Here is a 112,949-nt window from a genome sequence, read left to right as displayed (position 1 = left end):
CGAAATTGCTTTCCTGCCAGATCAACCGGACGAAGAAATCCGGCGGCAAGCCGTTCTCTAATGCAGCCTCCTCCAACGCCTTGCAGTATTGCTGCGGGCCATCGGGCTTTGGAGGCGACGGTGTGGCCGCCGGAGACAGAGCGGATGAGGATTGATGGTCGGACTCCGACGGATCGGCCTCAGCGTTGCGCACTCCGGCGTCGGTAACCGGACGAGACGTTTCGGATTGCGATGTTTCTGTCTGCGCCGGCTCTGCGCGCTGCGCGGCGGGCGTCGCTGGATTGCCGAGAGGTTGGGCGCTTGCGACGGGGACAAACAGCAGCAGGCAAGCCGAGCCGATAACCGCTGGCAAAATCGATCGATGAACCCGCCGCGGCCTGAAAATCGACTGCATAAAGCGATCATCAAATTGGATGCATTCGCCGAATCATATCATCGGCGCCGACCGGCGGGCAGAAAATTTGCTGCCTAGCGGTTGGACAGGCTCCCAACGATCGATGCGCGACGCGACAGTTCGATCCAGTTGCCATCGGGATCGAGGATCATGGAGATCCGTGCGACCTCGCCGAGCGTCACCGGCGCAAGGCCTTCCCGCACGCCCTTAGCGCGCAGCTCGTCATGCACGGTGTCGATATCGGCGACCTGCAGCGTGATGTAGCGCCAGCCGCGCGCCTGTCGGATCGGATCGAGCGTTGCGGCAGCATCTTCCTTGAGCAGGATCAGGCTGTCGCCGAGGCGAAACGCCGGACCGCCTGACCATGATTGCTCGGTGAAGCCGAGGATGTCGCCGTAGAACCTGCAATGCGCGGCGAGGTCGCGCACCGCGAAGTCCGGCATCCTGTTGCCAGAACCGCAGCATCGGCTCGAGATCGTTGGAGGAAAGGCCGACGTCGATCACGTTCTTTGCCAGTTGCATCTGCTGCCGCCCTGGGATGAAGTGCACCACGATGGATTAGCTATGCGAGGATCAAGTCACCAACGCAAGCACCACGATCACTGTGGCGGATCGGCCGGCTGGCCGCCGCGCCCGCCTGAAACAGTCAATCCAGTGAGGACCGATATGCAAGCAGGCCTCGTCCAGACTTTTCGCGCCTTTGCGTACAATAATGCCTGGGCCAATCATCGCCTGCTCACGGCCTGCGCCGGTCTCAGCCAGGCGGAGTTCGCCGCGGCGCGGACCGGATTCTTCCCGAGCCTGCAGGCGACGCTGAACCACATTCATGTCATCGACCTGTTTTATGTCGACGCGCTCGAAGGTGGCTGGCTCGGGCCGAAGGCGTGGGCGAACGAGGTGCCCTACCCGTCGGTGGCGCAGCTGAAAGACGCCCAGCGCGCGATCGACCAGCGGTTGATCGCGCACTGCGATGCGCTGACGCCTGAGCGGCTCGATGACGTGGTGAAGATCAATCGTGACACGAGCGTGCAGACCGAGCGGCGCGACCGCCTGCTGATGCATCTGTTTCAGCACCAGATCCATCATCGCGGCCAGGCCCATGCGATGCTTTCGGAGACCACAGTGAAGCCGCCGCAGCTCGACGAATTCTTCGCCGCCTGCGAAGCGCCGCTCCGGGCGGCCGAGTTCAGGGATCTCGGCTGGAGCGAAGCCACCGTGTGGGGCGGCTGAAGGCGAGGTTCCGCCCGCGATCGGACGGTGTGGAAAGGTTCCCGTTCCGGAACGAGGTCTTGAATCCGGGCGCTGCCACGCTCACCTGTCGTGAAACATGGGGAACTCTATCAATGCCATTCGCCAATCACCGGGGCCAGCGCATCCATTACACCGTCGAGGGGTCCGGGCCGCTGATCGTGCTGCAGCACGGTCTCCTGCTGGACGCCGCGAGCTGGAAACAATGTGGCGTGGTCGACGCGCTTGCCGATCGCTTTCGCGTCGTTTGCGTCGATTCGCTCGGACATGGCCTGAGCGACAAACCCGCCGATCCGGCGCTCTATAATCAGGCGCAGCGCGCCGGCGACATCGTCGCCGTGATCGACGATCTCGGCGGCGAGCGCGCCCATGTGGTGGGACACTCGATGGGCGGCTGGGTCGCGGTCGGTGTCGCCCGGTTTTTCCCGGCGCGGCTGGCGTCGCTGGCGATCGGCGGCTGGGACTTCCTCACCGGACTGCCGCGCGGCAATGCCGGCCCCCTGACCTATGGCGCCTTCATCACCTTTGCGCGCCGCACCGTCCCGGAGCTCGCCGAATGGGTGACGCCGGATCTCGAAGGCGGCGTGCGCGCCTGCTTCAATGCGCTCGGCCAGGTCGACGGCGCCAAGGACGCGGTGCTGTCCTCGCGCGTGCCGGTGCTGCTGTGGAACGGACAGGACGACGGCCCGCATGCGCCGATGCAGCGCTTCGCCGCGGAGAACGGCCTCGATGCGATGTCGGTGCCCGGCGATCACCTCGGCGCGCTGTTTCAGCACGGCGCCGCGATCGGCCGGGGCATCGGCTCGTTCGTCGGGCGCGGCTAAAGCGTTTAGGTCGAACAGCGCCCCCGACTCCGCTGTGCTCCCTCTCCCCGTCCTTCACGGGGAGAGGGGCTGTCTCCACATAAACGGTGATAGCTGTGTTTGCGGTGACTCCCCCTCACCCGGAACGCATTTGACGATGTGTCATAGCTGAAGCTCTGCTTCAGCGTTCTTGGGAACGGCCGCCAACGGCGGCCTATGCCTCTCCCCGCAAGCGGGGCGAGGTGAAGCGTTCCGAGCTAGACCGGCTCCGGCATCTCCGCGAGCAGTTTGTCGAGCGTGATCGGATAGTCGCGCACGCGAACGCCGGTCGCGTTGTGGACCGCATTGGCGACCGCGGCGGCGACGCCGCAGATGCCGAGTTCGGCGACGCCCTTGGCCTTCATCGGCGATGACATCGGATCGGTCTCGTCGAGAAAGATCATATCCTGATGCGGGATGTCGGCATGGACCGGCACCTCATAGGCGGCGAGGTCGTGATTGATGAACAGGCCGTGACGCTTGTCGACCACGAGGTCCTCCATCAGCGCCGCGCCGACACCCATGGTCATCGCGCCGATCACCTGGCTGCGCGCCGCCTTCGGATTGAGAATGCGGCCCGCCGCGCAAACCGCAAGCATCCGCCGCACCCGGATTTCCGCCGTGTCGGCATCGACGCCGACCTCGACGAAATGCGCGCCGAAGGTCGACTGCTGATACGTCTTGGCGAGATCGCCATACTCGATGGCATCTTCCGCCACGAGGTCGCCGCCGCCGGCGGCCTGGGCCAGCGGCACGCTGCGATTGCCGGAGCGGACCACGCCGTCGGCAAACACCGCCTCCTCGGAATTGAAGCCGAGCTTCTGCGCAATGGTCTCGCGCAGCTTGGTGCAGGCTGCATAGACGCCGGCGGTGGAATTGTTGCCGCCCCACTGCCCGCCCGAGCCGCAGGACACCGGAAAGTCGGAATCGCCGAGCCGCACCGCGACCTTCTCGAGCGGCACGCCCATCATCTCGGCGGCGGTCTGCGCGATGATGGTGTAGGAGCCGGTGCCGATGTCGGTCATGTCGGTCTCGACGGTCACGATGCCGTTCTGGTCGAGACGAACGCGGGCCGCCGATTTGGTCACGAGATTGTTGCGGAACGCCGCGGCGACGCCCATCCCGACCAGCCAGCGTCCGTCGCGGACCTCGCCGGGTTTCGGGTTGCGCTTGTCCCAGCCGAACCGCGCCGCGCCATCGCTCAGGCACTGCACCAGTTGCCGCTGCGAGAAGTGCCGCTCCGGATGCTCGGGATCGACCTGGGTGTCGTTGCTGATGCGCAGCGCGACCGGGTCGATGCCGAGCTTGTCGGCGAGCTCGTCGATCGCGATCTCGAGCGCCATCATGCCGGAGGCTTCTCCGGGCGCGCGCATCGCATTGCCCTCCGGCAGATCGAGCGCCGCAAGCCGCGTCGCTGTCATCCGGCTGGCGCCGGCATAGAGCAGCCGCGTCTGGCTCACCGCCATCTCGGGCTCGCCGTCCTTGACGTTGCCGGACCAGCTCTCGTGGCCGATCGCGGTGATCTTGCCGTCGCGCTCGGCGCCGATGCGGATGCGCTGGATCGTCGCCGGTCGGTGCGTCGTGTTGTTGAACATCAGCGGACGTTGCAGCGCGACCTTGACCGGCCGGCCGGCCGCGCGGGCGCCGAGCGCGGCGAGCAGCACCTCAGCGCGCAGGAACAGCTTGCCGCCGAAGCCGCCGCCGATATAGGGCGACACCAGACGGACGTTCTCCTTGGGAATGCCAAGCGTCTTCGCCATGTCCTCGGCGCCCCAGGCGATCATCTGGTTGGAGGTCCAGACCGTGAGCTTATCGCCGTCCCAGGCCGCGATCGAAGCGTGCGGCTCCATCATCGCGTGGCCCTGATCGGGCGTGGTGTAGGTGGCATCGAGCTGCACGGGCGCAGCAGCGAAGGCGGAAGCGAAATCGCCGACGGCGGTGTCGGCCGGGCCGCCGAATGACGGGTGCGGCGTGATGCCCTTGTCCCGCTCCGCGGCGAGATCGAACTTGCCGTCGCCCTTGACGTAGTCGATCCGGACCAGCTGCGCCGCGGCCCGCGCCTGCTCGAAGGTCCCGGCGACGACGATGGCGACGGCCTGGTGATAATGCGCGATCTCGGGCCCGCCGAGCAGCGGCGCCGCGTTGCGCTCGCCCTTGCCGAGCTTGCCGGCATTGTCCGACGTGACGATGGCGAGCACGCCGGGCGCAGCCTTCGCCGCCTCGAGATCGATCGAACCGATCCGCCCCTTGCCGATCGCCGATCCGACCACGTAGCCATAGGCCTGGTTGGCCACGACGTCGTGCCGTTCATAGGCGTAAGGCGCGGTGCCGGTCGTCTTCAGCGGTCCCTCGATCCGGCTGGTCGGGTGGCCGATCACCTTGAGCTGGTCGATCGGATTGAAGGTCGCGGGATATTCAAAACGCATGATGTCAGGCCCTCATCTTAAGCCTTCGTTTCAAGCTCTGGCCTCGCGCAGCACCGCCGCCAGGGTTCGCTCGGCGAGCGGCAGCTTGTACGCATTGTCCTTGGTCGGCTTCGCATCGGCGAAGAGGCGCGCGGTGACGGCCTTGGCGCCAGCAGGCAATTCCGCCTCCGCCGCCTCGACGCGCCACGGCTTGTGCGCCACGCCGCCAAGCGCGACGCGGCCGGTGCCGTCGCGCTGCACGATCGCGGCAACCGAGACCAGCGCAAAGGCGTAAGAGGCGCGGTCGCGCACCTTGCGATAGGCCTGCGCGCCGCCGACCGGTTTCGGCAGCACCACCGCGGTGATCAGTTCGCCCGGCTCCAGGCTGGTTTCGATCTCCGGGCTGTCGCCGGGCAGACGATGCAGCTCGGCGATCGGGATGCTGCGCGTGGTGCCGTCGGGCCGCACCGTCTCCACGGTCGCGTCGAGCGCGCGCATCGCCACCGCCATGTCGCTCGGATGGGTCGCGATGCAGGCATCGCTCACACCGACCACCGCATGCTGGCGGCTGAAGCCACCGATCGCGGCGCAGCCGCTGCCGGGCTTGCGCTTGTTGCAGGGCAGATTGGTGTCGTAGAAATAAGGACAGCGCGTCCGCTGCAGCAGATTGCCCGCGGTCGTCGCCTTGTTGCGCAACTGGCCGGAAGCGCCGGCGAGCAGCGCGCGCGACAGCACGCCATAGTCGCGCCGCACGCGGATATCGGCGGCAAGATCGGTGTTGCGCACCAGCGCGCCGATCCGCAGGCCGCCGTCTGCGGTCTCCTCGATGCGGTCGAGCGCCAGGTCGTTGACGTCGATCAGATGCGCCGGCGTCTCGATCTCGAGCTTCATCAGGTCGAGCAGATTGGTGCCGCCGGCGATGAACTTGGCGTTCGCGGTGCCGGCGGCGGCTGCGGCCGCCGCGCCCGGCGAGGCGGCGCGCTCATAGCTGAATGATCTCATGCGCTCCTCCCGGCGACCTCGCTGATCGCCTCGGCGATGTTGGAATAGGCGCCGCAGCGGCAGATGTTGCCGCTCATGCGCTCGCGGAGCTCGGCATTGGTCAGTCGCAGCGGCGCATTCAGATCCGCCGTGACATGGCTCGGGATGCCGGCCTTGACCTCGGCAAGCACGGCGACCGCCGAGCAGATCTGGCCGGGCGTGCAATAGCCGCATTGATAGCCGTCATGCTCGACGAACGCCGCCTGCAGCGGATGCAGCCCGTCCGGCGTGCCGAGGCCCTCGATCGTCGTGATCTCGTCGCCCTGATGCATCACGGCGAGCGTCAGGCAGGAATTGATCCGCCGCCCGTCGACGAGCACCGTGCAGGCGCCACATTGGCCGTGGTCGCAGCCCTTCTTGGTACCGGTCAAATGCAGGTGCTCGCGCAGGGCATCGAGCAGCGTGGTCCTGGTGTCGAGCTCGAGCTGGTGGGTTTCGCCGTTCACGTCAAAGGATACTCTCGTCATCACGGGCGCTCCGGTCGGGGCAGATTGGGCGGCCGCAGGCGGAGGCGTCGCGATCGACGACGCCGCAAGCGAGGCGGCTCCAACAATCAACAGATGGCGCCGCGATAGTTCCAAACGTCCGGAGATCTGCATGCCGCTGCTCTCCTCAAGTCAGCCGGACGCGGAACCACGACAACGACGTGTCGAGGTCTGCTCGGCCTGTCAGCAAAGGGGGGAATGCCGCGAACGGCGGAATGTTTCTCGCGGGGAAGTTAAACTCGTCGCGAGCGCCGCGGCGGCTCCTGGGAGGCAGCAGCGCCATCAGGCGCGGGCGGCCTGCGCGGCAGCATCGTCGTACAGGTCCGGCCTACGACCAACGTCCCCTGCCCGGAGTCGCGAAATTCCGGTTAGCTGCATTGCGCCGTCCTCATGCTCGCCCACGGGGAAAAGCGGCCCGGAACACGCTGGAGCTCTTGGGGCTTGCACCGGATCATGTAGGATGGCGCTACGACCTCCACCGGCGACGATGCCGGCCGACCCTGGGACCGCTCGATGACCGCGCATGTCATAGTGACCGACGAAGCCGCCACGCGCGTGATCCGGCTGCGCAGGCCCGAGAAGAAGAACGCGATCACCCAGGAGATGTTTCGCGCGATCAGCGACGCGATCGACAAGGCGCAGAACAATCCGAAGATCCGCTGCCTGATCATCACCGGCGGCTCCGGCGTGTTCACCGCGGGCAACGATATCGAGGACCTGCTCGCGCAGGGCACCTCGACCGGCGAGACGCCGCCGGCCTCCGACCTCGTCAAGTTCCTGTATTCGCTGGCCCACAACGTGAAGCCGATCATCGCCGCCGTCGACGGCGTCGCGATGGGCATCGGCACCACCATGCTGTTTCACTGCGACTATGTGCTCGCCAGCAAGACCGCGCTGTTCTCGACGCCGTTCTCCAATTTCGGCCTGGTGCCGGAAGGCGCCTCAAGCCTGTTGATGCCGCGCATGATGGGCCACCAGCGCGCCTTCGCGATGCTGGTGATCGGCCGCACCATGTCGGCCGACGACGCCCGCGTCGCCGGCTTCGTCAACACCGTGGTGGCGCCGGGGCATGCCGAGGTGGAGGCGCACAAGGTGGCGCGCGAGATCTGCGCGCTGCCGGCCGAGGCTGTCGGGATCTCGCGGCGCCTGATCCGGCTGCCGCCGGAGGACGTCACCCGCCGCATCGAGCAGGAGAACCATCTGTTCAGCGAACGGATGCGCTCCAAGGAAGCTGTCGAGGCGTTCAAGGCATTCATGGCTCGCCCGAAGGATTGAAACGAAGCGTCGCAAAATTGTAGTGGCGCGGCGCCATGATCCCGTGCTCCATGGACAGGTCATGAGACAGCCCCGCCTTTCCCCTCTCGCCGCGCTCTGCGCGTTCGGACTGGCCGCAGCAAGCCCCTGCCTGGCGCAGGCCGCGGAGCCGGTGAGCCTGCGCATTCTCGCGATCAACGATTTCCACGGCTATCTGCGGCCGCCGCCGGGCGGCATCCGCATCACCGACCCCACTGATGCGACCAGGAAGATCATGGAGCCCGCCGGCGGCGCCGAGCGGATGGCCACCGTCGTCAAGCAGCTGCGCGAGGGCCACAAGAACAACATCTTCGTTGCGGCCGGCGACCTGATCGGCGCGAGCCCGTTCCTGTCGGCGATGTTTCACGACGAGCCGACCATCGAGTCGCTCTCGCTGATGGGACTTGCGATCTCCTCGGTCGGCAATCACGAATTCGACGAGGGCAAGGACGAGCTGCTGCGGATGCAGAATGGCGGCTGCCATCCGGTCGACAAATGCCAGGGGCCGCACCCGTTCACAGGGGCCAAATTCCGCTATCTCGCCGCCTCCACGATCGACAAGGCGACCGGCAAACCGGTGTTTCCGCCTTACGAGATCAAGCAGTTCGACGGCATTTCAGTGGCCTTCATCGGGCTGACGCTGAAGAACACCCCGAACCTGGTGTCGCCGGCCGGCGTCGCGAGCCTCGACTTCCGCGATGAGGCCGAGACCGTCAATGCGCTGGTCCCCGAGCTGAAGGCGAAGGGCGTCGAGGCGATCGTGGTGCTGATCCACGAAGGCGGTTTTCCGACCGGCGACTATAATGAATGTCCGGGGATCTCCGGGCCGATCGTCGACATCGTCAAGAAGTTCGATCGCGCGGTCGACGTCGTGATCTCCGGCCACACCCACCAGGCCTATGTCTGCGAGATCGACGGACGGCTCGTCACCTCCGGCGACAAATACGGCACCCTGGTCACCGCGATCGATCTTCAGCTCGATCCGAACAGCCATGATGTGATCAGCGCCAAGGCCGCCAACACCATCGTGCGGATCGCCGGCACCGCCAAGGATCCCGAGCAGAGCGCGCTGCTGGAATCCTACGACCGGCTGGCCGCGCCGATCGCGAGCCGCGCGGCAGGCTCGGTCACCGAAACGCTGTCGCGTACGCCCGCCGAGACCGGCGAAAGCGTGCTCGGCGATATCGTCGCCGATGCACAGCTGCTTGCAACCAGCGCCGAGCCCAATGGCGGCGCGGTGATCGCCTTCACCAATCCCGGCGGCGTGCGCACCGACATCGTCAAGCGCGAGGACGGCGCGGTGACCTATGCCGATATCTTCGCCAGCCAGCCGTTCCGCAACCAGCTCGTGACGATGACGCTGACCGGCAAGCAGCTCAAGGACGCGCTGGAGCAGCAATGGGCCGACCCGAAGCGGCCGCGCGCCCTCCAGGTCTCGAAGGGATTCTCCTATGCGTGGGATGCGAGCAAGCCCGACGGCGCGCGCATCATCGCCGCACGGATGTCGCTGGACGGCAAGCCGATCGACCCGGCCGCGAGCTACCGCGTCACCGTGAACAATTATCTCGCCGAGGGCGGCGACGGCTTCACGGTGTTCAAGCAAGGAACCGCGCAGCAATTCGGCATCTACGACGTCGATGCGCTCTATGCCTACTTCAAGGCCAACAGCCCGGTGGGCCCGACGGCAAGCAAGCGGATCGAGCGGATCAATTGAGTGAGATGTGGGGATGGCGTACGCAGCCCCTCGCGTCATTGCACGCGGAGCGGAGCAATCCATTGTCTCCGAGCATGCGGCAGCATGGATTGCTTCGCTCTGCTCGCAATGACGCGGAAAACGCCCCTGCTTTGAAAGGACGGGAACAGAGATGATGTCGGCCCTTTCCGGAACGCCGCTAACGGCCTAGATTAGGGCCTGCTCTTGCATGATCTTGGTCGGAAAACCGCTGCGCACTTTTCCGGATCATGCGTCCTCGCATGCGCATCCATTGCGCCGGGAATTTGCATGACACTGCTTCTGACGCATTCCGCCTGTCTCGACCACCTGACCCCTCCCGGACATCCCGAACGCCCCGACCGGCTGCGGGCGGTCGCCGAGGTGCTCGGCGAGGATCGCTTCAAGGCACTGGTGCGCGATTCCGCCCCGGAAGGCGACCTCGACACCGTGCTGCTCTGTCACGGCGAGCACTATGTCAGCGAACTCCGCCACATCGCGCCGACCTCCGGCATGATCTATATCGACGGCGACACCTCGATGTCGCCGGGCACCTGGGAAGCAGTGATGCGCGGCGTCGGCGGCGCGGTGGCCGCCACCGATGCGGTGATGGAGGGCAAGCATCAAAACGCCTTCGTCGCGGTGCGCCCGCCCGGGCACCACGCCGAGAAATCGACACCGATGGGCTTCTGCTTCTTCGACAATGCCGCGATCGCCGCACGCCACGCGCAGCGCAAATACGGCATCAAGCGCGCCGCGATCATCGATTTCGACGTCCATCACGGCAACGGCACGCAGGATATCTTCTGGGCCGACCCGACCGTGATGTATTGCTCGACGCACCAGATGCCGCTGTTCACCCGGCACCGGGGCCGCCGGCGAGCGCGGCGAGCACGACACCGTCGTCAACGCGCCGCTGGCGCCCGGCGACGGCGGCGCCAAGTTCCGCTCCGCTTTCGAGAACCTGATCCTGCCGCAACTAGAGAGGTTCTCCCCCGAACTCGTCGTCATCTCGGCGGGCTTCGACGCGCATCACCGCGATCCCCTGGCCTCGATCAACCTGACGGGCGAGGATTTCGGCTGGGTCACGCGCAAGCTGATGGATCTCGCCGACAAGAGCGCCGGCGGCCGCGTCGTCTCCGTCCTGGAAGGCGGCTACGACCTGCAGGGCCTGAAAGAGTCGGTGGCATCTCACGTCACCGCATTGATGGACGGGTAAATCCCCGCCACAATACGCCCGCAAAAATTCGATTGATTCTGCGCCGGGGCGAGCATGGCCTGCGACAGGTCATGTTTGGACGACAAGATCAGGTTGCGATCTGATCCACGCAATCGGGAACGCAAATGGCCGACAACACCCAAGCCGACGTGAAGAAGCTGTCCTTTGAACGCGCGATCGAGGAACTCGAATCGATCGTGAAGCGGCTCGAGGACGGCAAGGTTCCGCTTGAGGAATCGGTCGCGATCTACGAGCGCGGCGAGGCACTGAAGCGGCGCTGCGAGGAATTGCTGCGCCAGGCCGAAGCCCGCGTCGACAAGATCACCACCGACGCCTCGGGCCAGCCGACCGGGACCGAGCCGCTCGACGTGCAGTAGCGCCACCGACCACCTCGATCGCGCAGCACGATGTCCGCCACGGCGGGCAATTGTTGCTGCCCATTTCCAGCAAACCGTAACCCCACGGGCTCCCCGTGGCGGTCGTGTACGGCTGCGAATCAGGTTGAGCCGGCCCCGCTGGCTGCCGCCAAATTAGGCGAATTGGAACCCGCCCCCAGCCCAACCATTGAAAAGGCTAGGTTTTTCAGTGCGGCGCATAGGAACCCTGCGCGCCCTAGCGGGTTGGCTTTGGCTGCGGCTTTGGTGTAATGCTTCCAGTTCTATGGGCATTTGAGAGTGGCGGGCAGCCCGACTTTTCGGGCGGCATGCATCTCAAATGGTTCGACAAAACTGAACCGGGACGGGTGAAGAGCGACCAAGGTGATGCATATCACGTGGTCCAATCCGGAGTGAATCTAGGCTTACAACCAGGCACCGGCCTGCCGGGGCGGCACCCAGTGTCTGGCATTCGCTGCGCGGTGTGCGCGCCATCCCATCTCGCGTCGGGCGGTTCGTTCCGACAGGCAAAAATTGGAAATTCGCTGTGACCACATTTAGTAAGACGCCGCTTCTTGACACTATTCACACGCCGGATGACCTGCGCAAGCTGAAGGTCGAGCAGGTGCGGCAGGTTGCCGACGAGCTCCGCCAGGAAACCATCGACGCGGTGTCGGTGACCGGCGGCCATTTCGGCGCCGGCCTCGGCGTGGTCGAACTGACCACCGCCATCCACTACATCTTCGACACCCCGCGCGACCGCCTGATCTGGGACGTCGGCCACCAGGCCTATCCGCACAAGATCCTGACCGGACGCCGCGACCGCATCCGCACGCTGCGCACCGGCGGCGGCCTCTCCGGCTTCACCAAACGCACCGAGAGCGACTACGATCCGTTCGGCGCAGCGCACTCCTCGACCTCGATTTCGGCCGGCCTCGGCATGGCCGTGGCGCGCGATCTCTCCGGCGGCAAGAACAACGTTATCGCCGTGATCGGTGACGGCGCGATGTCGGCGGGCATGGCCTATGAGGCGATGAACAACGCCGGCGCGATGAACTCGCGCCTGATCGTGATCCTGAACGACAACGACATGTCGATCGCCCCGCCGGTCGGCGCGATGAGCGCCTATCTGTCGCGCCTCTACTCCGGCAAGACCTACCGCTCGCTGCGCGAGGCCGCCAAGCAGATCAACAAGCGTCTGCCGAAGATCCTCGCCAATCGCGCCAACCGCGTCGAGGAATATTCCCGCGGCTTCATGATGGACGGCGGCACGCTGTTCGAGGAACTCGGCTTCTACTATGTCGGCCCGATCGACGGTCACAATCTCGACCATCTGCTGCCGGTGCTGAAGAATGTCCGCGACATGGAGACCGGCCCGATCCTGGTTCACGTCGTGACCCAGAAGGGCAAGGGCTACGGCCCGGCCGAAGCCTCCGCCGACAAGTACCACGCCGTGGTCAAGTTCGACGTCGCGACCGGCACCCAGGCCAAGGCCAAGCCGAATGCGCCGGCCTACCAGAACGTATTCGGGCAGAGCCTCGTCAAGGAAGCCGAGAAGGACGACAAGATCGTCGCCATCACCGCGGCGATGCCGTCGGGCACCGGCGTCGACATCTTCAACAAGGCGTTCCCGGACCGCACCTTCGACGTCGGCATTGCCGAACAGCACGCGGTGACCTTCGCCGCCGGCCTCGCCACCGAAGGCTACAAGCCGTTCTGCGCGATCTATTCGACCTTCCTGCAGCGCGGCTATGACCAGGTGGTCCATGACGTCGCGATCCAGAGCCTTCCGGTCCGCTTCGCGATCGACCGCGCCGGCTTGGTGGGCGCCGACGGCGCGACGCATGCGGGTTCGTTCGACAGCGCTTATCTCGGCTGTCTGCCGAACATGGTGATCATGGCTGCCGCCGACGAGGCGGAACTGGTCCACATGGTGGCGACGCAGGTTGCGATCAACGATCGTCCGAGCGCGCTGCGCTATCCTCGCGGCGAAGGCCGCGGCATCGAGATGCCGGAAGTCGGCGTTGCCCTGGAAGTCGGCAAGGGCCGTATCATCCGCGAGGGCAAGAAGGTCGCGCTGCTGTCGTTCGGCACCCGTCTTGCCGAGTGCGAGAAGGCGGCCGACGAGCTCGCCGCCCACGGCCTTTCCGCGACGATCGCCGACGCGCGCTTCATGAAGCCGCTCGACGAAGAGATGATCATGAAGCTCGCGCGCGACCACGAGATCCTGATCACGATCGAGGAAGGCTCGATCGGCGGCTTCGGCTCGCATGTCATGCAGTTCCTGTCGGACAACGCCATGCTCGACAGCGGCATGCTCAAGTTCCGCTCGATGATCCTGCCCGACGTGTTCCTCGACCACGACACGCCGGCGGCGATGTATGCCCGCGCCGGTCTCGACGCCAAGAGCATCGTTGCCAAGGTGTTCGAGACCCTCGGCAAGGACTACAAGACCGAGACCGTCAAGCTCGCCTAATCGTTACGGGCGGCGCTCACTGGAGCATTTTCGGTTCTGATTGAATCAGAACCGAAGCTCCAGGTTCTCGCTCGAAACGCACCAGCCCCGGCACGTCCATGAAGATCTATCTGGCAGGTCCTGACGTGTTCCTGCCGGATGCCGTGGAGATCGGCCGCCGCAAGGCGGAGGTTTGCGCCTATCACGGGCTGACCGGGCTGTATCCGCTCGACAGCAGCATCGATCCCACCGCCGCCGGGGCCTCGCTCGCCATCTTCAAGAGCAACGAGGCGATGATGGAGTCTGCCGACGCCATCATCGCCAATTTGACGCCGTTTCGCGGCCCCAGTGCCGACGCAGGCACGGTTTACGAACTCGGCTACATGGCGGGACGCGGCAAACTGTGCCTCGCCTATTCCAACGATCCCACGTCCTACGCCAATCGCGTGGCGCGGCTGACTCAGGTCGTGCCGGCATCCGACGGACGCCTGATCGATGCGGAAGGGCTGACGGTGGAAGGGTTTGGATTACCGGACAATTTGATGATGATGCACGCGCTCGACCTGCACGGCAGCCCGCTGGTGACCCCGCGCGAGCCGTCGGCCGACCTCTGGCACGACCTCACCTCCTTCGAGGCCTGCGTGCGGCTCGCTGCCGCGCAGCGCCGGCAGGCGGCGAAGTGACCAGGGCGGGCGACAACGACAACGACGCATCCGCCGGCAAGCGCATCGACGTGCTGCTGGTGGAGCGCGGCCTGTTCGAAAGCCGGGCGCGGGCGCGCGCCGCGATCGACGCCGGGCTCGTCACCGCCGACGGCAAGCAGATCGCGAAGGCGTCCGAGATCGTCGCACTGGGCGCGGCCCTCTCGGCCGAGCCGGCGCATCCCTATGTCTCGCGCGGCGGCGTCAAGCTCGCCGGCGCGCTCGAGCACTATCCGATCGACGTCGAAGGCCATGTCTGCCTCGATGTCGGCGCCTCGACCGGCGGCTTCACCGAGGTGCTGCTCGCCAACGGCGCAAGCCTCGTGTTCGCCATCGATGTCGGCTACGGCCAGCTGCATCCCTCGCTGCAGGGGCATCCGAAGATCGTCTCCATGGAGGCGACCGACATCAGGAGTTTCGACGGCAAGCGCCTGCCGGCGCGGCCCGACATCGTGGTGATCGACGTCAGCTTCATCTCGCTGAAGCTGGTGCTGCCGGTTGCGCTGTCGCTGGCGGCCGCCCCGATGCATCTTTTGGCGTTGATCAAGCCGCAATTCGAGGCGGCGCGCAAACACTCCAAGCGCGGCGTGATCCGCAACGCGATGGTGCACCAGGAGATCTGCGACGATATCGCCGCCTTTGCCGCCTCGCAGGGCTGCACCGACATTCAGGTGTTCCCGTCCTCGATCTCGGGCGGCGACGGCAATATCGAATTCTTCCTCGGCGCGCGCCGTGGCTGAGCTTCTCACCATCGACCATGTCGGCCACCGCGGCGACGGCGTCGCGATCGAGGGATCGCAATCGATCTTCGTGCCTTATGCGCTGGCCGGCGAAACGGTCGAGGTCGACGATGTCCCGGGCAACCATCCCGACCGGCGGCGGCTGCTGCGGGTCGCGCAGGAAAGTCCCGAGCGCATCGCGCCGTTCTGTCCGCATTTCGGCGTCTGCGGCGGCTGCGCGATCCAGCACTGGAACGACGCGCCCTACCACGCCTGGAAGCGCAACATCGTGGTCGAGACGCTGGCGCAGGCGAAGATTGCGGCGGACGTCACAGCACTGGTCGATGCCCATGGGGCGGGCCGTCGCCGCATCACGCTGCACGGGCGCATGGGCCCCCATGACGTCCTCAAGGTCGGCTACGCCGCGGCAGGTTCGCACGACATCATCCCGGTCGATCGCTGCCCGATCCTCGATCCTGCGCTCGACGGTGCGCTTGAGGCGGCCTGGGCCACAGCCGAGCCACTGATCGCGATCGGCAAGCCGCTCGACATCCAGGTGACCGCGACCGTCAACGGCCTCGACATCGACGTGCGCGGCTCCGGCGCGCTGCCGACCAGCCTGATCACCACTTTGTCGCGCGTCGCGCAGAAGCACCGGCTGGCGCGGTTGACACGCCACGGCGAGCTGGTGCTGCAGCGCGGCTCCCCCGAGATTGCGATCGGAAAGGCGAAGGTCGTGCTGCCGCCCGGCTCGTTCCTGCAAGCGACCGTCAAGGGCGAGGAGACGTTGGCCGCGCTGGTTCGCGAGCATTGCGGACGCGCCAAGCATATCGCCGACCTGTTTTGCGGCGTCGGTCCGTTCGCGCTGCGCCTCGCGGAGAAGGCGCGGATCGCGGCCTTCGACAGCGATGCCGGCGCCATCACGGCGCTGCAGAAGGCCGCGCAATCGACGCCGGGGCTGAAGCCGCTCAAGGCCGAGGCGCGCGACCTGTTCCGCCGCCCCCTGATGCCGCAGGAATTGCGCGACTATGACGCCGTCGTGTTCGATCCGCCGCGACAGGGCGCACAGGCGCAAGTCACCCAGCTGGCGGCGAGCAAGGTGCCGGTGATCGTCGCGGTGTCCTGCAACGCCGCGACGTTTGCGCGCGACGCGAAAATCCTGATCGACGGCGGCTACAAGATCGCAGCTGTCACGCCGGTCGATCAGTTCCGCCACACCCCCCATGTCGAGCTGGTGGCGCGGTTCGCGCGCTGACAGGACGCAGCGCCTATCGCTGAGCGCGGGCGCTCCCGCTATAGTCTGCGCTCCATGTCCGACGATCCGCTGCTCGCACGCATCATTCCCGTTCTCGCCGCCGTACCGGGCGTCGCCGCCATCGTGCTCGGCGGCTCGCGGGCGCGCGGCACGGCGCATGACGCCTCCGACACCGATATCGGCCTCTACTATCGGGATGGCGCCGCGCCGGATATCGATCGGCTGCGCGAAGCTGTAACGGGTCTGGTCGACGACCCCGCTGCTGCGCATGTCACGCCGGTCGGCGAATGGGGACCGTGGATCGTCGGCGGTGCCTGGCTCACGATCGGCGGCCGCAAGGTCGACCTGCTCTACCGCAGCATCGATCAGGTCTCCGCTGTCATCGATGCTTGCCGGAACGGCGAGATCAGCATGCACTATCAGCCGGGCCATCCGTACGGCTTCTGCTCGGCGATCTGGATGGGCGAGGTCGCGCTGTGCCATCAGCTGCACGATCCCGACGGCCTCGTCGCGGCGCTAAAGGCGAGGACCGCGCCCTACCCGCCGGCCCTCCGCGATGCGTTGGTGCGGCGCTTTCAATGGGAAATCCTGTTCAGCATCGAGAATGCCGAGCTCGCCGTGCCGCGCGGCGACAGCACGCATATCGCCGGCTGCGCCTATCGCGCGCTGGCCTGCATCGCGCAGGTGCTGTTTGCGCTGAACGGGGCGTATCTGATCAACGAAAAGGGCGCGCTGGCGCAGGCCGCGAATTTTCCGGTGACCGTGCGCGGCCTCGCTGGTTGCGCCGCGGAGGTCTGGCGGCAGATCGGCGCGGCCGAGCACGCCGCCGCGTTGCAGACGTTGCGCATGCTGGAGAGTGAGCTCCAGAAGATTTGTAGGACGAGTTAGAACTCGTAGGATGGGTAGAGCGCAGCGAAACCCATCATTCGCGCCGCGGACATGAATTGATGGGTTTCGCTTCGCTCTACCCATCCTACGAGATCCACATGATCGGCTACCGCCCCCAGCGGTCCTGCCAGATCTTCTCGCCGATCAGGCAATTGACCCGCGGCTCCTTCTCGGCGGTCCGCATGATCGGGCGCTCGGGGGTGCGGCCGGCGACTTCGAGCAGCAGCTTGGTGCGGATCGCCTCCTTGAACTTCTCACGATCCTTGATCGTCACCACGAAGGAGCCCGGTCCGCCGATCACGCAGTCCTCGTAGTAATAGTCGAGATTTTCGATATCCATCGTCGAGTAGGACGGCTCCTTCACCATGATCGGCAGGCCGTTGATGACGATGCCCTTGTCGAGCGCCGCATCGCGCGCGGGCGTGATCGGCGTGCCGTTGTTATTAGGCCCGTCGCCGGAAATATCGATCACGCGGCGCAGGCCGCGATGCGGATTCTCGTCGAACATCGGGATCGCGAAATAGATCGCGCCGGAGATCGAGGTCCGCGAGGCGCGGCGCACCGGCGTCTTCATGATCTCGGCGGCGACCGCATCGGCGGATTCAGGGCCGTCGATCACCCGCCAGGGGATGATGATCTTCTGATCGTTGGAGGCGGCCCATTCGAAATAGGTGATCGAAATCTTGCCGTTCGGACCGGCCTTCAGCGCCTGCAGGAAATCCTTGGAAACGATGGCCTGCGCATAGCCCTCGCGCTGGATCGCGAGTTCGTCCATGTCCATCGAATAGGAAACGTCGACCGCGATTATCAACTCGATGTCGACGCTCGGTGTGGATTCCTTTTCAGCCAGGCGATGGCCGGGCTGGGTTCCCGGGCCGGGCGCGGCAACACCGGCCACATCGCCGCTGGCCAGCATGCCCGCGACAAGCACCGCTCCGATCGAGACATACCAGCGCATTGCGGCCCTCCCGTCGTATGAGTGTCATCGTGACACGCAATTCAGGCGGCGAAAAGCGCAGATATCAGCTGTCCTTCACATTCAGGTTAGACGTCCACACTCAAGTCAGACTTCGCTTGTCTCGAATGCGGCGACACGCGCCGTGCCGTTGCCGCAATGACGCCGTGCAAATCGAACGGTTCCAAGCCGCGCCCGAAGACGGTATTCTTACGGGGCAATCGCGAGGGAGTGCGATGCCAGATACCGTCGTCAAGCCGAATACCAGGACGAAGACCAAGGTCGAGCGGCCGCGCCTGCACAAGGTGATCCTGGTCAACGACGACTACACGCCGCGCGAATTCGTCGTCACCGTGCTGAAGGGTGAATTCCGCATGACCGACGACCAGGCCTACAAGGTGATGCTGACCGCGCATCAGCGCGGCGTCTGCGTCGTCGCTGTGTTCACCAGGGACATCGCCGAGACCAAGGCGACGCGCGCCACCGACGCCGGCCGCGCCAAGGGCTATCCGCTGCTGTTCACCACCGAACCCGAGGAATAGCGCGCCGGCGCCAGATTGCCGCGGGCCTTGCCACGTATTTTAGCGATCGCGGCGACCGGTGCTTTAGGGATCGCATGGTACCTACGCGGCATGTCCGTCGCGCTGCGCCAACAACTGTCCCTGCGGAAAACTCGCCCGGAGACCTCGTTCGGGCCGTTTCGCCCGTTGCCCGCCCTGCCCTGGCTGATCATGGCGGCGGCGCTGCGGATCGTCGGCTACGGCAATCTCGGCCTGATTGTGCCCGCGCTGGCGCTGGCCAACGCTTGCGTGCTGCTCGCCTTCTTCGCGACGGCACGGGACTCGATCCAGGCTTCCGGCGGCCGATCATCGCTCGGCGAATTGACGCTGGCCGAGCAGATCCGACTGTCGCTGTCGATCCTGTGGCGGATCGTGTTCGTGATGATCGTGGCGGCACTCGGCACCGCCGCGATCGGCTTCTCGTGGTTTGCGCCGTATCTCTTGTCGGGCCTCGACGGCATGGCCTTCGATCAGGTCACCCATCTCGGCCGGTTCTGGAGTGCGGCGATCGCGGCGCTGGTGCTGCTGATCATCGTCAATGCAGAAGGCAATGGCGGTCGCGTCGCGCTGTTTGCCGCCGTCAAGGACCTTGGCCGGCACGCGCTCTGGCTTGGCGCGGCGGTGCTCGTGCTGGGCGCGATCAACGTTGCGCTGGGCTACGGGCAGGCGCTTGTGCGCACCGCGATCTGGGACTTCTGGCAAATCTCGATGGTGGGCCAGCCGATCAAGAACCTGGTCTACGTCGTCTTCATCTTCGGCTTCGCGATGCTGCGGCTGTGGATCACATTGTCGATCCTGACCTTCGGCCTGAAGCAGTCTTACGCCCGCAGCGGCTAGCTAGCAGCAGCGACCGGCGCCTCGTCGAACAGGCCGTAGACCCGTTCGGCCTTGGCAAATCCCGCGATCGGAAACTCGCCGAGATCGCTCCAGCCGCCGTCGCTGATGCCGGCGAAGCGCTCCGAGGCCACCACGGTGCGGCCGAGACGGCCGGCGATCTTCTCCAGCCGCGCGGCGAGATTGACCGCCGGACCGATGCAGGTGAAGTCGAGCCGGTTGCCGCCGCCGATATTGCCGTAGAGCACGCGCCCGAGATGCAGCGCGAGGCCGAAACGGAAGCGTTCGACGGCATCGCCGTTGGCGAATTGCAGCGCCTCGACGCCGGCGCGGGACGCGCGCGCGGCCTCCAGCACGCGTGAGCAGACCTGCACCTCGTCGCCGAGATATTCGTCGACCGGGAACACCGCGAGCAGGCCGTCGCCCATGAATTTGAGCACTTCGCCGCCATGGTCGCGGATCGCGGTGACCTGGCAATCGAAATAGAGGTTGAGGATCTCCACCACCGTCTCGGCCGGCAGGCGGTCCGACAGCGCGGTGAAGCCGCGCAGGTCCGACAGCCAGATCGCGGCATCCATCGTATCGGCATGGCCGCGCCGGATCTGGCCGCCCATGATGCGCTCGCCGGCACGGTTGCCGACATAGGTGTCGAGCAAGAGCGAGGCGGTGCGGCGCAGGGTGATGATCTCGATATAGCGCGCCAATGGCACGGCGATCGACCGGATCGCATCGAGCTGCTCGTCGGTGAAGCCGCCCGGCTGCCTGGTGGTCCAGCTCGAGGCATTGACGAAGCCGTCGGTATAGACCAGCGGCACGGCGATGTAGTCGGTGACGCCTTCGGCCTGCAGGTCCACGACGATCGGAAACCGGGCGCTTGCGGGATCGTCGAGCCGCGCGCGGACTTCAACACCCTGCCTGAAGACGGTCGACAGCGGGCTGACGGCAAATTCCGGGGAGTCCAGGATGTTGTGATCGACGGTGCCGGTCTCGACCTCGGCGCCGGGCTTCCAGAAGAAATGGCGGCCATAGATCTCCGGATGCAGCGTGCGCACGAAGACGCCGATGCGCCACAGCGGCAATCCGGCCCGCACCAGCCGTTCGCAGCATTCCGCCATCATCTGCGGCGGGGTCGGCGCCGACCGCGCGCCGCCAATCATCCACTCGATGATGTCCCGAAGCTCCGACGCGTTCATGGCATTCCCCCAGGGCGGTCTGGCGACCGCCACTATATAGGGGATCAGCGCCCGGTCTGCCCGCGGTCGCGCAGAAAATGATCGGCCAGCACGCAGGCCATCATGGCCTCGCCGACCGGCACCGCCCGGATGCCGACGCAGGGGTCGTGGCGACCCTTGGTCAGGATGTCGGTATCGGCACCCTTGCGGTCCACGGTCCGGCGCGTGGTCAGGATCGAGGAGGTCGGCTTGACCGCAAAGCGCACCACCACCGGCTGGCCGGTCGAGATGCCGCCGAGGACGCCGCCGGCATGGTTGGACAGGAAACGCGTTCCGTTGTTGCCGGTCCGCATCTCGTCGGCGTTCTCCTCGCCCGACAATTGGGCGGCGCCGAAGCCGGCGCCGATCTCGACGCCCTTGACCGCGTTGATGCTCATCATCGCCGCCGCCAGGTCGCTGTCGAGTTTGGCGTAAATCGGCGCGCCAAGCCCGGCCGGCACGCCCTCGGCGACGACCTCGATGACGGCGCCGATCGAGGAGCCGCTCTTCCTTATGCCGTCGAGATAGCTTTCGAAGAACGCCGCCTTGTCCTTGTCGGGACAGAAGAACGGATTGTTCGCAATCTCGTCCCAGTCCCACTTCTCGCGGTCGATCTTGTGCGGCCCCATCTGCACCAGCGCACCGCGCACCTTCACCTCGGGCAGGACCTTGCGCGCGATCGCGCCGGCCGCGACGCGGGTCGCGGTCTCGCGCGCGGAGGAGCGTCCGCCGCCGCGATAGTCGCGCAGGCCGTATTTCGCTTCATAGGTGAAGTCGGCGTGGCCGGGGCGGAACTTGTCCTTGATCTCGGAATAATCCTTCGAACGCTGATCGGTGTTCTCGATCAGCAGCGCGATCGGCGTGCCGGTCGTCACCTGCACCCCGCTCTCCGGATGCGCCATCACGCCGGACAGGATCTTCACCGCATCCGGCTCCTGGCGCTGCGTGGTGAAGCGCGACTGGCCGGGGCGGCGGCGGTCGAGGTCGTGCTGGATCTCCTCCACGGTCAGGGGGATCAGCGGCGGGCAGCCGTCGACGACGCAGCCGATCGCGACCCCATGGCTCTCGCCGAAGGTCGTGACGCGGAACATATGGCCGAAGGTATTGAAGGACATGGCGTGTCGTAACGCGCAGGGTCGGCAGCGTCAAACGAGTTTCATGGCCCCAAAGACGCGGGTGGCCGGGCGCCCTTAACTATACTTCCGCAACCCCGCCGCGCCGAACACATAGACCGCCCCCTGCTCGATAGTGAGCTCGGCGGCCGAGGCCGTGGTCTCGAAGCCGAGCGCCACCATCAGCGCCCGCGCCGTGCCGCCATGGGCAACCGCGACCGTGTCTGCCGTCACCGAGCGATACCAGTCGGTCATCCGCACCTGGACGTCGACGTAGCTCTCGCCGCCGGCCGGCGACACCGTCCACTTCTCGGCTAAACGGCGGGCATACAGCGCGGGATCCGCAGCCTGCGCCTGCGCCAAGGTCGAGCCCTCCCACGTCCCGTAGCCGATCTCGCGCAGTCGCCTGTCGAGGGCGTAGTCGCCGGGCGGCAGGCCGAGCTCGGCGCGCACCAGCTCCATGGTGGCGCGCGCCCGGATCAGCGGGCTCGCGACGAACGGCACCGTCGTCTTGTCACGGCCGTCGCGCGCCAGGAGATCGGCGAGGATGCGCCCGGCATGCGCAGCCTGGGCGCGGCCGCGCTCATTGAGGGCGATGTCCTGCACGCCCTGGAGCCGGCCTTCGGCGTTCCACGCGGTCTCGCCGTGGCGGATGTAATAGATCGTCGGTACCGGCATTCCCGTAACGGCTGGTCCCTGCTGAGTGAGAGATGTCGGCCGCCTCAAGGCTTCCACGCTTCGAATTTTTTCGGCCCGGAGGTACACCAGCACTTCGGCCGGCGACAAGCCCAAATCGGCCGCAGCTTGGGCGGTATGCGCGCAGATCGGCGCAGACGGAATAGCCACGCCGCCAGGGTGTTATGTTGGACAAGGCGGCTATCGCCGCAACCATCGAAGACTGGGATGCATGACCGCGTTTCGTCAAAGTGTCGAAGCCATGATTCCCGCGCTGCGCCGCTATGCGCGCGCGCTGGCGCGTGACACGGATATCGCCGACGATCTGGTGCAGGACACGCTGGTACGGGCGCTGCGCTCGGAGCGGCTGTTTCTCGGCGGCGACGTCAGGAGCTGGCTCTACACGATCCTGACCAATCTGAACAAGAATCGCCGGCGTTCGCTGGCGCGGCGGCCGGCGTTCGTGCCGCTGCTCGACAACAATGCCGACGCCAGCGGGACCGAGGCCGAGGGACGCGACATCGAGCGCGCGCTGTCGACGCTGGTCGAGGAGCAACGCTCGGTGCTGCTGCTCGTCATGCTGGAGGGCATGAGCTACCGGGAGGTCGCCGATATCCAGGGCGTGCCGATCGGCACGGTGATGTCCCGCCTCGCCCGCGCCCGCGCCCATGTCCGGGCTTCGATCGAGGGCCAGCGCCCGGCGCTGCGACGGGTGAAATGATAATGTGCGCGATGGCCGGCATGACGCATGAACGATTTTCGAACAAGATTTGGCAGAGACGACTGATATGACCGACCCGAACATTCCCGTCACCGAAGACGAGCTGCACGCTTACGTCGACAACGAGCTGCCGGCCGAACGCCGCGGCGATGTCGAGGCGTGGCTTGGCACGCATCCTGACGACGCGGCGCGGGTGCAGTCATGGCGCGCGATGGCCGAGACATTGCATGCACGCTACGACACCGTGCTGGACGAGGCGGTGCCGAAACGGCTCGAGCTCGAGCGGCTGGTGCGCCAGCCGCGCCGCTGGGTCTATGGCGCGGTGGCGGCGACGCTCATGGCCTTCGTCGCCGGCGGCGGCGCCGGCTGGATCGCGCGCGGAGCGGCGGCGACGCCGTCGGCCTTCCAGAGCTTCACGGTCGATGCACTCGATGCGCATCGGCTCTACGTGGTCGAGGTCCGGCATCCCGTCGAGGTGCCCGGCAGCGAGCGCGACCACCTGCAGCAATGGCTGACCAAGCGCTGCGGCTGGGACGTCCGCGCGCCGGAGCTGACCGGGCTGAAGCTGGTCGGCGGCCGCCTCCTGCCCGGACCGAGCGGCCCGGCGTCGTTCCTGATGTATGAGAGCACGTCCGGCGAGCGCTTCACGGTCTACACCGCCAAGGCGAAGACCGAGGCGACCCAGATGCGCTACGCCGCGCAGGGCAGCGACGGCGCGCTGTTCTGGGCCGATCGGGGCGTTGCCTATGTCGTCAGCGGCGGCACCGATCGCACGCGCCTGACCCAGGTCGCGCAGGCCGTCTATGATCAGATGGAGAAGAGCGGCGGGTGATCTTCCGTAATTTTACGGAAGATCAGGTCGTCGAAATTGCTTCATTTCGAGTAAGTGAATCCAGCCTCACTCAGCGTCCCAATTCCGACATCGAAAACTTCGATTCGCGTCATCGACGCGTCTCATTATCGCACCGGATGCTCACGCGAAGATGATCCGCGCCCGATCCGCCGATCGGCGCACGCGGCCTCGATTGGGGTTTTGTGTACCGCGCTGGTCCCCCTCTCGAGGCCGCACTCCTTTTCCGTCATCCGATCTGCACGCCGCAGACCTCGGACGGCCAGTTATCCTTTGTGACGCGCTCGCAATGCCCGCGTCTACCCCGATAGACTCCGGGGTAGTTGCAGTTTCGCGTCTTCGCGTCTTTGGGGCACGCTCTCGGCGGTCAGCCGAGATCGCTGCGCGGATTATAGGGGTTACGATCCCGCCACGTCTGCATCAATGCCTCAAGCTCGGCATCGTTCCCGTCGGGAAGGATGATGCGGGTCGTGACGTAGAGATCGCCGACAACGCCTGCCTTCGATAGCCCCTTGCCCTTGAGGCGGAAAGTACGGCCGCTCGAGGTGTTTTTGGGGATCGACAGTTCGACCGCGCTGCCGAGGGTCGGCACGCGGACCTTGCCGCCCAGCACCGCCTCGTAGAGGGTGATGGGCAGGTCGATCCGGAGATCGTTGCCGTCGACCTTGAAGAACGGGTGTGGCGCGATCGAGATCGTGATCAGGAGATCGCCGGGCGGATGGCCTTGCGCGGTCTCGCCCTGCCCCTTCAGCCGGATCTGCTGGCCCGCAGCAACCCCGGGCGGAATCTTGACGTTGAGCTCGCGGCCGGTCGGCAGGCGGACGCGCTTGTCGCCGCCCCTGACCGATTCCTCCAGCGACACCGTCATGGCGACCGAAAGATCAAGGTCGACGCCGACCCCGCCGCCGTCAAACTCGAACGGACTGGCCCGGCCCGCGCGGCCGCCGCCGCCACGAGCGGCATTGCCGAACATGCTGTTGAGGATGTCCTCGAAGCTGCCGCCGCCCGTGCCGCCGCCGGGCCCAGAGCGGAAACTGTACTCGAAGCCGCCCGGACCGGCACGGCCGCCGGCGCCGCCACCAGGGAAACCTTGGAAGCGTGGCTTGCCTTCGGCATCGATCTCGCCGCGATCGAACTGCTTGCGCTTGTCCTCGTCGCCGACGATCTCGTTGGCCGTGTTGATCTCCGCAAAGCGGGCCGCCGCCTTCGGATCATTCTTGTTGTTGTCAGGGTGATGCTTCTTGGCGAGCTTGCGATAGGCGCTCTTGATCGTCGCAGCGCTAGCGCTCCGCTGCACCCCCAAGACCTCATAGGGGTCGCGCATCCGTCACGTCTCCTTCACGGGAAAAATCAGTCCTGGCCGGGAACCCGTCCGGGCCCACTTTGCCTTCATGTGGGGGCTCAGTGGCATTTTTGCAACTAGTCCGGCTTCGCCGGAATTCTCAGGATTTTCTCCAGGGCTTCAGGCTATGGATTTCCCACCGCCCTTGTCCAGCCTTGCACGCGGCGCCCTGCAGCCAGCTCTCGGTGGCTCCATTGACGTAGCTGGCAAGGAAATCCCGGCACGTCTTGCCATCCTCGCCCGAATAGGCCTGGGCCAGCGGCGTCACCGAACCGCGCGCGCCGGTTTCCGGATTTTCCCAGGGCTGGCTGGAATCCTTGTCGCCCTTGGTCAACACGTCGGAGGCGGCATTGCGGGCGAAGGCGAGATCGCTGTCGGTCGGCATCACCGCATTGACCTGGGTCGGGCTGATCGAGCCCGTCACATCCTTGTCGTCGATCTTGGCGAAGGCGTCGCTGCGCGACAGGCTGCAGCCGCTTGCGCCGACGCCGATCAGGATCAATGTCACCATCGCGCTTGCGGGGTGGATCGCCGATAGGCCAACGCGCCCCCATGCCCTATATAGGGCTAGTAACGCGCTTTCAGACGCGGGCGGATGCAAATCGGGACTCCTGACATGACCGACACGACCTCCATCAAACACCCGACACCGTTAACATCGGGTGATTTCACCGCGGCGGAGGAGCCGTTCGCCCTGTTCGCCGAATGGTTTGCGGAGGCGGTCAAGTCCGAGCCGAACGATCCGAACGCGATGGCGCTTGCGACCGTCGATCCCGACGGCCTGCCCGACGTGCGGATGGTGCTGATGAAGGGCTTCGATGCCGACGGCTTCGTGTTCTACAGCCACATTGCGAGCGCCAAGGGCCGCGAATTGGCCGCAAATCCTAAGGCCGCTTTACTCTTCCACTGGAAATCGCTGCGCCGCCAGGTGCGCATCCGCGGACCGGTCACACCGGTGACCGATGCCGAGGCCGACGCCTATTTCGCCACCAGGCCGAAGCAGGCGCAGATCGGCGCCTGGGCCAGCAAGCAGTCGCAGCCGCTGGAGAGCCGCTTCGCCTTCGAGCAGGCGATCGCCAAGACCGGTGCGAAATACGTCATCGGCGAGGTGCCGCGGCCGCCGGGCTGGAGCGGCTGGCGGATCACGCCGCAGCGCTTCGAGTTCTGGCACGACCGCCCGTACCGCCTGCACGACCGCATCGAATTCCGCCGCGACGGCGCCGGCAGCGCCTGGTCGAAGGTGCGGCTCTATCCCTGAAAGCTGCGACCGTCGTGGCCGGGCGAAAGCGCGAAGCGTGTCTTCGTGTAAGATGACCCCGGCCATCGACGTCTTGATCCCAAGTCATCTCAAGTCGTTCGAAGGCGTGGATGCCCGGCACGCCGCCGCGTATGACGAAAACGAAAGAAACCGTCGATGCCCCACCCATCCAATGCACCGCGGCGCACGCTGCTCCTGACCGGCGCAAGCCGCGGCATCGGCCATGCCACCGCGATCCGGTTCTCGTCCGCCGGCTGGCGCGTCATCACGCTGTCGCGGCATGCGTTTCCCGAGGTCTGCCCGTGGGGCGCCGGGCCGGAAGATCACATCGAGGTCGACCTCGGCAGCCATGACGACACCGTGCGCGCGATCTCCGAGATCCGCAGGCGGCTCGAGAACGATGAACTGCACGCGCTGGTCAACAACGCCGCGATCTCGCCGAAGGCTGCGGGCGGCGGCCGGCTCGGCACCATGGACACCGACATCGAGACCTGGACCCACGTTTTCCACGTCAACTTCTTCGCGCCGATCATGATCGCGCGCGGGCTGCTCGAGGAGTTGAAACACGCCAAGGGCGCGGTGGTGAACGTCACCTCGATCGCCGGCTCGCGCGTGCATCCGTTTGCCGGCGCGGCCTATGCGACGTCGAAGGCCGCGCTCGCGGCGCTGACGCGCGAGATGGCATCGGACTTCGGCCGCGTCGGCGTCCGCGTCAACGCGATCGCGCCGGGCGAGATCGATACCTCGATCCTGTCGCCGGGCACCGAGAAGATCGTCGACCAGCAGATCCCGATGCATCGCCTGGGCACGCCGGACGAGGTCGCCAAGATCATCTACGTTCTCTGCACGGAAACCAGCTCTTACGTGAACGGTGCGGAGATCCACATCAACGGTGGTCAGCACGTCTGAAGCTGGGAAGAGCCGTATTTCGGGGAAGGAAGTTTTGAGGCGATCCCGGCCGCCGCCGCGGCCGTCATTGGGATTGCTTCACTTGCAGGCGTAACAAACGCAAACGAGGCTTCTGCCTCCGAGGCTTCGGCCTCTAGTCTGCGTAGAACCGACGCGACTTCTTCTCGGGCTGCCGCAGCGCGACGTCATTCAGCGCGCTGGAGCATTCGTCTTCGTCCTCGCCATCCAGCAACGCAGCGCCACAGTAACGGCAAAGTGTCGGCGAGATCGCCTGCACCTTGCCTGCTGCGCGGTCCTGTTGATAGCGCGCAAAGTCGATGACGTTACGCCGTGGCGTTATGATCTTCTCAACCATTGCTGTCCTCCGGCTTCGAGGCGGGCGTTATCGCAGACAAGTTTCGCCCAAACGTTCAGCGCAACGCTCAAATTTTAGCAGAGGAAATAAGGCAGAAAGCGCGTCCCAAAACGCGACGTGTGGAACCGGTTTACAGCCACTTCTTCCACTTGAAGATCCAGTACGGCACAACGGCCGCAATCAGCATCAGCACCAGTGCATACGGATAGCCGTGCGCCCACTCGAGTTCCGGCATGATCTTGAAATTCATGCCGTAGATCGAGGCAATCAGCGTCGGCGGCATCAGCACCACCGCCATCACCGAGAACAGCTTGATGATGTTGTTCTGTTCCAGATTGACCACGCCGAGCATGGCGTCGAGCACGAAGGTGATCTTGTTGGAGAGATAGGAGGCGTGGTCGGTCAGTGAGGCCACGTCACGCTGCATGGTCTTGAGCTGCTCGCGCATGTCCTTGGACCATTTCACGCCCTCGACCACCGCGGAGAGGAAGGTGACGAGGCGGCCGATCGAGACCAGGCTTTCGCGAACCTTCGAGGTCAGGTCGCCCTTGCGGCCGATCGCGATCAGGATCTGCGAATATTGCTTGGCGTGACCGTGGCGCTCGCTCTCCGGCTCGAAGATGTCGTGGGACACCTGGTCGATATCGGCTCCGCAGCGCTCCAGGAGATCGGCGCAACGGTCGATCACAGCGTCCAGCAGTTCCATCAGCACCTGCTCGCCGGTGATGCCGGGAGCACAGGCGCGCGCCAGCTTGTTCTCGACCAGCGCGAAAGGTTTCGGCAAGTCGTAGCGTACCGTGACCAGGCGATGGCTGGTCAGGATGAAGGTGACCGCCGTGGTACGCGGCATGTCGGTGTCGGACTGGCACATCAGCGTCGCGGTCATGTAGCGGGCGCTGTTCTCGATATAGAGACGGCTGGAGATCTCGATCTCCTGCATGTCTTCCCGGGTCGGCACCGCGATCCCCGCGAGCTTCTCGACCGCCCGGTCCTCCTCCACCGTCGGATTCACCAGATCGACCCAGACCGCTCCCTCGGGCAGCGCGCCGAGATCGGTCGCGGTGGCCTTCTTGAGCGAAAACTCGGACGGAACGAACACCGACAGCATCACGAACTCCACGAAACAGGGCTGGCAGGACCCGCCGACTTAGCGCGATTCTGGGGGGCGCTTCATGACCGGGGCATTAACCGGGCATCCATACTTGTGGCGGCCAGGCGGCAGTGACGTGGCGCCGACTCGTCGACCGTTGCCTGTTTGCACAAAAACCAACCCGGCGCCAGAACAGTTGCGGCAAAAAAGCCACAGACGACGTCCCGCGATGCGGGAAAGGCATCTAAAGTCTGGGAATAATGGCGCGTTTCAGCAATACTGCCCTCATGGAATCGTGGCGTTTGGGGCGTAATAGTGGCGCTTTCGGGCGCAGATTTTCGATTGGAATGTAATCATGTCGTCGCTCAAAGTTACCTTCGGGATTCTGGCCGCGGGCCTGATGTTGTCAGGCTGCATGCAGGCCACAACCTATGAGGCAACCAATACCTCGAACTTCAAGCCGCGTGACAAGGAACTCCTGGCCAAGACCACCTACGTCAAGACGCCGGTGGCTGAACCGTTCCGCCGCGCCATCGTCGAGTATCACCGCAAGGAAGCCCCCGGCTCGATCGTGGTCGATTCCGACAACCATTACCTCTATTACGTGCTGAACGACGGCAAGGCGATCCGGTACGGCATCACCGTCGGCGAGGAAGCCATGGCCTGGTCCGGCATCGCCAAGGTCGGCAGCATGACCGAATGGCCGGCCTGGCACCCGACCCCCGGCGAAATCTCGCGCCTCGGCGTCCCGACCTTCGTGGCCCCGGGCCCGGACAATCCGATGGGCTCGCGCGCGATGTATCTCTATTCGGGCGGCAAGGACACGCTGTTCCGCATCCACGGCACCAACCAGCCGGAATATATCGGCGCGTCGATCTCCTCGGGCTGCATCCGCATGACCAACGAGGACGTCATCGACCTCTACAACCGGGTCAAGCTCGGCACCATCGTCGTGGTGCTGGAGCCAAAGCACGGCGACTCGCCCTACAAGCCGCAGATGGCGCTGCAGGGCGGCGGCGGCACGACCTACTGATCCCATCGCAATCGCGATCAAAAGCGCCGGCTTTGCCGGCGCTTTTTTGTTGGCTGCGGCTTGGTCTCGGCGCTGCGGTCAGGCGCAGCCGCATCATCTGATTTTGTGCCGTCCGGCTTCTTGCCGGCGTCAGCTCTGGATGCGTCCGTCTTCGCTCCGTCGGATTTGGCGGCGACCTCGCGCGGCGGCGCCTCTTCGGGGCGCTCGGCCGGCAACAGCGGCGCGACTTGCGGCAGCGGGTCGTCCACGTTCCACTGGCAGATCCGGTAATTGTTGCGACGCTCGATCAGGTCGAGATGGATGTGGTCCTCGTGGTACCAGTCCGAACCCGGCCCGAGCACCGTGGAGAAGCGGGCGCAGACCGAGTGCAGCACCGTCTCGCGCAAGGCCCGCGGTACGCTGCGGTCAGTCAGCGAGATCGACTTGCCGTTGGCGAGACCGAGGGCGCGCACGTCAAGCGCATTGGCGCGGCCGTGCTCGGAGAGCTGCGCTCCGGCCACCCGATTGCGGCCGCGGCATTCGAACGAGTCGAAATTGTCGAGATTGCTGATCCCGCCGCCGAGGCTCTGCGCGAGCGGCGCGATATCGGTGCGGACCCAGTCGACGACCGCAGCGGCCATCTTGCAGCGGAGGATCGCCGCGGGCTTGACCGCGACCTTGCGCTTGTCCGGCAGCACGATCGCCTCGAGCCGCACCAGATCCTCGCCGCCGCAGCCCCCGGCGCCGTGAATATCCGGAATGCTCGGGGCGACCGCGATCTCCTCGGTCAACGCCTGCCGGCAGGCCGACAGCTGCGGTGCGGCCGGCTCGGCGGGCCTCGCAGCCTCAGTAGGCGCGGCCGGAGACTGCGTCTCGGCCGCGGGCGGCTCGGGCTCGGTTGCCGCCGGCGCCTGCGCCGGGCGCGGCTTCGGCAGCGGCACCACTGAGCGGCGGACTGCCTTGTGCGGCCTTTGCGGCCGGGTACCGAACAGATCGTCCCACGGAAAGCTGGGCGCGCGGCGGGCGGCCTCGGCGGGGCCTGCTTGCATGCCAAGGCAAAGCAGCAGGGCGGCGGCGGTAACCATTGCCGCGCCCCCGCGACGAAACGCGCCAACAGGCCATTTTCGGCTTGCTTTCTCCGCGCTAAAGTTCATGTCAGTTCCATGATTTTACTGCCGGCCGTCCAAGATGCCGGCGGATCATGCGTGAGGATCGAGGAGGGATTTGCGTATGCTTGGTTTGATGCAAGATTGGCCCTTGCTGTGTCACAAGATTATTGAGCACGCCGCCAAATATCACGGCACGCAGGAAGTCGTGACGCGGTCGGTCGAAGGCCCCATTCATCGCACCACCTACGCCCAAATCCACGCCCGCGCACTGAAGGTCTCGCAGAGCCTGGAACGCGACGGCATCAAGCTCGGCGACCGCGTCGCCACCATCGCCTGGAACACCTGGCGCCACCTCGAGGTCTGGTACGGCATCATGGGGATCGGCGCGATCTGCCATACGGTCAATCCGCGCCTGTTTCCGGAGCAGATCGCCTGGATCGTCAACCACGCCCAGGACCGCATCGTCATCACCGACCTCACCTTCGTTCCGGTGCTGGAGAAGATCGCAGGCCAGCTGCCGAGCGTCGAGCGCTACGTGGTGCTGACCGACAAGGCGCACATGCCGCAGACCACGCTGAAGAACGCGGTCGCCTATGAGGACTGGATCGCGGCATCCGACGGCAAGTTCGAGTGGAAGACCTTCGACGAGAACACCGCGGCGGCGATGTGCTACACCTCCGGCACGACGGGCGATCCCAAGGGTGTACTTTATTCGCACCGCTCCAACGTGTTGCACGCGCTGATGGCCAACTCGAAGGACGCGCTCGGCACCTCCGCATCGGACACAATGCTTCCGGTGGTCCCCTTGTTCCATGCCAACAGCTGGGGCATCGCCTTCTCCGCGCCGTCGATGGGCACCAAGCTCGTGATGCCGGGCCCGAAGCTCGACGGCGCCTCGGTGTACGAGTTGCTGTCGACCGAGAAGGTCACGCACACCGCCGGCGTGCCGACGGTGTGGCTGATGCTGCTGCAATACATGGCCGCCAACAACGTCAAGCTGCCGGATCTGCAGATGGTGATCTGCGGCGGGTCGGCGATGCCGCGCTCGATGATCAAGGCGTTCCTCGACATGGGCAGCCAGGTGCGCCACGCCTGGGGCATGACCGAGATGAGCCCGCTCGGCACGCTGGCGACGCTGAAGCCGCCGTTCACCGAGCGCACCGGCGAGGAGCGGCTCGACATCCTGCAGACCCAGGGCTATCCGCCGTTCGGCGTCGAGATGAAGATCACCGACGATGCCGGCAAGGAGCTGCCGTGGGACGGCAAGACCTTCGGCCGTCTCAAGGTCTCGGGCCCGGCGATCGCCAAGGCCTATTTCCGGGTCGACAGCAACATCCTCGACGGTGCCGGCTATTTCGACACCGGCGACGTCTCGACGATGGACGAGCACGGCTACATGCGGATCACCGACCGCTCCAAGGACGTGATCAAGTCCGGCGGCGAATGGATCTCCTCGATCGATCTCGAGAACCTCGCGATCGGCCATCCGGCGGTCGCGGAAGCCGCCGTGATCGGCGTCCATCACCCCAAATGGGATGAGCGGCCGCTGCTGATCGTGCAGCTCAAGCAGGGCCAGAGCGCCACGCGCGAGGACATCCTGAAGTTCATGGACGGCAAGATCGCCAAATGGTGGATGCCCGACGACGTCGCCTTCGTCGACGGCATTCCGCACACCGCGACCGGCAAGATCCTGAAAACGGCGCTGCGCGACCAGTTCAAGGACTACACGTTCCCGACCGCCGCGGCGTGACGCAACACGAGAAATCGTAGCCCGGATGGAGCGAAGCGCAATCCGGGGTTCGGCGATCGACGGAAGGACCTGCCCCGGATTTCGCGGAGCCTGTCATCGGGCGCGCGTTCGCGCGACCCGTTGGCACCTCCGGGCTACACAATTGCTGCGGCGTGAACGATCCGGGTTGACGCCGCAGCCCGGCATGAGCGTGAAGCGCATCTTCGGCCAGATGGCGCGGGCATGACGGCCCATCCAAGGCGCTTCAACGCCCAAATCCCTTGAATTCGCCGCAGGTCCGTGGTCTCACACGACTGATCGCGGCGGCCGAGGTCGCCTGAGGACATCTCAACCGGCAGATTTTTCGACGATGGCGCGCAGGTTTTCCGCTCCCTACCAGCAGGAGCCCGTGTCCGGTCTCGCCACCTGGTCGCGCAACCTTGCCATCTTCTCCGTCGTCGCGGTGGTGGTCTCGATCCTGATCGTCCGCTTCGGGTTCCTGGAGGTCAAACCGGCGCTGGCGACCTTCTTCGGCGCGCTGGGCCTGGCCGGCCTGTCGATCCTGCTTGGGCTGGCCGCCTTTGCCGCGATCTGGCAGAACGGCACCCGCGGCATGGGCCGGATCCTGCTCGCGCTGCTGATCGACGCGGCGATCCTCGCCTACCCGGCCTACCTCATCTATCAGTACCGCAAGCTGCCGCGGATCTACGACGTCACCACCGACGCGATCGACCCGCCGAGGTTCGAGGCGCTGGCGCGGCTGCGCACCGGGGAAGGCACCAACCCTGCCGCCTATGCCGGCCTCTATTCGGCCGAGAAGCAGCGCGCGGCCTATCCCGATATCGAAACCGTCGAGCTCGAAACCCCGGTCGACCGCGCCTATGAGCTGACGCTGCGGCTGGTGAACCGCCGCAAATGGCTCGTCATCGACGCGCGCGCGCCGCAGCCGCCGCGCCGCATCGGCCGCATCGAGGCGGTGGCGCGGACGCCGATCATGGGTTTCCGCGAGGACGTCTCGATCCGGGTCACGCCTGACGACGAGGACTCCCGCGTCGATATCCGTTCGGCATCGCGCTATTTCGACACCGATCTCGGCAGCAACGCCGCCCGCGTCAAGAAGCTGATCGAGGATCTCAACAGCGCCGCCGAGAACGACAATTCCAAGCCGGCGAAGAAGGCCGCTCCTGTCGCGCCAAAGGCGCCGCCGGCGAAAACGGTAAAGAAATAGCGCCTACGCCATCCGGTACGTCCCGCCGATCACCGGATCGCCGTCGGTCGCCACGATGCCGCGCGCGACGAGGTCCTCCAGATGCGCCAGCACCGAATAGCCGGCGGCATTGGCGAGGCGCGGATCGAGCCCGATATAGATCGCCCGCACCATGGTCGGGATATCGGCCTCGCCCTTGCCGAGGCGATGCAGGATCGATGCCTCGCGCGCCCGGCGATGCCGCGCGAGGAAACGGACGTAGCGCGGGCCTTCCGGAATCTCCGGGCCGTGGCCGGAGAAATAAAGCTGCTCGGGCCGCTGCTCCAGCCGCTCCAGCGAGGCCATGTAATCGATCATCGAGCCGTCGGGCGGCGCCACGATCGAGGTCGACCAGCCCATCACATGGTCGCCGACGAAATTGATGCTGCGCTCGGTCCAGGCGAACGCCAGGTGATTGGCGGTGTGGCCGGGGGTGGCGACCGCCTCCAGCGCAAAGCCCGCCCCCTCGATGACGTCGCCGTGCTTGACCTGCACATCGGGCCGGAAATCGCGGTCGGCGCCGGATTCCGGATTGTGCTTCTCGCTCTCGAAGCGCGGGCGCGAGGCGCGGTGCGGTCCCTCGGCATAAACCGGCGCGCCGGTCGCGGCCTTGATCCGCGGCGTGTTCGGCGAATGGTCGCGATGGGTATGGGTGACCAGGATATGCGTCACGGTCTCGCCCTTGACCGCATCGAGCATCGCCTTGGCATGCGCCTCGTCGTCGGGACCGGGATCGATGATCGCGACCTTGCCCTCGCCGACGATGTAGCTGACCGTGCCGGTGAAGGTGAACGGGCTCGGATTGTTGCAGAGGACACGGCGAACGCCGGGGCGGACCTGTTCGACCACGCCGGGCTTCAGCGGGAAATCGCGGTTGAACGGGATGTCGTCGTTGTCGGCCATGGGGATTTTCTCTGCATCGTCATTCCGGGGCAGCCCGACAGGGCTGAACCCGGAATCTCGAGATTCCGAGTTCGATGCTGACGTATCGCCCCGGAATGACTGTGAAAGGATTTACGAGAACGCCTGGATGCCGGTGATCGCGCGGCCGAGGATCAGCGCATGGACGTCGTGCGTGCCCTCATAAGTGTTCACCGTCTCGAGGTTCGCGGCGTGACGCATCACGTGATACTCGATCTGGATGCCGTTGCCGCCGTGCATGTCGCGCGCCATACGGGCGATGTCGAGCGACTTGCCGCAATTGTTGCGCTTGACGATCGAGATCATCTCGGGGGCCATCTTGCCCTCGTCCATCAGGCGGCCGACGCGCAACGAGGCCTGCAGGCCGAGCGCGATCTCGGTTTCCATGTCGGCGAGCTTCTTCTGCACCAGCTGGGTGGCGGCGAGCGGCCGGCCAAACTGCTTGCGGTCGAGCGTGTATTGCCGCGCGCGGTGCATGCAGTCCTCGGCAGCGCCCAGTGCGCCCCAGGAGATGCCGTAGCGGGCGCGATTGAGGCAGCCGAACGGACCCTTGAGGCCGGAGACGTTGGGCAGCAGCGCGCTTTCCGGCACCACCACATTGTCGAGCACGATCTCGCCAGTGATCGAGGCGCGCAGCGAGAGCTTGCCGCCGACCTTCGGCGCCGACAGGCCCTTCATGCCCTTCTCGAGGATGAAGCCGCGGATCTGGTTGTCGTGCGCAGCCGACTTGGCCCACACCACGAACACGTCGGCGATCGGCGCGTTCGAGATCCACATCTTGGCGCCGTTGAGCTTGTAGCCGTCAGCGACCTTCTCGGCGCGGGTCTTCATGCCGCCGGGATCGGAACCGGCATCCGGCTCGGTCAGGCCGAAGCAGCCGACCCATTCCCCGGTCGCGAGCTTGGGCAGATATTTCTTGCGCTGGTTTTCGTCGCCATAGGCGTAGATCGGATACATCACCAGCGACGACTGCACCGAGTTCATCGAGCGATAGCCGCTATCGACGCGCTCGATCTCGCGCGCCACGAGGCCATAGGCCACGTAGCTCGCATTGGCGCAGCCATACTCCTCGGGCAGCGTCACGCCGATCAGGCCGAGCTCGCCCATTTCGTTGAAAATCTCGCGGTCGGTTTTCTCTTCCAGATAGGCCTTGGTGACCCGCGGCAGCAGCTTGTCCTGCGCATAGGCTCGCGCCGTGTCGCGGATCAGGCGCTCGTCTTCGGTGAGCTGGTCGTCGAGCAGGAACGGATCATCCCACTGGAAGCTGGCGGCAGCCGGCTTGTCCTTGGCCTGGGGGCGCACGCTCATGAAACATCCTTTCGCATCGTCTATCGGAAATTGGCGGATAAATTAAAGCGCTATGCTGCGAAGCGCAATTGGTGATCCTCTCACCGTCATTCCGGGGCGATGCGTCAGCATCGAACCCGGAATCTCGAGATTCCCCGGAATAACAGCGCTAGCTCTCCAGCTTCTCGTTCGACACGATCTCGATGCCGAAACCGGACAATCCCTTGTAGTCGTGCACCGACGAAGTCAGGTGCCGGATCGAGGTGACGCCGAGATCGCGCAGGATCTGTGCCCCGACGCCGACCTCGCGCCACTGCCTGTGGCGATCGGCCTCCGCCGTCTTCTGCTCGCCGACCGGCTCGACCGGAACACCGGCGGCACCATCGCGCAGATAAACCAGCACGCCGCGGCCGGCGTCCTTGAAGTGCCGCAACACGGCTTCCATGCGCGCCGGCCCGGTGAACAGGTCTTTCACGATGTTGGGCTTGTGCAGCCGCGTCAGCACGTCCCGGCCGTCGCCGATGCCGTTATAGACGAAGGCGGCATGCATAATCTCGTCGAACGGCGAGCGATAGGCATAGCCCTGCAGCGGACCGATCGGGCTTTCGGTGGTGAAGGTCGCGACCCGCTCGATCAGCTTCTCGCGCGCCTGGCGATAGGCGATCATGTCCGCGATCGTGACATGCTTGAGCTTATGGGCGGCGGCGAATTTCGCGACCTGCTCGCCCTTCATCACGGTTCCATCGTCGTTCATCAGCTCGCTGATGACGCCGACCGGCGGCAGGCCCGAGAGCCGGCACAGATCGACCGCCGCCTCGGTGTGGCCGGAGCGCAGGAGCACGCCGCCGTCGCGCGCGATCAGCGGGAAGATGTGGCCGGGGCGCGCAAAATCATTGGCGCCGGCATTGGGATTGGCGAGCGCGCGGCAGCAGGAGGCGCGTTCCTCGGCCGAGATGCCGGTGCCGCCATCGGGCTTGTAGTCGATCGAGACCGTGAAGGCGGTGGTGTGGTTGGACTCGTTATGCGCCACCATCGGGTCGAGCCGCAGCCGGCGGGCGTCCTCGGTGGTGATCGGTGCGCAGACGATGCCGGAGGTGTGGCGGATGATGAAGGCCATCTTCTCCGCCGTGCAGAACGACGCCGCGACGATCAGATCGCCCTCGCCTTCCCGATCGTCATCGTCGGTGACGACGACGAGTTCACCCTTCGCAAAGGCTTGCAGCACTTCCTGGATCGTATCGGCCATTGTCCTGACATCTCGCTATATGCAGGCAGTGGATTAGCCGGGTTCCGATGTCAGCGCCAGTATCATTATGCAACCCGCCATGCATCCGGCAGGCATACCAGGAGCCCGTAGCCCGGATGGAGCGAAGCGCAATCCGGGATATCCCCGCGTGCAAAGTCCCCGGATTTCGCTTCGCTCCATCCGGGCTACGTAGATTTTCCGCATCATGCTCGCCCTATGGCAGCACCTCGCGCCGGTCGCTGAGCTGGACATCCAGCTCGGCGCGCTTGTCGTCGAGCAGGCCGGCGTCGGCCGCCTCGATCACCGAATAGAGCTCGCCGGCGTCGCTGAGCCGGGTCACCGTCACGTAGTCGGCGCCGGCGCTGTAGAGGTCGTCAACGCCGGTCAGGAGGTCCGCGGTGGCAACGATCCGCGCGGTCGGATTGAGGGCGCGGACGTGGCGCACCAGCTTCTCATTGTCGGCGCCGACCAAGAGGAAGTCCGGCACGCTCAGGATGATGATCTCGGCCTTGCCGATGCCGGCATGAACCAGGGTGTCGACATTGCTGATGTCGCCATAGATCACGTGCATGCCGCGGTCGGACAGCGTGCGGAACACCAGCGGGTTGAAATCGATGACGCTGATCTGCTCGAGCAACGACTGGTTCTGCCGCTCGATCTGGCTGATCAGCGCGCTCGCCGCGCGGAAAAAGCCGAGGATGACGATGCGCCGGATCTCGCCATGTCCGCCCTCCTGCCCGGCCTCGCCGCGGCCCTGGCCTTCCTGGTCGAGGTCGCGCAGCCCGATCCGCTTCAACGGACCGATCAGGCCGCGCACGATTTGGTCGCTGCGCCCCATCGCGAAGGTCGAGAGCACCGCCAGCACCACGAAGGCGAACGAGACCGCACTCGCGGTTTCGGTTCCGATGTGGTTGGCGGCGACACCGGTCTGGATCACCACTAGCGAGAACTCGGAGATCTGCGCCAGGTTGATCGCCGGCAGCAGGCTGGCGCGCAGGCCCTGCTTCATCAGGTAGAGCGGCGTGAACGTCGTGATCAGGCGGCTCGCCACCGTGAAGGCCGCGATGACGAGCGCAAGCCAGATCACCGAGAGGCCCGGAATCGGGATCGTCATGCCGAGCGCGACAAAGAACAGGGTGATGAAGAAATCCCGCAGCGTCGTGACCTTGGCGGTGACGTCGAGCGCGTAGGGAAAGGTCGAGATCGAGACGCCGGCGACCAGCGAACCCATCTCGCGCGACAGATGCAGCCGCTCGGCGATCTCGCCGATCAGGAAGCACCAGGCGAGCGCGCCGAGCAGCACGAGCTCGGGCCGCCGCGCGATCTGGTGGAACAGCCGCGGCAGCACGTAGCGGCTCAGCACCAGCGCGGTTGCGACCAGCACCGCGACGCGGGCAATCGACAGCAGCACGACACTGATCTGCAGATTGTCCAGGCTCGGCTGCACCGCCAGGAACAGGATCGCGAAGATGTCCTGCAGCACCAGCACGCCGAGCGTGATGCGGCCCGGCAGCGTATCCAGCTCGCGCTTCTCGTAGAGCACCTTGACGATGATCACGGTCGAGGACAGCGCGCAGGCGACGCAGAGATAAATCGCGTCGAACTTGCCGCCGCCGACCGCAAGCCCGATAGCGGCAAAGAACGCCACGCCGATCAGACAGCCGCCGATCAGCTCGCCGGCACCGGCGAACAGGATGACCTTGCCGGCACGGATGATCTTCTTGAGGTCGATTTCCAGCCCGATCATGAACAGCATGAAGATCAGGCCGAGCTCGGAGATGACGCTGATCGATTCCTGGGACTTGACCCAGCCCATGCCGAATGGACCAATGAAAAAGCCGGCGATAAGGTACGCCAGTATCAGCGGTTGCCGGGAGAAGTGGGCCAACAGCCCGATCCCCCAAGCAAAGAGAATACAGAGCGTGATATCGGGAATCAGTTCATGCATGCGTCAAAGACTTCCTGTTGCCGCAACCTAGAGGGCCGGGCGTGAGGATCAACCGAGCAATGTGTCACATCCGCGCAGGCGGCATTTTTCTCGCAGTTTTGCTCTGCCTGCTCACCGTGCGCATGTCAGAGGCGCTAGCACAATCCCCCGGAAGTATTGAACAAAATTTCGCGAACTCGTTGACGGCGGTGCCATCGGAGGGCCTCACCGCCTCCGGTGCATTCTACGTGCCGGTGTATTCCAGCGTGTCGATGAGCCAGGGCAAGCTCAGGGCCGATTTTTCGGTGACGCTCAGCGTGCACAACGCCTCCGAGACGAAGCCGCTGGTGCTGAAGCGGATCGCCTATTTCGACACATCAGGCAAGATGGTGGAGAGCTACCTCAAATCGCCGGTCGCGCTAAAACCGTTTGCGACCGTCGAGGTCGCGATCGCCACGACCGATACCCGCGGCGGCACCGGTGCGAATTTCGTGGTCGATTGGGCGGCCGCCGGCGACATCGCGGAACCGGCGGTCGAGGCCCTGATGGTCGGCAGTGTCGGCGCGGGGCACTACGCCTTCGTCAGCCAGGGCCGGCCGATCCGCCTGGTCGGCAAGAACTAACCTCATGGAAGGCCGCTTGCCGCGGCCTTCTCAACGATAACAACACGGAGCGAAACATCCATGTCCACCTCAGCCCAGTTCGACTTTGCACCGCTGCTCCCGGCCGGCCTGCCTGCGCCGGCCGCACGCTGGACCGGGCTCGCCAAATACAGCTTCGTCGGCGGCAACAACGATCCCGACCAGGTCCCGGTCGACGGGCTGCTGGAGGCGGTCAACGCCGTGTTGAAGCGCGAGGGCAGGAATCTCGCGACCTACAATCTCGCGCACGGGCCGCAGGGCTATCTGCCGCTGCGCCATTTCCTGACCGAGAAGCTGAAGCGCGACGCCGGGATCGCCTGCACGGCGGACGAGATCATGATCGTCTCCGGCTCGCTGCAGGCGCTCGACCTGGTCAATCACACATTGCTCGCCAAGGGCGATACCGTGCTGATCGAGCAGGAAACCTATCAGGGTTCGCTGAACCGGCTGACACGGCTCGGCGTCAATGCGGTCGGCATTCCCCTCGATGGCGATGGCATAAGGATCGATGCGCTCGCCGCGGCGCTCGCCGATCACAAGCGGCGCGGCATCACACCGAAATACATCTACACCATCCCGACGGTGCAGAACCCGACCGGCTCGATCCTTCCCGAGAGCCGCCGCGCCGAGATGCTGAAGCTGTCAAGGGAATACGGCGTGCCGATCTTCGAGGACGATTGCTATGCCGATTTGATCTGGAGCGGCGAACGGCCGCCGGCGATCTATGCCATGAGCAAGCATGGCGGCGTGATTCATATCGGCTCGTTCTCCAAATCGATCGCGCCTGCGCTGCGGGTCGGCTTCATCGTCGCGCCCTGGGAGATCATGTCGCGAATGCTGCCGCTGAAGACCGACGCCGGCTCCGGCGCGCTGGAGCAGATGGTGCTCGCGGAATATTGCGCGCCGCATTTTTCGACCCACGTGCCGCGCCTGACCAAGGGCCTGCGCGCCAAGCTCGACACGCTGATGGAGGCGCTGAACGAGCAGTTCGGCACCGCGGCCGAGTTCGAGGCGCCCAAGGGCGGCATCTTCCTCTGGGTCAAGCTGCCCGACAATGTCGACACGCTGAAGCTTTATCAGGCGGCGCTTGCCGCCGGCGTCTCGATCAATCCGGGACCGGAATGGTCGACCAGCAAGGCCCATTCCGGCAGCCGGCTCCGCCTCTGCTTCGCCAGCCCCTCGCACGAGCAGATCCGCGAGGGCGTTGCCGTGCTGGCGGAGGTATGCCGCAAGGAGTTCGGCGTGCCGGCGCGCAGCAGCAATGTGGAGAAGCGCGGCTAGCTGTTTCGCTCGCCGGAAGATGGATTGCTTCGCTTTGCTCGCAATGACGGGGTAACCCGTCTCGACGTCATTGCGAGGAGCTCGCGACAAAATTGCAAAGCAATTTTGCGCTGAAGCGACGAAGCAATCCATGTTTCCACCTGCCCTCACCTCACCGAAAATGGCGCCTGATAGGGCCGGCCGAACGGCACGCCGTTGACCACGGTCTGCACCGGCTTCAGCAGCAGATTGCCGTCGCGCTTGTTGTTGCGGGTGTCGACGAAGGAGACCGGGCCTTCGACGAGATCCATGATCGCGACGTCGCCGGGCGCGCCACGTTGCAGCGTGCCGATCTTCGGGGTGCGGTTGATGATCCGCGCCGGCACCGAGGTCGCCATCGCCACCACCTGATCCAGCGACGAGCCCATCGCCAGGAACTTGCTCATCACGTTCGGCAGGAACGGGATGCCGGGCGAGTTGCCCGAGAAGACGTGGATGTCGGAGGAGATCGTATCGGGGGTGCAACCGGCGGGGATCGCGACTTCGGCCACCGTGAAATCGAAGCTGCCGCCGCCATGGCCGACATCGAACAGCACGCCGCGCTGCTTGGCCGCGAGCGCCGCCGGCAACAGCTTGCCCTCCTGCACGATATTGGTGAAAGCGCCCGACATGTTCGGCGCGCCGGAATAGGCATGGGTCAGGATATCGCCGGGCCGCAGCAGATTGAGAATGTCGGACATCAGCTCCCTGGTCTCGACGCCACCGATATGCACCATCATCCGCGCCGGCCAGCCGCACATCTCGCAGGCCTGGATGCCGCGCTTCAGCGGCTCGAGGCCATGCTTGAAGATGACGTTTTCCGACATCCGCACCTTGACCCCGATCAGGAAGTCGGCGTTCTCGGCCAGCGCCATCGCGCAGGCATCGACCTGGGCGTTGTCGATGTTGTAGAGCTCGGCCACCGGGAATGCCGACAGGCCGTTGTTGGCGATATGGACGAAGGCGTAGATCCGCGCCCGCGATTGCGCGACGATGAAGCGCCGCAGCGCCGCGAGATTGTTGACGCCGGCGTCGCCCGCCGAGACCACCGTCGTGGTGCCCTGGAATTGCACCAGCTCGTCGGCGGGAATGCCGATCGCCGATCCATAGGGGTAGACGTGGCAGTGCAGATCGACCAGGCCCGGCATCACGAGCTTCCCCGACGCGTCGATGGTCTTGCCGGCGCGAGCAGCCGGGATCTCGTCTTCGATCGCTTCGATGATGCCCCAGCGGATGCCGATGTCGTGCTTGCCGCGCAGCGATTGGCTGGGATCGATGACATCGCCGTTCTTGATCACGAGGTCGAACTTGTCGTCCGGCCCCATCGCCGCAGCGGCCGGCCCGGCGATGGCTGCGGCAGCGGCCGACCCCGTCACTTTCAAAAAATCCCGGCGTGAAAATTCGCTCACAGCAACGTCCCCCCGAACATTGATTTTATGGCGCGATGATGCGTCGGACGCAGCGGTTAGGCAAGGCCGGGAAAGCCGCCCGTGCGCTCGCTCATCGGTTGTGCGTACTGACACGCGACGGCAGCAGCGTTCGAGGCAGTTGCTGAACAAGCGTTCAGAAAACTCCTCTGGTTCCTGAGGAACGTTTCAATATCCGCACGGTTTTCTCTTCACTTATTTGAGGAGGATGAGATGAAAAAGATTGGCTTTGTTCTCGCGGCGGTTGGTGCGCTTGCGGTGGCCGTTCCGTCGATCGCGAGCGCCGAGACGGTCGTGATCAGGAATGGCGGTCATCATCACTGGGACCGCGGCTGGGGCGCACGCGCCGAAATGCGCCATGATCGTGGTTGGCATCGCGGCTGGCACCACGGCTGGCATCACGACCACGACCGGACGGTGATCATCAAACGTCATCGCTACTAAAGACCGACACAACGGAAAATGGCTCCTCACGGAGCCATTTTCTTTTGTGATTCCGCAGGGCCTGCGGCCTCAATCCCACGCCGGCGCAAACCCCGGATCGACGCAGCGCATGTCCTTGCGCAGCGCCGCAATCGCTTTGCGGTCCTCGTCGTCGAGCTTGACCTTCAGTGCGTCAAGATTGGTCTTTTGGCTTTCGGCGCGCGAGGCTTTCGGAATAGCCGCCACGCCATCCTGATCGAGCAGCCATTTCAGCGCCACCTGTGCTGCGGTCGCATCATGCTTGCTGCCGATTTTCGCCAGCGTCTCGTCGGTGGCGAAGCGGCCCTGGGCGAGCGGACAATAGGCCACCAGCGGGATCGATTTCGCGGCGAGATATTTGCGCACCGGCGTCTGGTCCAGCATCGCGTGATATTCGATCTGGTTGCAGGCGATCGGCGCCTTGATGTCCTCGACCACGGTCTTGAGCAGCGCGGTGGTGAAATTGGCGACGCCGATCGCGCGGGTGCGGCCTTCCTCCTTCAGCTTCATCAACGTCTCGAAGACGGCAGGCAGCTTCATGCTCCGCGACGGCCAGTGCACCAGATAGAGATCGACGTGATCGAGCCGCAGCTTCTTCAGGCTGGCGTCGAACGCTGTCCGGATCGCATCCGGCGCCAGGTTCTCGTGCCAGACCTTGGTGGTCACGTGCAGGTCCTCGCGTGCGACATTCGATGTCGCGATCGCCGCCCCGATCGCCTCTTCATTGCCGTACATCTCGGCGGTGTCGATATGCCGATAACCGAGCCCGAGCGCGCTCTCGACCGCCGCGCGGCAGGCGTCGCCCTGCATGCGGAAGGTGCCGAGCCCGAGCTGCGGCAGGCTGATGCCCTGTGTCTGCAGATTTTCCATGGATAGCTCCTGACGCGTGGGACGCCGATGCCATCGACGACGTCACGCCAGCAAATCGTTTCGTGGGAATGAAATTGGCAGGACTGCCGACATGCAGTCTGCCCGCAAACCGGCCCTTCGGGCAAGACGCCGGCAATCAAGATGTCGCGACGGGATCAGAGATGGCGCTAGATGTGCTGCGCCATGATCTGGCCGGGCCGCGCGTCCGGCCGCGGCTCGATATCGACCGACCAGAGATCGTGGTTGTCGACGTCCTTCAGCGTCACCGTCATCACCCCGGTCTTGCCGTCGATGTCGACGCGGCCGAAGAATTGCAGGCCGAAGCACGGCGCGAGATTGTCGCCCTGCTCGGCCGAGCAGCCCTTCTGGTACATCGCCTTCGGGCCGAAGGTGTTGTCGAGCTCGCCGGGCGACCAGGTGCCGGCGTGCAGCGGACCGGAGACGAACTCCCAGAACGGCTCGAACTCCTGGAACACCGCGCGGTTTGGATCATAGTGATGCGCGGCGGTGTAGTGCATGTCGGCGGTGAGCCACACCGTGTTGCGAACCCCGGCGCGCTTCATGAAGGACAACAGATCGGCGATCTCGTGCTCGCGCCGCGCGGGCGGGCCGTCGCCGAGCGCGACCGCATCCAGGCTGACGAGGCCGATCGGCAGGTCCGCCGCGATCACCTTCCACACAGCATCCGACGCCACCAACTCCCGCTTCAGCCAGGCGAGCTGACTCTGGCCGAGGATGCAGGCCTGCTCCGGATCGCCCTGCTTGTTCCAGCTGGAATCGCGGTACGAGCGCATGTCGATGATGAAGACGTCGAGCAGCGGCCCGTAGGGAATCTTGCGGTAGACGCGGCCATCGCGCTCCGGCATCAGCCGCATCGGCATGAATTCGTGGAAGGCGCGGCGTGCCCGCGCCACCAGGCGCGTGCTGCCGTCCGCGTCGTAACCGGTCGCATCGGCGGTGCCGAGCGGCGACCAGTCGTCGGCCACCTCGTGGTCGTCCCACTGCGCGTACATCGGCACCTCGGCGTGGAAGGCGCGGAAATTCTCGTCGAGCCAGTTGTATCTGTAGTTGCCGCGAAACTGATCGAGGCTCTGCGCGACGGCGGATTTCTCCTCGGTGACGATGTTGCGCCAGACCTCACCGTTGGGGAGTTTCTGCTCCGACGGCACCGTGCAATCGGCATAGATGTGATCGCCGGAATGGATGAAGAAGTCCGCCCGCTCGTCCAGCATGGTGCGGTAGCTGCGCAAGCCGCCGCGCGCGGGGTCGATGCCCCAGCCCTGCCCGACGACGTCGCCCGACCAGACGAAGGAGACCGAGCGGCGGTCGACCGGCGCGGTGCGGAAATGCCCGATGCGGCTTTCGCCTGATGTGCCGTCGCGGTCTTCGAAGCTGACGCGATAGAACAGGTCCTGGCCCGGCGGCAGGCCGTCGAGCAACAGCTTTGCGGTGAAGTCGCGCTCGGGCAGCGCGTCAGCGGACGCGGCGCGCAGGATGGTGGCGAAGCTTTCGACCGCCGCGCATTCGATGCGCATCCGCGCCGCGCGATCGGCGCGGGCCCAGATGACAGCGGAATCGCTTGCGACGTCGCCGGACTGGATGCCCGCGATCGCGGGCCGATCCGCGGCGCGGCTCAGATACGGTCTTGCCAGCGCGCCGAATCCCGCCAGCGCCGCGGTCGACGCCGAGCGCACCAGAAGCTGACGCCGGGTGAGGCCTCGCCGCCTCGCGGAGTTCGCTGTCGGCATCGAATAACCTTCGTCGAATCGCAACGAAGGTTTTGCCTGCGCTCCTTGACTCCGGCCTTACGGTTTCTTGACTCTCCGTCGACGGTTTTGCGACGGCGGGATGACTCGGCGGGGAGATGGAGATCGGAACGGTGGGGTCAGGGCGTCGAGCACACAAACGCCAAACCCGTCATCCTGAGGAGGCCGCAAAGCGGCCGTCTCGAAGGATGCATGGCCCCGCCTGTGGCCGATTCATCCTTCGAGGCTCGCTTCGCTCGCACCTCAGGATGACGGGTTAAGAATTGACACGCGAGTGGGAAAGCAGACGCGCAGCGAGCCGCCTCACCGATGCCAGTTGCAGATGCCGCCGGTGCGGCACGGCCAGGTCTGGATCCGTGTGTCGCGGGCCTCCGCATCGAGCGGGTTCGAGTGGCGGCGCGCGAGCTTGGCGCGGGCGGGAACGTGCGCGGCCGCGCGCTTCCGCTCACGCGGCGCGGTTACCCTGGTGGTCCGCACGGCTTTCTTCGGCGCGACTTTCGTCTCCTCGACCTGCGGCTCGACATTCGCATGCTGATCGGGACCGTGGTCGGCCTTCGCCTCGACCGGAACCGGCTCGAACTGCGCCGGCGGGCCAAGCCGCTTCGGCGACAGCACCGCCTTGGAGAGATCGAGGCTGAAGAACTCGCTGGGGCCGTACTCGTCGGCAAACGCCACGCCACCCCAAGTCAGGCACGCGGTGCAGACGATTGCAACAAAAGCGTTTTTCAGGACCATCAAACGGCCTCCTGAAATCACTCGAACAGAACAGCCATCATGTAGGGGCCCCGGCCGCGCGAATCCAGCCACGGCTTGCGGCAGGGTTACCGGTCAACCAGGGCGGCGGTGGAAAGTTCCCCAGCCGCCACCTGGAGCCCTTTCCGTTCCGATGGAATAACGCTCTGCCCTATTCGGCCGCCTGCGCCAACGGCTGGCCGATCGCGCGCTCCAGCCGCGCGCATTCGGTGCGGTAGCGGGCGACGTTGCCTTCCTTGATGTGGCCATAGCCGCGCACGAGATCCGCAGCCTTTGCCAGCGCCACGAGCCGCGGCAAGTCGAGCGGCTTCCTGCCGTCGAGGTGACGCAGGATCATCGCCGAATACTCGACTGGCAATGCGCGCTCCATCTTGCGCTCCGCGGTGTAGCCGAAAATGTCGAAGGCGGTGCCGCGCAGACCCTTCAGCTTCGCCAGCATGCCGAACGCGGTGAAAATCCACGCACCGAATTCACGCTTCTGCAGCCGCCCGGTGACGGAATCGCGCTGGGCCAGCAGCGGCGGCGCCAGCAAGACCTTCAGACCGGAATTGCCTTGGAACTGTTCCCTTAGGGCCTTGCTGAACTCGCCGTCGGAATAGAGCCGCGCGACCTCGTATTCGTCCTTGTAGGCCATCAGCTTGAACAGGCCCTTTGCGAAGGCCTCGGTCAGGTCCTGCGAGCCCGGCGCGGCCGCCGCCTCGGCGGTGCGGACGCGCGCGACGTCGTCGAGATAGCGCTTGGCGTAGGCCGCGTCCTGATAGTCGGTGAGGAATTTGGCGCGGAAGGCGATCGCCTCATCGAGCGTCTTCTCGGCCGGCGCGGCGCCGGCGCTCTTGAAACGCGCGGCGCTGACCACGCGCTGCAGGTCATGCGCGGCGAGCCGGCCCCACGAGAACGCGGTCTTGTTCATCTCGATGGCGGCGCCGTTGAGCTCGATCGCCTTCAGGATCGCTTCCAGCGACAGCGGGATCGCGCCGCGCTGAAAGGCAAAGCCGAGCATGAAGGCGTTGGTGGCGATGCTGTCGCCCATCAGCGCGGTGGCAAGCCCGGTGGCATCGAGGATGTCGAGATCGCCAGGTGTCACCGCGCCGTTCAGCGCATCGCGCATCGAGCTGGCTCCGAAGTCGATATCGGGATCGATCACGAAGCTTGCGGTCGGCAAGAGATCCGCGTTGACGACAGCGCGGGTGACGCCGCGCTCGGCGCGGCTCAGCGCCGGCACGCTGGTGGCGACGACGAGGTCGCAGCCGAGGATCAGGTTGGCGTTGCCGGGCGCGATGCGCACCGTGGTCAGCATGTCGGAGGCGGGCGCAAGCCGGACGTGGCTCATGACAGCGCCGTTCTTCTGCGACAGGCCGGTGAAGTCGAGCGTCGAGCAGGCGAGACCTTCGACATGCGCGGCCATGCCGAGCAGCGCGCCGATGGTGATGACGCCGGTGCCGCCGATGCCGGTGATCAGGATGTTGTAGGGATTGCTCAACGTGGCCACAGGCGGCGTCGGCAAATCGGCGAACAACGCCTTGGGATCGGCGGCGGTGCGGTCGGCCTTGCGCAGCTTGGGATCCTGCACCATCACGAAGCTCGGGCAGAAGCCGTCGATGCAGGAGAAATCCTTGTTGCAGTTCGACTGGTCGATGCGGCGTTTGCGGCCGAGCTCAGTCTCCAGCGGCTGCACCGAGACGCAGTTCGACGCCACCGAGCAATCGCCGCAACCTTCGCAGACGCGCTCGTTGATGAAGACGCGCTTGGCCGGATCGGGGAACAGCCCGCGCTTACGGCGGCGGCGCTTCTCGGCGGCGCAGGTCTGGTCGTAGATCAGGACGGTGAGGCCCTCGATCTCGCGCAGGGTGCGCTGCACGGCATCGAGCTCGCGGCGATGATGGATGGTAGCACCCGACGGGAAATAATTGGCGGGATATTTGTCGGGATCGTCGGAGACGATCGCAAGCTTCCTGGTGCCCTCGGCGGCGACCTGGTGCGCGATCTGCGACACCGTGAAGCCGCCCTCGGCCGGCTGGCCGCCGGTCATCGCCACCGCATCGTTGTAGAGGATCTTGTAGGTGATGTTGACGCCGGCCGCGGCCGCCGCGCGCAGCGCCAGCAAGCCGGAATGGGTGTAGGTGCCGTCGCCGAGATTCTGGAACACATGCTGTTCGCTGGTGAACGGCGCCTGCCCGATCCAGCTCACGCCCTCCGCGCCCATATGCGAGATGGTCTGGGTGTTGCGGTTCGGCACCGACAGCGCCATGCCGTGACAGCCGATGCCGGCCATGGCGCGGCTGCCCTCGGGAATCTTGGTCGACGAGTTGTGCGGGCAGCCCGAGCAGAAATACGGCGTGCGCTGCAGCTTCGCGGTGCCCGTGCCCTCGGCCGGGCGATCGAACGCCTCGAGTTTTGCCAAACGCTGCTCCAGCAGCGGGCTGCGGTGACCAAGCCGGCGCAGCCGCGCCACCACGGCGGCGGCGACCATGGTCGGCGTCAGCTCGCCTTCGCTTGGCAGCAAGGGAGCGCCGCTCTCGTCGCGCTTGCCGACCACCGAGGGACGCTTTGCGGCGTCCATGTTGTAGAGGATGCGGACCAGCTGGTCCTCGATGAAGCCGCGCTTCTCCTCGACGACAAGCACATCCTGCAGGCCCTCGGCGAAGGCGCGCGCGCCGCGCGCTTCGAGCGGCCAGGTCAGCGCCACCTTGTAGATGCGCAGGCCGAGCGCCTGCGCATCGGCATCGGTGATGCCGAGATCGGCGAGCGCCTGGCGCAGATCGAGATAGGCCTTGCCGGTCGCCATGATGCCGAGCCGTGCCGGCTTGGAATCCAGCACGATGCGGTCGAAGCGGTTGATGCGGGCGAAGGCCGCGACCGCCTCCATCTTGGGCCCGTGCAGCCGGCGCTCCGCCTCCAGCGGTGGGTCCGGCCAGCGGATCGAGAGCCCGTCCGGCGGCATCTCGAAATCGTCCGGCGTGATGATCTTGATACGATCGGGGTCGCTGACGATCGAGGCCGAGCTCTCCACCGTCTCGGAGATCGCCTTGAAGCCGACCCAGCAGCCGGAATAGCGCGACAGCGCGAAGCCGAGGATGCCGAGGTCGAGATAATCCTGCAACGTCGCCGGATTGACCACCGGCATCAGCGCCGAGGCGAACACCTGCTCGCTCTGATGCGCCAGGGTGGAGGATTGGCAGCCATGGTCGTCGCCGGCGAGCGCGATCACGCCGCCGTTCGGCGAGGTGCCGGCGGAATTGGCGTGCTTGAGCGCATCGAGCGAACGATCGACGCCGGGACCCTTGCCGTACCAGATGCCGAACACGCCATCGACCTTGGCGCCGGGGAACATGCCGACCTGCTGGCTGCCCCACACCGCGGTCGCCGCCAGATCCTCGTTGAGGCCCGGAACGAAGGCGATGTCGTGCTCCTTCAGGAAGGATTTCGCACGCCACAGCGCGTGGTCGTACATGCCGAGCGGCGAGCCGCGGTAACCGGAGATGAAACCGGCGGTGTTCAGCCCGTGCGCACGGTCGCGTTCGCGCTGCAACATGGGCAATCGGACCAGCGCCTGGGTACCGGAGAGGAAGATTCGTTTCGTATCCAACCGGTACTTGTCGTCCAGTCCAACTTCCATCAACGCCATCAGTTTCCCCGTCAGTCAGCCACGCCGGTCCGAACCGGTCTGATTATCTTCGGAAATGATCATGCATCAGCATGCACTGATTTTGTTATGCAGGAACAGCCCCGTTCCATGGCCGCAGCACATATCTCATGTTGCGCATGCGAGGCCTTGTTGCTCCGCGAGGCTTGCCGAACCCCGGCATCTTTGAAACGGTGGCGCGCAAAGGGAGACCAAGGATGATTACAGTCGAATCCGCGTTCACGACGGAAATCGTGGAGAACGGCGATCTGCTGGTGGGTCCCTGGCGCAGCCCGAAGCAGATGCTGCAGGCCCAGACCTATGATTCCCACGCCTCGATTCACGACGATGCAACCGCGCAGAAGCTCGGCTTCCGCGGCGGCACGATCGAGGGACCGACCCATTTCAGCCAGTTCGCGCCGCTGTGCGAGCGGATCTGGGGCCGCGCCTGGTTCATGACCGGATGCCTCTCGGCGCATTACCGCAACCCGGTGTTCGAAGGCGAAGAGGTGCAGGCCCAGATCGAGAAACCGAAGCCGGGCCAGACCGTTTGCACGATCGGGATGATCAAGCGCGACGGCACCGAGATCCTGCGCGGCACCGCCTCGATCGACGGCGACGGTAGCGAGACGGCGCTGAGCCGCCGGCTCGGCGAATTGAAGCCGCTGACCGATCCCGTCATCCTCGCCGACATCAAGGTCGGCATGAAGACGCCGCGGCAGGCGATCAAGATGGATTTCGACCAGAACATGGGCGATCTCTATCCGTTCTCGCTGGCCGACAAGCTCAAGGTGATCACCGAACCTTCGGACTATTATTCGCTGGAGCACAATCCCTGGGGCCGCGCCATCATCCCGATGGAGATGCTGAGCGTGCTGTTCCAGTACCGCGCGCGCGAGGACCGGCTGCCGGTCCGCGGCCCCGCGGTCGGGCTGTTCGCCGACCAGGAGATCCGTCTTTTGCGCGGGCCGCTATTCCCCGGCGAGACCTATTGGGTCGAGCGCGAGGTCGTGGCGCTCTCGGGCAGCAAGCGCACCGAGAGCATGTGGGTGCGCTCGACCGTGTTCGATGCCGACAACGCCGTGGTTGCGACCATGCTGCTCAACGGCGCCAGCATGAAGGACTCCTACGCCAACTACGAAAGCGAGCACAAAGCCCTCTACGGCTGAAACAACAGCCGCCTCCTCCGCAAGCCGCCGAAAAAAGGACAACAACAATGGCCCGCCTGCCCTATCTCGAAGCCGATCAGGTCGCCCCCGAATATCGCGACATGCTCAAGCGCAACACCAATCTGCACAAGCTCCTGGTGAACTCGCCGGACATGGCGCGCGCCTTCAACGGCGTCGGCGGCTATATCCGCTTCAAGAGCAAGCTCGATCCGCGCTTACGCGAACTCGCGATCCTGCAGGTCGGCTGGCTCGAGCAGTCGGAATACGAGTTCACCCACCACGTGAAGATCGGCAAGGAGTTCGGCGTCACCGACGAGGACATCCAGGGCTTGATCGCGGAGACCAGTGGCAAGCCGTCGAAGCTCGAGCCGCTGGCAAAGGCGATCCTCAAGGGCGCCCGCGAGATGGTGCGCGAGCTCGCGATGTCGAACGCGACCTTCGCCGAGATCAAGCAACATCTCTCCGACGAGCGCATGACTGACCTTGTGCTGACGATCGCGTTCTACTGCGCCGTGGTGCGGGTGCTCGCCACCATGCAGATCGACAACGAACCGCACTACAAGGAGGTACTGCAGCAGTACCCGCTACAGGGAGTGAAGTGAGATGCGCCTGCAAGATCGCGTCGCCATCGTCGTTGGCGCCGGCCAGAGCCCCGGCGAGGGCATCGGCAACGGCCGCGCCACCGCGCTGACCTTCGCCCGCGAAGGCGCCAAGGTGCTGTGCGTCGATTACAATCTGGCTTCGGCGCAGGAGACGGTCGACCTGATCGCGGCCAAGGGCGGGACCTCAGTCGCCTTCAAGGCCGACGTCACCAAAAATGCCGACATCAAGGCGATGGTGGCTGACGCACATGGCCGCTGGGGCAGTGTCGACATCCTGCACAACAATGTCGGCGTCAGCCTCTCCGGCGGCGATGCCGAACTGCTCGATATATCAGAGGAGGCGTTCGACCGCTGCGTGGCGATCAATCTGAAGAGCTGCATCCTCGCCGCCAAGCATGTGATCCCGATCATGCGCGCGCAGCAGCGCGGCTCGATCATCAACATTTCGTCGATGGCCGCGATCACGACCTATCCCTACGTCGCCTACAAGGCGACCAAGTCGGCGATGATCGCCTTCACCGAACAGCTCGCCTACCAGAATGCGCAATATGGCATTCGCGCAAACGTGATCCTGCCGGGATTGATGAACACACCGATGGCGGTCGACACGCGGGCTCGCGAATTCAAGAAGAGCCGCGCCGAGATCGAGGCTGAGCGCGACAGCAAGGTGCCGCTGCGTCACAAGATGGGCACCGGCTGGGACGTCGCCAATGCCGCGCTGTTTCTTGCCTCCGATGAGGCCAATTTCATCACAGGTGTGACGTTGCCGGTCGATGGCGGCGCAAGTGTGCGTCGCGGTTAACCGCGACGACTAACCCGGATTAATCCAGGTGATTAACCCGGTTAATCGAAGCGATTAACCCCGGCTAATCGAGACGATTAACCTATGTGACGATGCCGGTTAATCACTGTGACGACATCACGCGTCAATGCGCCGCAATGATTCGAAAAAATTGAAGTATTCCAATGACACGGCGATGTGACGACGCGTCCACATAAATCGAAATCCTGACTCGTTGTGGTCGCACGAAATTCATCTGCGCTCTGTATCTCGCACGCCAAGAACTCCTGGAGTGCCTGGACCGATGAGCGAAGAATTCGAACTCAGACCCGATCAGTGGGATGCGCTGAAAGCGCTGCGGGCCCCCGCAGCAAACCCTTCACGGCTGAACCGGTTTGCCGTCGAAAGCCTGGTCACGCTCGGCTATGTTGCGGTGCGAGGAGACTCGTTTGAGCTGACGCCCGCGGGCCGCAAGGTGCTGGTCCGCGGTTCGTCACTGCTGCTGCTCGATATCGCAGCCTGATCCTTCGAAGCTGACATCGAGCTTACACACGCGGCATCATGCCGCGTGTGCTTTTCCGGGGATGGTCGTCTCGCCGTGCTGCGTCAGCGGCTTCATCCCGGTGAGGCTGCGCAGCAGCACATAGAACACCGGCGTCAAAAACAGGCCGAACACCGTGACGCCGATCATGCCGGAGAACACCGCGACGCCCATTGCGCGCCGCATCTCCGAGCCCGCGCCGGTCGACAGCACCAGCGGCAGCACGCCCATGATGAACGCCATCGAGGTCATCAGGATCGGCCGCAACCGCAGCCGGCTCGCCTCGATCGCGGCACGGATCGGTGACCGCCCGGCGAATTCGAGCTCGCGCGCGAATTCGACGATCAGGATGGCGTTCTTGGCCGACAATCCGACCAGCACGATCAGGCCGATCTGGGTGAAGACGTTGTTGTCGCCCTTCGACAGCCAGACCCCGAACATCGCGGCCAACAGCCCCATCGGCACGATCATGATGATCGAGAGCGGCAGCGCCAGGCTTTCATAGAGCGCGGCGAGCACCAGGAACACCAAGAGGATCGCCAGCGGAAACACCCAGATTCCGGAATTGCCGGCGATGAACTCCTGATAGGTCAGATCGGTCCATTCGAAAGCGAATCCGGGCGGCAGCACTTCGGCCGCGATCCGCGTCGCCGCCTCCTGCGCCTGGCCGGAGGAATAACCCGGCGCGGCGGCGGCGTTGATGTCCGACGACAGGAAGCCGTTGTAGCGGATCGCACGCTCCGGACCTGCGCTCTGGCGGACCTTCAGCAGCGCCGACAGCGGCACCATGTCACCCGACGACGAGCGCACCTTGAGCTGCCTGATGTCGTCGGCACGCGCGCGGAACGGCGCGTCGGCCTGCACATAGACCGAATAGGTGCGGCCGAATTTATTGAAGTCGTTGACATAGTAGGAGCCGAGATAGATCTGCAGCGTGTTGAAGACTTCCGTGACCGGCACGCCGAGCTGCAACGCCTTGGTACGGTCGATGTCGGCGAACAGCTGCGGCACGTTGACCTGGAAGCTCGAGAACACGCCGGCGATCTCCGGCGCCTTCTGCATCGCCGCCATGAATGCCTTGGTCGCGTCGTTCAGCGCCTCATAGCCGAGGCCGGCGCGGTCCTCGATCTGCAGCTTGAAGCCGCCGATGGTGCCGAGACCGTTGACCGGCGGCGGCGGGAACATGGCGATGAAGGCGTCCTGGATGCCGGCATATTTCTTGTTCAGCGCCGCCGCGATCGCCGGACCGCTGAGCGAGGGATCCTTGCGCTCGTCGAACGGCTTCAAGGTCGAGAACACGATGCCGGCGTTGGAGGAGTTGGTGAAGCCGGAGATCGACAGGCCGGGGAACGCCACTGAGCTTTCGACGCCGGGCTGGGTCAGCGCGATGTCGCTCATCTTGCGGATCACTTCCTCGGTGCGGTCAAGCGTCGCGCCGTCGGGCAGCCGGGCAAAGCCGACCAGATACTGCTTGTCCTGGCCCGGCACGAATCCACCAGGCACCTGCTTGAACAGCACGCCGGTGAGGCCGATCAGCAGCACATAGAGGCCGATCACCACGGCCTTGCCGTAGATCACCTTGGTGACGGTGCGGCCGTAGTTCTCGGAGGATTTCGTAAAGACCTTGTTGAAGCCACGGAAGAACCAGCCGAGCGACCTTTCCATGACCCGGGTCAACCAGTCCTTCGGCTCGTGATGCCCCTTCAAGAGCAGCGCCGACAGCGCCGGCGACAGCGTCAGCGAATTGATCGCTGATATCACGGTCGAGATCGCGATGGTCAGCGCGAACTGCTTGTAGAACTGTCCGGTGAGGCCGGAGATGAAGGCGAGCGGCACGAACACCGCGATCAAGACCAGCGCGATCGCGATGATCGGGCCGGACACTTCGCGCATCGCCTGGTTGGTAGCGTCGCGCGGCGACAGGCCGGACTCGATGTTGCGCTCGACGTTCTCGACCACGACGATGGCGTCGTCGACCACGATGCCGATCGCCAGCACCAGGCCGAACAGGCTGAGTGCGTTGATCGAGAAGCCGAACACATGCATCACCGCGAAGGTGCCGACGATCGACACCGGGACCGCGATCAATGGAATGATCGAGGCGCGCCAGGTCTGCAGGAACAGGATCACGACCAGCACGACGAGCGCGACCGCCTCGAGCAGCGTGTGGATGACGGCCTCGATCGACGAGCGCACGAATTGCGTCGGATCGTAGACGATCTGGTACGACACGCCTTCCGGCATGTTCTTCTTGATCTCGGCCATCGTCGCGCGAACATGGTCGGAGATCTCCAGCGCGTTCGAACCGGGCGCCTGGAAGATCGGGATCGCGACCGCCTGCTTGTTGTCGAGCAGCGAGCGCAGGCCGTATTCGGAGGCGCCGAGCTCGACCCGCGCGACGTCGCGCAGCCGCACCACCTCGCCGGCCGAACCGGTCTTCACCACGATGTCGCCGAACTGCTCCTCGGTCGACAGCCGTCCCTCGGCGTTGACGGAGAGCTGGAGGTCGATGCCCTTGACGCTGGGCGAGGAGCCGACCACGCCGGCGGCGGCCTCGACGTTCTGGGCCTGGATCGCGCGCACCACATCGCTCGCGGTCAGGCTATGCTCGGCGGCTTTCTGCGGGTCGACCCAGACCCGCATCGAATAGTCGCCGGCGCCATAGAGCTGGACGTCGCCGACGCCGTCGATCCGCGCCAGCCGGTCCTTGACGTTGAGCACCGCGTAGTTGCGCAGATACGTCATGTCATAGCGGTTGTTCGGCGACAGCAAATGCACGACCATGGTGAGGTCGGGCGAGCTCTTCTTGGTGATGATGCCGAGCTGGCGCACCACGGCCGGCAGGCGCGGCTCGGCCTGCTGCACGCGGTTCTGCACCAGCTGCGTCGCCTTGTCGGGGTCGGTGCCGAGCCGGAACGTCACCGTCAGCGTCATCGCGCCGTCGGTGGTCGCCTGGCTCGACATATAGAGCATGCCTTCGACGCCGTTGATCTGCTCCTCGATCGGGGTCGCGACGGTCTCGGCGATCACCTTCGGATTGGCGCCGGGATAGGTCGCTCGCACCACGACCGACGGCGGCACCACGTCAGGATATTCCGAGATCGGCATCGCCAGCAGCGAAATCAGGCCGGCCAGGAAGATCAGGATCGAAAGCACGCCGGCGAAGATCGGCCGGTCGATGAAGAATTTTGAGAGATTCATGGCTCCGCCCCCGCGCGCAGCGCCTAGCGCTGCACGACGTGCTGGTTGGTTTCAGTGGATGCCTGCTGCATGTCGCGTGCGCCCATTTCGGCGACTTCCATCTTCAGAAGCGCACCCGGACGCACGCGCTGCAGGCCGTTGACGACGATGCGGTCGCCGGATTTAAGGCCGGCGGTCACAATCCGCAGGCCATCGACCGCGCCGCCAAGCGTGACGGAGCGATAGACCGCGCGGCTGTCGTCGCCGACCAGCATGACGAACTTCTTGTCCTGGTCGGTGCCGACGGCGCGCTCGTCGATCAGCACCAGCGTCTGCTGCTTGGGCTGGCCCATGCGCACGCGGGCGAATTGCCCCGGGATCAGCCGGCCGTCATCGTTCTTGAACACGGCGCGGACGCGGATGGTGCCGCTCTGCCCGTTGACCTGGTTGTCGATCAGCTGGATGTGCCCCTTGGCGCCGAGGCCGCCCGACGTCACCATGTCGACCGGAATCTGGTCGAGATTGCCGCGCTTGCCGGAGGCGTCCGCGATCGAGTTCAGCGCGCGCAGCACGACTTCCTCGTCGGCATCGAAGCTCGCATAGATCGGATTGACCGAGACCAGCGAGGTCAGGACCGGCGAAGACGTACCTGCCGCGACGAGATTGCCGACGGTGACCTCGATCCTGCCGACCCGGCCGTCGACCGGTGCCCGCACCTCGGTGTAGTCGAGATTGAGTTTGGCCGTCTGGAGCGCGGCCTCGGCGGCCTTGACGTTGGCGACTGCCTCGCGATTGGCGTTGTCGCGCTGGTCGAAATCGCGCTTGGTCACGATGTTGTTGCCAACCAGCTGCGCGCCGCGCTCGACTTCGCTCGTGGTGAACACGACGCGGGCCTTGGCGGCCTCGAGCTGCGCCTGGGCGCGATCGACCTCGGCGGCGTAGGGCGCAGGGTCGATCTTGAACAGAATATCGCCGGACTTCACCAGCGCGCCCTCGGTGAAGTTGGTCGAAAGGATCGCACCGGCCACCCGCGGCCGGAGCTGGACACGATCGACGGCTTCGAGCCGGCCCGAAAAGTCATCGAACAAGGTGGTCGGCCGCGGCTGGATCACGGCAACGGTGACCGGGACCGCCGGCTCGGGAGCCGCGGCAGTCGCGGTCGCCTGTGCGGCATGAAAATAGTGGCCGGTCGCGATCGAACCGGCCACCGCGACGGCGCCAAGGATCACGATACCGCCGACGACACGTCGGAAGCGGCCGGAACGGGGATTTTGGGTTGACGAGGGCATTCACGCGCTCCAGATATCTGTAGTGTTCGCTACAGATGTGGAGCTGGACGCCGGTTCGCAAGATACTTATGTATCGAGCACTATGAATTTCTTATCTCATTCATGGGGAAATGGGAAGTCGCGGAAAAACATCACGTGCAACAAGAGGATAAGCCAGGGACAATCCGTCATAGAAACGGCACCCGGCTTACGGAGCAACGAAATATGGGAATGGGACGCCCCCGCGCTTTCGACGCGGACGCCGCTTTGGACCAGGCCATGGATGTGTTCTGGCGCCACGGTTACGAGGGCGCGACGATCGCCCAGCTCACCGAGGCGATGAACATCAATCCCCCGAGTCTCTATGCCGCCTTCGGCAGCAAGGAGGGCCTGCTGAAGGCCGCGCTCGACCGTTACACCGAGAAGCGCGACGCCTGGATGGAAAAGGTTTTGGGCGCCGCCACCGCCCGAGAGGTAGCCGAACGATTTCTGATGGAGCACGCGGACGCCCAGACCGATCCCGCCAACCCGCCGGGCTGCCTGCTGGTGCAGGGCGGCCTTGCCTGCGGCACCGGCTCGGAGAATGTTCCATTTGAACTGGCAGCTCGCCGCACCCGAACCGAGGACCAGTTGCACGAACGTTTCGTCCGCGCAAAAGCCGAACGCGACCTGGGTGAAAGCGCCGATCCGGCCACCCTTGCCCGCTATCTCTCCGCGGTGACATCAGGCATGTGCGTGATGGCCTCCTCGGGCGCCGACCGCAACGCGCTGCGCGAGATTGCAGCGGTGTCGCTGAAGGCGTTTGATGAGCAGGCGAAGGGGTAGAGCGGTTCACGTCAAGCGCCTGCGAGCCCCAACGAAGTTGGGAGTGACCGGGGATGAATCATTGGACCGGCTGGCTGCCGGGTCTCGACACGCTGCGTCGATATCAAGCGGCGTGGCTCCCACACGACATCGTCGCCGGGCTGGTGCTCGCGACCATGCTGGTCCCGGTCGGCATCGCCTATGCGGAAGCATCCGGCCTGCCCGGCATCTACGGGCTCTATGCGACGATCGTTCCGCTGCTCGTGTACGCGCTGTTCGGGCCGAGCCGCATCCTTGTCCTTGGACCGGACTCGGCGCTTGCCGCCATCATCCTCGGCGTCGTGGTTCCGCTGTCGGGCGGCGATCCCCTGCGCGCGGCAACCTTGGCCGCCATGATGGCCGTCGTCTCCGGAACGATATGCATCGTGGCGGGCATCGCGCGGTTGGGATTCCTGACCGAGCTTCTCTCCAAGCCGATCCGCTACGGCTACATGAACGGAATAGCCCTGACCGTGCTGATCAGTCAGCTGCCAAAGCTGTTCGGCTTTTCCATTGAAGGCGATGGACCTCTGCGCAGCCTCTGGGCGGTCATCGGAGCAATCGTCGACGGAAAGACGCATTGGGCGACCCTCGGGATCGGCCTTGCGACGCTGGCGGTGATCCTGCTACTCGCCCGGAACAAGCGGCTGCCGGGCATTCTGATTGCCGTCGTCGCGGCGACGGTCATCACCGGCGTTTTCGATCTCGGGGCACGCTTCGGCGTGACAGTCCTGGGTTCGCTTCCCCAGGGCCTGCCGGGATTTGCCATTCCCCGGATCGGCTATGGCGACATCGTGCAGGTGCTGATCGGCGGCAGCGCCGTCGCGCTGGTGTCGTTCGCCGACACCAGCGTGCTTTCGCGCGCCTATGCGGGACGATTGGGCGATCGTGTTGATCCCAACCAGGAGATGGTGGGGCTCGGCGCGGCCAATCTGGCGGCCGGCTTTTTTCAGGGTTTTCCGATCAGCAGCAGCGGATCGCGCACGCCTGTTGCGGAAGCTGCCGGAGCGCGCACTCAATTGACCAGCGTCATCGGCGCGCTTGCCATCGCCTTTCTGCTGCTGATAGCGCCGAGCCTGCTCCAGCACTTACCCAACGCGGCGTTGGCCGCCGTCGTCATCGCCGCCGCGCTCGGCCTGTTTGAGGTCGGCGACCTCAGGCGAATCTACCGCATTCAGCAGTGGGAGTTCTGGCTATCGATGGTCTGCTTTGTCGGCGTGGCCGTGCTGGGCGTGATTCCCGGAATCGGCCTCGCCATCGTGCTCGCCATCGTCGAGTTCTTGTGGGACGGCTGGCGGCCGCATTCCGCGGTGCTGGGCCGCGCCTCCGGCGTGAAGGGCTATCACGACATCACGCGATACCCGGATGCGCGCCAGATCCCCGGGCTGGTGCTGTTCCGGTGGGATGCACCGCTGTTCTTTGCCAATGCCGAGTTCTTCAAGGAACGTGCGCTGGATGCGGTGGCGAAATCTCCGACGCCGGTGCGCTGGCTGGTGGTCACGGCCGAGCCGGTCACCAGCGTGGACGTGACCGCCGGCGACATTCTCGCCGAGCTCGACGAGGCGTTGCACGCACAGAAGATCGAGCTGTGCTTTGCCGAGCTCAAGGATCCCGTCAAGGACAAGCTGAAGAAATTCGGCCTGCTGGCGCAACTCGGCGAGAACAACTTCTTCCCGACCATCGGCGTCGCCGTTGCGCGCTACCTCGAGATCAATGCTGACGTGACCTGGGAGGACTGGGAAGACCGGGCCGAGGCCTAAAGCGCGATGGGTTCAATCGTCAGCGCGCTATAGCGCTTTTGTTGAGCATGATCTCCGCGCAAACGCTTTGCGTTTGTCGTAGGGAAAACCGCTTCGCACTTTTCCGGATCATGCTTCCCGGCCGTCCGCGCGGATCACCACATCGTCTGCCGCGCGCGCTCCGGCCATTCGCGATCGTATTTTTCGCCGCCGACCGTGTGCTCGCTCATCTCGGCGAGGATCTGGCCCGGCGTCGGCAACGCCTTCGGATCGACCCGCTTGTCCGGATTCCAGAGATCGGAGCGCACGATCGCGCGGGCGCACTGGAAGTAGATTTCATCCACGGTCATCACGATCACCGTGCGCGGCGCCCTGCCTTCCATCATGAAGGAGGCGAGCAGCTCCGGCTCCGCCGTGACATGGGCGCGGCCGTTGACGCGCAGCGTGCTGCCCGAACCCGGAATCAGGAACAGCAAGCCGATGCGGGGATCGCGAACGATGTTGCGCAGCGAATCGCAGCGATTGTTGCCGCGGCGATCCGGCATCATCAGCGTCTTCGCATCATGGATGCGCACGAAGCCCGGCAGGTCGCCGCGCGGCGAGCAATCGAGCCCTTCGGGGCCTGCGGTCGCAAGCGACACGAACGGCGACTTCTCGATGAGCACACGATAGAGCGGCGTCACGTGATCGGCGACCTTCACGGTCGACGCGTCGTTCGGGAAGCCGTAGATCGCCTCAAGTTGCTCGACCGTTTCGATCACCGACATTCGTGCCGTTCTCCTCTGCTTCCTTTTCGACGCGTTTTCTTCACGCGAACCGGTATCCACTTCGCTCGAAAACGCTCTATTCGTCCCAGCGTTCGCCCTTGATAATGCGGACAAGCTGTCGCGCATGATAGTCGGCGGTGCCGGAATTGACGATGGTGAAATCGGGCGTCGACGTGCTCTCGTCGACGGTGCGGGCCAGCCGCTGCTCGAGAAGGCCGTCGCTGCTGCGCGCCCGCATCGCGAGCCGCGCGGCCAGCACATCCGGCGGCGCCGTGACGAGCACCACGACAGCATTGGCATAGTTGCGGCGCGCCGCCGCGATCACGGTGCGCGAGACGTTCGCGATCACGGTGCGTCCTGCAGCGATATCGTCGTTGATCGACCGCGACAGCGCATAGCTATGGCCGTGCGCTTCCCAGTGCATGGCGTAGTCACCGGCGGCAACCGCGCGCTGGAAGGTTTCCGCGCTGACCTCCTCATTGTCCTCCGACGCCGAGGCCTGGCGGGTGATCAGCCGGCGGGCAAACACGACATCGCGATCATCGCCACAGGCCGCCTTGGCGAATCCCAGCAGCGTATCCTTGCCGGCACCGCTCGGGCCGACCACCAGGATCAGCCGGCCGGGACCGATTCCGGCGCGCCGATCGGCGACGACGGATGCATCGGTCATGCGACCCTCCCCCCTTCGCGCCAGACGCTGCGCACGACAGGCAGGTCGCGCGCGACGTGCACGCGGATCAGGTCGGCACGCCGGCCGACCGCAATCTCGCCGCGGTCGTTGAGCCCGACCGCTTCGGCCGGTGTCTTGGTCACGGTGCGCACGGCGGAGGCGAGATCGATCGCCGGCACATGCCTCGGCAATTGCAGCGCCGCCATCAGCAGGCTTGACGGAATGTAGTCCGACGACAGGATATCGAGCATGCCCTCATTGGCGAGATCGACGGCCGCGATATTGCCGGAGTGCGAGCCGCCGCGCACCACATTCGGCGCGCCCATCAGGATGTCGATGCCGGCGGCGTGCAAGCCCCGCGCAGCTTCCATCGTGGTCGGGAACTCCGCCACCGCGACCTTGTCGTTGACGGCGTCGACCACGTTTTCATCCGTGGTGTCGTCATGGCTCGCCAGCGGGATCCTGTACTCATGCGCCAGCGCGACGATCGCGCGGGTGTTCGCAACAGCATATTCCTTCTGATAGGCGAAGCGGCGCGCGAACAGCACGTCGAGTTGGGCGTCGGTCATGCCGCCGCCCTTGCCGCGATAGTAGTCGCGCAGCTTGACCTCATCGCGGAACTGGCGCTGGCCGGGCGTGTGGTCCATCAGCGACATCAGCCGCACGTCCGGCCGGTCGATCAGCTCTTTGGCCTCGGCGACGACATCAGGCATCGGCACCTCGCAGCGCAGATGCAGGAAATGATCGGCGCGCAGCAGATTCTCCTCGCGCGCCGCCGCGATCGCCGCCGCCAGCACGCCGGCGCGGCCGTCGACATCCTCGGCGCCGTCCTCGCGCCAGACCCGCAGCGAATCCAGCACCGTGGTGATGCCTGAGGTCGCGAGCTGCCCGTCATAGGAGATCACGGCCGCGACCGGATTCCAGAACACCTTCGGCCGCGGCACATAGTGCATCTCGAGATGGTCGGTGTGCAGTTCGATCAGCCCGGGCATCAGGAGGTCGCCGCCGGCATCCTCGGCGGCCTCGGGCGCCCTGCCCTCGCCGAACTCCGCGATCCAGCCGTCGGATATGGCGACCCAGCCCTGCTCGATCACGCGATCGGCGAGGACCAGCCGGGCGTTGCCGATGATGGTGTCTTGCTTGGCGGTCATTTCAAACGGTCCTTCAGGCGGCAGCCGCGAACGAGGTCACATCGACGATGCGGTCGGCAATCAGATGACGGATTTCGTCGTCATGGACAATCGCGACCATCGCGACGCCCTTGGTTTTCTTCTCCGCGATCAGCTCGACCACCACGGCGCGATTCGCCGCGTCGAGCGAAGCGGTCGGCTCGTCCAGCAGCAGGATCGGCAGGTCCGAGATGAAGCCGCGCGCAATGTTGACCCGCTGCTGCTCGCCGCCGGAGAAGGTCGAGGGCGGCAAGGTCCACAGCCGCTCCGGAATGTTGAGCCGACGCAGCAGCTGGCCGGCGCGCGTGCGGGCCTCCTCGCGCGCCACGCCGTTGACGATCAAGGGCTCGGCAACGACGTCGATCGTCGCCACCCGCGGCACGGCACGCAGGAACTGGCTGACATAGCCGATGGTCGAGCGGCGGATGCTCAGCACCTGGCGCGGCTCGGCGGTGGCAAGGTCGACAACCTTGCCGTGATGGCGGATGCCGATCCGGCCGTTGTCGCAGCGGTAGTTGCCGAAGATCATTTTAAGGATGGAGGATTTGCCGGCGCCCGACGGGCCCGACAGCACCACGCACTCACCCGGATCGGCGTGGAACGAGACGCCGCGCACCACGGGCAGTTCGACGCCGCCCTGCAGGTGCATGGTGAAGGTCTTCTCGGCGTCGGCAAGTTCGATCATCGCGGTCATTGGCACGCTCATGGCGGAAGAATCGAGGAAACGAGCAGCTGCGTGTAAGGCTCACGCGGATCGTCGAGCACCTGGTCGGTGAGGCCGGTCTCGATGACGCGGCCGCCCTTCATCACCATCACGCGATGCGAGAGCAACCGCGCCACCGCAAGATCGTGGGTCACGACGATCGCGGCAAGCCCGAGCTCGCTGACGAGGTTGCGCATCAGGTCGAGCAAGCGCGCCTGCACCGAGACATCGAGGCCGCCGGTCGGCTCGTCCATGAACACCAGCCGCGGCTCGGTGACGAGGTTGCGTGCGATCTGCAGCCGCTGCCGCATGCCGCCGGAATAGGTCTTCGGCGCGTCGTCGATGCGGCCGGTATCGATCTCGACCCGTTCCAGCCAGGTCGACGCGGTGTCGCGGATACGGCCGTAATGATTCCAGCCGACCGCCATCAGCCGCTCGCCGACATTGGCGCCGGCCGACACGCCCATGCGCAGGCCCTGCGCCGGATCCTGGTGCACGAAGCCCCAGTCGGTGCGGAACAGGAAGCGCCGCTCGGCCTCGCCGAGCTCGGCGAGATCGCGCAGCACGCCGTCGCGCATCCGGTAGCACACCCGGCCCGCGCTCGGCGCGAGTTGCGCCGAGAGCAACTGCAGCAGCGTCGACTTGCCGGAGCCGGATTCGCCGACGATCGCCAGCACCTCGCCGGGATAGAGCGCGAACGAGACGTCGCGGCAGGCCGCAAGCCGGCCGTAATTCTTGGCAAGCCCCTCGGCCACCAGCAGCGGCTCATCGTTGTCGAGGCTCGAGAGCTCAGACATGCGCCTTCTCCTTGTGCGGCGCTGCGCTCTCGGTGCCGTGATGGCCGGCGGCCTGGCGCTGCTCGCAGAAGTCCGTGTCGGAGCAGACAAACATCCGCCCGCCCTTGTCGTCGGTGACGATCTCGTCGAGATAGGAATTGTCGGCGCCGCACAGCGCGCAGGGCGCGTTGAAGCGGTAGCGCGTGAACGGGTGATCCTCGAAGTCCAGCGACACCACGGTGGCGTAGGGGGGGATCGCGTAGATGCGCTTCTCGCGGCCGGCGCCGAACAGCTGCAGCGCCGCGCAATTGTCCATCTTCGGATTGTCGAATTTCGGTGTCGGCGACGGGTCCATCACGTAGCGTGCGTTCACCTTCACCGGATAGGCGTAGGCGGTGGCGATATGGCCGAAGCGCGCGATGTCCTCGTAGAGCTTGACGTGCATCAGCCCGTATTCGGCAAGCGCGTGCATGCGCCGCGTCTCGGTCTCGCGCGGCTCGAGGAAGCGCAACGGCTCGGGGATCGGCACCTGATAGACCAGCACCTGTCCGGCATGCAGTGACGCCTCGGGAATGCGATGCCGGGTCTGGATCACGGTCGCGTCCGTGGTCGAGGTCGTGGTCGCGACACCAGCGGTCTTGCCGAAGAACTTCCGGATCGAGATCGCGTTGGTGGTGTCGTCCGAGCCCTGGTCGATCACCTTCAGCACGTCGTCGGGACCGAGGATCGCGGCCGTCACTTGCACGCCGCCGGTGCCCCAGCCATACGGCATCGGCATCTCGCGGCTCGCAAACGGCACCTGATAGCCGGGGATCGCGATCGCCTTGAGGATCGCGCGGCGGATCATCCGCTTGGTCTGCTCGTCGAGATAGGCGAAATTGTACGTCGGCGCGTTCATTCCGCGGCCTCCTGCATTTCCACCGCCTCGTTGGCTTCCGCGAACTCCTGCCGCAGCTTGCGCAAGAGACCGAGCTCGGACTGGAAGTCGACGTAATGCGGCAGCTTGAGATGCTCGACGAAGCCGGTCGACTGGACATTGTCGGAGTGCGACATCACGAACTCCTCGTCCTGCGCCGGGGCCGCCGCCTCTTCGCCGAGTTCGCGCGCACGCAGCGCGCGATCGACCAGTGCCATCGACATGGTCTTGCGTTCGCTCTGCCCGAAGGCGAGGCCATAGCCGCGGGTGAAGCACGGCGCCTCGGTCGTCGAGCCCTTGAACTGGTTGACCATCTGGCACTCGGTCAATTCGATCGCGCCGAGCGGCACGGCAAAGCCCGCGTCCTCGGCGAAGAACTCGACCTCGACCTCACCGAAGCGGATCTCGCCGGCGAAGGGATGATTGCGGCCGTAGCCGCGCTGCGTCGAGTAGCCGAGCGCGAGCAGGAAGCCCTCGTCGCCGCGCGCCAGGTTCTGCAGCCGCAAATCGCGATCTGCCGGAAAGCTCAGCGGCTCGCGCGTGAGGTCGCCGACCGGCGTTTCGCTATCTGCCTGCGGCGAGGGTTCGATCAGGCCGTCGCGGCCGAGGATGTCGGTGACCCGCGGCGTGGCGGCCTGCGAGGCCTCCACGGTCGCCGGCTGCTCCGGCACAAAGCCTTCCGCGAGCTGCGGATCGAGTAGGCGATGGGTGTAGTCGAAGGTCGGCCCCAGGATCTGGCCGCCCGGAAGGTCCTTGAAGGTCGAGGAGATTCGCCGCCGCACCTGCATCTCGCCGGTGTTGACCGGCTCGGTGGCGCCAAAGCGCGGCAGCGTGGCGCGGAACGCGCGGACCAGGAAGATCGCCTCGATCATGTCGCCCCGCGCCTGCTTGATCGCGAGCGCCGCGAGCTCGCGATCGTAGAGCGACCCTTCGGTCATCACGCGATCGACACCAAGCGCGAGCTGCTCGGAGATCTGTGCCAGCGTCACCTCGGGCACGTCGCGGTCACCGCGCCGCTCATGCGCGAGCAGCCGATGAGCGTTCTCGATGGCGCGCTCGCCTCCCTTGACGGCTACATACATCGCTCACACTCCGCTTGCGATCAGCCGCGTGGTGCGCGGAATCGCCACAATGGCATCGTCATGGACCAGCACGACATCGATGCCGCGCGGGAACAGGGTTTCGTTGATCGCAAGCCGCTGGAACAGGTCGCGTGGCTTGAGCATCGCCTGCAGCACGGCGCTGCCGTCGATGCCGGGCCCTTTCAGCTCGAAGGCCGGCCCCTGCGACAGGCTGTCGACCTGCAGGATCAGCGTGGTCGACCGGTCCGGATATTCGCTGCTGCCGAACGCAAAATGCTCCAGCGCCGGCAGGCTCGCGGCGTCGCCAACCAAAGCGAAGCTCGCGATCGAGGAATCGGCGACCACCGGCGCGCTGGCGTGAAACTTCAGCCAGCGGGCGACGTCCGGCGTCGCCGACATCGCGGCGTCGAGCCAGATCGGCGTGTCGTGATCGAACAGCGTCAGCGCGATCGCGGCCGCGCCGCGCATCATGCCGGCGGGCGTTCCGACGCTCGCGGCGACGCGCTGCACGCTGCCCGGGCGCGCCATCGCATCCATCACGGAACGGAAAGTCGACTGCGCCGACAGCACCTTGTCGGCAAAGCCCGCGGGCATTTCGGCAATCGTCGTCATTGCATCATCCCTCACCGCGCACCATCGTGTAGAAATCGACCCGCGTCGCCGCGGTTTCCGCCGCCTTGCGGCCGCGTTCGGCGTTCATGGCGTCGCGCAGCGGCGCGATCACCTTGGCCTCCACTTCGCCGGACAGTTCCGCCGATTGCACCATGGCGTCGCACAGCGCGATCATCTGCGCCTTCCGCGCGTCGCGGCCGAGCGTGTAGCCGAAGCCGACCTCGCCGGTCGCAAGCCGCACCGCCGCGCGCGACACCGTCGCCTCGCCGAGATTGAACGGTGCACCGTCGCCGCCGATCCGCCCGCGCAGCATCACAAGGCCGTTTTCCGGCTCGCGCAGGTTCTCATGCGCGGGCACCGCGATCGCCGCCAGCCTGCCGGCGATGTCGGTCGCGGCGGCGTGCGCCAGCACCGTCATCGCGGCCTTGCGCTGGGCCTGTTTGCTGTTTGGTCCGGTCGAACTCATGGGCAAACCTTTGGGCAACCTTGCTTGCATCAAGTTGTCTATGATACTAGACAACTTGATAGCGGAGCGCCATGACTGTTTCGTGACAAACCAAAGATTTCTGGTATCACCGCGCCATGAGCATGCAGGAAAGTTCCGGCGTCGCCTTGTGGCGGCAGGTCGCCGACGGCATCGAGCGCGGCATCGCTGACGGCCGCTTTGCCGCCGGCGAAAAGCTGCCCGGCGAGATGGAGATCGCCGAGACGTACCGGGTCAACCGCCACACCGTGCGGCGGGCGCTCGCCGCATTGGCCGAACGCGGCCTGGTGCGCGCGGAGCGCGGCAGCGGCACCTATGTCGAAGCCCAGCGCCTCGCCTATCCCTTGCGCTCACGCACGCGATTTTCCGAGATCGTCGGCGCCGGCGGTCACGAGCCGCGCGGCCAGTTGATCGAGGCAGGCGACGACATTGCCAACCGCGAGATCGCCCGCGAGCTGGGCCTGAAGATCGGCGCGCCACTGATCCGGATCGAAGCGGTGCGCCTCGCCGACCGGACGCCGATCTGCGTTTCCACCACCTGGCTGTCGGCCGAGCGGTTTCCCGATGCCGGCAGCGTGTTCGCCAACGTTCGCTCGATGACCAAGCTGCTCGGACATTACGGCGTCAAGGACTACCATCGCGCCTCGACCCGGATCACCGCGGCGATCGTCGATGCGACCGACGCCGCGCGGCTCGACCTGCCGCTGGGACGGCCGGTGCTGGTGGTCGACGCCACCGACGTCGACATGCTGGACCAGCCGCTGGTGACCAAGCGCTCGCGCTTCGCCGCCGAGCGCGTCGAGTTTCTGGTCGAGAACGGCTGACGTGCTTCTGCTCCCTCGCCCCGCTCTTGCGGGGAGAGGTTGGGATGAGGGGCTGTCTCCGCGACTTCGAAAGCTTTGAGTGTGCGGAGAGCCCCCCTCACCCGGAATTTTGCGCTGCGCGAAAGCTCCGGCCTCTCCCCGCACGCGGGGAGAGGCGAAGAAGAAGCTACACCACCGCTCTTTGTCCAATGATCGCAAAGCGCAGCTTGCTGGAGATGAAATCGATCGCGGCAACCGCGATCAGGATCATCAGGATCAGGAACGACACCTTCTGCCATTCCAGCACGCGGATCTGCTCGGCGAGCTGCAATCCGATGCCGCCGGCGCCGACGATGCCGATGATGGTCGCCGAACGCGTGTTCGACTCGATGAAGTAGAGCACCTGCCCGGCGATCACGGGCAGCACCTGCGGCAACAGGCCGAAGCGGATCTCGTGCAGCGCGTTGCCGCCGGAGGCGCGGATGCCCTCGACCTGCTTGCGATCCGCCGCCTCAATCGCCTCCGAGAACAGCTTTCCGAACGCGCCGAAGTCCGACACCATGATCGCGAGCACGCCGGCGAACGGGCCGAGACCGACGACGTTGATCCAGACCAGCGCCCAGATCAGCGTGTCGACGCCGCGGATCGAATCGAGGAAGCGGCGCACCGGAAAGCGGATCAGGTTCGAGGGGATGATATTGCGCGCCGCCAGCAGGCTGACTGGCAGCGCCAGCAGCGCGGCAAGCGTGGTGCCGAGCACCGCGATCGACAGTGTCTCGCCGAGCGCCTGCATGTAGAGCGGAAACGACGAGCCCGGATTCGGCGGGAGCATCAGCATGGTGATCCAGCCGAGCTGGTCGAGCCCCGCGATCAGCCTGGACGGCGAGAAATCGAGATCGACCAGTCCGAACACGAAGATCGCGAGCGCCGCCGCGATCATGGCCGGCATCGCCAGCCGTGCCGATGCGGGACGTTCGAAGACGCCGGGGTACTTCGCGCGCAGTTCCGTGGTGTCCGGCCTCGGCATCTGGCTCATCGACGGGTCTCCTTGCCGAACAGCCGGCCGCGCAGCCAGCCGGTCGAGATGTCGATGATGAAGACGGTGACGATGATGGTGATGAGGATGGCGCTGACGTCGGAATAGTAGAACTTGCGGATCGCGACCACCAGCTCCTGGCCGATGCCGCCGGCGCCGACGAAGCCCATCACCGACGCCTCGCGGACGTTGATCTCGAAGCGCAGCAGCGCATAGCTGGCATAGCCGGCCGAGACCTGCGGCAGCACGGCAAAGCGCATGCAGGACAGCCAGCTCGCGCCGGTGGAGCGGATGCCCTCGACCGGCTTCATGTCGGCATTCTCGACGATCTCGGCAAACAACTTGCCGAGCGCCCCGGTGGTGTGGATCGCGATCGCCAGTACGCCGGCCATCGGCCCGAGGCCGAACGCGATCACGAAGATCAGCGCGAACACGATGCCGGGAACGGTGCGCGCGAATTCCAGCAGGCGGCGGATCGTGAAACGTACCCACGGGCCCGGCGACGTATTCTGGGCCGCGAAGAAATTGAGCGCGAAGGCGAGCACGGCACCCGTCAGCGTGCCGACATAGCTGATCAGGATCGTCTCGCCGAGCATCTTCAGCCATTTATGCCAACCCCAGAACCATTCGGCGGGATCGGTCCAGACCCGCGCGCCGGACTCCAGCGTCAGGATGCGATCGAAATAGCTGACGAAATTGCCGAAATAGGTGAACAGCGTGCGCAGGTTCACTTCCGCGCCGAACGCCGCGATCACCAGCACCGCACAGAAGGCCGCCGTTGCCAGCGCGGCCTTCAACCGCTTGCGTGCGACGGACTTGCGGTAGGCGTCCTCCAGCGTCGCCAGTTGCTGCGCTGGAAGAATGGATACGGCGGTCGCCATCGACGCGTGCCAGTCCGGTTCGGAGTTGAGTGGAGAGAAAGGGCCGGGCTATACGCCCGGCCCTCGTGACGTCAGGCGTGCGATCAGCTCGCCTTCTTGCGCAAACCGTCGACGAACTTGATCAGCTCGATGGTGCCGTCCCAATCCTTGGTGGTGGCGGGATGGAAGCCCTTCTTCTGGCCGTCGGACAGACGGTCGAAGGCAGCCTTGTCCTTGGTCGGAGCGTCGAAGAAGGCCTTTGCGATCGCGGCCTTCAGATCCTCCGGAAGATCGGTATTGTACGCATAGGGGCCGTTGATGATCAGCGCCGACTTGTGGATGATGCGGAAATCATCCTTCTTCATCGCCGAGCCGTCGGCATTCTTCAGCATGCCCTTGGTCAGCATCTGGGCGAGCGTGGAATCGTCCTCGTTGGTCCACTGGTTGGCGGCCACATCAACGGTTCCCTGCGACAGCGCCAGGACGGCGTTCTCGTGGCTGCCGGTGAACACGACCTTGCCGAAATAGCCCTCGGCGTTCGCGATGCCCATCTTGTTCAGTTCGAAGCGCGGCACGTTGTTGCCGGACGTCGAATTCGGATCGACCAGGCCGAGATTCTTGCCTTTCAGGTCCTCGACGGTCTTGTACGGGCTCGACGCCTTGACGAAGAACACCGAGTAATAGCCGGTCGAACCGTCGGCGTTCATATCGTTGGCGAACGCGTCGGTCTTGACGCCGGTCAAGCGCGCGCGAGAGAACGAGGCCGAGCCGTAGCTGGCGATCTGGATGTTGCCGGCGCGCTGGCCTTCGATGACGGCCGCGTAGTCGTTGGCAATGCGCAGCGTGACCTTCACGCCGAGTTCCTTCGACAGATACGCGACGAACGGCGTCCAGCGCTCGGTGACGCCGGAGGCGTTCTCGGCCGGCACCACCGCGAAGGTGAGCTCCGGATATTTTGCCTTCCAGTCCTGCGCGGAGGCCGAACCGGCAAATGCCAGCGCGGCAGCGCCAGCCAGAATGATGCGACGAGTGAACATGACTACCCCTCTTTTGTCGTAGTTGCACCTGTTGGCCGGGCAAAATGCTCGGCCTCCCAGATTGAAAAGTGCGCGACGCTCAGGCCGCGGCTGCGGTGCCGAGTGCCGGCGCAGTTGCACCGTCGGGCGCGGGCAGCGGTGCCGCACCGATGACGTCATTGGCCTCGAGGTCATAGAGCTCGCGGGCGATATGGTCGGTGAGCGCCGCGGGGGCGCCATCGAACACCACGCGACCCGCGGCCATGCCGACCAGGCGGTCGCAATAGGTCCGCGCCAGGTCGAGCGAGTGCAGATTGCAGAGCACCGTGATGCCGAAATGCTTGTTGATGCGCAGCAGCGCATCCATCACGATCTTGGTGTTGCGCGGATCGAGCGAGGCGATCGGCTCGTCGGCGAGAATGATGTCAGGCTCCTGCACCAGCGCGCGGGCGATCGCGACGCGCTGCTGCTGGCCGCCGGAGAGCTGGTCGGCGCGCTGTGCCGCGAGCTGGGCGATGTCGAATTGCTCGAGCGCCGACAGCGCCAGCGCCCTGTCCTGTTCCGGCCAGACCTGCGCCAGCGAGCGCCATGACGGAATCTGGGCCAGCCGGCCCATCAGCACATTGGTCAGCACATCAAGGCGGCCGACCAGGTTGAACTGCTGGAAGATCATCGCCGAGCGCGCGCGCCACCGCCGCAGTTCCTTGCCGCGCAACGCGGTAACGTCGGTGCCTTCGAACAGGATACGGCCGGAAGTCGGATCGGCGAGACGGTTGATCATTCGCAGCAGCGTCGACTTGCCGGCACCGGAGCGACCGATCACGCCGACAAAGCTGCCCGGCGCGATCGAAAAGGACGCGTTGTCGACTGCGGCTTTCGTGCCGAACCGGCACGTCAAACCTTCCACCACCAGCATGTAATGCTCCAACCGCGCCTCGTTGGGCCATCGCTATCCCCGGCGTTTTACAGTTATGTGACGACAGCGCTGCGGTGCGGCGATCGTCCACACCCCTCCCTTGTCGCTCGCTTGCCGTCATCGCAACGTCATGATGTTGTCATCAAGCGTCCCGATGACGAGCACGCATCCCCGGAAGCCCAAGATTCTTGAAGATTTGCGGAGGCCCTGATGGCCGGAAAGACACTCTCGGTTGTGCCGACCGTCGACCCGACTGCGTCGGTCCGTGAGAGCGAGCTCGGCAAATATACCGAGGTCGGCGCGCGCACGATCCTGCTTGAAGTCAGCATGGACGACTATTCCTACGTCGTGAACGACAGCCAGATCACCTACACCTCGATCGGCAAGTTCTGCTCGATCGCGGCGATGACCCGCATCAACCCCGGCAACCACCCGATGCATCGCGCGACCCAGGCGCATTTCACCTACCGCGCCAGCGCGTATTTTCCCGGAGAGAGCGACGACACCGACTTCTTCAACTGGCGACGTGCGCATCACGTGCATATCGGCCATGACGTCTGGATCGGGCATGGTGCGATCCTGCTACCAGGACGGAACATCGGAACTGGTGCCGTCATTGCCGCCGGCGCGATCGTGACCAAGGACGTCCCCGCCTACACCATCGTCGCCGGTAATCCGGCGCGGCCGATGAAGCGGCGCTTCTCCGAGACGATCGCCGACCGCCTTGCCGCGCTCGCATGGTGGGACTGGGATCACGAAACACTTCGCCGTGTCCTGCCCGACTTTCGCAAGCTCGCGGTCGAGGAATTCCTCGACAAGCATGAGGCCGAGGCCGTATCCCAATCACAGAACAAACAACGGAGCGCCGCATCGTGACGGACATTTTCATCGAGGGCGGGCGCACGCTGGTTGACGGCGCCCTGGTCGAGACCTCGCTGCGGACCGCGGGCCGCGACGTCGGCGCGCTCGACGCCGAGCAGGGTCGCGCCGCGCTTCACATCGATGCCACCGGCCTGCTGGTGCTGCCCGGCATCATCGACCTGCACGGCGATGCGTTCGAGCGGCAGATGATGCCGCGCCCAAGCGTCGACTTCCCGACCGACGTGGCGCTTGTTGACAGCGACCGGCAGGCGATCGCCAACGGCATCACCACCGTGTTCCATGGCACGACCTGGTCGTGGGAGCCCGGCCTGCGCAGCGCGGAGAATGCGCGCAAGCTGCTCGACGCGATCGAGGCGCTGCGGCCGCAACTCGCCGCCGACACGCGCTTCCATCTGCGCCACGAGACCCACAATCTCGAGGCCGAGGCCGAGATCATTCAATGGCTCAGTGAAGGCCGCATCGATCTGTTCGCCTTCAACGACCACAGCAACGTCAAGCCGAAGAAGCGCAACCAGCTGGCCGAGCGCACCGGGCTCTCCGTCGAGGCCGTCAACGACATGCTCGACCGGGTCGTGGCGCGCCGCCCCGAGGTGCCCGCCTCGATCGCGCGACTGGCAGCCGCTGCGCGCGCGGCTGATATCCGTATGCTCTCACACGACGACAACAGCCCGGCGATGCGCCAGGAGTTTCGCACGCTGGGCGCTGTGATCGCCGAATTTCCCGTCAACGAGGAGACCGCGCGCGACGCCGCTGATGCGGGCGACTTCATCGTGTTCGGCGCGCCGAATGTGGTGCGCGGCGGCAGCCATACCGGCTGGACCAAGGCATCCGACATGATCGCACAGGGCCTCTGCTCGGTGCTGGCGTCGGACTACTATTATCCGGCGCAGCTGCTCGCGGCGTTCCGCCTCGTCGCCGACGGCATCCTGCCGCTCGCCAGGGCCTGGGACCTGATCTCGTCGGCACCGGCGCGCGCGGCAGGGCTCGCCGACCGCGGCGTGCTCGCCGCCGGCCGCCGTGCCGACATCGTCGTCGTCGACGACAAGGTGCCGCTGCGGCCGCGCATCGTCGCTGTGATCTCAGCCGGACGGCTGGTGCATCTGGCGGACGCGAGCTCCCTCGTTCATTCGCTCGCGCCGCGCAAGACGGTTGCGGCGGCGTAGCCCAGTCCCATGGCCAGCACTCCGCGCTACGCGATCTATTATGCGCCGTCGCCCGACAGCGTCCTGCACCGCTTCGGTTCGACACTGCTCGGTTACGATGCGGTGTCGGGCGACGACCTGCCGTTTCCCGAAGGCGTCACGCCGGACTGGCGCGAGATCACCGAAGATCCGCGCAAGTATGGATTCCACGCCACGCTGAAAGCGCCCACCGCGCTCGCCGACGGTCGAAGCGAGGCCGAGCTTCTCGACGCCTGTGCCGCCTTCGCCGGCCGCGCGCGGCGCATTCCGGTGATCGAACCGGTGATCGACGCGATCAGCGGTTTCATCGCGGTGATCCCGGCCGGCCGCTCGGATGATCTGCAACAGCTTGCCGCCGACTGCGTCACCGAATTCGACGCGTTCCGTACCCCGCTGACAGCCGCGGATCGCGCGCGGCGCAAGCCCGAGCGGCTCACCGCGCGGCAGTGCGACTATCTCGACCGCTGGGGCTATCCCTATGTCATGGAGGAGTTCCGCTTCCACATGACGCTGACGGGGCGGCTGAGCGACGAGCGACGCGGCCTGATCGTGGCGCAGTTGCGCACACGGTTCGCGGCGGTCGACCTCACGCGGCTCGCAATCGACCGCATCGCGCTGTTCAAGCAGACCGACAGCGCGTCGCGCTTCCGCATCATCGGCAGCTGGCCGCTGCGGGCTGATCGCGATTAGGCCCCACACACCGGTGTCGTCCCGGCGAAAGCCGCGACCCATAGCCACCGTCGGTAGTTGTTCAAGCGAGCTGCGGTCCCAGCATCGTTCCACAACCAACATTCGTGGCTATGGGTCCCGGCTTTCGCCGGGACGACGTGGGATGGATATCGCTATTCGTCGATCCGGGTGCGGGCGATGATCTCGGCGGCGCCCTTCTCGAGCAGCTCCATGCCCACGGCGCGGCCGAGTTCGCGCGGACGATCCGCGGGCCCGCGCCGCGTCACCTCGATGAAGCCGGCGCCGGCCTCGTCGAGCACGGAGGCGCGTAGCGTCATCTCAGCTCCCGCGAGCGCGGCGTGGCCGGCGATCGGCGAATTGCAATGGCCGTTGAGCACCCACAGCACCTCGCGCTCGGCCTCGGCGGCGAGCCGCGACGGCGCGTTGTCGATCCCGGCAAGCCGCGCACGCGTCGCCCAATCGGTCTCCGCGCATTCCACCGCGACAATGCCCTGGCCGACCGCCGGCAGCATCTCGCCGACCGAGAAATCATGCGCGATGCGCGCGGTCATGCCGATGCGCTCCAGGCCCGAGCGCGCCATCACCAGCGCATCCGCCGGCCCGACCTCGCCGCCGCCGGGCAGCCGCTGCTTGTCGCCGCGATCGAGCTTGGCCACCCGCGTGTCGGCGGCGCCGCGATAATGGATCACGGTCGCTTCCGGAAACAGCCGGCGCAGATAGGCGGCGCGGCGCACCGCGTTGGTGCCGATCATGAAGCCCTTGCCGCGCGCGGCGCGGAGGGTCTCGAGCGACAGGCCGGGACGCAGCACGAGGCTGTCATTGGCGGCATCGCGCGCCAGCATCGCGGCGATGACGAGACCCGGCGTCTCCTCGTTGCCCGGCACGTCCTTCAGCGAATGCATCGCCGCCTGCAAGGTGCCGGCGCGCATGGCTTCGCGGATCTCGGCAACGAAGGCGCCGCCCTTGCCGCCATGACGCAACAGCTTGCTGGTCTGGTCCTGGTCGCCGCGGGTCTCGAACTTGACGATGTCGACGGCAAGGTCCGGCGCCGAAGCGCGCAGCAGGCGCGCGACCTCATCCGTCTGCGCGAGCGCCATCGCGCTCTTGCGCGTCCCAATCCGCAAAACCTGTCCCGACACGAAAGCTCCGCTGCGCGTGATCATCAACGGCTGGGGATTAGAACAAAAAGCCAGTCAAAACAATGGTTTTTGCCCCTCTTTGGCCCCGCTCAGACGAGCTCCTCAACAAGCTCCACCCCGGCCTCGCGCATCGCCGCGGTGGCGACAGCAAGCGAACCGCCGAGATCGATGGCGCGGCAGCCTGCCAGCACGACAACGGTCTCGAAACCGAGCCGGCGCGCATCGAGCGCCGAATACTGCACGCAATAGTCCGTGGCGAGCCCCGCCATCACGACGCGCCTGAGGCCGCGCTCGCGCAGATAGCCGGCGAGCCCGGTCGGCGTCTTGCGGTCGTTCTCGAAGAACGCCGAATAGGAATCGATCGCTGCCCGGAATCCCTTGCGGATCACGAGCTCGGCCCGCTCGGTCGCAAGGTTGGGATGGAACGCCGCGCCGGCCGTACCCTGGATGCAATGATCCGGCCACAGCGTCTGCGGCCCATACGGCATGGCGATTTCGGAGAACGGCGCCGCGCCCGGATGCGAGGTCGCAAACGAGCTGTGGCCCGCCGGATGCCAGTCCTGGGTCAGCACGACATGGTCGAACCGCCCGGCGAGCCGGTTGACAACCGGCACAACGGCATCGCCCTCCGCGACCGCCAGCGCGCCGCCGGGGCAGAAATCGTTCTGCACGTCGATGACCAGCAACAGATCGTCGGGCGTAATCTTCATCAGGTGCCGATCCGCAATGACGCGCGCAGCTTGCGCAGGCAGGCGATCACCGACAGCGCGGTGATGCGGCCGGTCTTCGGGTTCTCCGAGGGAATGTTCTCGATCATCATCGAGAACCGGGCGGAATCGGAATCGACCTCGATCCGGTGGGTGTTGCGGGTCACGGTCGGATCCGCCCAGATCTCGACTCTTGTGCGGTCGGGGCCGATGCCGGCCAGCGACAGCGCCACCGCGACGTTGAGGTTGGCCGGAAAGCCCTGGGCGGCGTCGCGCGCACTGCCCTCGAAGATGCGCAGCGGCTCGGTGATGCCTTCGATCCGGATGTTGTTCTCGACCAGATGCGGCGCGCCGACGAGGCCCGCGACCGGCTTGCGCGTCACCAGCTTCGCCGAATGAATGGTCCCGATCGCCGCGGCGGTCACGGCATCGAGCCCGATCAGCGCGCCGGTCGGCACGATGATCTGGCCGCCATGGGCTCTCGCAAGATCGACGAGGTCCTCGTTCTGCAGGAGCGCGCCGACGCTGAGCACGACCGCGGTCTTGCCGCGCTCGACCACCGGCGCCACGATCGCGCGCACCACCTTGCTCGGCGCGCACTCGACCACGATGTCGGCGATCTCGGCAAGCTGCTCGATCGGCACCAGCTTCGGCGCAGACTTGAGCTCCGCGACCCAGCCGCGGTGCTTGTCCGGGCTGTTCGCCGACACCGCAACCAGCGTCAGGCCCTCGATGCCCTGATCGAGCGCCTTGACGACGTCGGTGCCGATCGCGCCGAGGCCGGCGACCGCAACCCGTGTCTTTGCCTTGCTGTCAGCCATCATTTCCCGCCGGCGAGCATCTTGACCAGGCGATAGAGATACTCTTCGCCCTCGTAGAACGACTTGACGAGCACGCGCTCGTCCTTGCCATGGATACGGTTGTCGTCGACATCGGCGGCCAGCCCGGAGTGACCATAGGTCGGAATCCCCGCGTTACGCAGATAGCTGCCGTCGGTCGCGCCGGTGCTCATGACCGGAACGATCGACGCATCCGGCCAGAACTCCTTCGACAGCTTCTCGATCGAACCCATGATCTCCTCGTTGAGGGGCGACGGCGGGCTCAGCACGGCCTTGCCGGTCGGGGCCACCGCGATCTCCTTGTCGGCGAGCACGCGCTCGATCGTCGCCTGCACGCCCTCGACCGGCTCGCCCGGCAGGATCCGGCAGTTCACCTTGGCGGTCGCCAGCTGCGGCAGCGCGTTGATGGCGTGACCGCCCTCCAGCATGGTCGCGACACAGGTGGTGCGGAGCTGCGCATTATAACCCGGATTCTCCGACAATCGCGCCAGCGCCGCCGGATCGGGCTGCGGCGCCAGGATCGCCCTGATGTCGTCGGCATGCGACGTGTCGACCTCGGCGGTCTTGGTGAAATAGATCCGCGTGGTCTCGTTGAGGTTCATCGGGAAGCTGTAATTGGAGAGCCGCACGAGGCCTTCGGCGAGGTGATAGATCGCATTGTCCTTGCGCGGCAGCGACGAGTGGCCGCCGCGATCCTTCACCGTGAGCTGGTAGCCGATCGAGACCTTCTCGCTGGTCTGCACGCTGTTGCGGATCGCCTTGCCGTTCTTGAGGCCGACGCCGCCGCCCTCATTGAGCGCGAACTCGGCATCGATCAGGTCGCGGTGGTTCTTGATCAGCCACTGCATGCCGAGATCGTTGGCATCGAGGATTTCCTCGTCGGTCTCGAGCGCCACGATGATGTCGCGGTCGGGCTTGTAGCCCTCCTTCCTGTAGCGGATCAGATTGGTGATGAAGGCGGATGCCATGTATTTGTCGTCGCTGGAACCGCGGCCGTAGAAATAGCCGTCCTGCTCGGTGAGCTTGAACGGATCGACCGACCAGTCCTCGCGGTTGGCGGGGACGACGTCGATATGGGCGACCAGGAGGATCGGCTTGCGCGCGCCGGAGCCGTGCAGCCGCGCCACCAGATTGCCCTTGTGCGGCGCCGGCGAGAACACGTGCACGTCGGCCTCGGGGAAACCCGCCCGCGCGGAGCCGCGCACCCATCGCCTCCGCCGCCTTCTGGGTATCCCCGGTCGCGGTGGTCGTGTTGATCTCGACCAGTTCCTGGTAGATGCCGCGGCCGAATTGCTGCTGCTCGGTCAGCCCCTGCGCCGCGGCGCCGGTTGCGAGCAGCGCCGGTCCAAACGCCGCCGCGAGCCGCAGCGATCGAATCGTGTTTCGGGCCTTGTGCGACATCGTACTCTCCCAGAATTCCGCCACCTGATTGGAGCGAATTCAGACAAGCGACACGCGCTTTGGCAAGACGGCGAGCCCTTCAATTTCCGCGCGCATGCTCCGCAGTTTCGCGCACGCTATTTGCAGTCCTTATTTCGAATCCTTGTTGGTGTCCTTGGCCGCGATCACCTCGATCTCGACCAGGAATCCGGGATTGGCGAGGGCTGCGACGCCGACCACCGAGCGCGCCGGTAGGTTCGGCTGGCTGCCGCCGAAGAACTGGGTGTAGCCCTCCATGAAGGCCTTGAAGTCCATCGGCGCCGACGCGTTGTGCACCAGGAACACCTGCATCTTGACGACGTCGCCCATGCCAAGACCCTGGCCTTCCAGAATGGCCTTGATGCGGTTGAGCACGCCGACGGTCTGCGTCCTGGTATCGCCGTAGGCCTGCGGGCTCGACGGATCGGCGTCCTTGTTGATCGCCGGCGGCACCTGGCCGCTGACATAGACGGTCGTGGTGTTGCCGGTGACGGTCACGGCCTGCGCGATCGGGAATGTCGAATTGGGAATCGGATGCCTGACCACGTCAGCCGAGGCAGCGGTCGCCATCGCCGACAACGCGGCGCCCAGTGCGATACCGATGAATTTCATCAAACTTTCCCCGAGTGTTTTTGTCAGCGGCGGGCGTCCTGGACATCCTTGGTCGTCACCGCGTCCTCATAGTTGTTGCTGAAGTGCGTCCGCAGATAATTCACAACGGCGGCGATCTGACCATCGGTCATCATGTCGCCGAACGCCGGCATGCCGCGGCGGCCATTGATGACGAGGAAGACCGGATAGCTGCCGGCCTCGAGATTCTTGTTGCCGGCCAGCGACGGGTAGCTGCCCGCCCCGCTCGCGCCCGTCGCATCCGGCATATGGCAGCCCTGGCACACATTGGCGAACAGCTCCTCGCCGGTCATCTCGACGAAGCGGTAGCCCGAAGAGAAGGTGCGCTTGCCCGCGCCACTGTCCTGCCCAAGGGCTGCCGTCGCCGACAGCAGCGCCAGTGCAGCGATGGCGGATGTTGCGGTCCGCATCATCATGTCTTCACCACGCGTTCGTGCAGCCGGGAGATGACGTCGAGCGCGGACAGGATGGCGCCCTCCTGCCAGGCCGGCAGCTGCGAGGCGTGCTCGCCCGCCAGCACGATACGGCCGTCGATCTGGCAGAGATTGCGGTAATGCTGCGCGCGGGTGGCCTCGGTCCATTCGCCGGCGCAGCCCAGCGTGAACGGCACGCGATGCCAGGCCACCGCGACGCCGTTCTCGAATTCGTTTCTGTACTGCGGATGGATTGCGGCGCCGAACTCGACCGCGCTGGCGACCCGCTCGGCCGGCGTCATCGCGGTGAACTCGAAGGAATTGGCACCGCCATACATGTAGGCGCCGAGCAGGATGCCGCGGCCGCCGCGGTTGAAGCCATAGTTCGGATAGGCGATCTGCCGGATCGGCAGGTCGGTGTAGCTGATGCCGCCATAGATCGCGTCATCCTCCTCCCAGAACCGCCGCTTGAACTGCAGGCCGATCTTCACCGAGGCGGCATAGGGCACGGAGTCGATCGCACTCTTCATCGGCGCGCTGACATCGACCGGCAACTGGCTCAGGATCGGCAACGGGATGGTGCAGATGCACCAATCGGCGGTCGCCTGCTGCACCGTGGATGGACTGGCGGTGTCGACATAGCTGACGGTGACGCCGGAGCCGTTCTGCTGGATCTGCGTCACCTTGGCGCCATAGCGGATGAGATCGCCGACCTCGCGCGCGAACGCCTTGCCGATCATATCCATGCCGCCGACCGGCTGGAACATGGTGGTCTGGAAATCGTAGCGCGCAAAGGTCTGCAGATAGCGCCACATCCGCGACCGCAGCAGCTCCTGCAGCGAGATCGGGTCGCTGGGCAGCGGATCGCCCATCAAGCCGCCGCCGGGATCGCGCGCATAACCGCGGAACTCGGCCGACACGAGGTTGGCATTGTACTTGTAGTCGCGATCCAGCGCGCCCCAGTCGCGCAGCGACTGCAGCAGGATCTCCTGATCTTCCTTGCCGACGGCCTCGTCGAGCCGGCCCTGCTGGGTGATCTTTGCGAGCAGCTCCGAGACCCCGCCCTGGAAATCCGCCTTGATGCTGCGAAGGCGCTGTGGCTTGCCGCCGAATGCACGCGTCGCGTGCAGATAGGCGTTGTGATTGAGCTGGATGAAGGGTTCCAGCGTCACATTGAGCCGGCGGCAGTAGTCGAGCAGCGCACGGTGATGATAGGGAATCCGCCACGGGCCGGGATTGAGATAGAGCCCCTGCTCGAACTGGCTGGTCTGCCTGAAGCCGCCGAGCTCGACAAAACTGTCGCCGCCGCGGATCGACCAGTTGCGGCCGCCGGCGCGGTTGTTGAATTCGAGGATCTGGACCTTGTAGCCGGCCTTGCGCAGCTCCAGCGCTGCGGTCATCCCCGCGAGCCCCGCGCCGAGAATCAGCACCGAGGCGCCCTTCACGTCGCCTGTGAGCTTCAGCGGCCCCTTGTAGGCGGATTCCGACGCGAAGCCGAGGCTCGTCATCGCGTGATACATCGCCGAACTGCCGGCAATGGTGCCAATCAGCGCCAGCAGATCTCGCCGTCTGATCACAGATTCGTTCTGCACCCGCGCTCACCCAGCCGCTGACGTCGATGGCGAAGGGAAACGGTTGACGCGATCCGTGTCAAGAAAAGCGCACGCTTCCACATGCACCCACACGCGCTTTTGATGCATCACGCGACCGACACATCACACCACGCGCTCGCGATGCACGCGCCGGCAATCCATTTCGAAGTCGAGCCCAACCACCGGCGGCCGGTCGAAATGCCAGGTCAAGCCGTTGCGAAGCACGCCGCGGCGGCCGAGCTCGCTTTCCAGCACCGGATAGGCGTCGTGCACGGTGTAGAGCTGCACCGCGGTGGTGTCCTGCCAACGGCCGCCGAACGCGCTCATCCGGCGTTCCATCTCGTCGGCCACGAATTTCGCCTTCGCCAGCAGGCCGGCCGGGCTGGTGTCGCCAAGGGCGACGGTATGATCGCGATAATTGGCCTTGCCCTCGACCGACTCGCCGCTGCCGGCGACGACAAAGCTGGTTGGCTCGTCCTTGGCGGCCGGCACCGTATAGCAGAAGGCGTGGAAACTCGGCTCGCCGGGCGGATCGAGCTTCGGACAGACATTGCTGCGCGCCACCGGATTGACGCCGTCCCGCATCACACCCCAGGCCACCAGCGTCTTGATGTAGATTTCGTTGAAGGCCCTGAACCCGTCCTCGGTGAACGGCGCCGGGGAGCGCAGCTCGCAGGCGCCGAATGCCGTCAGCGGACGGCCTGAGGCCCCGATGATGTCCGCGATCCTTGCAAAACCCGCGCCCAGCGGCACCGGTTCAGAGAACCTGACGCGCTCGATGGCAAAGCCCGGCAGCGCACCGATGCCGCAGGAATACTGACTGACGCCGGGCATGAAGCGGTAGCCGCCGTCGGAAGCCTCGATGGTGTTGGTCATGGTGCCTCGTGAACACGGTGATGGGGCCGTCGCGATGACGGTCCGCTTGAGTTCATCACAGCTGTCGTCCCTGCGAAAGCAGGGACCCATGCTCCGCGGCGGCTGTTGTTAAGAGGACTCGCTGTTCCAGCGACGCGCAATAATCAGCATCGGTGGTTATGGGTCCCTGCTTTCGCAGGGACGACACTGAACTTGTTGCACGATCTCACCGTCGTCCCGCGACGAGCCGGGCGGTCGTCGGCCGACAGCGACCGTTAGTCGGCCGGGATGAAGCGGAGTGTGCCTGCCCGGCGCGTCGGCTTGCCGGTGTCGTTCGTATGATTGACGCCGTCCATCACAGGCACCTCGGGGAAATCGAATGGGCTTACGCCGTCCAGGCAGCCCACGTTGACGGCATACAGGTTCTGGTTCGATCGTCGTTGATGATGGGTGTAGATTCCGCAACGCGAACAGAAGAAGTGCTGCACCGATCCGGTATGGAAGCGGTAGCTTGTTAACGCATCTTCGCCGTGCAGGATCTTGATCCCGCCCATTTCCGCCATGGCAACGACGGCGCCCCGCATCCGGCAGTAAGAGCAAGTGCAGCGGCGGATCGAATTGAAGCCGTCGCTGAGCGTCACCTCGAAACGCACCGCGCCGCAATGGCACTGGCCGGCCCGAACACCCGTGTCGCCCGTCATGTTGCCGCGTCTCCTGTCCAGATCGCTTCTGCGCCCGGCCTTGCAGGGCAAACGAGAAGGTCTCAGCAAAGTCAACGCGCCGCACGCCGCAGTTCGCTCGGAACTGCGCAGGAGCATGATCTGCCGACCCAGACCGACCTCAACACGAACGTATCGTCAGGATCGGCGCCGGACAACCGATCAAAACTCGCGCATGATAGGAGAAAAACTCACGCGAGGGTCCGATGCAAATTTTTGACGGGGCTAGTGCGACTTGGCGACGTAAGGGCAGCCGCCTTCATCGAGCGGACGGAAGGCCTGATCGCCCGGCACCGTCGCGAGATACTCGTAGAGATCCCATTTGCTCTTGGACTCCTCCGGCTTCTTGATGCGCATCAGATACATGTCATGCACCATCCGGCCGTCCTCGCGCACGACGCCGTTCTGGGCGAAGAAATCATTGACCGGGGTCTTGCGCATCTGCGCGATCACGGTTTCGGAATCGACCGAGTTGGTGGCGGCGACCGCCTTGAAATAGTGCCGGAGCGCCGAGTTGACGCCGGCCTGGTAGGCGGTCGGCATCGCGCCATGACGCTTGAAGAACTCCTGGGCGAAGACGCGCGTTTCCGACGTGCGATCCCAATAGAAGGAATCGGTGAACAGCAGATCGTGCGCATGCGCGAGGCCAAGCGCCGGCACGTCGGTGAGCGTCACCTGCAGCGCGACGAGTTGCATGCTGGCGCGGATGTTGAACTCGTCGGCCTGCGACACCGCGTTGCGGAAGTCGGAACCGGCATTGGCAAGCGCCAGGATCTTGGCGCCGGAGGACTGGGCCTGCAGCAGGAAGGACGAGAAATCGGCGGTGTCGAAGGGGTGGCGAACCGCGCCGAGCACCTTGCCGCCGGCCGATGTCACGGCCTTGCTCGCATCGCGTTCCAGCGCCTGGCCGAACGCATAATCCGCCGTCAGGAAGAACCACGGCGTGCCGCCGCGGGCCACCACGGCCTTCGCCGTCGCATTCGAGGAGGCATAGGTGTCATAGGTCCACTGCACGCTGGTCGGCGAGCATTGCTTGCCGGTGAGATCGGACGAACCGGAGCCCGAGATCAGGAACAGCTTCTTGCGTTCGCGCGTCACCGTCTGGATCGCGAGCGCCACCGCGGAATTGACGCCTTCGGCGACCACGTCGACACCCTTGTTGTCGATCCAGTTGCGCACGATGCCGGTTGCGACATCAGGCTTGTTCTGGTGATCCGCCGAAATGATCTCGATCTTGCGTCCGGCGACCGTGCCGCCGATCTCCTCCGCCGCCATTTGTGCCGCGATCACCGATCCCGGGCCGTTGCCGTCGGAATATTGCCCGCTCATGTCGGTGATGATGCCGACCCGCAGCACGCCATCCTCCGCTCGGGCAGCGCCGGCCGCAAATGAGAGACACATGGCGGCAATTGCGACGAAGACATGCGAGCGTTTCGTGATGGACATTTCGTTCCCGGGGGTTTCGACGTTTCGGACGATCTCCTGAAGCAATCAGGGAACGCCGACAACCCCGTCGCCGGCATGGCGCCCCGCGATTCCGTTCAGAAATTCCGGGAGAAGGAACACAGCCATTGCGTCGACACGCGCAAGGCCGATCGTGCGAACGCCGCGACGAGATTTCGCCGCGGCGTGCGCTCAAGCATGATGAGACCAGGTTGATCTGGCACGGCGGTGGAAGTTCACCTCTTCCTTGGGAGAGGTCGGCGCGCAGCGCCGGGTGAGGGGTTACGCTCTCTCCTTAGAGCCGCGGCCCCTCACCCGATTTGCTGCGCAAATCGACCTCTCCCCGATGGGGAGAGGTAAACCCAGTCCGCGGATCCGATTCAACCCAAACTCATACTGCTTTAGATCACACGATTGGGAAATGGCGTCGAGATCGCCTCAGCGCCGATGCCACAATTGCCGTGCCAGAATGCCGGCCTTGCGTTCGATCGCCTCGGCGGCGTCGAGACACATGTCCTCGCGATAGCGCGAGCCGACGATCTGGACGCCGACCGGCAATCCCTCATCGAGGCCGACCGGCACCACGGCCGCCGGCAGCCCCAGCACGTTCATCGACGAAATGAAGCGCAGGTCGTTCCAGAACAAATCCTTGACGCGCTGATCGCCGCCGAGATCGGCATTGACCTCCGGCGTCTTGCGCACCGTGGTCGGCGTCACGACCAGCGGATACTGCTCGAGGAAGGTCATCCAGTTCCTGATGTGGCGCGAGCGATCGGCGATCGCCTTCATGTAGCCGGTCTGATCGAGCTGATTGGCCAGCGCGATGAAGCCGCGGAATGTCTTCTGAAAGTCGGCGCTGGTGGTCGCCAGCATCTGGTCCTGCTGCAGGACGCGAACCTCGGTCATGATCAGGTCGCACCAGAGCTGCCAGACCTTGTTGAGGTCGGGGACCTCGACCTCGCTGACCGCATAGCCGGCATCGGCGAGATGATCCGCCGCCTTGCGCTGGAGCGCGATGACGCCGCGATCGGTCGCCATGTCCTCGGGGATCTTTGCGAGCGCGACCTTGATCGGCCCAGTCGGCTTCGGCCCCGTCAGCGGCGCCGGCACATACCAGGGATCGCGCGGATCGCGCTGCGCCATCACCTCGAGGCCGAGGCGCACGTCGGCGACGTGTCGCGCCAGCGGCCCTTGCGACGACATGAACTGCGCCATCAGCGGCCGTTCTGCCGTGGCGCTAGGATTGAACGCGGGAATGCGGCCCTGGGTCGGCTTGATGGTGGCGATGCCGTTGCAATGCGCCGGCCAGCGCAGCGAGCCGCCGATGTCGTTGCCGTGTGCGATGGTGCCGATGCCGGCGGCGATCGACGCGCCGGCGCCGCCCGAGGAGCCGCCGCAGGTCACGTCGGCATTCCAGGGATTGCGCGTCAAGCCGTGCAGCGGGTTGTCGGTGAAGCCGCGCAGCGAGAACTCCGGCGTGTTGGTGAGGCCGATGATAACGGCGCCGGCCTTCTTGAGATTGGCCGTCACCGGCGAGTCGCCCGGCGCGATGTTGTCCTTGAATGCCACCACGCCGTTCGAATTGGCCTGGCCCTCGACGTCGATGTTGATCTTGATCGTAACCGGCACGCCGTGCAGCGGCCCGACGGCGCCGCCTCCGCGCTTGCTCGCGGCCAGCGCCTCGTCCGCGGCCTTGGCGGCCCGCATCGCTGACGCGCCGAGATCGACCACGACGGCGTTGAGCGCCGGATTGGCTTCCTGCATGCGGTCGAGATGGGCGCGGACCACCTCCTCCGACGTCACTTGGTTGTTTCGGATCGCCGCGGCTGTGTCGACGGCAGACCATTGCCAGATCGGTGCGTTCGTCACGTGATGTTCTCCCATGATGTTCAGTGCTTTGTTGTTGGTTCAATCTCGCGGGTCGATCGGCGTCAGCTTTGATGCACGCGCCTCGATCAGCTCGGCGACTGCGAGACAGACGTCCTCCCGGAAGCGGCCGGCGATCACCTGCACGCCGACCGGCGCGCCGCCGGCGGTTCCGGTCGGCACGACGACCGACGGAAAGCCGAGCGCGGGCACCGCAAGCAGCGGCCGCTGCGCATCGAGCAGCGCGCGCACGACGTTCGCGTCTTCCTGATCCTGATCGAAACGGAACGGCAGTTGCGCCGAGACCGGCAGGATGATGACAGGACAGCGCTCCTGGAACAGCTGCCAGGCCCGCACGATCGCCAGCCGCTGCTCGAAACAGGCGAGCACCTGATCGCCCTCGAGCTCGGGCGCGTAGGCGATATGGCACTCGAGATTGTAGCGGCTCCGATCGTCGCCGAACTTGCGGATCATCGGCGCCAGCACGCGCCGCTCCTCATTGATGACGAGGCGATGCCAGAGATCGGCGGCCTCCGCGAGTCGCGGCGGCACGGTCTCCTCCACGGCAAAGCCGGCCTCCGCGAGCCAACGCCCGGCGGCGCGCACCGCTGCGCTCACCTCCGGCGCCTCGTCGCCGAACGGCGCCGCTGCGATCGCAACGCCGATCGGACGCTTGAGCTCTGGACCTTGCAGGGGCACCGGCAGCCATGTGCCATCGCGCGCGTCCGCCTGCGCCATTGCGGCGAGGCCGAGCCCGAGATCGGCGACCGAGCGGGCAAGCGGCCCCTGCACCGACATCATCTGCGCGGTGATCGGACGGTCGCTGGTTGCCGACGGATTGAACGCGGGGATCCGCCCCGGCGTCGGACGCAGGCCGGCGACGCCGCAGGCGTAAGCCGGATAGCGGATCGAGCCGCCGAAATCATTGCCGTGCGCGATCGCGCCCATGCCGGAGGCAACGGCCGATGCGGCGCCACCGCTGGAGCCGCCCGGCGTCAGCCGACGGCTCCACGGATTGTAGGTCGCGCCGTGCAGGTCGTTGTTGGTGAACCAGCGGTGCGAAAAGGCCGGCGTGTTGGTTCGCCCGACAATGACGGCGCCCGCCTTGCGAAGATTCGCGACCACCGGGCTGTCCTCGGTGGCGATCACGTCGCGAAATGCAACGACGCCGTTGGTGGTAGCGTGGCCGCGCTGGTCGACATTGACCTTGATCGTCACCGGCACGCCGTGCAGCACGCCGAGCTCCGCGCCTGACTTCACCGCTTCATCCGCCGCGTCCGCCGCGGCTAGTGCCTCGTCGGCGAGCACTGCGACAATGGCGTTCAAGGCCGGATTGACCTCGGCGATGCGATCGAGACTGGATTGCACGGCTTCCCGGCTGGAAATCGCGCGCGTCGCGATCGCACGCGCCAGATCGACAGCCGACCAGCTCCACAACTCATTCTCGCGCCGCGTGTCCATTGTCGTTTTCTCCAGGGCGTGATGCAGCACTCGGCCGATGCGGTTCAGTCGAGCCGCAACGGTTGGTGAAAGACGGGCAGATCGATGCGCCGGTCTTCCGCGGGAACGACCACCGCCTCGGCGCTCAGCACATGATCGAGCATCACGCGCCGGGCGCGCGCGGCATTGCCGGAGCGGAACGCGGCCAGCAGACGCTTGTGAAACTCGATGTTCTCGCAGGTGAAGCTGGATGCGAATTCCTGTGCGCCGAGCTTGCCGATCAGATGCCTGATCGCCTCGTTGACGAACCGGCACATCAGGCCGAGCAGCGGGTTGGGACAGGCCTCGATCAGGATGTCGTGGAAATCGATCTCGGCGTGGCGATGATGTTCCCAATCGGCATCGCTGTCGGGATGATGCTCCTGGACCGCGATCGCCTTTTCCAGTGCGGCGAAATGCTCCGCCGTGAGGTGTCCGACCACGCTGAAGGCGAGCTCCGGCTCGATCAGCCGGCGGATCTGGTAGATCTGCGCGGTGCTGGTCGACTGGAAGTAGAAATAGTTGCTGAGCAGGCCGACGATCCGGTTGATCGAGACCGGCGCCACCCGCGCGCCGCCGCCGGGGCCGGTGGTGTTCTGCACCAGCCCCTGCACTTCCAGCGATTTGAGTGCCTCGCGGATGGTGGAGCGGCTGCAGCCGAACATCTCGATCAGCTCCCCCTCCTGCGGCAGCCGGTCGCTCGGCTGCAAGCCGGCCTGGAAGATGTGGCTGCGGATCAGGTCGGCGACGGCGTCCGAGCGCTTGCGCTTGATCGAGGCGCGGCGCGAAGGGTCGAGGGACGGGAGAGCCGATTTATCCATTTTATGATCATAAATAGGATCGCGATCACTTTGCAAGCCGGTTGGAGCGGCCCTTCTCCGGACCTCTTGATGCCGAGACCTGCCATGATGGGGATACCCCGCTCGCCTGTCAGCGGTCCCGGGGGCGTAGCGCCTACGCGGTCAAAGGGCCGACCGGATGCGGGAGATGGTGATGATGATGAGGAGCCCGCGGAGCCGAGGCGGCGTCTCGCTCAAAGCGGACTATGGTTCACGGTGTGGCGCATCTGGCGACAGAAGCCCTCCACGAACTGCGCAAGCGCCTCGAAATTGACCAGCAGCCTTTCGGCCTGCTCACGGTCAGCCGAACCAGGGGCAAACGATTCCGCCAGACGCCGCTGGCGATCCGCGCGATCCCGGCAGGCTGCGGCCCTGCTTTCGGCAAACTCCAGTTGCTCGAGTCGGCGGCCGAGCTTGTCTTCTTCCTCAAGCAGCCGCTTGTTGAGCATCGATCTCGTGTTGGTTGGAACGTCCGGGCGCTTCAGCAGATCCAGATAGTGGTCGATGTTTGCGCGCGCGGTATACTCGTTCACGTATGTGCCTCCGGCCAGTCGCAGTCTCGGTCGGCGAGGCACAGCTTCAACACTCAGGAATTGCTCGATCTCCGCCAGGAGTTGGCGAAGCTCATCGGTCGAAAAGCCTTGCAGGGCATCGTGGACCTGGCTTCGGGTGCTTTCCGGATAGACGGCGTTGTCTTCGGCCATTGGCGTACGGAAAAAATCAAAAAGTAAAGCCCTGTCAGGCACACACCAAATCAACAAATCAACGGCAGCTCGAACGATGCCGACGCGAACAATGATTCTGTCATCGCGCGCGCTCGCGAATCCAATGACGCTCAAGATAAGTTACGGGCGGAACATCGCCTAGTGCACTCTGTGCCAGCCGCGCCTTTGCGCCAACCATCGGCCAAGTCTTGGTTGCCGCATCGTTAAGGCCAGAATAGGCCGCTCCAAAAATCAAAGCAGACGGCGGCGGATGCGAACAGGCCGGCACCGTGATGCGGCATGTGAGGGCAAGCGACGGAGAATCCGGATCGCTCAGCCGGAGGTGCGCTGCGCCTCGAGGCCGCGGCTGTAGCGCGACATCGCAAAGCAGAACACGAAGTAGATCACGCCGACGAATGCATAGACCTCGACGCTGAAGGCCTGCCAGGCCGGATCGACGATCGCGGTCTTGGCGGTCGTCAAGAGATCGAAGATGCCGATGATCAGGACCAGGCTGGTGTCCTTGAAGAAGGCGATGAAGGTGTTGACCAGCGGCGGGATGACGTGGCGGATCGCTTGCGGCAGCACGATCAGCGCGTTCTTCTCCCAGCAGGACAGCCCGAGCGCGTCGGCGGCCTCATATCGTCCGCGCGGCACCGCCTGCAGACCGCCGCGCACGACTTCGGCGAGATAGGCGCCGGCATGGAAGGTGGCGGCCGGCGAGCGATGGGCCGCTATTGTGAAAACGCCCAGTAAAGGTGCTTCTCGTCTTCCGACAACAGCCTCACATGGTTGATAAAGTCCCAGACCATTTCTCCGAAGGCACTGCCGCCGCCCTGGCTCGACTTGGCGGATACCATATCGAGCTCGTGCCAGCCCCTGTACATTTCCTCGTCGATGCTTTCCAAGCGGTCCTTCATGGCCTGAGCATTGAAAGCGCCGCAAGATTCGGTGAACAGGCTTCTGACCGGATGGATTTGCCACATGCCGCGATGGCGCTCTTCGCTGCCCTGCTGCCCGTAGACACCCGACTCTCCACTGAACGGAAACGCGCCGCGCGTCGCCTTGATCATCTCGCGGCGCTTAGCGTTGCCTTCCTTGATGTCGACATACACCGATATGACCATATCGTTGTAGTACCAGAGGTCCAGGCACGCCGGATATCCAGCGTTCAGGATCACTTGCACGAGCTTTTTGATACGCTGCCCCTTGTAGCCCTTCATGCCCTGCGCAAGCGCGAGCAGGCGCATCAGAAACGTCTTGGCATCATTTGGAGTCCAGACACAGATATCCTCAGCCTCGAAATCGATCGGATCACGATCGACGGGCGGGATGTAGATGATGCCGGGATTGGCCGAATTGCTGAACATCCAGTTGTTGCCGCTGGGGCTGACCTTGACGCACCCAACATAGTGGCTGAGGTACCAGTTCACGACATCGGGGTCGTCGGTCATGAAGTTGAAATAGATCAGCTCCTTGACTCCGACACTGAACTTCTCAGCGACGGTGTACCAGTCTTCCTGAGGCCGGGTATCTCCCGGTCGGACAGGGCCGTGCGGCCGGTAGGGAATGCCGCCTTGCATCAATCCCCAATTGCGTGGGACGGGCATACCCTTTGGCGGTCGCTCGATCGGGTGAGGCGAGCGTTTCGGGGGCGCCATGGCATCGACCTCCTCATATGCGGCGTGATCGCATCACATGAGTGCAAGTTGCCGCTGCTGGGGTTCACGCGCTCACGGAGATGTTTTCCACTTTCTCAAGCTTGTCCGGATGGGGCATCTCAGGTTCCGCGCAAAGCCGATCGATCCATCACGGCAGGCTCCAAAACGTCCCATGCGATGCGACCCAGACAAACGCATAGAGGTCGAGGCTTCGCGCTCGAACGTGATCACCGCCTCAGCCGTGCGCGCGCTGCGCCTCGAGGCCGCGGCTGTAGCGCGACATCGCAAAGCAGAACACGAAGTAGATCACGCCGACGAACACATAGACTTCGACGCTGAAGGCCTGCCAGGCCGGATCGACGATCGCGGTCTTGGCGGTCGTCAAGAGATCGAAGATGCCGATGATCAGCACCAGGCTGGTGTCCTTGAAGAAGGCGATGAAGGTGTTGACCAGCGGCGGGATGACGTGGCGGATCGCTTGCGGCAGCACGATCAGCGCGTTCTTCTCCCAGTAGGAGAGCCCGAGCGCGTCCGCGGCCTCATATTGTCCGCGCGGCACCGCCTGCAGACCGCCGCGCACCACTTCCGCAAGGTAGGCGCCGGCATAGAGGATGAAGGCGATCTGGGCGCGCAGCAATTTGTCGATGTTGACGCCGTCAGGCATGAACAGCGGGAACATGACGCTCGCCATGAACAACAGGCTGATCAGCGGCACGCCGCGGATCAGCTCAACATAGAGCACGCAGAGCGAGCGGATCGCCGGCAATTTCGAGCGGCGGCCGAGCGCCACCAAAATTCCGAGCGGGAAGCCGAACGCAAGCCCGAAAGTCGCAAGGATCAGCGTCACCGGCAACCCGCCCCAGCGGTCCTGCGTGACAAAGGACATGCCGAGAAAGCCGCCCCACATCAGGCACCCGATCGCGATCAAGGCCGCGGCCCACAGCAGGAACAGCTCCTTGCGCCAGAAGCTGCGGCGGCTCGAGACCACGAACAGCGCGATGAAGATCACGACCGCGAGCGCCGGCCGCCACTGCTCGCTGAACGGATAGGTGCCGAACAGGATGAAGCGGTACTTCTCGGGAATCACCGCCCAGCAGGCGCCGACGCCGCGCAGCGCGCGGCAGGCGCTGGTGTCGTTGCCGGAGACGATCCAGATCGCGTTGGCGATGCCCCATTGCCAGAGGCCGATGCACGCCTTGGCGAGCACGAACAGCAACAGCAGCGTCATGATGCTCGACGTCACGGACGCGAACAAATTGGCGCGCAGCCAGGCCACGATCTGGCCGCCGAGCGTGCGCTGCGCGCGGCGCCGGCCGATCGGCAGCGGATCCTGCGGGAGATGTGCGACCGAGCTCATGTCAGCGCTCCACCAGCGCGATCCGCGCGTTGTACCAGTTCATGAACAGGCTGATGCCGAGGCTGATGGTGAGGAACACCATCATGATCAGCGCGATCGACTCGATCGCCTGCCCGGTCTGGTTCAGCGTGGTGTTGGCGATCGAGACGATGTCCTGGTAGCCGACCGCGACCGCGAGCGACGAATTCTTGGTCAGGTTCAGGTACTGGCTGGTCATCGGCGGGATGATGACGCGCAGCGCCTGCGGCAGCACGATGTGCTGCAGCACGAAGCTGCGCTTCAGCCCGAGCGCCTTGGCGGCGTCCGACTGGCCGCGCGGCACCGCCTGGATGCCGCTGCGTACGATCTCGGCGATGAACGCCGAAGTATACGTGACGAGCGCGATCAGCAGCGCGAAATATTCCGGCGCCAGGGTCAGCCCGCCGACGAAGTTGAAGCCGCGCAGCTCGGGCAGCATGACGCTCCAGCTCGCGCCCAGCAGCCACGACACCAGCGCCGGCAGCGCGATGATGAGGCCGAGCGCGTAGGGCCAGGCCGGCCGCGCCTTGCCATCGAGCATCTGCTGCGCGATCAGGCGGCGCCTGACGATGAGGAAGACGATCACGCCGGCGACCAGCGCAACGAGCGTCCAGCCATTGGCCTCATGCAGCGGCACCGACGGCAGCACCAGGCCGCGGTTGGACAGATAGACCCCGTCGACCGGCTTCCACGCCTGACGCGCCGCCGGCAGGCCCTGCATCAGCACGTACCAGAACAACAGCTGCAGCAGCAGCGGCAGGTCGCGCAGCACCTCGACATAGACGGCGGCGAGCCGCGCCAGCAGCCAGTTCGACGACAGCCGCGCGATACCGACCAGCGTGCCGATCACGGTCGCCAGCACGATGCCGATGACCGCGACGCGCAGCGTGTTGACGACGCCGACGATGAAGGCGCGCAGATAGGTGTTCTTCGGCGTGTAGTCGATCCAGCTGTCGGCGATCGGCATGCCGGCTTCGCGGCCGAGGAAGGCAAAGCCGGTCGAGATGCGCCGCACCGAGAGGTTATGGACCGCGTTCGACCACAGCCAGGCGACGACGGCGACCGCGATGGCGACCACCAGGATCTGCCAGAACAGGCCTGCGACGCGGGGATCGCTGAGCGAAAGCCGCCAGGGCCGGGCGGGAGGGCGTTTCGGCGTCGATGTCGTCACAGCACAAGGACCCCAGTGAGAAGCGATCTTCTGCCATGCGCAAGAGCGTTTTCGAGCGAAGCGGATACCGGTTCGCGTGAAGAAAACGCGTCAACCTCAAATCCTGCGCGCGTCATATGTTGCACCAAATTAATATTTGTGCAACATATGTTTCATGGCCCAGGCTCAGCCGAAACCATCGCCCCTGAACGAATTGTGCAGCGCACTGCCGTCGCTGCCGATGCGCTTGCAGGAGGTCGGCCGGTTCGTCGCCGCCAATGATTATGACGCCACCACCCGCTCGATGCGCGAGCTCGCCTCCGTCGCCGGTGCCGATCCTGCCTCATTCACCCGTCTTGCCAAGGCACTCGGCTATTCCGGCTGGGACGAATTGCGCGCCGCGCTCACCGAGGCGCGCCGGCCGGCACAGGGCTCGCCGTTCTCCGGCCGCGCCAGAAGCCGCCGCGCCGGGCCGAATGCCGATGTCAAACTGGTGCACGACAAATTGGAGGCCGAGGCCGCGGGCCTTGCGCGGATTTCAGCGAGCGCGATCGCGGAAGCCGCGCGTGCGCTGCACTCGGCTGACCGGATCTGGATATCGGGGTTTCGCAGCTGCCGCAGCGTCGCGGAACTCTTGACCTATCAGCTTCGCCTGTTCCGCCCCGATGCCGTGCAATTGGTCGGCGGCTCCGGCCCGTTCGATCTCGACCACGGCGCCTTCCGCTCCGGCGACGCCGTGGTCGTGATCGGCTTTGCGCCCTACACCCTGGTCAGCGTCGAGACGGCACGCGCCGCCCATCAGGCGCGCGCCGCGCTGATTGCGATCGCCGACACCATCACAGCTCCGATGGCCGAAGGCGCCGATCATCTGCTGCTGTTCGAGGCCGCCTCCTCCCCCGGCTTCTTCCCGAGCCTCACCGGCGCGATCGCGGTCGCCCAGTCGCTGGCCGCCGTCGCTTTCACGCTGGGCGGCGCCGGGGCAAAGCGCAAGCTGGAGGAGACCGAGGGCCGGCTTGCCGAGATGTCGCAATATTTTGTCGAGAAAGGATGACTGTCATGGCAGCCAACAAGAGCCGCGTGATGCATCGCAGCCTGCGCGAAACCCCACCGAAGGCGGTTGGCGGTGACGGCGTCTGGCTGATCGCGGAGGATGGCCACCGCATTCTGGATTCCTCCGGCGGCGCCGCGGTGTCGTGCCTCGGCCATCAGCATCCGCGGATCCTTGCCGCGATCGGCAAGCAGGCCTCGAAGATTGCCTATGCGCATACCGGCTTCTTCTCCTCCGAGCCTGCGGAAGAGCTCGCCGAGCGGCTGGTCGGCCACGAACCCGGCGGCCTCGGCTATGTCTATTTCGTCAGCGGCGGGTCGGAGGCGATCGAGGCCTCGATCAAGCTGGCGCGGCAATATTTCATCGAGCGCGGCGAGCCGAAGCGCGCCCGCTTCATCGCGCGCCGCCAGAGCTATCACGGCAATACGCTCGGCGCGCTGTCGGCCGGCGGCAATGCCTGGCGCCGCGAGCCCTATGCGCCGCTGCTGTCGCCCTCGTTCAGCCATGTCACGCCGGCCTTCGCCTATCACGAAAAGCGCGACGATGAATCGGAGGCGGCGTTCGTGGCGCGCCTTGCCGCCGAACTCGAAGCCGAATTCCAGCGGCTCGGCCCCGATACGGTCGCGGCGTTCATCGCAGAGCCCGTGGTCGGCGCCACCGCCGGCTGCGTGCCGGCGCCTGAGGGTTACTTCAAGGCGGTGCGCGAGATCTGCAACCGCCACGGCGCGCTCCTGATCCTCGACGAGGTGATGTGCGGCATGGGCCGCACCGGCACGCTGCACGCTTGGGAGCAGGAAGGCATCTCGCCCGACATCCAGGCGGTCGCCAAGGGCCTCGGCGGCGGCTATCAGCCGATCGGCGCGATGCTGGCCAGCGGCACGATCGTCGACACGGTACGCAACGGCTCCGGCGCATTCCAGCACGGCCACACTTATCTGGCGCATCCGCTCGCCTGCGCCGCTGCGCTCGAGGTGCAGAAGGTGATCGCTGAGGAGAAGCTGCTCGACCAGGTCAAGGAGCGCGGCCGTCAGCTCGAGCAGCGGCTCACCGAACGGTTCGGCAATCACCGTCATGTCGGCGACATCAGGGGCCGCGGCCTGTTCTGGGGTATCGAGCTGGTCGCCGACCGTGCCACGCGGCAGCCGTTCGATCCCAAGCTGAAGCTGCATCAGCGGATCAAGTCCGCGGCCTTCGCCGGCGGGCTCGGCTGCTATCCGTCGGGAGGCACCGCCGACGGCCAGCGCGGCGATCACGTGCTGCTCGCCCCGCCCTATATCGCGACTTCGGGCGACATCGACATGATCGTCGAACGGCTCGGCGCTGCGGTAGACAGCGCGTTGAAGGATGTTGGTCACGGAGCATGATCCGGAAAAGTGAGCACCGGTTTTCCCGCGACAAACGCGAAGCGTTTGCGCAGGGGTCATGCTCAAACGTTAGGAGGAGGAAGACATGCTGAGGGGTATCATCACTCTAACCGTTCTCGCCGCGGGCATCGCGGGCGCAAACGCGGCGACGCTCGACACCGTCAAGCAGCGCGGCACGCTGGTGTGCGGCGTTTCGACCGGCTTTGCCGGCTTCTCGGCGCCGGACTCGCAAGGCAACTTCAAGGGCCTCGACGTCGACTATTGCCGTGCGCTTGCCGCCGGCGTGCTCGGCGATCCCGCCAAGGTGCGCTACGTCGCGCTGACCGCGCAGAACCGCTTCACCGCGCTGCAGTCGGGCGAGATCGACGTGCTCTACCGCAACTCGACGCAAACCTTTCTGCGCGGCACCACGCTCGGGCTGCGGCAGGGACCGGTCAATTTCTACGACGGTCAGGGCTTTGTCGTGAAGAAGGACCTCGGCGTGAAGGAGCTGAAGGACCTCAAGGGCGCCACGGTGTGCGTTGCCCAGGGCACCACGCATGAAGTGACGCTCGGCGACTACGGCCGCGCCAACGGCATCGACTGGAAGCCGCTGGTGTTCGACCGCGTCGACACCATGTACCAGACCTTCTTCGGCGGCCGCTGCGATGCCATGACCCAGGATGCTTCCGCGCTCGCCGGCGCGGTCGCGACCGCAGCCCCGAAGGCCGATGACTATGTCGTGCTGCCGCAGACCATCAGCAAGGAGCCGCTCGGTCCGTTCACGCGCAACGGCGACGAGGTCTGGAGCGACATCATCACCTGGCTGCATTACGGCCTGATCGAGGCCGAAGAGCTCGGCGTCACCCAGGCCAATGCCGACGAGATGGCGAAGTCGCAGGTCCCGGCGATCCAGCGCCTGCTCGGCGCGTCGGGCGATCTCGGCTCGCGCCTCGGGCTCGACAACAAATGGCTGGTCGCCGCCATCAAATCCGGCGGCAATTACGGCGAGATCTTCGAGCGCAATGTCGGCAAGGCAAGCCCGCTGAAGCTCGAGCGCGGCCTCAACGCCACCTGGAGCAAGGGCGGGTTGATGTACGCGATTCCGTTCAAGTGAACGAAGTTACCTCGCCCCGCCTGCGGGGAGAGGTCGGATTGCGAAGCAATCCGGGTGAGGGGGAGCCTCCGCATACCCTCCTCTCACCTGTTACGACGATAGAGCCCCTCACCCCAACCCTCTCCCCGCGAAAGAGCGGGGAGAGGGAGAGCAAGAAACATCGATGCGCATCACGCTGATTCACGCCCTGAAACACTCGATCGTGCCGATCGAGGCATCATTCGCACGGCATTGGCCGGAGGCGCGGCTGATGAACCTGCTCGACGACAGCCTGTCGGCGGACCTCGCGCGCGACGGCAAGCTTGACGAGCGCATGACCGAGCGGTTTCTGACCATGGGCCGCTATGCCGTCGGCACCGGCGCCAATGGCATTCTGTTCACCTGCTCGGCGTTCGGGCCGTGCATCGAGGCGGTGGCGCGCGAGCACGCGCCGATGCCGGTGCTGAAGCCGAACGAGGCGATGATCGAACAGGCGGTGGCGAAGGGCCAGCGGATCGGCCTGCTCTCGACCTTTCCGCCGACGCTGGTCTCGATGCCGCCGGAATTCCCGTCGCGGGTCACGCTGGTGCCGAAGCTTGCCGAGGGCGCGCTGGCCGCGCTCGACCGCGGCGACCGCGCCGAGCATGACCGCATCGTGGTCGAGGCGTCCAAGGAGCTGCGCGACTGCGACCTGATCGCGCTCGCCCAGTACAGCATGGCCCCGGCGGCCGAGCGCGTCGCTGAAGTCACTGGCCGCGAGGTGCTGACGACACCCGACAGCGCGGTCAAGAAGCTGAAGGCGATGCTGGGAATCAGCTAGGCGCGTCCATGATCGCCGGGTTCGGCGGTAGTGGCTTCTGGCCCGTAGCCGACAAACAAGTTGATCGATAGTGTGCCTCGCGGCCTCGGCGGAGACTCGTGTGACGTCTCCTTCTGCCGTCACATAAGCTTTCCAGGCTGAGGCGGCCAATTTCCGGCCGAGACGAGGGCAAACTACCGATGCGAAATACCCCTTTCCTTGCGATTGCGGCCATCGTTGCTTTCCTCGAACCTGCCGCCGCGCAACAGGCCCCGCCTGCGTCGTCGGCCAGCGCCTCCTCCGCGCAACTGACGCACAAGCTGAACGCCTATGTCGGGTGCATCAACCGTCTCTCGGCGCGCTCGTACGAATCCCGCGAACGCTACTTTTCCTGGGCCGCCAAGAACGGTCCCACCGGCAAGGAACGGATCATCTACGGAACCTACACGATCTACGACACGTCCGACTGCAAGACGAGCGTCGCGGCTGCCAATGCAGCGGACCCGCACGACGCCGAGCTTGAAGCCGCCGCGAACACGTATGTTGCAGCCGTCACCACGCTTGAGCCGCTGTTGAAGGAGGCGGACGACTACTACACCCAGGAAAATTACAAGGACGACAGGATGGCCAAGGGCAAGGCGCTGCATCCGCGCCTGGTCGCGGCCTGGGATGCGTTTGCCGGCGCCGACAAGGCGCTGCGCGCCGGCGTCGAGGCCATCAATGACAAGCGCGCCGCCGAGCAACTGGCCGCGATCGAGGCCAGCGAAGGCCGCAAGTCGCACTACTATGTCGAGGCCCTGATGATCCAGGCCAAACGCGTGCTTCGCGCGCAGCAGGCCGACAAACCCAACCTCGACGCGATAACCCAGGCGCTCAACGAGTATGAGGTCACGGTGAAGGCAATGGACGAGGCCTCGGGCAAGGACGGCGACGCCAAGCTCGGCTCGATGTTCATCGGCAGCGCCAAATCATTCCTCACCACGGCGAAGCAGCTCATGCGCCGCGTTCGCGACAAGGTGCCCTACAGCTCCGGCGAAAAGATGATGCTGAGCAATGCCGGCGCCGGCTGGATGGTGGAAGGATCGCCGGCGCGGCTGATGCGCGACTACAATCAGCTCGTCGACGGCTACAACCGCGGCGCCCGCATCTGAATGACCGCGCCGACAGTGCGGTGCGGTGCCGGAATGGCAGGCGATGCTTCCCGTCATTGCGAGCCACCCGGTCGGCGCGAAGCGCCGCCGGATGACAGGCTCCGCGAAGCAATCCATCGCTCCGCATATGCGGATAATGGATTGCTTCGTCGCTTCAGCGCAAAATTGCTTCGCAATTTTGTCGCGAGCTCCTCGCAATGACGGAGCCGCCAATCTTCGTCAGGCCGCTCACGCCCCCGCGTCGTGCACGTTCAGATCGATGCCCTGCGGATCCCTAATCGTCGACACCGTGATCAGCGAGATCAGCGACAGCACCGCAATGTAGACGCCGACGCGCCAGGACTGGCCGTAGGTGCCGACGATCCACTGCGCGATCATCGGCGCGAAGGCGCCGCCGAAGATGGCCCCGAGCGCATAGCCGATCGAGACGCCGGAATAGCGCACCTTGGCCGGAAACAGCTCGGCATAGAGCGCCGCCTGCGGGCCGTAGGACAGGCCGAGCGCAATGGTAAGCCCGACCGCGCTGACGAAGAACAGCAAGAGGTTCTTGCTGTCGATCAAGAACCACATCGGCACCGCCCACAGCACCATCAGGGTATAGCCGATCTGGAAGCAGCGCACGCGGCCTATCTTGTCGCCGAGGATGCCGCCGAGCAGCGTGAAGATGAACCAGCTCACGGCCGCGAGCGTCCCGATCAGCAGCAGCTGCTCGGACGGCATCTTCAGCGTGTTGGTGCCGTAGCTGATGATGAACGCGATCAGGATGTAGCCGGCCGCATTGTTGGCCATGAAGATCAAGGCCGTGCGCAAAATCTCCTTGCTGTGATTGCGCATCAGGTCGCGCAGCGGCGCGGAGGATTCCTTGTGCCGCCGCTGCATCGCTTTGAACACCGGAGACTCTTCGACCGTGCGGCGGATCACGATGCCGACGACGATCAGCACGATCGACAGCAGGAACGGAATCCGCCAGCCCCACTCGATCATCGCCTGCTTGCCGAGCGTCGCGGTGAGCACCCACAGCACGCCGGTCGCCAGGATCATGCCGAGCGGCGTGCCGACCTGCGGGAACGAGCCGAAGAAGCTGCGCTTGTCGACGGGAGCCGATTCCACCGACATCAGCGCCGCGCCGCCCCACTCGCCGCCGGCCGAGAAGCCCTGCAGGATGCGTAGGAGAATGAGGAGCGCCGGAGCCCAGGCGCCGATCTGCGCATAGGTCGGCAGCAGGCCGACCAGCGCGGTCGCAGCCCCCATCAACAGCAGCGTGACGACGAGCATGTTCTTGCGCCCGAAGCGGTCGCCGAGATGGCCGCAGACGATGGCCCCTAACGGGCGGAACAGGAATGACAAGCCGAGCGTCGCGAACGACACGATCTGCGCCAGCAGCGGATTGTTCGCGTTCATCGGCGCGAAGAACAGCGCGCCGAACACCAGGCCCGCCGCCTGGGCGTAGACGAAGAAGTCGTACCACTCGATGGTGGTGCCGACGAGCGTCGCGGTGAGGACCTTGCGCTCCTCATCCGACAGTTCGGCGCCGCGCGAGCGCGCGGACAGTTCGATGGACATTATGGCCTCCCCAAAACCCGTTCTGAACCTGTTCTTGGCCGCGCGGGCGTGATCGGCGGCGATGCGCCTGCCCGCACGGATGCTGGCCCCGGGATTAGCAGAGGTTTCCGCGCGCCACGAGCAAAATAGTTGCAGCCGCAACGATAATCGACCAATTGTGCTTTGGCCCCGGTTCCCGACCCCGCTACCTCGACCGCCATCGGCGGGCAGCCATCCCGAAACGCCGATTGTGCATCGCAGCAAGATCGCTACGATGCGAGGATTCCCAAGAGGTTGCTAAGTGTCTGACATCAATGCCGATGCCTGGGTTTCTTCAGGCCACCGCCCGATGGGCTTTCCCGAATTCGTCGTCGTCATCGCCTCGATCATGGCGCTGAACCCGCTGGCGATGGACATGATGCTGCCGGCGCTGCCGAACATCCGTTCCGCGTTCCAGATCGCCGACGCCAACCGCCCGCAGATGGTGCTGTCGATCTTCCTGGTCGGCTTCGGCGTTGGTCAGTTCGTGATGGGCCCGCTGTCGGACCGCTTCGGCCGCCGCCCGGTGCTGCTCGGCGGCATGACCGTCTACACCATCGCCGGCCTGCTCGCGATCATGGCGCCCTCGTTCGAGACGCTGCTGCTGGCGCGCGCGCTGCAAGGGCTCGGCACCGCGGCGACCCGCGTGATCGCGACCTCGATCGTGCGCGACTGCTATGCCGGACGGCGGATGGCGAGCGTGATGTCGCTGGCGATGATGGTGTTCATTGCGGTGCCGGTGATCGCGCCGTCATTCGGCCAGGCGGTGATGCTGCTGACGCACTGGCGCGGCATCTTCGTGCTGCTGATGATCTATGGCGTGATCGCGCTGGCCTGGAGCGCGATGCGGATGCCGGAGACGCTGCCCAGGGAGCTGCGCAAGTCGTTGGCGATCCCGGAGGTCTTGTCCGCGTTCCGTCAGACCATCACAAACCGCCAGACGTTCGGCTACGCGCTCGCCGCCGGCGGCGTGCAGGGCTCGCTGTTTGCCTTCGTGTTCTCCTCGCAGCAGATCTTCACCGAGATCTTCAAGCTCGGGCATTACTTCCCGGTCGCCTTCGCGGCCTGCGCGGTCGGCGTCGCGATCGCCGGATTCCTCAATTCGCGCATCGTCGGCCGCATCGGCATGCGGGTGATCTCGCACGCCGCGCTGACCGGCTTTGCCGTTGTCGCAGGCGCCCTGCTGCTGGCGGTGAAGACCGACACGCTGTCGCTGCCGCTGTTCATGGTGCTGTCGGGCCTGATGATGTTCGCGTTCGGGCTGATGATGGCGAATTTCACGGCGCTCGCGATGGAGCCGCAGGGCAAGATCGCCGGCACTGCGTCATCGCTGTACGGCACCATCACGACGTTGCTCGGGATCGGCGTCGGCATCACGATCGGCCAGGATTACGACGGCACCTTGCTGCCGTTCGCGACCGGCTTCTTCCTCTGCACGCTGGCCGCGCTCGCCGTCGTCTTGGTGACGGAGAAGGGCCGGATGTTCCGGCCGCATCATCATCCGATTTGATCTTCGTAGCCCGGATGGAGCGCAGCGCAATCCGGGATTCGTTGTGCGGGCGACAGGGTCCCGGATTACGCGGAGCCTGTCATCGGGCGCGCGTTCGCGCGACCCGTTGGCTCCATCCGGGCTACGATCCTGACTTGACCCGCTGCTGTAGCCCGCATGAGCGCAGCGATATGCGGGGCAACTGTTCCCGGATGTCGCTCCGCTCATCCGGGCTACGATTCTAAGATCGCGTCAGGCTTCGCGAGTCCGTCCGACCCGCGCCGGAGCGGCGACACGCCGCGTCGCCGCAAATCCCTCCATCCCGAGCTGCCACTGCAGCCCCACGATCGCGCCCTTGGTCGGCTGCAGCAGCGCGAGCGCGCTGAACAACGTCACCGGCAGCCAGATCGCCAGTTGCAGCCAGGCCGGCGGCGCGTAGTTCATCTCGAGCCAGAGCAGCGCCGGCACCACGACGTGGCCGACCACGACGATCACGAGATAGGCCGGGAAATCGTCGGCGCGCTGCGGGGTGAAGTCCTCGCTGCAGACTTCACAGTGATCGGCAACCTTGAGGAAACGGCCGAACAGATGGCCGCGCCCGCAGTTCGGGCACTTCATGGTGAAGCCGCGCCACATCGCCTTTGGCAGGGAAACCGTCTCGGTCATCGTCGTTTTCCTTTGGCCGTTGTCCTTGACCTGATCTCATGATCCATACAATATGCAATCTAACACCTACAATCAAAGACAAAGCGTCGGATTGCATGGACTGGATCCCTACAGTTTCGGAATGGCACGGCCCGATGTTCCTGCGCATCGTCGACGCGCTGGCCGCCGACATCGCGAGCGGCCGGCTGGTCCGCGGCCAGCGGCTGCCGACCCATCGCGCGCTGGCCTCGGCGCTCGATATCGATCTCACCACGGTGACGCGGGCCTATGGCGAGGCGCGGCGGCGCGGACTGCTCGACGCCCGTGTCGGCCAGGGCACATTCGTCTCGGAGACCACCGCGCGCGCCGCCTCCGACCTGCCAGCGCCCGTCAACATCGACCTGTCGATGAACCTGCCGCCGCAGCCGGTCGAAGCCAATCTCGACCTGCGCATCGCGCAGGGTCTTGCGACCATCCGCTCCGAGGCCGGGTTCTCCGCCTATCTCGGCTATGCGCGTCCCGGCGGCACCACTGCGGAGCGCGAGGCCGGCGCCGCGTGGCTCGCGCCGCGGGTGCCGCAGGCCTCGGCCGACCGCATCGTGATCTATCCGGGTTCGCAGGCGATCATCTTCAACGCACTGCTGGCGCTGACATCGCCGGGCGATGTCGTGGTGACGGAGGCGTTGACGTTTCCCGGCATCAAGGCCGCGGCGGCGCGGCTCGATGTCCGCCTGGTCGGGGTTGCGATGGACGCCGAGGGCGCGCGGCCCGACGCGCTCGACGAGGCCTGCCGCAAGCACAAGCCGAAGGCGGTCTATCTGGTGCCGACGCAGCAAAACCCGACCACGGCAACGATGAGCGCGATCAGACGCAAGGCGATCGCCGATATCATCATCAAGCGCGGCTGCATCCTGATCGAGGACGACGTCTACGGGCCGCTCGAACCGCAAATGGCGCCGATCGCAACCCTGATTCCGGAGCGCACCTACTTCGCCGCGAGCATCGCAAAATGCATCGCGCCGGCCTTGCGCGTCGCCTATCTCCTGGCGCCCGATGCGAGCGCCGAGCAGCGCATGCGCGCCGGCATGCAGGCCACCATGCAGATGCCGCCATCGCTGATGGTCGCGCTGGTCACGCAATGGCTGCGTTCCGGCGTCGCCGCCGACATCATCCGCGCGATCCGCAACGAGGCGGCGGCGCGCCAGCAGCTTGCGGCCCGCTTCCTCAAGGGCGTCACTTATGCGGCGCGGCCGGCGAGCCATCATCTCTGGATGCCGCTGCCGAAACATTTCGACGGCACGGACCTGTTGTCGCATCTGATGCGCAACGGCCTCGCCGTGGTCGGCGAAGACGCCTTTGCGGCGGGCGAAGCCGCGCCGCGCGGCCTGCGCGTCTCGCTGGGCGCCGCGCGCAACCGCGCCGAACTGAGCCAGGCGCTGCAGGTGCTGTCGAATGCGGTGCGCACGCCGGTCGGTGCTACCCAAATCGTATAATTCCGGCGATCGCCGGGAATAAATTCGCTCCAAAATGATTATGGTGCGCGGGGGCGCACGCCGTTAAAACTCTGCGCTCAGGGCATCAGGCAGGGGCAGGCTTTTCAATGTCATGCGGATATGACCGGGCAGTCCACCGTGCTGTGCTGACGCTTCGCGGGGCAGTGACCGCGATCGGTTGTCTTGCGATTGTCATATCGGGCGCGGCGCGCGCCTCCGATGCCCCTGCCCCGGCACCGGAGAAACTCGAACGCATCACCGCGTTCTTTGACAACGAGGTTGCGACAGGAAAAATTCCGGGCGCAGTCATCCTGATCCAGCAGCACGGCAAGCCGGTCTATCTGAAGACCTTCGGCTATCGCGACGTCACGACCAAATCGCCGATGCGGCCGGACACGATGTTCGCGCTGCATTCGATGACCAAGCCGATCACCAACACCGCCGCGATGATGCTGGTCGACGAGGGCAGACTGTCGCCGCAGGATCCGCTGTCGAAATACATCCCGGCCTTCGCCGACGTGAAGGTCGCCATCGAACCGGACGGCGGGAACGATCCGGCCAAGGTGGAGCTGGTGCCGCCGATCCGGCCAGTGACCATTGAAGATATCATGCGCCACACTTCGGGCATCACTTACGAATATATCGGCGCCGACTGGATCCAGAAGATCTACCGCGCAGGACATCTGTTCGACGGCAAGTTCGACAACAAGGAATTCGTGGCGCGGCTGGCCAAGCTGCCGCTGTCGCGGCAGCCCGGCACGCTGTGGCGTTACGGTCATTCCACCGACGTGCTCGGCCGGGTGATCGAGATCGTCTCGGGCAAGACGCTCTATCAGTTCGAGAAGCAGCGCATCTTCGATCCCCTGGGGATGAAGGACACCACATACGTGCTCGACGCCGAGACCGAACGGACGCGGCTGGCGGAGCCGCTGCCCTCGGACACGATCCTGATCGAGGGAGAGAATGACCGGCGCGCGCATCCGGAGTGGGAATCCGGCGGCGGCGGCCTGGTATCGACCATCCTCGACTATGCGCGTTTCGCGCAGATGCTGCTCAATGGCGGGGAGCTCGACGGCAAGCGCTATCTCAGCCCCGCAGCCTTCAAGGCCATGACGACGGACCATATCGGGCCGGGCTCCGGCGTCGGCCGCGACTACTGGTACTTCCCCGGCGACGGCTTTGGCTATGGTTACGGCATTGCCGTGCGCACCGATCCCGGCATCGCCAAGCCGCCACCACCAGGCTCGATCGGCGAGTTGAAGTGGGACAGCGGCAGCGGCACCTATTTCGGCATCGATCCGAAGCTCGACATGATCTACATCATGCTCGAGCAGACCCAGAACGAGCGTCAGCGCATCACGCCCGCATTCCGCAAGCTGGTCTACGACGCGTTCAGCCCGGATTGAAATCCCGCAGCAACTTCGTCATTGCAAGGAGCTCGCGATAAAATTGCAAAGCAATTTTACGCTGAAGCGACGAAGCAATCCCAGGCCTATGAGGCACACATCCGCACCTGAGTGGCGAAGGTCAACCATCTGGAGTGAGGTGATCGGGCGCCGGCGAAACGCACAGACGCTCGGCGGCACACACCGCTGTCGTCCCTGCGAAAGCAGGGACCCATACTCCGCAGCGGATGTTGTGAACGGGACTCGTCGTTCCAGCAGCGCAAGATAATCACCATCGGTGGTTATGGGTCCCTGCTCCCGTGCGCAATCGCGCACTAGGCAGGGACGACACTGACATTGTTGCATCTATCCACGCATTGGCGGATAGGTGGATTGCTTCGCTCGCAATGACGGAACCGGAAGTATCCCGCCTCACGACTTCCGCCGAACCATCTCCTGCCTGCGCCGCGCTGCGGCCGCGATCAGGGTCGCGGTGCATTCGTCGCAGGCGAACGCACACGCATTGCTGGCGCGATGCCAGCTCTCGTTCCATGACGCCAACGCTGCTTCCCTCACGCTATATACTATCGTATATATCGAGACGACAAGGCAGGCGGGTGAACAATCCGGTCCGGAACCCTGCAGACAACAACCATCGACCGGAGACGATCGCCGAGAAAATCCTGCCTGGTCCAACCAGGTTCATCGAGGAAACACGATCATGATAAAAAACAATGGCGACGCGGGACGTCCGCGCGCAACGGGAGAACTGCTCAAGATCCGCCGCGCATCGCTAGCGGCCATCATCCTCGCGCTCGGTGCGGCCGGCGCAGTGCGCGCCGAAACAGCTCCGGTCGGCGTTCCCGACAAGAGTTTTCCGGAAAGCGTGACCTCGACCTCCGACGGGACGCTTTACGTCGGCAGCTTCAACCATGGCGGCGTGACGAAGATCTCGGGCGGCAAGGCCGAGCAGCTGGTCAAGCCGGGCGCCGCCGACAGCCGCTCGACGCTCGGCGTGCTCGCCGACGAGAAGAGCGGCACGCTCTATGTCTGCTCCAACGACATCAGCGCGATGGGCGTTGCGGGGCCAAGCGACGTTAAGGGCGCCTGGCTGAAAACCTTCGATCTCAAAAGCGGCGCGCCGAAGGGCAGCTTTGCCTTGAGCGATCCGAAATCGTTCTGCAACGACATCGTGGTCGGTGCGGACGGCACCGCCTATGTGAGCGATTCCTTTGCGCCGTTCGTCTACAGCCTGAAGCCCGGCGGCACGGCGCTGGCGACGTTCGCCACCGATCCGCAACTCGCGCCGGCCAAGGACGGCGTCGGGCTCGACGGGATCGCGATCGGCGCCGACGGCAATCTTTACGTCACGACCTTCATTCCGGCCAAGCTGTTCAAGATCGAGGTGAAGAACGGCAAGGCCGGCGCCGTGACCGAGCTGAAGCCGTCGCGGCCGCTCGACCACGCCGACGCGCTGCGTGCCCATGGCGGCGGCTTCCTGCTGATCGAGGGCAACGGCAAGCTCGACAAGGTCACGGTGAAGGGCAGCGAGGCCACGGTCGACACCATCAAGGATGGCCTCGCCGAACCGGTGTCGGTGACGCAAGTCGGCGATGTCGGCTGGGTCGCCGAAGGCAAGCTGTCCTACGTGATCGGCGACAACAAGGGCAAAGACCCCGGCCCGTTCAAGCTGACGCCGATCGCGCTGCCGAAATAGCGGCGGGCATATATTTAGCCGCGTCATTGCGAGGAGCTCGCGACAAAATTGCGAAGCAATTTTGCGCTGAAGCGACGAAGCAATCCATCTGGCCGCGTATGCGGTAGCGATGGATTGCTTCGCGGAGCCTGTCATCCGGCGGCGCTTCGCGCCGACCGGGTGGCTCGCAATGACGGGGATGGGTCGCGGCCCTTCGCCTCAAGCACAGACGTCTCTGGAATACTGGATCACCCGCATGCGCATGCGCGGGTGATGACACCGCGTGGTGTGACACCTTATCGAGAACCATCCTCATCGTCGTCCCTGCGAAAGCAGGGACCCATACTCCGCGGCGGACCTTGTTGAAGGAATTCGTCGTTCCAGCATCGCCCAGCAATTGGCATTTGTGGTTATGGGTCCCTGCTTTCGCAGGGACGACCATGCCGGCACGATTTCTGAATAATGGAAGAATACCGCTGATTTGCCCGACGAGTCAAGTTGCGGTGTCGAACGCCGGCAGCCACCGGCTACTTTGCATGGGGTTGTTTTCGATATTTTGGCAGTGCGCCCTGCGACTCGGCACCGACCGATGCGATCGCACCGCCGTCACCACGTCATCCGCTAGATCACGTAAAACCCGTGCGTGCCGTCGCGACGCAGCTGCTCGACGAGGCCGTACTCCCAATCGAGATAGGCCTGCATCGCCTGCTCCGCGACGCCGGTGCCTTCATAGGGCCGCCGGTAGCGGTGCGCGGGATCGGGCCGCGGCACGATGCGCGGCGATCCGACTTCGAGCCGGCCGTCATAGCCGCCGTCGAGCACATAGACCTCCCAGCCCATCTGCGCGAGCCAGGACGCCGTCATGTCGGCGCGAATGCCTTTGTCGTCGCTCAGCACGATGCGCGCGCCGCGCACGGGCGCGGCCATGTCGATTTCCTGCACCAGCTGGCCGCCGGCATAGTGGCGGAAGCCGGCAAGGTGACCGGCCGTGTATTCCTCGGCATCGCGCACGTCGAAGCGATACAGCGTACGGTGCGCGTCCTCGTCCAGCGCGGCGAATTCATCGATCCCGATGTGACGGACGCCGGCGCGATAGGCGACGTCGCGCGCATTGTCGCCTGCGCCCTCGAACGGACCGATGCCGCCGCGCTTGCCGGCGCCGTGCTCGAGATCGTGCTTCGCCAGCGTCCAGCCGATCGTGCCGTTGCGCAGCGCGCGCACCTTGTTGGGCAGTCCGGCATTGATCAGCGACTGCGTGCCGATGATCGAGCGGGTGCGGCCGGCGCAGTTGACGATGATGGTGGTGTCGGGATCCGGCGCCGCGCCGCCGGCGCGCAGCACCAGCTCGGCGCCGGGCACGCTGACCGAGCCCGGGATGTTCATGGTGGCGTATTCGTCGAAGCGGCGGACGTCGAGGATCGCGATGTTGGCCTTGTCCGAGATCAGCGCGGCGACCTCGTCGGCGCTCAGCGACGGCGTGTGCCTGCGCGACTCGACCAGCTCGCCGAACGCCTTGGCGTAGGAATTGACGTCCTCGAACACCTCGTAACCGGCCGCCTTCCAGCCCTGCAAGCCGCCCGCAAGCGCAGCAACGTCGCTGTAGCCCAGCGCCCGCAACTGGTCGGCCGCGGCCGCGACCAGCCCCTCGCCATTGTCATAAAGGACGATCGGCACGTCCTTGCGCGGCAGTCGCAGCTCGGCTTCCAGCGCGATCCGGCCGGCCGCCATGTTGGCGGCGAACAGCGGATGGCCGGTGGCGAATTCCGCTTCATGCCTGACGTCGAGCAGCGCGATCTCCCGGCGCAGCAGCAGCGTTGCGCGGATGTTCTGGGGCGTGACGGAAACAAGTGTCATGGAATGCTGGCCTCGGCAGGAAACGGGCAGGCTTGCTCTAGGCCGAAATCGCGCCTCGTCAATAGCTTTAACCGGCCCGCAACCCCGATCTCCGGGAGACGGGATTCGGGGAACGAAAGCTCGCCATCCGCTTTGCTCAACCGGGATGCACTTGCTACGTTCCCAATCGGCCCCGTTGGCGCCCGATCAGGCCTTCCGGACAAGAGAAGGCAGCGGGGCCGCGCCTGAAGTTCTGGGAGGATGACCATGAGATCAGTCGGAAATGAACCCTTGTCGCGTCACGCCCTCGCCTATGTGCTGGCCGGCGGACGCGGCAGCAGACTTCAGGAGCTCACCGACAGGCGCGCCAAGCCGGCCGTTTATTTCGGCGGCAAGTCGCGCATCATCGACTTCGCGCTCTCCAACGCGGTGAATTCCGGCATTCGCCGTATCGCGGTGGCGACCCAGTACAAGGCGCACAGCCTGATCCGGCATCTGCAGGGCGGCTGGAACTTCTTCCGTCCGGAACGAAACGAGAGCTTCGATATCCTGCCCGCAAGCCAGCGCGTCTCGGAGACCAACTGGTATCTCGGCACGGCGGATGCGGTGTACCAGAACATCGACATCCTCGAGGCGCATGGCACCAAATACATTCTGGTGCTCGCCGGCGACCACATCTACAAGATGGACTACGAGGTGATGCTGAAGCAGCATGTCGAGAGCGGCGCCGACGTCACGGTCGGCTGCCTCGAAATGCCGCGCACGGAATCCAGCGGCTTCGGCATCATGCATGTCGACGAGACCGGCCTGATCCAGTCCTTCCTCGAGAAGCCGGCCGATCCGCCGCCGATGCCCGGCAAGCCCGACAAGTCGCTCGCCAGCATGGGCATCTACGTGTTCGACTCGCAATTCCTGTACGATGAATTGCGCCGCGATGCCGCCGATCCGAATTCCAACCACGATTTCGGCAGGGACATCATCCCCTATATCGTCAAGCACGGCCGGGCCGTGGCGCATCAGTTCAACGATTCCTGCGTCCGCTCGGGCGACGATCCGCGCTCCTACTGGCGCGACGTCGGCACCGTCGACGCCTATTGGGGCGCCAACATCGACCTCACGGATGTCGTGCCGGAGCTCGATCTGTACGACCGCACCTGGCCGATCTGGACCTATGCCGAGATCACCCCGCCCGCCAAGTTCGTGCATGACGAGGACGGACGGCGCGGCCAGGCGGTGACCTCGCTGGTCTCGGGCGCCTGCATCATCTCGGGCGCGGCGCTGCGGCGCTCCCTGCTGTTCACCGGCGTGCACGTCAATTCCTACGCCAATATCGAGAATGCCGTGATCATGCCCTATGTGAATGTCGGCCGTGGCGCGCGGCTCAGAAACGTCGTGATCGATCGCGGGGTGCGGATTCCGGAAGGCCTCGTGGTCGGCGAAGATCCCGAGTTCGACGGCAAGCGCTTCCGCACCACCGAGCAAGGCGTCACGCTGATCACACAGTCGATGATCGACAGGCTGGGGACATGACGCCCATCCGCGTCCTCGCAGTCGCCTCGGAAGTCTACCCGATCGTCAAGACCGGCGGCCTCGCCGACGTGGTCGGCGCGCTGCCGGCGGCGCTGAAGCAGCACGGCGTCACGACGCGGACGCTGGTGCCCGGCTATCCCGACGTGCTCAAGGCGCTGGCTTCGGCGGAGACGCTGCTGCACTGGCCGGAATTCTACGGCGGGCCGATCCGCGTGCTCGGCGGCACGCATGACGGCCTCGATCTGTTCGCGCTGGACGCGCCGCATCTCTATGCGCGGCCCGGCAATCCCTATGTCGGCCCGGACGGACGCGACTGGCCGGACAACGGCATCCGCTTTGCCGCGTTGTCGCGGATGGCGGCGGAGATCGGCCAGGGCGCGATCACCTCCTTCGTCCCCGACATCGTACATGCGCATGACTGGCAGGCGGGCCTCGCTCCTGCCCTCCTGCATTATGCCGGGCAACCGCGCCCCGGCACGGTGATGACCGTGCACAACCTCGCCTACCAAGGCCAGTTCTCGCCGGACATGCTTGCCGCGTTCGGCCTGCCGGGCGAATCCTACGCGCTGCACGGCGTCGAATATTACGGCACCATCAGCCTGTTGAAGGCCGGCCTGCAATTCGCCGACCGCATCACCACGGTGTCGCCGACCTATGCGCGGGAGATTCAAAGCGACGAGGGCGGCATGGGGCTCGGGGGCCTCTTGCGCGAACGTGCCGACGTGCTGAGCGGCATCCTCAACGGCATCGACATATCAGTGTGGAATCCGGCCACCGATCCCGACATCGCGGCGCGCTTCAGCGCCGAGCAGCTGGCGGAGCGCGCGGTGAACAAGGCGGCGCTGCAGCGGCGCTTCGGGCTCGATCCCATGCCGGATGCGATGCTGCTCGGTATCATCAGCCGGCTGTCATGGCAGAAGGGCCTCGACCTGCTGCTGGAGAACATCCCGACGCTGCTTAGCGAAGGCATTCAGCTTGCGCTGCTCGGCAGCGGCGATCGCGACCTGCAGGATCGCTACGCCGCGCTGGCGCACGACAATCCCGGACGGATCGCGGTCGTGATCGATTACGACGAGGCGCTGGCGCATCTGATCCAGGCCGGCGCGGATGCGCTCGCGGTGCCGTCGCGCTTCGAACCGTGCGGCCTCACCCAGCTGTGCGCGCTGCGCTACGGCGCGGTCCCTGTTGTCGCCAATGTCGGTGGCCTTGCCGACACCGTGCTCGACTTCGACGAAGTCGCGATCACCGGCGATGCGCCGACCGGCGTCAAGTTCGCACCCGTAACCTCGGATGCGCTTGCCCATGGCTTGCGCAAGGCGAACCTGCTGTTCAACGACAAGGTGACGTGGCGCCGGCTGCAACAGGCCGGCATGGCCACCGATGTCTCCTGGCACAATCGCGCCGGCCGCTACGCCGCGCTCTATCGCGAGCTCGCGACGACGCGGCGCTAAGCCCCCGCGATCAGTTCAGGAGATCGCAGGACGCGACGCGGTTGATGTCGGCCAGGCGCCGGTCTGGATTTCCCTTGAGATCAAGGCTTGCGACGAGATCGAGCAGCCGGCCATAGGCGCGGTCGGCGACCGCGACGGGCAGCGGCTCCTCGTCGAAAGTTTCGACGTAATTGCCGACGAGACCGCTCAGCAACCGGCAAACGCCGCGTTGCTCCGGGTCGTCCCTGCCGAGGATCTCGAGTTTTTGCTGGAAGGTCCTGAAGGTTCGCAACCCATGGGGCTGTTGCGAAAGCCAATTGTGCAAATCAGGATACAGATCGGTCATATCAGCCTCTTCAAAATGGAGAAGAAGCTACCGGCTTATACAGCCGATCATGGTTCCGCGCCATCGCGATTTTTGCATGCACCCCCTGCCCTGCCGCGCAGGCCGTGTCATTGGACTGGCACGTTCTCCGACTAGAGTCGCGCTAGCGCCGGCAAGATCCTGTAGCGCGCGATCTCGTGCGGATAGTCGCCGCGATTGGCGAGCAGCACGATCCCGAGCCTGCGCGCCGGCACCAGCCCGACATAGGCTGAGGCGTTGTTGAGACCACCGGGCTTGTCGATCACGGTGACGCCGTCCAGCCGCACATGCTCCCACGCCATCGCCTGGCCGAACTTCTCGTCGACGCGAA

The 112,949-nt window shown here is 65.3% G+C and carries 103 protein-coding genes and 2 pseudogenes (2 of these 105 only partly in view); 44 read left to right on the top strand and 61 right to left on the bottom strand.

Translation table 11 applies throughout. The annotated features are described in order from the left end of the window. Positions 1-394: the 5' portion of a lytic transglycosylase domain-containing protein gene (locus ACVWYP_RS16815; protein WP_304499089.1), read on the bottom strand. Its footprint begins 674 nt before the window's first position; the window shows 394 of its 1,068 coding nt (coding positions 1-394); its start codon is at positions 392-394; its stop codon lies off the left edge, out of view. Between the two features lie 74 nt (positions 395-468). Beyond that, a complete protein-coding gene (locus ACVWYP_RS16810; protein WP_304499088.1) occupies positions 469-837 on the bottom strand; it encodes a VOC family protein in 369 nt (122 codons plus the stop codon). A 223-nt stretch (positions 838-1,060) separates the two neighbouring features. On the opposite strand from ACVWYP_RS16810, the gene ACVWYP_RS16805 reads away from it, so the two are divergent. Both ACVWYP_RS16805 and ACVWYP_RS16800 read left to right on the top strand, forming a co-directional pair. After that, the gene (locus tag ACVWYP_RS16805) at positions 1,061-1,624 is read left to right on the top strand and encodes a DinB family protein (protein WP_304499087.1); all 564 of its coding nucleotides are present in this window, start codon (positions 1,061-1,063) and stop codon (positions 1,622-1,624) included. Positions 1,625-1,737: 113 nt separating this feature from the next. Further along, positions 1,738-2,466, top strand: a complete 729-nt coding sequence (locus ACVWYP_RS16800) for an alpha/beta fold hydrolase (RefSeq protein WP_038386477.1) — start codon at positions 1,738-1,740, stop codon at positions 2,464-2,466. A 236-nt stretch (positions 2,467-2,702) separates the two neighbouring features. On the opposite strand, the gene paoC is transcribed toward ACVWYP_RS16800, so the two are convergent. Genes paoC through paoA form a run of 3 tightly spaced genes read right to left on the bottom strand, consistent with a single transcriptional unit; the run spans position 2,703 to position 6,529 of the window. After that, positions 2,703-4,910: an aldehyde oxidoreductase molybdenum-binding subunit PaoC gene (gene paoC, locus ACVWYP_RS16795; protein WP_304499086.1), complete on the bottom strand. Its 2,208-nt coding sequence runs from the start codon at positions 4,908-4,910 to the stop codon at positions 2,703-2,705. A gap of 30 nt (positions 4,911-4,940) precedes the next feature. Beyond that, entirely contained in the window at positions 4,941-5,891 is a 951-nt protein-coding gene (locus tag ACVWYP_RS16790; protein ID WP_018270366.1) for an FAD binding domain-containing protein, read from the bottom strand. After that, on the bottom strand, positions 5,888-6,529 hold the full coding sequence (gene paoA, locus ACVWYP_RS16785; protein WP_028339496.1) for an aldehyde dehydrogenase iron-sulfur subunit PaoA: 642 nt from the start codon (positions 6,527-6,529) through the stop codon (positions 5,888-5,890). Before paoA ends, ACVWYP_RS16790 begins: the two co-directional genes overlap by 4 nt. A gap of 399 nt (positions 6,530-6,928) precedes the next feature. Here paoA and ACVWYP_RS16780 point away from each other — a divergent pair, with 399 nt between their 5' ends. The 9 genes and pseudogenes from ACVWYP_RS16780 to ACVWYP_RS16740 all read left to right on the top strand — a co-directional run bounded on the left by ACVWYP_RS16780 (position 6,929) and on the right by ACVWYP_RS16740 (position 17,030). After that, on the top strand, positions 6,929-7,690 hold the full coding sequence (locus ACVWYP_RS16780) for a crotonase/enoyl-CoA hydratase family protein (protein ID WP_304499085.1): 762 nt from the start codon (positions 6,929-6,931) through the stop codon (positions 7,688-7,690). A gap of 61 nt (positions 7,691-7,751) precedes the next feature. Continuing rightward, on the top strand, positions 7,752-9,422 hold the full coding sequence (locus tag ACVWYP_RS16775) for a bifunctional metallophosphatase/5'-nucleotidase (RefSeq protein WP_304499084.1): 1,671 nt from the start codon (positions 7,752-7,754) through the stop codon (positions 9,420-9,422). Positions 9,423-9,710: 288 nt separating this feature from the next. Next, a pseudogene (locus ACVWYP_RS16770) lies at positions 9,711-10,638 on the top strand (histone deacetylase family protein). Positions 10,639-10,763: 125 nt separating this feature from the next. After that, the gene (locus tag ACVWYP_RS16765; protein ID WP_028339500.1) at positions 10,764-11,015 is read left to right on the top strand and encodes an exodeoxyribonuclease VII small subunit; all 252 of its coding nucleotides are present in this window, start codon (positions 10,764-10,766) and stop codon (positions 11,013-11,015) included. 544 nt (positions 11,016-11,559) lie between these two features. After that, entirely contained in the window at positions 11,560-13,488 is a 1,929-nt protein-coding gene (gene dxs, locus ACVWYP_RS16760) for a 1-deoxy-D-xylulose-5-phosphate synthase (protein WP_304499083.1), read from the top strand. A gap of 98 nt (positions 13,489-13,586) precedes the next feature. Next, a complete protein-coding gene (locus ACVWYP_RS16755; RefSeq protein WP_304499082.1) occupies positions 13,587-14,150 on the top strand; it encodes a nucleoside 2-deoxyribosyltransferase in 564 nt (187 codons plus the stop codon). Beyond that, positions 14,147-14,908 carry a TlyA family RNA methyltransferase gene (locus tag ACVWYP_RS16750; protein WP_304499081.1) on the top strand — a complete coding sequence of 254 codons (762 nt, stop codon included), beginning with the start codon at positions 14,147-14,149 and terminating at the stop codon, positions 14,906-14,908. Before ACVWYP_RS16755 ends, ACVWYP_RS16750 begins: the two co-directional genes overlap by 4 nt. After that, positions 14,901-16,142, top strand: a complete 1,242-nt coding sequence (locus ACVWYP_RS16745; RefSeq protein ID WP_304499080.1) for a class I SAM-dependent RNA methyltransferase — start codon at positions 14,901-14,903, stop codon at positions 16,140-16,142. Before ACVWYP_RS16750 ends, ACVWYP_RS16745 begins: the two co-directional genes overlap by 8 nt. A 54-nt stretch (positions 16,143-16,196) precedes the next feature. Next, complete coding sequence (locus ACVWYP_RS16740; RefSeq protein WP_304499079.1) at positions 16,197-17,030, top strand: nucleotidyltransferase domain-containing protein; 834 nt, start codon at positions 16,197-16,199, stop codon at positions 17,028-17,030. A 106-nt stretch (positions 17,031-17,136) separates the two neighbouring features. On the opposite strand, the gene ACVWYP_RS16735 is transcribed toward ACVWYP_RS16740, so the two are convergent. After that, a complete protein-coding gene (locus ACVWYP_RS16735) occupies positions 17,137-17,988 on the bottom strand; it encodes a DUF1194 domain-containing protein (RefSeq protein ID WP_028339506.1) in 852 nt (283 codons plus the stop codon). Positions 17,989-18,221: 233 nt separating this feature from the next. On the opposite strand from ACVWYP_RS16735, the gene clpS reads away from it, so the two are divergent. Together clpS and ACVWYP_RS16725 are read left to right on the top strand one after the other, a co-directional pair. Continuing rightward, on the top strand, positions 18,222-18,527 hold the full coding sequence (clpS, locus tag ACVWYP_RS16730) for an ATP-dependent Clp protease adapter ClpS (RefSeq protein WP_028339507.1): 306 nt from the start codon (positions 18,222-18,224) through the stop codon (positions 18,525-18,527). A 90-nt stretch (positions 18,528-18,617) separates the two neighbouring features. Beyond that, positions 18,618-19,382: a hypothetical protein gene (locus tag ACVWYP_RS16725; protein WP_304499078.1), complete on the top strand. Its 765-nt coding sequence runs from the start codon at positions 18,618-18,620 to the stop codon at positions 19,380-19,382. Here ACVWYP_RS16725 and ACVWYP_RS16720 read toward each other — a convergent pair. The 3 genes from ACVWYP_RS16720 to ACVWYP_RS16710 all read right to left on the bottom strand — a co-directional run bounded on the left by ACVWYP_RS16720 (position 19,379) and on the right by ACVWYP_RS16710 (position 22,380). Continuing rightward, positions 19,379-20,572 carry an adenylate/guanylate cyclase domain-containing protein gene (locus ACVWYP_RS16720; RefSeq protein WP_304499077.1) on the bottom strand — a complete coding sequence of 398 codons (1,194 nt, stop codon included), beginning with the start codon at positions 20,570-20,572 and terminating at the stop codon, positions 19,379-19,381. The two genes, ACVWYP_RS16725 and ACVWYP_RS16720, sit on opposite strands and share 4 nt — an antisense overlap. Positions 20,573-20,616: 44 nt before the next feature. After that, positions 20,617-21,705 (bottom strand): chorismate synthase, encoded by a 1,089-nt coding sequence (aroC, locus tag ACVWYP_RS16715; protein ID WP_304499076.1) that lies wholly within the window; start codon positions 21,703-21,705, stop codon positions 20,617-20,619. Positions 21,706-21,780: 75 nt separating this feature from the next. Then, entirely contained in the window at positions 21,781-22,380 is a 600-nt protein-coding gene (locus ACVWYP_RS16710) for a histidine phosphatase family protein (protein ID WP_304499075.1), read from the bottom strand. Positions 22,381-22,609: 229 nt separating this feature from the next. On the opposite strand from ACVWYP_RS16710, the gene ACVWYP_RS16705 reads away from it, so the two are divergent. Together ACVWYP_RS16705 and ACVWYP_RS16700 are read left to right on the top strand one after the other, a co-directional pair. Continuing rightward, positions 22,610-23,098, top strand: coding sequence for a sigma-70 family RNA polymerase sigma factor (locus ACVWYP_RS16705; RefSeq protein ID WP_016844579.1), 489 nt, complete (start codon positions 22,610-22,612; stop codon positions 23,096-23,098). A 67-nt stretch (positions 23,099-23,165) separates the two neighbouring features. Beyond that, positions 23,166-23,930 (top strand): anti-sigma factor family protein, encoded by a 765-nt coding sequence (locus tag ACVWYP_RS16700; RefSeq protein ID WP_304499074.1) that lies wholly within the window; start codon positions 23,166-23,168, stop codon positions 23,928-23,930. A 385-nt stretch (positions 23,931-24,315) separates the two neighbouring features. Here the strand turns inward: ACVWYP_RS16700 and ACVWYP_RS16695 are convergent, their stop codons facing one another. Beyond that, positions 24,316-25,272, bottom strand: a complete 957-nt coding sequence (locus ACVWYP_RS16695) for a J domain-containing protein (RefSeq protein WP_304499073.1) — start codon at positions 25,270-25,272, stop codon at positions 24,316-24,318. Positions 25,273-25,390: 118 nt separating this feature from the next. Further along, positions 25,391-25,801: an RT0821/Lpp0805 family surface protein gene (locus ACVWYP_RS16690; RefSeq protein WP_369525567.1), complete on the bottom strand. Its 411-nt coding sequence runs from the start codon at positions 25,799-25,801 to the stop codon at positions 25,391-25,393. Between the two features lie 105 nt (positions 25,802-25,906). On the opposite strand from ACVWYP_RS16690, the gene pdxH reads away from it, so the two are divergent. After that, the gene (gene pdxH, locus ACVWYP_RS16685) at positions 25,907-26,548 is read left to right on the top strand and encodes a pyridoxamine 5'-phosphate oxidase (protein ID WP_018270355.1); all 642 of its coding nucleotides are present in this window, start codon (positions 25,907-25,909) and stop codon (positions 26,546-26,548) included. Positions 26,549-26,704: 156 nt separating this feature from the next. Next, positions 26,705-27,457 carry an SDR family NAD(P)-dependent oxidoreductase gene (locus ACVWYP_RS16680; protein ID WP_028339516.1) on the top strand — a complete coding sequence of 251 codons (753 nt, stop codon included), beginning with the start codon at positions 26,705-26,707 and terminating at the stop codon, positions 27,455-27,457. A gap of 133 nt (positions 27,458-27,590) precedes the next feature. Here the strand turns inward: ACVWYP_RS16680 and ACVWYP_RS16675 are convergent, their stop codons facing one another. Together ACVWYP_RS16675 and ACVWYP_RS16670 are read right to left on the bottom strand one after the other, a co-directional pair. Beyond that, complete coding sequence (locus tag ACVWYP_RS16675; protein WP_063607063.1) at positions 27,591-27,812, bottom strand: hypothetical protein; 222 nt, start codon at positions 27,810-27,812, stop codon at positions 27,591-27,593. Positions 27,813-27,942: 130 nt separating this feature from the next. Continuing rightward, on the bottom strand, positions 27,943-28,920 hold the full coding sequence (locus tag ACVWYP_RS16670) for a magnesium transporter CorA family protein (protein ID WP_304499071.1): 978 nt from the start codon (positions 28,918-28,920) through the stop codon (positions 27,943-27,945). A 337-nt stretch (positions 28,921-29,257) separates the two neighbouring features. On the opposite strand from ACVWYP_RS16670, the gene ACVWYP_RS16665 reads away from it, so the two are divergent. Then, positions 29,258-29,935: a L,D-transpeptidase gene (locus tag ACVWYP_RS16665; protein WP_028339518.1), complete on the top strand. Its 678-nt coding sequence runs from the start codon at positions 29,258-29,260 to the stop codon at positions 29,933-29,935. Positions 29,936-29,952: 17 nt separating this feature from the next. Here the strand turns inward: ACVWYP_RS16665 and ACVWYP_RS16660 are convergent, their stop codons facing one another. Further along, on the bottom strand, positions 29,953-31,068 hold the full coding sequence (locus ACVWYP_RS16660) for an extensin family protein (RefSeq protein ID WP_453946118.1): 1,116 nt from the start codon (positions 31,066-31,068) through the stop codon (positions 29,953-29,955). A 76-nt stretch (positions 31,069-31,144) separates the two neighbouring features. On the opposite strand from ACVWYP_RS16660, the gene ACVWYP_RS16655 reads away from it, so the two are divergent. Beyond that, on the top strand, positions 31,145-32,773 hold the full coding sequence (locus ACVWYP_RS16655; protein ID WP_028339520.1) for a fatty-acid--CoA ligase: 1,629 nt from the start codon (positions 31,145-31,147) through the stop codon (positions 32,771-32,773). A 349-nt stretch (positions 32,774-33,122) separates the two neighbouring features. Next, on the top strand, positions 33,123-33,980 hold the full coding sequence (locus ACVWYP_RS16650; RefSeq protein WP_304499070.1) for a DUF1499 domain-containing protein: 858 nt from the start codon (positions 33,123-33,125) through the stop codon (positions 33,978-33,980). A 3-nt stretch (positions 33,981-33,983) separates the two neighbouring features. Here ACVWYP_RS16650 and ACVWYP_RS16645 read toward each other — a convergent pair whose 3' ends face one another. From ACVWYP_RS16645 to ACVWYP_RS16630, 4 genes are all read right to left on the bottom strand, one after another. Beyond that, entirely contained in the window at positions 33,984-34,901 is a 918-nt protein-coding gene (locus tag ACVWYP_RS16645) for an MBL fold metallo-hydrolase (protein ID WP_304499069.1), read from the bottom strand. A 111-nt stretch (positions 34,902-35,012) separates the two neighbouring features. After that, positions 35,013-36,227 (bottom strand): acyl-CoA dehydrogenase, encoded by a 1,215-nt coding sequence (locus ACVWYP_RS16640; RefSeq protein WP_028334515.1) that lies wholly within the window; start codon positions 36,225-36,227, stop codon positions 35,013-35,015. A 148-nt stretch (positions 36,228-36,375) separates the two neighbouring features. Further along, a complete protein-coding gene (gene ribB, locus ACVWYP_RS16635; RefSeq protein WP_028339523.1) occupies positions 36,376-37,452 on the bottom strand; it encodes a 3,4-dihydroxy-2-butanone-4-phosphate synthase in 1,077 nt (358 codons plus the stop codon). 214 nt (positions 37,453-37,666) lie between these two features. Next, the gene (locus ACVWYP_RS16630; RefSeq protein WP_304499068.1) at positions 37,667-39,400 is read right to left on the bottom strand and encodes a cation:proton antiporter; all 1,734 of its coding nucleotides are present in this window, start codon (positions 39,398-39,400) and stop codon (positions 37,667-37,669) included. 59 nt (positions 39,401-39,459) lie between these two features. Here ACVWYP_RS16630 and ACVWYP_RS16625 point away from each other — a divergent pair, with 59 nt between their 5' ends. After that, complete coding sequence (locus ACVWYP_RS16625) at positions 39,460-40,002, top strand: DUF3124 domain-containing protein (RefSeq protein WP_411780962.1); 543 nt, start codon at positions 39,460-39,462, stop codon at positions 40,000-40,002. A 60-nt stretch (positions 40,003-40,062) separates the two neighbouring features. Beyond that, positions 40,063-41,301 (top strand): aminotransferase-like domain-containing protein, encoded by a 1,239-nt coding sequence (locus ACVWYP_RS16620; RefSeq protein ID WP_304499067.1) that lies wholly within the window; start codon positions 40,063-40,065, stop codon positions 41,299-41,301. A gap of 146 nt (positions 41,302-41,447) precedes the next feature. On the opposite strand, the gene ACVWYP_RS16615 is transcribed toward ACVWYP_RS16620, so the two are convergent. Beyond that, positions 41,448-42,728 carry an amidohydrolase family protein gene (locus tag ACVWYP_RS16615; RefSeq protein WP_453946119.1) on the bottom strand — a complete coding sequence of 427 codons (1,281 nt, stop codon included), beginning with the start codon at positions 42,726-42,728 and terminating at the stop codon, positions 41,448-41,450. 231 nt (positions 42,729-42,959) lie between these two features. Here ACVWYP_RS16615 and ACVWYP_RS16610 point away from each other — a divergent pair, with 231 nt between their 5' ends. Further along, positions 42,960-43,190 (top strand): hypothetical protein, encoded by a 231-nt coding sequence (locus tag ACVWYP_RS16610; protein ID WP_304499065.1) that lies wholly within the window; start codon positions 42,960-42,962, stop codon positions 43,188-43,190. 69 nt (positions 43,191-43,259) lie between these two features. On the opposite strand, the gene ACVWYP_RS16605 is transcribed toward ACVWYP_RS16610, so the two are convergent. From ACVWYP_RS16605 to ACVWYP_RS16590, 4 genes are all read right to left on the bottom strand, one after another. After that, complete coding sequence (locus ACVWYP_RS16605) at positions 43,260-44,078, bottom strand: aldo/keto reductase (RefSeq protein WP_304499064.1); 819 nt, start codon at positions 44,076-44,078, stop codon at positions 43,260-43,262. A gap of 167 nt (positions 44,079-44,245) precedes the next feature. After that, a complete protein-coding gene (locus tag ACVWYP_RS16600) occupies positions 44,246-45,826 on the bottom strand; it encodes an alkaline phosphatase D family protein (RefSeq protein WP_304499063.1) in 1,581 nt (526 codons plus the stop codon). 321 nt (positions 45,827-46,147) lie between these two features. Beyond that, on the bottom strand, positions 46,148-46,579 hold the full coding sequence (locus ACVWYP_RS16595) for a hypothetical protein (RefSeq protein ID WP_304499062.1): 432 nt from the start codon (positions 46,577-46,579) through the stop codon (positions 46,148-46,150). A gap of 169 nt (positions 46,580-46,748) precedes the next feature. Beyond that, a complete protein-coding gene (locus ACVWYP_RS16590) occupies positions 46,749-50,222 on the bottom strand; it encodes an indolepyruvate ferredoxin oxidoreductase family protein (protein WP_369525566.1) in 3,474 nt (1,157 codons plus the stop codon). 215 nt (positions 50,223-50,437) lie between these two features. On the opposite strand from ACVWYP_RS16590, the gene ACVWYP_RS16585 reads away from it, so the two are divergent. The 4 genes from ACVWYP_RS16585 to ACVWYP_RS16570 all read left to right on the top strand — a co-directional run bounded on the left by ACVWYP_RS16585 (position 50,438) and on the right by ACVWYP_RS16570 (position 53,294). Next, positions 50,438-51,388 carry a hotdog family protein gene (locus ACVWYP_RS16585; RefSeq protein WP_304499060.1) on the top strand — a complete coding sequence of 317 codons (951 nt, stop codon included), beginning with the start codon at positions 50,438-50,440 and terminating at the stop codon, positions 51,386-51,388. A gap of 47 nt (positions 51,389-51,435) precedes the next feature. After that, on the top strand, positions 51,436-51,990 hold the full coding sequence (locus tag ACVWYP_RS16580) for a carboxymuconolactone decarboxylase family protein (protein WP_304499059.1): 555 nt from the start codon (positions 51,436-51,438) through the stop codon (positions 51,988-51,990). Between the two features lies 1 nt (position 51,991). After that, entirely contained in the window at positions 51,992-52,792 is an 801-nt protein-coding gene (locus tag ACVWYP_RS16575; RefSeq protein ID WP_304499058.1) for an SDR family NAD(P)-dependent oxidoreductase, read from the top strand. 283 nt (positions 52,793-53,075) lie between these two features. Further along, positions 53,076-53,294 (top strand): hypothetical protein, encoded by a 219-nt coding sequence (locus ACVWYP_RS16570; RefSeq protein ID WP_016845043.1) that lies wholly within the window; start codon positions 53,076-53,078, stop codon positions 53,292-53,294. 36 nt (positions 53,295-53,330) lie between these two features. On the opposite strand, the gene ACVWYP_RS16565 is transcribed toward ACVWYP_RS16570, so the two are convergent. Together ACVWYP_RS16565 and ACVWYP_RS16560 are read right to left on the bottom strand one after the other, a co-directional pair. Further along, a complete protein-coding gene (locus tag ACVWYP_RS16565) occupies positions 53,331-56,513 on the bottom strand; it encodes an efflux RND transporter permease subunit (protein WP_028339536.1) in 3,183 nt (1,060 codons plus the stop codon). Between the two features lie 23 nt (positions 56,514-56,536). Further along, a complete protein-coding gene (locus ACVWYP_RS16560; protein WP_028339537.1) occupies positions 56,537-57,781 on the bottom strand; it encodes an efflux RND transporter periplasmic adaptor subunit in 1,245 nt (414 codons plus the stop codon). Between the two features lie 204 nt (positions 57,782-57,985). On the opposite strand from ACVWYP_RS16560, the gene ACVWYP_RS16555 reads away from it, so the two are divergent. Further along, on the top strand, positions 57,986-58,585 hold the full coding sequence (locus ACVWYP_RS16555) for a TetR/AcrR family transcriptional regulator (RefSeq protein ID WP_028339538.1): 600 nt from the start codon (positions 57,986-57,988) through the stop codon (positions 58,583-58,585). A 53-nt stretch (positions 58,586-58,638) separates the two neighbouring features. After that, on the top strand, positions 58,639-60,363 hold the full coding sequence (locus ACVWYP_RS16550; protein ID WP_304499057.1) for a SulP family inorganic anion transporter: 1,725 nt from the start codon (positions 58,639-58,641) through the stop codon (positions 60,361-60,363). Positions 60,364-60,497: 134 nt separating this feature from the next. Here the strand turns inward: ACVWYP_RS16550 and ACVWYP_RS16545 are convergent, their stop codons facing one another. The 9 genes from ACVWYP_RS16545 to phnG all read right to left on the bottom strand — a co-directional run bounded on the left by ACVWYP_RS16545 (position 60,498) and on the right by phnG (position 67,503). Further along, positions 60,498-61,109 carry a pyridoxamine 5'-phosphate oxidase family protein gene (locus ACVWYP_RS16545; RefSeq protein ID WP_304499056.1) on the bottom strand — a complete coding sequence of 204 codons (612 nt, stop codon included), beginning with the start codon at positions 61,107-61,109 and terminating at the stop codon, positions 60,498-60,500. A 76-nt stretch (positions 61,110-61,185) separates the two neighbouring features. Next, a complete protein-coding gene (phnN, locus tag ACVWYP_RS16540; protein WP_304499055.1) occupies positions 61,186-61,779 on the bottom strand; it encodes a phosphonate metabolism protein/1,5-bisphosphokinase (PRPP-forming) PhnN in 594 nt (197 codons plus the stop codon). Next, positions 61,776-62,930, bottom strand: a complete 1,155-nt coding sequence (locus ACVWYP_RS16535) for an alpha-D-ribose 1-methylphosphonate 5-triphosphate diphosphatase (protein ID WP_304499054.1) — start codon at positions 62,928-62,930, stop codon at positions 61,776-61,778. The genes phnN and ACVWYP_RS16535 overlap by 4 nt, the downstream gene beginning before the upstream one ends. Positions 62,931-62,943: 13 nt before the next feature. Beyond that, on the bottom strand, positions 62,944-63,642 hold the full coding sequence (gene phnL, locus ACVWYP_RS16530; protein ID WP_304499053.1) for a phosphonate C-P lyase system protein PhnL: 699 nt from the start codon (positions 63,640-63,642) through the stop codon (positions 62,944-62,946). Between the two features lie 8 nt (positions 63,643-63,650). After that, complete coding sequence (gene phnK, locus ACVWYP_RS16525) at positions 63,651-64,448, bottom strand: phosphonate C-P lyase system protein PhnK (RefSeq protein WP_028339544.1); 798 nt, start codon at positions 64,446-64,448, stop codon at positions 63,651-63,653. Continuing rightward, on the bottom strand, positions 64,441-65,325 hold the full coding sequence (locus tag ACVWYP_RS16520; RefSeq protein ID WP_304499052.1) for an alpha-D-ribose 1-methylphosphonate 5-phosphate C-P-lyase PhnJ: 885 nt from the start codon (positions 65,323-65,325) through the stop codon (positions 64,441-64,443). Before ACVWYP_RS16520 ends, phnK begins: the two co-directional genes overlap by 8 nt. Continuing rightward, positions 65,322-66,425: a carbon-phosphorus lyase complex subunit PhnI gene (locus ACVWYP_RS16515; protein WP_304499051.1), complete on the bottom strand. Its 1,104-nt coding sequence runs from the start codon at positions 66,423-66,425 to the stop codon at positions 65,322-65,324. The genes ACVWYP_RS16520 and ACVWYP_RS16515 overlap by 4 nt, the downstream gene beginning before the upstream one ends. A gap of 3 nt (positions 66,426-66,428) precedes the next feature. Continuing rightward, on the bottom strand, positions 66,429-67,037 hold the full coding sequence (gene phnH, locus ACVWYP_RS16510; RefSeq protein ID WP_304499050.1) for a phosphonate C-P lyase system protein PhnH: 609 nt from the start codon (positions 67,035-67,037) through the stop codon (positions 66,429-66,431). Positions 67,038-67,041: 4 nt separating this feature from the next. Continuing rightward, positions 67,042-67,503, bottom strand: a complete 462-nt coding sequence (phnG, locus tag ACVWYP_RS16505; protein WP_304499049.1) for a phosphonate C-P lyase system protein PhnG — start codon at positions 67,501-67,503, stop codon at positions 67,042-67,044. 116 nt (positions 67,504-67,619) lie between these two features. Between phnG and phnF the strand changes: the two genes are divergently transcribed. Then, positions 67,620-68,345, top strand: a complete 726-nt coding sequence (phnF, locus tag ACVWYP_RS16500; protein ID WP_253592430.1) for a phosphonate metabolism transcriptional regulator PhnF — start codon at positions 67,620-67,622, stop codon at positions 68,343-68,345. A gap of 166 nt (positions 68,346-68,511) precedes the next feature. On the opposite strand, the gene phnE (ACVWYP_RS16495) is transcribed toward phnF, so the two are convergent. The 4 genes from phnE (ACVWYP_RS16495) to phnC form a co-directional block, all read right to left on the bottom strand. Next, positions 68,512-69,360 (bottom strand): phosphonate ABC transporter, permease protein PhnE, encoded by an 849-nt coding sequence (phnE, locus tag ACVWYP_RS16495; RefSeq protein ID WP_304499048.1) that lies wholly within the window; start codon positions 69,358-69,360, stop codon positions 68,512-68,514. Then, positions 69,357-70,241: a phosphonate ABC transporter, permease protein PhnE gene (phnE, locus tag ACVWYP_RS16490; protein WP_304499047.1), complete on the bottom strand. Its 885-nt coding sequence runs from the start codon at positions 70,239-70,241 to the stop codon at positions 69,357-69,359. The genes phnE (ACVWYP_RS16495) and phnE (ACVWYP_RS16490) overlap by 4 nt, the downstream gene beginning before the upstream one ends. Positions 70,242-70,324: 83 nt before the next feature. Beyond that, the gene (phnD, locus tag ACVWYP_RS16485) at positions 70,325-71,257 is read right to left on the bottom strand and encodes a phosphonate ABC transporter substrate-binding protein (protein WP_028334544.1); all 933 of its coding nucleotides are present in this window, start codon (positions 71,255-71,257) and stop codon (positions 70,325-70,327) included. Between the two features lie 79 nt (positions 71,258-71,336). After that, the gene (phnC, locus tag ACVWYP_RS16480) at positions 71,337-72,152 is read right to left on the bottom strand and encodes a phosphonate ABC transporter ATP-binding protein (RefSeq protein ID WP_028334545.1); all 816 of its coding nucleotides are present in this window, start codon (positions 72,150-72,152) and stop codon (positions 71,337-71,339) included. 210 nt (positions 72,153-72,362) lie between these two features. On the opposite strand from phnC, the gene ACVWYP_RS16475 reads away from it, so the two are divergent. Genes ACVWYP_RS16475 through ACVWYP_RS16465 form a run of 3 tightly spaced genes read left to right on the top strand, consistent with a single transcriptional unit; the run spans position 72,363 to position 74,905 of the window. Next, on the top strand, positions 72,363-73,028 hold the full coding sequence (locus ACVWYP_RS16475) for a chloramphenicol acetyltransferase (RefSeq protein ID WP_456684117.1): 666 nt from the start codon (positions 72,363-72,365) through the stop codon (positions 73,026-73,028). Further along, on the top strand, positions 73,025-74,197 hold the full coding sequence (locus tag ACVWYP_RS16470) for an alpha-D-ribose 1-methylphosphonate 5-triphosphate diphosphatase (RefSeq protein ID WP_304499045.1): 1,173 nt from the start codon (positions 73,025-73,027) through the stop codon (positions 74,195-74,197). Before ACVWYP_RS16475 ends, ACVWYP_RS16470 begins: the two co-directional genes overlap by 4 nt. 9 nt (positions 74,198-74,206) lie before the next feature. Next, on the top strand, positions 74,207-74,905 hold the full coding sequence (locus tag ACVWYP_RS16465) for a DUF1045 domain-containing protein (protein WP_304499044.1): 699 nt from the start codon (positions 74,207-74,209) through the stop codon (positions 74,903-74,905). A gap of 152 nt (positions 74,906-75,057) precedes the next feature. Here ACVWYP_RS16465 and hemC read toward each other — a convergent pair whose 3' ends face one another. The 18 genes and pseudogenes from hemC to ACVWYP_RS16375 form a co-directional block, all read right to left on the bottom strand. Further along, positions 75,058-76,068, bottom strand: a complete 1,011-nt coding sequence (hemC, locus tag ACVWYP_RS16460; RefSeq protein ID WP_304499043.1) for a hydroxymethylbilane synthase — start codon at positions 76,066-76,068, stop codon at positions 75,058-75,060. A 65-nt stretch (positions 76,069-76,133) separates the two neighbouring features. Continuing rightward, positions 76,134-76,754, bottom strand: coding sequence for a bifunctional nicotinamidase/pyrazinamidase (pncA, locus tag ACVWYP_RS16455; RefSeq protein WP_304499042.1), 621 nt, complete (start codon positions 76,752-76,754; stop codon positions 76,134-76,136). After that, on the bottom strand, positions 76,754-77,572 hold the full coding sequence (locus ACVWYP_RS16450; protein WP_304500234.1) for an aspartate dehydrogenase: 819 nt from the start codon (positions 77,570-77,572) through the stop codon (positions 76,754-76,756). The genes pncA and ACVWYP_RS16450 overlap by 1 nt, the downstream gene beginning before the upstream one ends. Beyond that, complete coding sequence (locus tag ACVWYP_RS16445) at positions 77,572-78,795, bottom strand: M20/M25/M40 family metallo-hydrolase (protein ID WP_456684116.1); 1,224 nt, start codon at positions 78,793-78,795, stop codon at positions 77,572-77,574. Before ACVWYP_RS16445 ends, ACVWYP_RS16450 begins: the two co-directional genes overlap by 1 nt. 325 nt (positions 78,796-79,120) lie before the next feature. After that, complete coding sequence (locus tag ACVWYP_RS16440) at positions 79,121-79,621, bottom strand: RidA family protein (RefSeq protein ID WP_028339561.1); 501 nt, start codon at positions 79,619-79,621, stop codon at positions 79,121-79,123. 23 nt (positions 79,622-79,644) lie between these two features. Then, the gene (locus tag ACVWYP_RS16435; RefSeq protein WP_225161689.1) at positions 79,645-80,055 is read right to left on the bottom strand and encodes a c-type cytochrome; all 411 of its coding nucleotides are present in this window, start codon (positions 80,053-80,055) and stop codon (positions 79,645-79,647) included. Further along, complete coding sequence (locus ACVWYP_RS16430; RefSeq protein WP_304499040.1) at positions 80,052-81,644, bottom strand: NAD(P)/FAD-dependent oxidoreductase; 1,593 nt, start codon at positions 81,642-81,644, stop codon at positions 80,052-80,054. Before ACVWYP_RS16430 ends, ACVWYP_RS16435 begins: the two co-directional genes overlap by 4 nt. Before the next feature lie 123 nt (positions 81,645-81,767). After that, positions 81,768-82,520, bottom strand: a complete 753-nt coding sequence (cnbZ, locus tag ACVWYP_RS16425) for a 2-amino-5-chloromuconate deaminase CnbZ (RefSeq protein ID WP_304499039.1) — start codon at positions 82,518-82,520, stop codon at positions 81,768-81,770. A gap of 254 nt (positions 82,521-82,774) precedes the next feature. Then, complete coding sequence (locus tag ACVWYP_RS16420) at positions 82,775-83,200, bottom strand: GFA family protein (RefSeq protein WP_304499038.1); 426 nt, start codon at positions 83,198-83,200, stop codon at positions 82,775-82,777. A 243-nt stretch (positions 83,201-83,443) separates the two neighbouring features. Beyond that, on the bottom strand, positions 83,444-84,664 hold the full coding sequence (locus ACVWYP_RS16415) for an ABC transporter substrate-binding protein (RefSeq protein ID WP_304499037.1): 1,221 nt from the start codon (positions 84,662-84,664) through the stop codon (positions 83,444-83,446). Positions 84,665-85,099: 435 nt separating this feature from the next. Further along, complete coding sequence (locus ACVWYP_RS16410; protein WP_304499036.1) at positions 85,100-86,545, bottom strand: amidase family protein; 1,446 nt, start codon at positions 86,543-86,545, stop codon at positions 85,100-85,102. 24 nt (positions 86,546-86,569) lie between these two features. Then, complete coding sequence (locus ACVWYP_RS16405) at positions 86,570-87,988, bottom strand: amidase family protein (protein ID WP_304499035.1); 1,419 nt, start codon at positions 87,986-87,988, stop codon at positions 86,570-86,572. 44 nt (positions 87,989-88,032) lie between these two features. After that, the gene (locus ACVWYP_RS16400; RefSeq protein ID WP_304499034.1) at positions 88,033-88,827 is read right to left on the bottom strand and encodes a FadR/GntR family transcriptional regulator; all 795 of its coding nucleotides are present in this window, start codon (positions 88,825-88,827) and stop codon (positions 88,033-88,035) included. Between the two features lie 212 nt (positions 88,828-89,039). Further along, complete coding sequence (locus ACVWYP_RS16395) at positions 89,040-89,684, bottom strand: hypothetical protein (RefSeq protein WP_304499033.1); 645 nt, start codon at positions 89,682-89,684, stop codon at positions 89,040-89,042. A 198-nt stretch (positions 89,685-89,882) separates the two neighbouring features. After that, positions 89,883-90,266, bottom strand: a pseudogene (locus ACVWYP_RS16390) (ABC transporter permease subunit); the annotation flags it as partial. A 17-nt stretch (positions 90,267-90,283) separates the two neighbouring features. After that, positions 90,284-91,210, bottom strand: a complete 927-nt coding sequence (locus ACVWYP_RS16385) for a hypothetical protein (RefSeq protein WP_304499032.1) — start codon at positions 91,208-91,210, stop codon at positions 90,284-90,286. Between the two features lie 235 nt (positions 91,211-91,445). Beyond that, positions 91,446-92,567 carry an amino acid ABC transporter permease gene (locus ACVWYP_RS16380; RefSeq protein ID WP_304499031.1) on the bottom strand — a complete coding sequence of 374 codons (1,122 nt, stop codon included), beginning with the start codon at positions 92,565-92,567 and terminating at the stop codon, positions 91,446-91,448. A gap of 1 nt (position 92,568) precedes the next feature. Further along, positions 92,569-93,756, bottom strand: coding sequence for an amino acid ABC transporter permease (locus ACVWYP_RS16375; protein ID WP_028339572.1), 1,188 nt, complete (start codon positions 93,754-93,756; stop codon positions 92,569-92,571). A 154-nt stretch (positions 93,757-93,910) separates the two neighbouring features. Here ACVWYP_RS16375 and ACVWYP_RS16370 point away from each other — a divergent pair, with 154 nt between their 5' ends. The 5 genes from ACVWYP_RS16370 (at position 93,911) to ACVWYP_RS16350 (ending at position 99,172) form a co-directional block, all read left to right on the top strand. Continuing rightward, positions 93,911-94,786: a MurR/RpiR family transcriptional regulator gene (locus ACVWYP_RS16370; RefSeq protein WP_028339573.1), complete on the top strand. Its 876-nt coding sequence runs from the start codon at positions 93,911-93,913 to the stop codon at positions 94,784-94,786. 5 nt (positions 94,787-94,791) lie between these two features. Beyond that, entirely contained in the window at positions 94,792-96,147 is a 1,356-nt protein-coding gene (locus tag ACVWYP_RS16365; RefSeq protein ID WP_304499030.1) for an aspartate aminotransferase family protein, read from the top strand. A gap of 85 nt (positions 96,148-96,232) precedes the next feature. After that, the gene (locus ACVWYP_RS16360; RefSeq protein WP_304499029.1) at positions 96,233-97,243 is read left to right on the top strand and encodes an amino acid ABC transporter substrate-binding protein; all 1,011 of its coding nucleotides are present in this window, start codon (positions 96,233-96,235) and stop codon (positions 97,241-97,243) included. Positions 97,244-97,406: 163 nt separating this feature from the next. Then, complete coding sequence (locus ACVWYP_RS16355; RefSeq protein WP_304499028.1) at positions 97,407-98,042, top strand: aspartate/glutamate racemase family protein; 636 nt, start codon at positions 97,407-97,409, stop codon at positions 98,040-98,042. A gap of 179 nt (positions 98,043-98,221) precedes the next feature. Further along, positions 98,222-99,172, top strand: coding sequence for a YiiG family protein (locus ACVWYP_RS16350; protein ID WP_304499027.1), 951 nt, complete (start codon positions 98,222-98,224; stop codon positions 99,170-99,172). A 228-nt stretch (positions 99,173-99,400) separates the two neighbouring features. Here ACVWYP_RS16350 and ACVWYP_RS16345 read toward each other — a convergent pair whose 3' ends face one another. Further along, complete coding sequence (locus tag ACVWYP_RS16345) at positions 99,401-100,735, bottom strand: MFS transporter (RefSeq protein WP_304499026.1); 1,335 nt, start codon at positions 100,733-100,735, stop codon at positions 99,401-99,403. 328 nt (positions 100,736-101,063) lie between these two features. Here ACVWYP_RS16345 and ACVWYP_RS16340 point away from each other — a divergent pair, with 328 nt between their 5' ends. Further along, the gene (locus tag ACVWYP_RS16340) at positions 101,064-102,263 is read left to right on the top strand and encodes a Bcr/CflA family efflux MFS transporter (protein ID WP_439711190.1); all 1,200 of its coding nucleotides are present in this window, start codon (positions 101,064-101,066) and stop codon (positions 102,261-102,263) included. A 231-nt stretch (positions 102,264-102,494) separates the two neighbouring features. On the opposite strand, the gene ACVWYP_RS16335 is transcribed toward ACVWYP_RS16340, so the two are convergent. Continuing rightward, on the bottom strand, positions 102,495-102,908 hold the full coding sequence (locus ACVWYP_RS16335; protein ID WP_304499024.1) for a DUF983 domain-containing protein: 414 nt from the start codon (positions 102,906-102,908) through the stop codon (positions 102,495-102,497). Between the two features lie 95 nt (positions 102,909-103,003). Here ACVWYP_RS16335 and ACVWYP_RS16330 point away from each other — a divergent pair, with 95 nt between their 5' ends. The 3 genes from ACVWYP_RS16330 (at position 103,004) to ACVWYP_RS16320 (ending at position 107,482) form a co-directional block, all read left to right on the top strand. Continuing rightward, entirely contained in the window at positions 103,004-104,380 is a 1,377-nt protein-coding gene (locus tag ACVWYP_RS16330; protein WP_304499023.1) for an aminotransferase-like domain-containing protein, read from the top strand. 107 nt (positions 104,381-104,487) lie between these two features. Continuing rightward, positions 104,488-105,786 (top strand): serine hydrolase, encoded by a 1,299-nt coding sequence (locus ACVWYP_RS16325; RefSeq protein WP_439711162.1) that lies wholly within the window; start codon positions 104,488-104,490, stop codon positions 105,784-105,786. Between the two features lie 700 nt (positions 105,787-106,486). After that, positions 106,487-107,482 (top strand): NHL repeat-containing protein, encoded by a 996-nt coding sequence (locus ACVWYP_RS16320; RefSeq protein ID WP_453946120.1) that lies wholly within the window; start codon positions 106,487-106,489, stop codon positions 107,480-107,482. 600 nt (positions 107,483-108,082) lie between these two features. Here the strand turns inward: ACVWYP_RS16320 and ACVWYP_RS16315 are convergent. Further along, positions 108,083-109,315, bottom strand: coding sequence for a rhodanese-like domain-containing protein (locus ACVWYP_RS16315; RefSeq protein ID WP_304499020.1), 1,233 nt, complete (start codon positions 109,313-109,315; stop codon positions 108,083-108,085). Between the two features lie 246 nt (positions 109,316-109,561). On the opposite strand from ACVWYP_RS16315, the gene glgC reads away from it, so the two are divergent. Together glgC and glgA are read left to right on the top strand one after the other, a co-directional pair. Beyond that, the gene (glgC, locus tag ACVWYP_RS16310) at positions 109,562-110,824 is read left to right on the top strand and encodes a glucose-1-phosphate adenylyltransferase (protein ID WP_304499019.1); all 1,263 of its coding nucleotides are present in this window, start codon (positions 109,562-109,564) and stop codon (positions 110,822-110,824) included. Next, positions 110,821-112,275, top strand: coding sequence for a glycogen synthase GlgA (gene glgA / locus ACVWYP_RS16305; RefSeq protein ID WP_304499018.1), 1,455 nt, complete (start codon positions 110,821-110,823; stop codon positions 112,273-112,275). Before glgC ends, glgA begins: the two co-directional genes overlap by 4 nt. Positions 112,276-112,285: 10 nt before the next feature. On the opposite strand, the gene ACVWYP_RS16300 is transcribed toward glgA, so the two are convergent. Together ACVWYP_RS16300 and ACVWYP_RS16295 are read right to left on the bottom strand one after the other, a co-directional pair. Beyond that, the gene (locus ACVWYP_RS16300; RefSeq protein ID WP_028339587.1) at positions 112,286-112,600 is read right to left on the bottom strand and encodes a hypothetical protein; all 315 of its coding nucleotides are present in this window, start codon (positions 112,598-112,600) and stop codon (positions 112,286-112,288) included. Positions 112,601-112,731: 131 nt separating this feature from the next. Further along, positions 112,732-112,949, bottom strand: partial view of a serine hydrolase gene (locus ACVWYP_RS16295; protein ID WP_304499017.1) — the 3' portion only. 913 nt of this gene lie beyond the right edge of the window; only the last 218 of its 1,131 coding nucleotides appear in the window; the start codon falls outside the window, past its right edge — the gene reads right to left on this strand; its stop codon occupies positions 112,732-112,734.

Source organism: Bradyrhizobium sp. USDA 3262, from assembly GCF_054060035.1.
Note: the sequence above shows the minus strand (reverse complement) of the source record. Positions and strands in the feature narration are given on the sequence as shown.

Excerpts from the sequence above, each read along its gene's own strand:
- ACVWYP_RS16810 (WP_304499088.1), bottom strand. The coding sequence starts at position 837 with ATGCCGGACTTCGCGGTGCGCGACCTCGCCGCGCATTGCAGGTTCTAC.
- ACVWYP_RS16805 (WP_304499087.1), top strand. The coding sequence starts at position 1,061 with ATGCAAGCAGGCCTCGTCCAGACTTTTCGCGCCTTTGCGTACAATAAT.
- ACVWYP_RS16800 (WP_038386477.1), top strand. The coding sequence starts at position 1,738 with ATGCCATTCGCCAATCACCGGGGCCAGCGCATCCATTACACCGTCGAG.
- paoC (WP_304499086.1), bottom strand. The coding sequence starts at position 4,910 with ATGCGTTTTGAATATCCCGCGACCTTCAATCCGATCGACCAGCTCAAG.
- ACVWYP_RS16790 (WP_018270366.1), bottom strand. The coding sequence starts at position 5,891 with ATGAGATCATTCAGCTATGAGCGCGCCGCCTCGCCGGGCGCGGCGGCC.
- paoA (WP_028339496.1), bottom strand. The coding sequence starts at position 6,529 with ATGCAGATCTCCGGACGTTTGGAACTATCGCGGCGCCATCTGTTGATT.
- ACVWYP_RS16780 (WP_304499085.1), top strand. The coding sequence starts at position 6,929 with ATGACCGCGCATGTCATAGTGACCGACGAAGCCGCCACGCGCGTGATC.
- ACVWYP_RS16775 (WP_304499084.1), top strand. The coding sequence starts at position 7,752 with ATGAGACAGCCCCGCCTTTCCCCTCTCGCCGCGCTCTGCGCGTTCGGA.
- ACVWYP_RS16765 (WP_028339500.1), top strand. The coding sequence starts at position 10,764 with ATGGCCGACAACACCCAAGCCGACGTGAAGAAGCTGTCCTTTGAACGC.
- ACVWYP_RS16755 (WP_304499082.1), top strand. The coding sequence starts at position 13,587 with ATGAAGATCTATCTGGCAGGTCCTGACGTGTTCCTGCCGGATGCCGTG.
- ACVWYP_RS16740 (WP_304499079.1), top strand. The coding sequence starts at position 16,197 with ATGTCCGACGATCCGCTGCTCGCACGCATCATTCCCGTTCTCGCCGCC.
- ACVWYP_RS16735 (WP_028339506.1), bottom strand. The coding sequence starts at position 17,988 with ATGCGCTGGTATGTCTCGATCGGAGCGGTGCTTGTCGCGGGCATGCTG.
- clpS (WP_028339507.1), top strand. The coding sequence starts at position 18,222 with ATGCCAGATACCGTCGTCAAGCCGAATACCAGGACGAAGACCAAGGTC.
- ACVWYP_RS16725 (WP_304499078.1), top strand. The coding sequence starts at position 18,618 with ATGTCCGTCGCGCTGCGCCAACAACTGTCCCTGCGGAAAACTCGCCCG.
- ACVWYP_RS16720 (WP_304499077.1), bottom strand. The coding sequence starts at position 20,572 with ATGAACGCGTCGGAGCTTCGGGACATCATCGAGTGGATGATTGGCGGC.
- aroC (WP_304499076.1), bottom strand. The coding sequence starts at position 21,705 with ATGTCCTTCAATACCTTCGGCCATATGTTCCGCGTCACGACCTTCGGC.
- ACVWYP_RS16710 (WP_304499075.1), bottom strand. The coding sequence starts at position 22,380 with ATGCCGGTACCGACGATCTATTACATCCGCCACGGCGAGACCGCGTGG.
- ACVWYP_RS16705 (WP_016844579.1), top strand. The coding sequence starts at position 22,610 with ATGACCGCGTTTCGTCAAAGTGTCGAAGCCATGATTCCCGCGCTGCGC.
- ACVWYP_RS16700 (WP_304499074.1), top strand. The coding sequence starts at position 23,166 with ATGACCGACCCGAACATTCCCGTCACCGAAGACGAGCTGCACGCTTAC.
- ACVWYP_RS16695 (WP_304499073.1), bottom strand. The coding sequence starts at position 25,272 with ATGCGCGACCCCTATGAGGTCTTGGGGGTGCAGCGGAGCGCTAGCGCT.
- ACVWYP_RS16690 (WP_369525567.1), bottom strand. The coding sequence starts at position 25,801 with ATGGTGACATTGATCCTGATCGGCGTCGGCGCAAGCGGCTGCAGCCTG.
- pdxH (WP_018270355.1), top strand. The coding sequence starts at position 25,907 with ATGACCGACACGACCTCCATCAAACACCCGACACCGTTAACATCGGGT.
- ACVWYP_RS16680 (WP_028339516.1), top strand. The coding sequence starts at position 26,705 with ATGCCCCACCCATCCAATGCACCGCGGCGCACGCTGCTCCTGACCGGC.
- ACVWYP_RS16675 (WP_063607063.1), bottom strand. The coding sequence starts at position 27,812 with ATGGTTGAGAAGATCATAACGCCACGGCGTAACGTCATCGACTTTGCG.
- ACVWYP_RS16670 (WP_304499071.1), bottom strand. The coding sequence starts at position 28,920 with ATGCTGTCGGTGTTCGTTCCGTCCGAGTTTTCGCTCAAGAAGGCCACC.
- ACVWYP_RS16665 (WP_028339518.1), top strand. The coding sequence starts at position 29,258 with ATGTCGTCGCTCAAAGTTACCTTCGGGATTCTGGCCGCGGGCCTGATG.
- ACVWYP_RS16660 (WP_453946118.1), bottom strand. The coding sequence starts at position 31,068 with ATGAACTTTAGCGCGGAGAAAGCAAGCCGAAAATGGCCTGTTGGCGCG.
- ACVWYP_RS16655 (WP_028339520.1), top strand. The coding sequence starts at position 31,145 with ATGCTTGGTTTGATGCAAGATTGGCCCTTGCTGTGTCACAAGATTATT.
- ACVWYP_RS16650 (WP_304499070.1), top strand. The coding sequence starts at position 33,123 with ATGGCGCGCAGGTTTTCCGCTCCCTACCAGCAGGAGCCCGTGTCCGGT.
- ACVWYP_RS16645 (WP_304499069.1), bottom strand. The coding sequence starts at position 34,901 with ATGGCCGACAACGACGACATCCCGTTCAACCGCGATTTCCCGCTGAAG.
- ACVWYP_RS16640 (WP_028334515.1), bottom strand. The coding sequence starts at position 36,227 with ATGAGCGTGCGCCCCCAGGCCAAGGACAAGCCGGCTGCCGCCAGCTTC.
- ribB (WP_028339523.1), bottom strand. The coding sequence starts at position 37,452 with ATGGCCGATACGATCCAGGAAGTGCTGCAAGCCTTTGCGAAGGGTGAA.
- ACVWYP_RS16630 (WP_304499068.1), bottom strand. The coding sequence starts at position 39,400 with ATGCATGAACTGATTCCCGATATCACGCTCTGTATTCTCTTTGCTTGG.
- ACVWYP_RS16625 (WP_411780962.1), top strand. The coding sequence starts at position 39,460 with ATGTGTCACATCCGCGCAGGCGGCATTTTTCTCGCAGTTTTGCTCTGC.
- ACVWYP_RS16620 (WP_304499067.1), top strand. The coding sequence starts at position 40,063 with ATGTCCACCTCAGCCCAGTTCGACTTTGCACCGCTGCTCCCGGCCGGC.
- ACVWYP_RS16610 (WP_304499065.1), top strand. The coding sequence starts at position 42,960 with ATGAAAAAGATTGGCTTTGTTCTCGCGGCGGTTGGTGCGCTTGCGGTG.
- ACVWYP_RS16605 (WP_304499064.1), bottom strand. The coding sequence starts at position 44,078 with ATGGAAAATCTGCAGACACAGGGCATCAGCCTGCCGCAGCTCGGGCTC.
- ACVWYP_RS16600 (WP_304499063.1), bottom strand. The coding sequence starts at position 45,826 with ATGCCGACAGCGAACTCCGCGAGGCGGCGAGGCCTCACCCGGCGTCAG.
- ACVWYP_RS16595 (WP_304499062.1), bottom strand. The coding sequence starts at position 46,579 with ATGGTCCTGAAAAACGCTTTTGTTGCAATCGTCTGCACCGCGTGCCTG.
- ACVWYP_RS16590 (WP_369525566.1), bottom strand. The coding sequence starts at position 50,222 with ATGGCGTTGATGGAAGTTGGACTGGACGACAAGTACCGGTTGGATACG.
- ACVWYP_RS16585 (WP_304499060.1), top strand. The coding sequence starts at position 50,438 with ATGATTACAGTCGAATCCGCGTTCACGACGGAAATCGTGGAGAACGGC.
- ACVWYP_RS16580 (WP_304499059.1), top strand. The coding sequence starts at position 51,436 with ATGGCCCGCCTGCCCTATCTCGAAGCCGATCAGGTCGCCCCCGAATAT.
- ACVWYP_RS16575 (WP_304499058.1), top strand. The coding sequence starts at position 51,992 with ATGCGCCTGCAAGATCGCGTCGCCATCGTCGTTGGCGCCGGCCAGAGC.
- ACVWYP_RS16570 (WP_016845043.1), top strand. The coding sequence starts at position 53,076 with ATGAGCGAAGAATTCGAACTCAGACCCGATCAGTGGGATGCGCTGAAA.
- ACVWYP_RS16565 (WP_028339536.1), bottom strand. The coding sequence starts at position 56,513 with ATGAATCTCTCAAAATTCTTCATCGACCGGCCGATCTTCGCCGGCGTG.
- ACVWYP_RS16560 (WP_028339537.1), bottom strand. The coding sequence starts at position 57,781 with ATGCCCTCGTCAACCCAAAATCCCCGTTCCGGCCGCTTCCGACGTGTC.
- ACVWYP_RS16555 (WP_028339538.1), top strand. The coding sequence starts at position 57,986 with ATGGGAATGGGACGCCCCCGCGCTTTCGACGCGGACGCCGCTTTGGAC.
- ACVWYP_RS16550 (WP_304499057.1), top strand. The coding sequence starts at position 58,639 with ATGAATCATTGGACCGGCTGGCTGCCGGGTCTCGACACGCTGCGTCGA.
- ACVWYP_RS16545 (WP_304499056.1), bottom strand. The coding sequence starts at position 61,109 with ATGTCGGTGATCGAAACGGTCGAGCAACTTGAGGCGATCTACGGCTTC.
- phnN (WP_304499055.1), bottom strand. The coding sequence starts at position 61,779 with ATGACCGATGCATCCGTCGTCGCCGATCGGCGCGCCGGAATCGGTCCC.
- ACVWYP_RS16535 (WP_304499054.1), bottom strand. The coding sequence starts at position 62,930 with ATGACCGCCAAGCAAGACACCATCATCGGCAACGCCCGGCTGGTCCTC.
- phnL (WP_304499053.1), bottom strand. The coding sequence starts at position 63,642 with ATGACCGCGATGATCGAACTTGCCGACGCCGAGAAGACCTTCACCATG.
- phnK (WP_028339544.1), bottom strand. The coding sequence starts at position 64,448 with ATGTCTGAGCTCTCGAGCCTCGACAACGATGAGCCGCTGCTGGTGGCC.
- ACVWYP_RS16520 (WP_304499052.1), bottom strand. The coding sequence starts at position 65,325 with ATGAACGCGCCGACGTACAATTTCGCCTATCTCGACGAGCAGACCAAG.
- ACVWYP_RS16515 (WP_304499051.1), bottom strand. The coding sequence starts at position 66,425 with ATGTATGTAGCCGTCAAGGGAGGCGAGCGCGCCATCGAGAACGCTCAT.
- phnH (WP_304499050.1), bottom strand. The coding sequence starts at position 67,037 with ATGACGACGATTGCCGAAATGCCCGCGGGCTTTGCCGACAAGGTGCTG.
- phnG (WP_304499049.1), bottom strand. The coding sequence starts at position 67,503 with ATGAGTTCGACCGGACCAAACAGCAAACAGGCCCAGCGCAAGGCCGCG.
- phnF (WP_253592430.1), top strand. The coding sequence starts at position 67,620 with ATGAGCATGCAGGAAAGTTCCGGCGTCGCCTTGTGGCGGCAGGTCGCC.
- phnE (WP_304499048.1), bottom strand. The coding sequence starts at position 69,360 with ATGAGCCAGATGCCGAGGCCGGACACCACGGAACTGCGCGCGAAGTAC.
- phnE (WP_304499047.1), bottom strand. The coding sequence starts at position 70,241 with ATGGCGACCGCCGTATCCATTCTTCCAGCGCAGCAACTGGCGACGCTG.
- phnD (WP_028334544.1), bottom strand. The coding sequence starts at position 71,257 with ATGTTCACTCGTCGCATCATTCTGGCTGGCGCTGCCGCGCTGGCATTT.
- phnC (WP_028334545.1), bottom strand. The coding sequence starts at position 72,152 with ATGCTGGTGGTGGAAGGTTTGACGTGCCGGTTCGGCACGAAAGCCGCA.
- ACVWYP_RS16475 (WP_456684117.1), top strand. The coding sequence starts at position 72,363 with ATGGCCGGAAAGACACTCTCGGTTGTGCCGACCGTCGACCCGACTGCG.
- ACVWYP_RS16465 (WP_304499044.1), top strand. The coding sequence starts at position 74,207 with ATGGCCAGCACTCCGCGCTACGCGATCTATTATGCGCCGTCGCCCGAC.
- hemC (WP_304499043.1), bottom strand. The coding sequence starts at position 76,068 with ATGATCACGCGCAGCGGAGCTTTCGTGTCGGGACAGGTTTTGCGGATT.
- pncA (WP_304499042.1), bottom strand. The coding sequence starts at position 76,754 with ATGAAGATTACGCCCGACGATCTGTTGCTGGTCATCGACGTGCAGAAC.
- ACVWYP_RS16450 (WP_304500234.1), bottom strand. The coding sequence starts at position 77,572 with ATGGCTGACAGCAAGGCAAAGACACGGGTTGCGGTCGCCGGCCTCGGC.
- ACVWYP_RS16440 (WP_028339561.1), bottom strand. The coding sequence starts at position 79,621 with ATGAAATTCATCGGTATCGCACTGGGCGCCGCGTTGTCGGCGATGGCG.
- ACVWYP_RS16435 (WP_225161689.1), bottom strand. The coding sequence starts at position 80,055 with ATGATGATGCGGACCGCAACATCCGCCATCGCTGCACTGGCGCTGCTG.
- cnbZ (WP_304499039.1), bottom strand. The coding sequence starts at position 82,520 with ATGACCAACACCATCGAGGCTTCCGACGGCGGCTACCGCTTCATGCCC.
- ACVWYP_RS16420 (WP_304499038.1), bottom strand. The coding sequence starts at position 83,200 with ATGACGGGCGACACGGGTGTTCGGGCCGGCCAGTGCCATTGCGGCGCG.
- ACVWYP_RS16415 (WP_304499037.1), bottom strand. The coding sequence starts at position 84,664 with ATGTCCATCACGAAACGCTCGCATGTCTTCGTCGCAATTGCCGCCATG.
- ACVWYP_RS16410 (WP_304499036.1), bottom strand. The coding sequence starts at position 86,545 with ATGGGAGAACATCACGTGACGAACGCACCGATCTGGCAATGGTCTGCC.
- ACVWYP_RS16405 (WP_304499035.1), bottom strand. The coding sequence starts at position 87,988 with ATGGACACGCGGCGCGAGAATGAGTTGTGGAGCTGGTCGGCTGTCGAT.
- ACVWYP_RS16400 (WP_304499034.1), bottom strand. The coding sequence starts at position 88,827 with ATGGATAAATCGGCTCTCCCGTCCCTCGACCCTTCGCGCCGCGCCTCG.
- ACVWYP_RS16385 (WP_304499032.1), bottom strand. The coding sequence starts at position 91,210 with ATGGCGCCCCCGAAACGCTCGCCTCACCCGATCGAGCGACCGCCAAAG.
- ACVWYP_RS16380 (WP_304499031.1), bottom strand. The coding sequence starts at position 92,567 with ATGAGCTCGGTCGCACATCTCCCGCAGGATCCGCTGCCGATCGGCCGG.
- ACVWYP_RS16370 (WP_028339573.1), top strand. The coding sequence starts at position 93,911 with ATGGCCCAGGCTCAGCCGAAACCATCGCCCCTGAACGAATTGTGCAGC.
- ACVWYP_RS16365 (WP_304499030.1), top strand. The coding sequence starts at position 94,792 with ATGGCAGCCAACAAGAGCCGCGTGATGCATCGCAGCCTGCGCGAAACC.
- ACVWYP_RS16360 (WP_304499029.1), top strand. The coding sequence starts at position 96,233 with ATGCTGAGGGGTATCATCACTCTAACCGTTCTCGCCGCGGGCATCGCG.
- ACVWYP_RS16355 (WP_304499028.1), top strand. The coding sequence starts at position 97,407 with ATGCGCATCACGCTGATTCACGCCCTGAAACACTCGATCGTGCCGATC.
- ACVWYP_RS16350 (WP_304499027.1), top strand. The coding sequence starts at position 98,222 with ATGCGAAATACCCCTTTCCTTGCGATTGCGGCCATCGTTGCTTTCCTC.
- ACVWYP_RS16345 (WP_304499026.1), bottom strand. The coding sequence starts at position 100,735 with ATGTCCATCGAACTGTCCGCGCGCTCGCGCGGCGCCGAACTGTCGGAT.
- ACVWYP_RS16340 (WP_439711190.1), top strand. The coding sequence starts at position 101,064 with ATGGGCTTTCCCGAATTCGTCGTCGTCATCGCCTCGATCATGGCGCTG.
- ACVWYP_RS16335 (WP_304499024.1), bottom strand. The coding sequence starts at position 102,908 with ATGACCGAGACGGTTTCCCTGCCAAAGGCGATGTGGCGCGGCTTCACC.
- ACVWYP_RS16330 (WP_304499023.1), top strand. The coding sequence starts at position 103,004 with ATGGACTGGATCCCTACAGTTTCGGAATGGCACGGCCCGATGTTCCTG.
- ACVWYP_RS16325 (WP_439711162.1), top strand. The coding sequence starts at position 104,488 with ATGTCATGCGGATATGACCGGGCAGTCCACCGTGCTGTGCTGACGCTT.
- ACVWYP_RS16320 (WP_453946120.1), top strand. The coding sequence starts at position 106,487 with ATGATAAAAAACAATGGCGACGCGGGACGTCCGCGCGCAACGGGAGAA.
- ACVWYP_RS16315 (WP_304499020.1), bottom strand. The coding sequence starts at position 109,315 with ATGACACTTGTTTCCGTCACGCCCCAGAACATCCGCGCAACGCTGCTG.
- glgC (WP_304499019.1), top strand. The coding sequence starts at position 109,562 with ATGAGATCAGTCGGAAATGAACCCTTGTCGCGTCACGCCCTCGCCTAT.
- glgA (WP_304499018.1), top strand. The coding sequence starts at position 110,821 with ATGACGCCCATCCGCGTCCTCGCAGTCGCCTCGGAAGTCTACCCGATC.
- ACVWYP_RS16300 (WP_028339587.1), bottom strand. The coding sequence starts at position 112,600 with ATGACCGATCTGTATCCTGATTTGCACAATTGGCTTTCGCAACAGCCC.